The organism is Collinsella tanakaei (assembly GCF_016900375.1).
Taxonomy (GTDB): Bacteria; Actinomycetota; Coriobacteriia; order Coriobacteriales; family Coriobacteriaceae; genus Collinsella.
In genome coordinates, this window is sequence record NZ_JACJKB010000001.1 from 115,344 (window position 1) to 230,686 (window position 115,343).

Consider the following 115,343-nt stretch of genomic DNA (forward strand, 5'->3'; position numbering starts at 1 on the left):
AAGAAGGCCATGGGCGACGACAACCCCTCGATGGACTTCTCGAGCGGCTTCGGCGGCTTCGGTGCCGGCGGCGGTCTTGGCAAGTCCGGCGCGCGCATCGTTGCGTCCAAGGACGTCGGCGTTACGTTCAAGGATGTTGCCGGTCAGGAGGAGGCCAAGGAGTCGCTCAAGGAGGTCGTCGACTTCCTCGAGAAGCCCGAGCGCTATGAGGCCATCGGCGCCAAGCTGCCGCGCGGCGTCCTGCTCGTGGGCCCTCCGGGCACCGGTAAGACGCTGATTGCCAAGGCCGTTGCCGGCGAGGCGGGCGTGCCGTTCTTCTCGATTTCCGGTTCCGAGTTCGTCGAGATGTTCGTCGGCCGCGGCGCCGCCAAGGTGCGCGACCTGTTCAAGCAGGCCAAGGAGAAGGCCCCCTGCATCGTCTTCATCGACGAGATCGACACCATCGGCAAGAAGCGCGATGGCGGCGGTTTCTCCGGCAACGACGAGCGCGAGCAGACCCTGAACCAGCTGCTGACCGAGATGGACGGTTTCGACAACAAGAAGGGCATCGTCGTCGTCGCGGCGACAAACCGCCCCGACAGCCTCGATCCGGCGCTTCTGCGCCCCGGCCGCTTCGACCGTCGCGTCCCGATGGAGCTGCCCGACCTCACCGGCCGCAAGGCGATCCTCGAGATCCACGCCAAAGACGTCAAGACCGAGCCGCCGATCGACCTGACCGCCATCGCGCGCGCCACGCCCGGCGCCTCGGGTGCCGACCTCGCGAACATCATCAACGAGGGCGCCCTGCGCGCTGTCCGCCTGGGCCGCAACCGTGCACGTCAGGAGGACTTTGAGGAATCGGTCGAGGTCGTCATCGCCGGCCAGCAGCGCAAGTCCACCGTGCTGTCCGATCACGAGAAGCAGGTCGTGTCCTATCACGAGATCGGCCATGCCATCGTGGCGGCGAGCCAGAAGGAGGGCGCACCGGTCACCAAGATCACGATCGTGCCGCGCACGAGCGGTGCGCTCGGCTACACCATGCAGGTCGAGCAGGACGAGAAGTTCTTGACCACCAAGCAGGAGGTCCTCGACAAGCTCGCGGTCTACTGCGGCGGACGTGCCGCCGAGGAGCTCATCTTCGGCGAGATGACCACCGGCGCCGCCAATGACATCGAGCAGGCCACCAAGCTCGCACGCAACATGATCACGCGCTTCGGCATGTCCGAGGAGTTCGGCATGATGGCGCTCGGAACCGTGCAGAACGCCTATCTCAACCAGGACACCTCGCTCACCTGCGCCCCCGGTACGGCCGAGCGTGTCGACGCCGCGGTGCAGAAGGTCATCGCCGACGCGCACGCGCGCGCCCTGCAGATCCTGCGCGAGAACAAGTTCAAGCTGCACGAGCTCGCACGCTACCTGTACAAGAAGGAGACGATCACGGGCGAGGAGTTCATGACGCTCCTCAAACGCGAGAACCCCTTCATGCCCGGCGCGACCAAGCCGCAGCAGCAGTAAGCTTGCGCGCATGCGTATGCCTGAGCGGCCCTGCCATCGCGATGTGGCAGGGCCGCTCTCGCTTGTAAGATAGGGATGCCTGATAGCTACGTGAAAGGGGAGCCATGAGCGAACCCATCGATTCCGACCTTCGATTTGCGATTCTCATCGATGCCGATAACGTGTCCGATAAGTACATCAAGATCATTCTCGAGGAGGTGGCGAACTCTGGTATCGCCACGTACAAGCGCATCTATGGCGATTGGACGAGCCAGCGCTTGACTAGCTGGAAGAACGTGCTGCTCGAGAACTCGATCATCCCGATGCAGCAATATAGCTACACCTACGGCAAGAGCTCCACGGATTCGGCGATGATCATCGACGCGATGGACATACTGTATTCCGGCAACGTCGACGGGTTCGCCATCGTGAGCTCGGACTCCGATTTCACCCGGCTGGCTGCGCGCCTGCGCGAGAGCGGCATGCAGGTGATCGGCATGGGTGAGCAGAAGACCCCGCAGCCGTTCATCTCGGCCTGCAACTCGTTCAAGTACCTCGACTTGCTGTATGCCGCGCGCATGGCGGAAGAGGTCGATGACGACGACGATGCCGACGAGGGATTGTCGCGCGCCAAGTCGCGTAAGCGCACCCGTTCCCGCGGCGGAAAGCGCAAGGATACTGAGGTGGAGAAGCCTGAGGCCGAAACGGTTCCCGAGGATGCGAGTGCTGATGTCGACAGTACGGTTCCGCGCCGTCGTCCGGGCGACAACGGTGGCGTTTCCGTCGATCCCGACGTTATCGCCGATGACGATGACGATACCGAGGAGGTTCCCTTCGGCGAGATGAGCAAGGCCGATCGTCGCCGCCATCTCAGGAAGATCCGCGAGAGCATCAACGCCGTGTGCGACAAGTTCTCCGACGACGACGGCTGGGTGTCGCTGGGACAGCTGGGCGACCAGTTGGGAAAGCGAATGCCCGACTTCGACGTGCGCAACTACGGGTTCAAGAAGCTTCGTCCGTTCCTGAAATCGCTCGGTGCCTATGAGTTCGATGAGCCATCGGCGGATAACGGCCAGCGTCAGATCTATCTGCGCGTTCGCGAGTAAGGCGCTTTCGGCCGGACGGTAATACGAACAGCGGGCGGCTCTCCTGTGGAGGGCCGCCCGCTGTTTGGGGAGATGTGCTTGTGGCTACAGGCTGCGGCCGAAGGCGTCGGCAGTCGCGATGGCATCCATGTAGCGATCGATGTCGAACGGCGCTGGGCTCGGCTGCTTCCACTCTCTTGTGGTCTGCACGAGCTCGCGCAGGCGGGGAAGGTGCTCGTCGGAAAGATCCATGTCGGCGAGCGTGACCGGCAGGCCGATGCTCTTGTTGAAGCGGGCGTAGCGCTCCATCTCGTCGGTCTTGCCCTGATAGGCGAGCAGCACGAGCACGCCGAAGCTCACGACCTCGCCGTGCATGTGACGGCCTTCGCGCTCGATGCCCGTGCTGGCGTTGAAGAACGCATGGGCGAGCGAGGAGTTGAAGTAGAAGTCATGCTGGTTCATGAGGTTCGACACATAGCCCGTGTTGACGATGATGTCGAGCGCGATCTGCTGCACGGCCTTGGTGGCGCGACCCTCGCGGACGTCGGCCAGCGCCTGTGCACCATACTCGAACAGGGGCTCGGCGCAGGAGCGTGCGATGGCCAGGCCGAGCTTGGCGGTGTGCTTGGAGATAACTCCCGAGCTGGCGAACTCGATCTCAACCTGTTTGGAGAGCGCATCGCCGATGCCCGCCCAGAACAGATGCACCGGGGCCTTAGCGATGATGTGCTGGTTGATGAAGATATGCACGGGGCTGTCGGTGCGCAGATACTCCTTGATGGAGCCGTCATCGTGGTAGACCACGGAGAGGCCGGTTGCGGCCGAGCAGGTTGAGCAGGCGGTGGGCACCGAGAAGACCATCTTGCGGTCGTTGTGGAAGGCTGCGGCCTTCACGGTGTCGATGTCGGCGCCGCCGCCGATGGCGATGGCAACGTCCGCGTCCGTGAATGCGGGGTTTGCCAGTAGGGCGTCGATGGCCGACTGCGTGCAGTGCGTGCCGTAGTCGATGGTGGCAAGGCGCTCGATGCCAGCGCGGTCGAGCACATCCTCGATCTGGGGCGCAGCGACGGCAAGCGAGGGCGCGCTACCTACCAGCGCGACCTTGCGCGCGTTGTATCGCGCGAGCATCTCCGGGATCGTGCTGAAGCACTCGCCGCCAACGGTGTAATCGCTCATCTCTACCAGTCGCATCGAAACCTCGCTTTGCGTCGTTATGGATATCAATTTCGCAAGCATTGTACGAAAGGGTTTCGAGCGGCTCCACATCTCCGTTTGCACGAGAGCAGGGCAATCCCCGTGACAGCGGGGAAGCAATGAGATCGGCTGGAAGTAAAGCGGGTTCGACAGGTTATGAAGCCCGTTTTCAGCGAATCCAGTTGAGACCTTTGAGTAGAGGGCCGTTTTAGGAGGTCGTTGTGCGACGTTTTCCCAGTTGAAAGCTTCTCGACAACGGGCTGCACTCGGCCATGCCCGAAAGATTCGCTGAAAACGGGCTTCATACATCGCTCGACTTCAGCTTGTTTGCGTCAAGGTGGACAATCTGACCAGATATGTACTGCGTCACGTAGCGCTCGAGGGGCTCCCTGGCCAAAACGGCATGTGCAGCACTCGTTTGCCCGTCCGTTATGGCCGTAAAGGTCAATGTGCATGATCTAGCAATGCCTTCGATGGCGGCAAGCAGCTCTATCCGTGTGCTCGCCGCCATCTCAAAAGTACATAACTGGGTTCTTTGTCCACTTTGCTGGTTAGTTGGTCCATCGGGCCCCGTGCGGGTCCCGAAGCGTGCTGCATGAACGAGGACTCAACCCTATTCGCAGGGATAGACGATGCCAAACTGCCCGCGAATCGCATCCAGCTGGCGCATGATCTCAAGCGTCTCCTCATGCGGCATCTCGGGGCATTCGATGCGACCTTCCTCGATAGCTCGCTTGCAGGCGAGGACCTCGTACTCGTACCCGGTGATCTGCTCGGGAACCGCTATTTCCTCGCGCAGACTGCAGGTCAGACCGTCCGCGTCGTAGACGGAGATCTTCTCGGGGTTGTTGATGTTCTGAACGCAGATGAAGCCATTGGTTCCGCAGATGAGGCCGCGGCGGTCGGTCATGGTGTGCATCGTCGTGAACATCGTCGCCATGCGCCCATCGGAATAACGGAGCATGACGGAGTCCTGGCCGTCGACGCCGGTCTCGATCGGCACCATATGCGCCGCGATGCCCGCGATATCGTTGCCGAGGACCATGCTGGCAAAGTTGAGCGGGTACACCGTCAGGTCGAGCAGGGCGCCGCCTGCCAGCTCGGGCCGCACCATGCGCTCGTTCATGTCGACCTTGTAACCAAGGTTTGCATCAACGGTGAGCACCTGCCCGATGGCTCCGCTCGCAACGATATCGTCGATGATCTTGCGGGAGGGCATGTAGCGCGTCCAGATTGCCTCGGCGAGCAGCAGGCCGTGCTCGCGGGCGCAGGCGATCATCTCTTCGGCTTGCTTTGCGTTGACGGCGAACGCCTTCTCGCACAGCACGTGGTGGCCCGCCTCGAGGGCTGCGATGGTCCAGCGGTGGTGGTGCGAATGGGGGAGCGCCACGTACACGAGGTCGACGTCGGGGTCTGCCAGCAGCTCTTCGTACGAGCCGTACGCGTGATCGAATCCCCAGGTGCGTGCAAACTGCTCGGCACGAGCAAGGTCGCGCGCAGCGACGGCGTAGTTTTCCGCTTCGGTCATCTTCGCGATGGTTGCTGCCATCTGGCTCGAGATGTTGCCTGCACCAAGGTATCCGATGCGCATGTTCGCTCCTTTGTCGTAATGGATATCCGTTTGTATTTTCTCATGTTCCGCTCGCCGCGGCATGCGTTTCGGCATTTCATTCTGCGCTATGCTTCCAAACGCACGCATCGAGGGAAGGGACACTCGTGGACATCACGTTTCTGGGAACCGGCAACGCGCAGGTGACCGCCTGCTATAACACCTGCTTCGTCGTGAGCGACGGCAAGTGCCGTCTGCTCGTCGACGGTGGTGGTGGAAACCAGGTGCTCGTTCAGCTCGAGCGTGCCGGCATCGCCATGGAGGATATCCACGAGGTGTTCGTCACGCATAAGCATATCGATCACCTGCTCGGCATCATCTGGGTCTGCCGCATCATCTGCGAGCGCATGCTGAAGGGCACCTTCGAGGGCGATGCGTATGTCTATGGTCACGATGAGGTCATCTGCATCTTGGAGGATCTTGCCCGCACGCTGCTTGCTGCAAAGCACGTAAGGCTTCTTGGCGACCGTTTGCATTTCGTGGAGGTCTCTGACGGCGAGCGTCGGACCATTATCGGGCACGAGGTGACGTTTTTCGACATCGCATCTACCAAGGCGAAGCAGTTCGGCTTCCGCATGGAGCTGGGCGCGGGCAAGGCTCTTTGCTGCTGTGGTGACGAGCCGTATAACGAGCGCGAGGAGCCCTATGCCCGCGGTGCGACATGGCTGCTTCACGAGGCATTCTGTCTGCACGATCAAGCGGATATCTTTCATCCATACGAGAAACATCATTCGACGGCGCGCGATGCTGCGGAGCTCGCCGAGCGTCTGGGTGTCCAGAACCTCGTGCTCTATCACACCGAAGACAAAACCATCGCGCATCGTCGCGAGCTGTACACCGCTGAGGCTTCTCAGGTCTATTCCGGATGCATCTATGTGCCCGACGACCTTAATACCGTTGGGTTGGAATAACAGTCCATTCGGGCAGATAGACTCGGTTTCACCCTTTGCGTACCTCGTTTATGTGCACAATACAACCATCATGTCTCATCAGTCGCACGACCCGTCTCATAAGGAGGAGCCATGGCTGAGGACGTGAATAGGCACGAACTGACTGACCTCGAGCTGGGGGATGCCAGCGGCGGCAATAACTCAGAGACGATGGTCAAGATGGAATGTGTCTTCTGCGGCCACACGATGATCGTTGTCCGTGATGCGGTCTGGTTTATTCTTCACGATCCATGTGAGAAGTGCGGAACCACATGGGGTTGGCGCATCACCGAATGCGAAGGCTAAGGGCAGCTCGAAACCAGAATCCTTGCTCGCGGGCCGCATTGATAAGCCTATCGATTCGGTCCAAATTAAGGAAATGTCCACAAACATCTCCGTCCTCAAATGGGACATGGAGAGCGTGCTACAATACCGCCCAATGGCTGTGATGGGGATAAGTAGCCGGCCCCCGTGCAGATGAGAGAGCGAACGGCAGCTGAGAGGTTCGCCTGCACGACCGCGCGAATATCACCCCGGAGCTGCGGCCCGAACGGCATGTGAAAAAAACCTAGAGGTTATTTCACGCCCAGTAGACGTCGCCGGGACGACCGCCGTCATGTGGTCGGCCGAGTACGGGCACGAAAGGTGCCTAAGCTGGGTGGTATAGCGAGGAGCTTATCGCAGCGCATACGCCTGCATCACCGGAAGCGCTTCGTCCCAGCTTGCAGGGACGGGCGCTTTTTTCATGCGGGAAGCGCCCACGACGACAAGGGGGTATTCGTGGCAAACGAGTACAAGAGCAGCATGAACCTGCCCAAGACCAAGTTCCCGATGAGGGCGGCCTTGGCGCAGCGCGAGCCGGAGCGCCTGAAGCGCTGGCACACGAATCATGTCTACGAGCAGATGCTCAAGAAGAACGAGGGGCACGGCAAGTTCATCCTGCACGACGGCCCTCCGTACGCGAACGGTCCGATCCACATCGGCCACGCCATGAACAAGATTTCGAAGGACATCATCGAGCGCTACCAGGCCATGCAGGGCTACGAGACGCCCTACGTGCCCGGTTGGGACTGCCACGGCCAGCCTATCGAGCACAAGGTCGAGGAGATGCTCGGCACCGAGAAGTTCAACGCCACCCCGACCGACAAGATCCGCGAGCTCTGCCGCAAGTTCGCCGTCGAGAACATCGACCTGCAGCGCGAGGGTTTCAAGCGCCTGGGCGTGCTCGGCGACTGGGATAACCCCTATCTCACGCTGTACAACCAGCATGATGCCGCCGATATCGAGGTCTTCAAGGCCATGTTCGACAAGGGCATGATCTATCGCGGCCACAAGCCGGTCCACTGGTGCAAGCACTGCCACACCGCGCTCGCCGAGGCCGAGATCGAGTACGGCGACGAGACGAGCCCGTCCATCTACGTGCGCTTCGAGCTCACGAGCAAGCCCGCTGGCCTCGAGAGCTTCGACGGCCCGGTGGACTTCATCATCTGGACCACGACCCCTTGGACGATCCCGTCCGACCAGGCCGTGTCGCTCAAGCCCGGTGCCATCTACACCGCCATCGAGCACGAAGGCCGCGCCGAGATCATACTGAAGGATCTTGCCGAGAAGGTCTGCGGCATCGCCGGCTGGGATTGCACGCCGGTGCTCGTCGACGGCAAGCCCTATGAGGTTCCGGCCGAGACCTTAGACCACCTGCATTACCGTCAGCCGATCTTCGACGACGTCGAGGGCGTGGCGCTGCTTGCCGACTACGTTGGCACCGAGGACGGTACCGGCATCGTCCACAACTCGCCCGGCCACGGCGTGGACGATTACTACGTGTGCATGAAGGAGGGCATGGAGATCTGCATGCCCGTCGACGACGACGGCAAGTTCTACGTCGGTGACTCCTTCGGCACGGGCGGCCCGTTCTCCGGCATGGATACCGACGAGGCCAATCCGCACATCATCGAGTTTCTGCGCGAGCGCGGCACGCTCGTGGCGAGCGTGAAGATCACGCACAGCTACCCGCATTGCTGGCGCTGCAAGAACCCGGTGCTCTTCCGCGCCACCGACCAGTGGTTCGTCTCCATGGACAAGACCGGTCTGCGCGACGAGGCGCTCGACCAGGTTCGCAACCACGTCATTTGGTATCCGGCGCACGCCGCCAACCGCATCGGCGCCATGGTGGAGCAGCGTCCCGACTGGTGCATCTCGCGCCAGCGCAACTGGGGCGTGCCCATCCCGAGCTACACCTGCGCCGACTGCGGCGAGAAGGTCATGAACGACGACACGCTCGACGCCGTCATCAAGCTCTTCCACGAGAAGGGGTCCGACGCCTGGTTTACCGATGCTCCCGAGAGCTACCTCGGCGATGCCTGCGTCTGCCCCAAGTGCGGCGGCCATCACCTCAAGGCCGATCGCGACATCCTCGACGTGTGGTGGGACTCCGGTGTGTCCTGGCGTGCCGTCTGCGAGGGCCGCGAGGAGCTCGAGTACCCGGCCGACGTGTACCTCGAAGGCTCCGACCAGCACCGCGGTTGGTTCCAGAGCTCGCTGCTCACGAGCGTCGGCGCCAACGGCATCGCGCCCTACAAGGCGGTTGTCTCCCAGGGCTTCACGCTCGACGGTCAGGGCCGCAAGATGTCCAAGTCGCTCGGCAACGTCATCGATCCCAACAAGGTCTGCGACGAGATGGGCGCCGACATCGTCCGCCTGTGGGTCGCGAGCGTCGACACCTCGACTGACGTCGCGATCGATCATGAGATCCTTGCCCGCACCTCCGATGCGTACCGCCGCTTCCGCAACACCTTCCGCTTCCTGCTCTCCGAGCTCGAGGGACAGTTCGAGCCCGAAACCGACGGCGTCGCTTTCGAGGACCTGCTGCCGCTCGACAAGCTCATGCTTGCGCGCCTGACGCAGGTCCAGGCAGAGGTCGACGAGGCTTTCGCCGGCTACGAGTTCAACCGCGTCTACCGTACGCTCTACGACTTCGTGGTCACCGAGCTCTCCAACGTGTACCTCGATGCCCTGAAGGATCGCCTCTACTGCGAGAAGGTGGGCTCGCTCGCTCGTCGCAGCGCCCAGACCGTCACTGCTGAGTTGCTCTCCATGCTCCTGCGCGATCTGCAGCCGATCCTCGCCTTCACCTGCGACGAGGTCATGGAGTTCGCTCCCGCCGGCTGCCGCGACAACCAGGAGTACGCAGCTCTTCTGAGCTGGTACAAGAGCCCGATCTCGCTTGAGGTCGCCAACGAGTACCAGCCCGTGCTCGAGGCTGCGCTCGAGCTGCGCGGCGTCGTGACCAAGGCGCTCGAGGACGCTCGCGCCGCGGGCACCTTCACGAAGAGCCAGGCGACGCGCGTCATCGCGACCGCGCCTGCCGAGGCCTATGCGCTGCTCACGGGCGACAAGGCTTGCGACCTTGCGGAGTTCTTCATCGTCTCCGAGGTTGAGCTCTCGCAGGGCGAGGAGTTCACGGCGACCGTCGAGGCCGCTCACGGCGAGTGCTGCGACCGCTGCTGGAACTATCGTGAGTCCACCGGCGCACACGGCGAGCATGCGCACATCTGCGACCGCTGCGCCGAGGCGCTCGAGGCCTAAGACTTACACAATACGACCCGCAGGCGGGTGGGGCGCACGTCCCGCCCGCCTGTGGCGCGTTCCGGATGCTTTCCGGAACACCGCATGGATTCGATCAGGGAAAGGACGCTGCGTGACGACAGACGACCAGAAGGAATACCGTCCTCGCAGGCTGTGGCGTGCGGGCGTAGCGGCAGCGCTGTTCGTGCTGTTCCTCGTGCTCGACCAGGCCTCGAAGATCTTCGTGCGCAATCTGGTGCGCCACGGCTTTATCGCCGCGGAGTTCATTCCCGGTATCGTGGAGTTCCGCTTCGCCATGAACACCGGCGCCGCATTCAGCTTGGGTGAGGGCTTCGGCTTCATCTTCATCCTGCTTGCCATCGCGGTCGTCGTCTTCACGGTCGTCTATCTCTATCGCGCACCGCTCGTGTCGAAGCTCGAGGTCATTGGCCTCGGTATGGTCGCCGGCGGCGCGGTGGGCAACGCCATCGACCGCGCGCTGTTCGGCTTCGTGACCGATTTCATCTGCACGCAGTTCATCGACTTTCCGATCTTCAACATCGCCGATATCGGCATCACCTGCGGTGCCGTCATCGCCTTCATTGGCTTCATGATCTCGCCTGCCAACAAGGTTGACGCGACTGCGGAGCTCAACCGCCGCGATGCGGAGGCCAAGGCTCGCCGCGCTGCTAAGCGCGAGGGGAGGGATCGATGAGCGACGTTCGCTTCCTCGTCACCTCCGAGGGCGCGGGCCAGCGGCTCGATGCCTTCCTGGGTGCACAGGATGCCTGCCCTTCGCGTTCCGCCTGCGCTAAGCTCGTCGAGGCTGGGGAGGTCTGCGTGAACGGCGAGACCTGCCTGTCCAAAAAGCTCGTGCTCGCCGAGGGAGACCGCGTCGAGGTCGAGCTTCCCGAGCCAAGCGATGCTGGACCCGTCGTCGGCCAGGCCATCCCACTCGATATCCGCTACGAGGACGATTACCTGATCGTCCTTTCCAAGCAGCGTGGCCTTGTGTGCCACCCGGCACATGGCCACGACTCCGGTACGCTTGCGAACGCCCTCGTGTACCATTGCGGCCTGGATCACCTCGGCACGCTGCAGGGCGAGGACCGTCCCGGTATCGTGCACCGTCTCGACCGCGATACCTCGGGCCTCATGCTCGCCGCCAAGGATGACGACACCCAGCGCGCCCTGCAGGACCTCATCCGCCTGCGCACGCTCGATCGCCGCTACATCGCCCTTTGCCACGGCTATATCGCCATGGACTCGGGGACCATCAACACGGGAATCGCCCGATCGACGCGCGACCGCGTGAAGATGGCCGTATCCGACGATCCCTTTGCGCGCCAGGCCATCACCACCTTCAAGGTTCTCGAGCGGTTCGAGGCAAAGCGGGGCGACGACGGCTATACCCTGGTCGAATGCCATCTCTATACCGGCCGTACGCATCAGATTCGCGTCCACATGCGCCATATCAACCATGCGCTCGTGGGCGATCCGCTCTACGGCATCGGCAGCGAGCGGTCGAATCTTGGGCTGGACCGCCAGTTTTTGCACTCGTGGCGTGTGCGCTTCGATCATCCCGTGACAGGGGAGTCCATCGAGTGCCGCGATGAGTTGCCGTGGGACCTTGCCGCCGCATACGACGAGATTGCCGACAGGTCCATGGGACGCACCGCGGAGGGCGAGGACATCATTCCCCAGCTTCTTATGGAGTAGGCCTGCGTTTCGCATCGGGCACGTGCGTGCGGAAAATCTGCAGGTCGCGCCTGTGCAGCCCGCCTTCATCGCTGTGCGCTACACTGTCTCCCAATGTCTCGCTCCCTTGGGGGTTATCCGCATGCCGCTCGATCTTTCGCATCTCACGCCTATCGTTATCTTCAACTTTCTCGTGGGCGTCCTGTTCTCGCTATGCTTTCTGTACCAGGTGGTCTTCTTCCTCATCGGTATCTTTCGCGGTGAGGTGAAGATTCCTGCAGCTAAGCGCCAACATCGCTACGCCTTCTTCATCGCCGCCCACAACGAGGAGGCCGTTATCGCGAATCTCGTCCAGTCGATTCGCCAGCAGAACTATCCCAAAGAGCTCATCGATATCTTCGTGGTCGCCGACGCGTGCACGGACGACACGGCGCGCGTCGCCCGCGAGGCCGGCGCGATCGTCTACGAGCGCAATGACCTTGCGCGCAAGGGGAAAAGCTGGGTCATGGATTACGGCTTCGACCGCATCCTAAACGAGTATCCCGGTCGCTACGAGGCGTTTTTCATCTTCGATGCCGACAACCTGCTCTCGCCGGACTACGTTCGCATCATGAACGACGCCTTCGATCAGGGTTACCTCGCGCTGACGAGCTATCGCAACTCCAAGAACTTCGGCAGCTCTTGGATCTCGGCTGCCTATGCTACCTGGTTTTTGCGCGAGGCGCGCTTTCTCAACAACGCCCGCATGATCTGCGGCTCTTCGTGCGCGGTTTCCGGTTCGGGCTTCCTCGTGTCCGCCAAGATCATCGAAGGCATGCACGGCTGGGACTTTCATACGCTGACAGAGGACATCCAGTTCTCGACGTTCTGCGCCATCCATGGCGTGCAGATCGGATATGCGCCTGCGGTGTTTTACGACGAGCAGCCGGTAACCTTCGCCGCCTCGTGGAAGCAGCGTATGCGCTGGACGAAGGGATTCTACCAGGTGCTGTTCACCTACGGCTCCCACCTGGTCAAGGCGTTCACGCTGCTTCGGCGCTTTGCCGCCTACGACATGTTCATGACCATCGCCCCTGGCAACCTTCTGAGCCTCGTGGCCGTGCTCGTAAACGTGACCTTCATGATCGTCGGCTCGCTGTCCCACGGTTTTCTGGCAACGGACCGCGAGCTCAACATGTGCCTGGGCTCGATCGTCATGACGTTCGTGTCGATGTACGGCACTTTTTTTACGGCAGGCATCTTTACAACCGTACTCGAGCGCAAGCAGATTCACTGCAAGAGCAAGCTTCGGATCGTGACGAATCTCTTCACGTTCCCGCTGTTCATGTTCACCTATCTGCCCATCACGGTGGCGGCCCTCTTCCTCAAGGTCGACTGGGTACCCACGCAGCACGGCGTTGCGGTCACCCTCGACCAGGTTATGGATGGAGCTAAGTGACGTTTTAAAAATCTGCCCGGAATCGATTCTTCAAACGGTTCCGGGCGGATTCATGATTGCGGTGTCTGCTGTCTGCTAGATGTGGTTCCAGCCGCCGAGGTAGCCGTCGTAGTAGTCGCCGTCATACCCGTTGCCGTACCAGCCGCCGTCCGGCTCGATGATATAGGTGTCGGACGGTGCGTACTTCTGGGTGGTGCTGACTGAGAACACCGAGTACAGCAGCAGGGCGATGGCGATGAAGAAGAGGCAGCCGAGGCCAAGAAGGCCGGCTGTCAGAACGTAGGCGAATTTGGAGTCGTTCGTCTGGCAGGCGGTCGAGGCGCTCGCCGACTCGATAGGGCGCGGCTCGCCCGGCGCGACGCTTGCGGCTGCGGATTCGGTATCGTACATGATGTCCCCTCATGAGTGTTAGGCAATGTGCCCATTATAGCCACCTACGCCGATTTCAATCAGGTGCAGGCTTTTCGTTTCAGGTTTGTCCCATCCGCTTAGGCCATCAGCATGACAAGATAGACGGGAGCGATAAACGGGATGAGGGGGAGGGTTCGCTGTCGCGTAATCAGCGCGGCGATTGCCAGACAGATGAGGCCTGCGGTAAAGGATGCCGCTCCGAGAAGCGGGCTTCGCAGCATCAGGGCAAAGAGCAGCTTGATGTCGCCCATGCCGATTCCGATGGCGCGGCGATAGCGACGCCAGGCAAGCTCGGTGAGCAAGATTGCTGCGCTTGTGCCGGTGGCGCATGCGATGTTCACGACCAGCTGCCCCATACCCCGGGAGCTCAAGGCATGAAGGGCGCAAAGCAGGCAGATGCAGACGGCGAGCGCATTGGGGAGCCTACGGCTCCGCGCATCGATATACGCAGAGCCCACGAGCGCTCCCGCAATGCATGCATCTATGAACGTTGCTGCCATACGAACCCTTCGAGCTATGGTTTGCGTTCATGGTAGCTATGCGGCGACAATCGGATCGCGCCTTCGGCGAGAAAGGACCGCGCGCCCCGACCGTTCTCTATCGTTTCCCTTACCGGGTGGCGCGGTATGCGTGAGGACCGTATCATGATTCCATCGTGTGCTTTCTTGTCCGCACGGCATGAGACCATTGCATTCGAAGGATTCGCTTCTGAAGGAGGGCGGCCGCTATGGATAAGACGATGGGTCCGGTGAAGCGCGACGAAGAGGTCCGCCGCCACATAGACTCCATACCCGATCGCCTGTCGGACGACCTGATCGCCCGTATGGAACGCGACCGCGCTGCCGGTTGGGTCAATCCCTATCGCACCGACGACCGGCGTGTACTGCGGCGCGAGGATCGCCCGGGCGATACTGCGAGCATCTGGCGGCCCGCTTTCGTACGCGATGTCGAGAAGATCATGCACACGCCTGCGTACAACCGATACGCAGGTAAGACGCAGGTCTTCAGCTTCCGTAGCAACGATGACCTTTCGCGCCGCGGTCTTCACGTGCAGCTCGTGAGCCGCATCGCGCGTGATATCGGGTTTGCGCTCGGTTTGAACTGCGATCTCGTCGAGGCGATCGGCCTCGGGCACGATCTTGGCCACACGCCGTTCGGCCATGCGGGCGAGCGCGCGCTCAACGAGGTCTACCATCGTCGCACCGGGCGGTGGTTCTTCCATAACGTGCACTCGGTTCGCGTACTCGACGTCCTCTACGGGCGCAACCTGGCGCTTCAGACGCTCGATGGTGTGCTCTGCCACAATGGCGAGTACGAGCAGCAGGTCTTCGAGCTCTCCGACCTTTCGAGCTTCGATGAGTTCGACCGTACGGTCGAGGCCTGCGTGCAGGGAGGCGATCTGGCGATCGGACACTTGCGTCCCATGACGCTCGAGGGCTGCGTGGTGCGCATCTCGGATATCATCGCCTATGTCGGGCGCGACCGTCAGGATGCCATCGCTGCCGGTTTGCTATCGGGGGATGCCTTCGACGACGGCCTTGGCGGCGCGTACAACTCGTGGATCCTCTCACATGCGTCGGTCGACATCATCGAGCACAGCTACGGCAAGGACCGCATCGAGATGAGCCCCGAGCTGTTCGAGGAGATCCGGCGCGCCAAGGCGGAGAACTACGCCAAGATCTACCGTACGAGCGGAATCGAGGGAGAGTGCGCCGATGAGCTGCTGCGCGCCTTCGAGCTCGTGTACGAACGCTGCCTGAGCGACCTCAAGGCGGGAGACGAGTCGAGCTATATCTTCCGCCACCATATCGTGCGCATCGTCGATGCGCTTGCCCACTACGGCAAGCGCTACGATTGGGAGGACGATCTCGACCAGACGGTCGTGGACTACATCGCCAGCATGACTGACGGGTACTTCACGGAGCTTGCCTGCAAGCTCTTCCCGCAGATCAGCTTTCCCCAGCGCACGTATATCAACGAACGATAGGTTCCGGGCCGTGGCGTCCGGATGAATGGACGGAATCGTATGGAAGATCTGTTTTCCGCAAGCGAACGAGCTCAGCGTCTGAGTTACGCGCCGCTCGCGGTGAGGATGCGCCCGACGAATCTCGATGAGTATGTCGGCCAGCAGAAGGCTGTCGGGCCCGATTCGTGGCTCAGACGCGCCATCGAGCACGACGTGCTCTCGAGTGTCATCCTGTACGGGCCTGCGGGAACGGGCAAGACGACCCTCGCCCATATCATCGCCGCCCATACCCGCAGCGAGTTCGTCGAGGTATCTGCCGTCACCGGAACGGTTAAGGACCTGCGTCGCGAGATCGACGAGGCGCAGCGTCGCCTCATGGCCTTCGGAAGGCGCACGATCCTGTTCATCGACGAGATCCATCGGTTCTCGCGCTCGCAACAGGATGCGCTGCTGCATGCTGTGGAGAACCGTACGGTCGTGATGATCGGCGCCACGACGGAAAACCCGTATTTCGAGGTCAATACCGCCCTGCTTTCGCGCAGCCGCGTAGTTGAGCTCGAGGCGCTCGATGAGGCGGACGTGGTGGTGCTCGTCCGTCGCGCGCTCGATGACGAGCGCGGTCTGGCCGGGCGCTTCTCTGCGGACGAAGAGGTTGTCGAGGCGATCTGCCGCCTTGCTGCAGGCGATGCCCGAAGCGCCCTGACAACCCTGGAGCTTGCGAGCGAGGTCGCGTTGACCAGCCTGCGCGCCGATGATGTTCCGGAAGGGACCCCGATTCCCATCCTGCTCGAAGACGTGCAGATGGCCAATCCGCGCCGCGGTCTGCCGTACGACAAGAACGGAGACATGCACTACGACGTCATCTCGGCCTTCATCAAGTCCATGCGCGGCAGCGACCCCGATGCGACGGTCTATTGGCTTGCGCGGATGATCGACGCGGGGGAGGATCCGAAGTTTATCGCCCGCCGCATCATGATCCAGGCTTCGGAGGATGTCGGCAACGCCGACCCGCAAGCGTTTTTGATTGCCGAGGCCGCCTTTCGCTCTGCAGAGGTCATCGGCTATCCCGAGTGCCGCATCAATCTCGCGCAGGCGGCGCTGTATGTTGCGCTTGCACCGAAGAGCAACGCCTGCGAAGCTTCGATCGATGCCGCCTTGGCCGACGTGCGCTCGAGCGGGCGCCGCGAGGTGCCGAGCTACCTGCGCGATCGACATCGGCCCGGCTCTGATGACTACGGCGAGTACCGCTATCCCCACGATTTTCCAAGTGGGTGGGTCGACCAGCGCTATCTTCCGGATGGCCTCGAGCGCGGCGCCTTCTGGCAGCCGGCGGGGCGCGGCTGGGAGCAATGGCGTTTCGAGCAGGGAGCGCGCGACCGCAGCGGGAACCCGCCTTCTGCCGAGTAGGTCTGAAACTTACGCTGTCGCTGAGAGGTTTCTTTTAGCGCGCATGGAACGGCCCCGGTCGGGTAGTATCAAAGGATGGCTGGACATTCTTCGGCCGGGATTCTTATCCATCATTTCTAGGGAGGCATCATGGAACCCCTCCAGATCGTACTCATCATCCTTGTCGTCGCGGGTATCTGGGCGGCGGTTGAGCTTGCTCTCGTGCTGCGCCGTGCGCGCTCTACGGTCGATACGCTTGACACCACCCTCAACGGTATCAACGAGACGCTGGCCGAGACCAAGCCCGTAATCGAGAAGCTCGATGCGACTCTCGATGACATGCAGCCCGCGCTCGGTCAGGTCGAGCCGCTGCTCAAGCAGGGGAGCATCGCCATCGAGGCGCTCTCCGCCGATCTCATCGAGGTGAACGGCGTGCTGCGCGACGTCTCCACCGTCACGGGCAGCATGTCGACGGCGTCTGGTGCCGTGAGCGGTATCGCCTCTGCTGCCACCGAAAAGGTCCATAAGTTCCTGAACAAGCGCCAGGGTGAGCCCGCCGATCCCGAGCGCACGCTGACGGAGATGAGCGCCTCTGAAGCCTCGGCGACCGCCCAGACCGTTGAGGAGCCGCTTGAAGATGAGCTTCCGGTTGAGGAGCCCAAGGTTCAGGCAAAGCAGTACTACACCTACTCCGATGGTCCGGCTGCCGCCGCCTCGGATAATGCCCGGGAGGATCATCATGAGTAATGACGCCGCTCCGATTCTGCTGACCGTCACGGCTGATCCGCGCCTTGCGCGCCTCGTGCGCATGACGGCGGCGAACGTCGCGACCTTGAGTTCGATGTCTGTCGACCGCGTCGAAGACATCAGGATGGCCGCGGAGGAGGCGTTCATCTATGCGTGCGCCGTCCAGAACGGCAATGAGCTCTCCATCGCCTTCGATGTCGACGTCGAGCATGTGACCATGACCTTCTCGCTTGCATGCGACCCCGCGGGCGTGTGCCCTCCCGAGGGCGAGGCCGCCTATGCCGATCTCATCCTCGGCGCGGTATGTGATTCCTACGAGAAGCGGGCGGACCCGGCAGCGCTGGTCCTGACCCTGAAAGCAGATGTGTAATGGCAGAAAAGACCGCTTCGGGTAAGGCGGCATGGGATAAGGAGAAGACGCACGAGCTCTTTCGCCGATACAAGGAGAACGGCGATATGGATGCTCGCGAGAAGCTCGTGATGTCCCACCTCAACCTCGTCCGCTTCCTTGCCAACAAGTTCAAAAACCGCGGTGAGCCGCTCGACGACCTCATGCAGGTCGGTTACCTCGGCTTGCTGAAGGCCATCGACCGATTCGACCCCGATCGCGGGCTCGAGTTCACCACCTATGCCACGCCGACCATCCTCGGCGAGATCAAGCGTCATTTTCGCGATAAGGGCTGGAGCGTTCGCGTTCCCCGTCGTCTGCAGGAGCTTTCCGCGAAGATCAACCAGGCGACCGATACCCTGACCGCTCAGCTTCAACGTTCGCCGACCGTCGACGAAATTGCCGATTTCCTCGGTGCGTCGGTCGATGATGTACTCGAGGCCATGGAATCCTCTTCCGCCTACACCTCGGTTCCGCTCGAGGCCCCAAGCGGCTCGGACTCCGAGGATACGCCCTCGGTGCTCGATCGATATGCCTCCGAGGACAGCGCGCTGTCCTTCACCGATGACCGCCTTGTTATCGAGGAGGCGCTCAAGGGCTTTTCGCCGCGCGAGCGCGAGGTCATCGAGATGCGTTTCGTGAAGGGCATGACGCAAATCGAGATCGCCGAGCAGCTCGGGGTGTCCCAGGTCCAGGTGTCGCGTCTGCTGCGCCGTACGCTCAAGAAGATTCAGGACAAGATCGATCCCGAGGGGGTTATGTACAAGCGATGATGCCTGATACCAACTCCCACGGCGTCGATGGCGCTTCCGACAAGACGCTGCGCGATACCCGCATCCTCGCGTTTCGCATCTGGTCAATCGTGGGCCTGTTGATCATCGGCTCGATGCTCCTGAACGTGATGGGTGTGCTCGCGCCCGTCATCGAGTTTCTGGCCATCGGCTCGCTGATCGCGTTCGTCGAGGCTCCCATCGTGAATGCGCTCGAGCATCGCGGCGTCCCTCGTGCCGCGGGCGCGCTCGTCGGCCTCCTTGTCGTCGTGACGGTTGTCGTGCTCGTGTTCACCCTGCTGCTGCCGATGTTCTTCGATCAGATCCTCGACGTGCTCAACATGATGCCGCGCTATCTGGCGACGCTTCAGATCTGGGCCACGGACCTTCTCGATGACATGCGTTCCATGACGGCGAACGATACGTTGAGCAGCTTGAACGACCTTCTGGTCTCGCTGCAGCGCAACGCGACCGTGTTCGTGACCGACCTTGCGACCGACCTCGGCCGCGGCGTCATGCCGTTTATCGGCAGCTTCGCCAACACCATGTTCATCGGGTTCCTCGGCCTTGTGCTTGCATACTGGTTCGCCTGCGACTACCCGACGATTCACGGCGAGATCGGCCGAGCCCTCGGCGGTCGCAAGGAGGACGACTACCGTTTCCTCGTCGCTATCCTTTCGCGCTCCGTGGGCGGTTACATGCGCTCGACGATCATCACGTCCGTCATCAACGGCGTGCTCGTTTTCATCGCGCTGCTCGCCATCGGCCATCCCTATGCGGGTCTCATGGGCGTGATCACCGCGATCTTCCATCTCATCCCGGTTATCGGTCCGGTGTTCTCGGCTGCGATCGCCGTGATCATCGCCTTCTTCTACGGGCCTTCGACCGCCATCTGGACGCTCGTCCTGTGCGTCATCGCACAGAACATCACCGACAACGTCATCTCGCCGAAGGTGATGCAGTCCACCGTCCAGGTGCATCCCGCCATGAGCCTCGCCGCCATCGTGATCGGCTCGGCGCTCATGGGACCGCTCGGCATGGTTGTCGCCATTCCGCTTTGCGCCGCCCTGAAGGGTCTGTTCATCTTCTATTTCGAGCAGACGACCGAGCGCCAGCTCGTGAGCTATGACGGTGCCATCTTCAAGGGCACGCCGTTTTTGGACGACAAGGGCAATCCCGTACCGGCCTTCGATGCCCTGGGTGACGACCGCTTCGTGGCGCACTCTGAGATCCTCGACAGCGATGTCATGCCCGACGCCACCGTCGTTCCGAAGCCGAAAAGCGACCTCGAGATCCCCTGGCCCAAGCTCACCGGCCTGCAGTCGGGCGGCACCGGCGTCTTCAAGATGCCGTTCGGCACCACTGACACGGCGGGGGAGAAGAAGCCTGAAGAGGACGCCCCCGGTGAGGACGACGGTCGCTGATACAGCCGCACATCCATGAAGGGTGGGCGCGCTCCGGGTGGCATTCGCAACCGGAGCGCGCCCACCCTTCCTGTATCGACAAGATCTATGTGCGCAAACACATGCATATACCGTGCTGTCTGAAGGTTCAGCAGCTCGCAGCGGATACGGTCTGCTATCCTGTTTGCGTTTACGCCTACCTGACGCATCAACCTAGGAGTTCGTCACATGACTGTTGAAGTTCCGACCATGACCACGGCGGAGATCCGCTCCGCGTTCCTGAAGTTCTTCGAGGACCGCGGCTGCAAGCTGTTCCCCAGCTCCCCGCTGATCCCCGACGATCCGTCCCTGCTGCTCGCGAACGCCGGCATGAACCAGTTCAAGCAGTACTATCAGGGCAAGAAGACGATGCACGAGATCGGTGCCACGTCGTGCCAGAAGTGCGTACGCACGAACGACATCGATATCATCGGCTGCGACGGCCGTCATGCCTCGTTCTTCGAGATGCTCGGCAACTTCTCGTTCGGCGGCGTCTCCAAGCAGCAGGCCTGCGCTTGGGCGCTCGAGCTCTCCACCGAGGTCTTCAAGCTCCCGATCGACCGCCTGCACTTCACCGTCTTCACCGACGATGACGAGACCTTCGAGATCTGGCGCTCCCTCGGCATCGAGGAGAGCCACATCTCCCGCCTGGGCGAGGACGATAACTTCTGGGCTGCCGGCCCCACCGGTCCATGCGGCCCCTGCTCCGAGATCTACTACGACATGGGCGAGGACGTCGGCTGCGGTCGTCCGGACTGCGCTCCGGGCTGCGATTGCGACCGCTTCCTCGAGTACTGGAACCTCGTGTTCACGCAGTTCGACCGCCAGGAGGACGGCTCCATGCCCGAGCTTCCCCACCGCAACCTCGATACCGGCATGGGCCTTGAGCGCATGAGCGCCATCATGCAGGGCAAGACCTCCTTCTTCGATAGCGACATCATGCAGGGCCTCATCAAGCTCGGCGAGGAGATCTCGGGCGTTGACTACGTGAGCGACGACTACGAGGGCCCGAGCCGCAGTCTGCGCATCATTGCCGATCATGCGCGCTCCGTCGACTTCATGATTTCGGACGGCATCCTGCCGGGTAACGAGGGCCGTGGCTACGTGCTGCGCCGCCTGCTTCGCCGCGCGGTCTTCCACGGCCGCCTGCTGGGCGTCGACGGTCCGTTCCTCGGTCGCTTCATCGACCGCGTAAACGAGCTCATGGGCGATGCCTATCCGGAGCTCACCAAGAACGTCGCCCTCGTGAAGGGCATCGTGAACGCCGAGGAGGAGCGCTTTTCCACGACCCTCGATAACGGCCGCGTCTACCTCGATGAGGCTCTGGCCAAGCTCGGCGAGGGCGAGCAGCTCGACGGCGCCTCCGCCTTCATGCTGCACGACACCTTCGGTTTCCCGATCGATCTCACGGTCGAGATCGCCGAGGGCAACGGCCACACGGTCGATATCGACGGTTTCAATCGCGAGATGGAGGCCCAGCGCGAGCGCGCCCGCGCCAACGTGAAGGGCGACGCCTGGGGCACCTTCAGCGATGTGTGGGTCGAGCTGACCGATGAGATCCCTGCGACCGAGTTCGACGGGTACGACAACGACGTGATTGATGGCGCCAAGGTGCTCGCCATCGTTGCGAACGGCGAGGCCGTGGCTCGCGCCGATGCCGGCCAGGAGGTCGACATCGTGCTCGACCGCACGCCGTTCTACGCCGAGATGGGCGGCCAGGTCGGCGATACCGGCACCATGGCTACCGATACCGCTGCGCTGACCGTCAACGACACGCGCGTGCACCACGGCCTCTATGCGCACCATGCGATCGTTGCCGACGGTACCGTCTCGGTGGGCGATTCCGTGCTTGCCGCCATCGACGTGCGCCGCCGCGAGCTGATCCGCCGCAACCACACCGCGACCCACCTTCTCGACGCCGCGCTCAAGCAGGTGCTCGGCAGCCATGTGAACCAGGCAGGCTCCCAGCTCGACGAGCATCGCCTGCGCTTCGACTTCACCCACTTTGAGGCTGTGACGAGCGATGAACTCGCCCGCATCGAGCGCATCGTCAACGATCAGATCTTCGCTTCCAAGCCCATCGTCACCCGTGTCATGGGTATCGACGAGGCCCGCGCTTCCGGCGCCGTCGCCCTGTTCGGCGAGAAGTACGGCGATGTCGTGCGCGTCGTCTCCGTGGGCGAGGAGGAGCGTCCGTTCTCCCGCGAGCTCTGCGGCGGCACCCACGCTCGCAATACCGCCGAGATCGGCCTGTTCCGCATCGTCTCCGAGTCTTCGACCGGCAGCAACGTTCGCCGCATCGAGGCCGTCACGAGCATGGGAGCCATGGCTTACCTCGAGGAGAAGGAGCAGCTGCTGGCTCATGCTGCGCAGCAGCTCAAGTGCCGCGACGACGAGGTCTGCGACCGCATCTCCTCGCTGCAGCAGAACCTGCACGACGTCAACCAGAAGCTGAAGGCTGCCCTCACCGGCGGCTCCTCGGACGCTATCGGATCTGCCATCGCGAACGCCGCCGACGCCGGCGCCTATCGTGTCGTCATCGCTCAGCTTGCTGGCCTTGAGGGCTCTGAGCTGCGCAATGTTTGGGATACCATCCGCCAGAAGGTCGATAGCCCCGTCGCCTGCGTTCTCGCGACCGTGACCGAGAAGGGTTCGCCCGCGCTGCTCGCCGCGGCTACCGACGAGGCCGTGTCCGCTGGCTTCAAGGCGGGCGATATCATCAAGGCTATCGCCCCGTGCGTCGACGGTCGCGGTGGCGGCAAGCCGACCATGGCCCAGGCTGGTGGCAAGGACGCCTCCGGTGTCCAGGCTGCCCTGGATGCGGCCCGCGCCCAGCTCGGGCTCTAAGGGCTCCGCGTGATCGCGCTCGCGCTCGATATCGGCGATGCCCGTGTGGGCATCGCCGTCTCCGACCGCTCCGGACAGGTTGCCATGCCGGTGACCGTTCTGCCTGCTGCCGAGGTGATGCAGCTTGCGCGGAGTTTCCGCCAAGTTGTCGAGGACCATGAACCCGACGTTCTCGTCTGCGGCCGGCCGCAGACGATGGCGGGGGAGGACGGACCTCAGGCTGAGCGCGTCATGGAGCAGGCTCGTACGATCGCGAAGGCGCTTGACCTTCCGCTTGAGTTCACCGATGAGCGGCTATCCTCGCGCGAGGCGAAACGCATCCTTCGCGAGCGCGGCCTTTCTGAGCGCAAGATGCGTGGCAAGGTAGATATGGTTGCCGCGTCGCTGTTTTTGCAGACGTGGCTCGATGCCCAGAACCGAAAGGACGACCATGGCGTATAACGATGATCGCGGTACCCACCGTCGCCAGGCCCCGAATTCCTCGACCGGTTCCCGTCCTGCGGGTAAGCGCTTCAGGGACCCTTCCGCTCCGGCTCCCGCCCGTACGGCGAACTCCGCGGGGAGTCATCGGACTTCCGGCTCTGCCAATACCGGCGGCTCTGCATCTCGTCCCGTGGGTGCGCAGCCCGTCACGAGGCGCAGCGCACCCGCTCAGGTTAAGAAGACCTCTCCGGTTCCCGCCATCCTCATGGGTATTCTGGCCATTGCCGTCATCATCGCGATCGGCGTGTTCGCCGTGCCCGCGGTGAGCGGCCTTCTGTCCGGCGGGTCCTCGAGTGAGTCCGTCCAGCCCGGCATCGAGGTCCAGATCAACATCCCCGAAGGCTCCTCGGGCGACACCATCGCTCAGATCCTCTCCCAGAACCACGTGATCGACAATCCGAAGGCGTATTACGCAGCCGTGAAGAACCTGGACGCCGAGATGTCCATCAAGCCCGGCGACTACATCCTCTATACCGGACAGGATCCCGAGGAGGTCGTGCAGCAGCTTGTCGACGGTCCCAACGTCGAGGGCATCACGCTCACCATCCAGGAGGGCCTGACGGTTGCCCAGACCGCCGCGCGCGTCGAAGAGGTCTTCGGCATCTCCGCCGATGACTTCCTGGCTCAGGCGGTCGCCTCGAACTACGTCGCTGATTACCCCTTCCTCGAGGGTACTTACGACGATTCCCTCGAGGGCTACCTCTATCCCAAGACCTATTCGTTTACCGATACCCCGACGTCAGACGAGATCATCCGCACGCTGCTCGATCAGTTTGTGACCGAGACCTCTTCGCTTGACCTCGATGCCGGCCACGACGGCCTGAACGCGCAGGAGATCATCACCGTGGCTTCCCTCATCGAGCGCGAGACCGCTGTTGTCGATGAGCGCCCGCTGGTTGCAAGCGTCATCTACAACCGTCTTGACATCGACATGCCCCTGCAGATCGATGCGGCAATCGTATACGCCCGCGGCGGCGGCAGCGATCCGGTCACCTACGATGACCTCGAGATCGACTCCCCGTACAACATCTACCAGAACTACGGTCTCACCCCGGGGCCCATCTGCAGCCCGAGCATCACCTCGATCGAGGCGGCGCTTAACCCGGCTGACACCGATTACCTGTACTATGTTGCTTCTCCTGAAGGCGATGGCACACATCGGTTCAGCTCCGATTACGAGCAGTTCGAGCGCGACAGCCAGGAGTATTCGGAGTCGCATCAATGAGTCTTTTTGCACCGCATCGCTATGTCGCCTCGGTAGACCGCATCGATCTCGATGAGCTCTGGGCTCAGGGCAAGCGGGCGATCATGCTCGACCGCGATAACACGCTCGTGCCGCGTGATCGCAAGACCGCCCCGCAGGAGGTCTGCGATTGGCTCGACCGTGCACGGGAGCTTGGGTTCTCGCTCTACATGGTTTCCAACAACTGGCATCGTGACCAGGTGATGCGTTCCGCTGGCGAGCTGGGGCTCAACGCCATCAGCCACGCCATGAAGCCCGCGCCTTTTGCCATCAAGGCTGCGCTGCGCCGTATGGGCGTCGCGCCCCATGATGCCGTGCTTATCGGCGATCAGCTCTATACTGATGTGTGGGCAGGCAACCTTGCCGGTGTCGACACCATCCTCGTCAAACCGCAGACGACCGTCGATCTTTGGTACACGCAGATCTTCCGGATCTTCGAGCGCCGCGCGCTGCGTGATGTCCCCTGCGAGGAGTAGGAGACCATGTACGAGGCGGTCAAGCGCGGTTGCGATCATATCTTCTTCGTCGGGTTTCTCGGTGCGGGCAAGTCGACGCTCGCCAAGAATCTCGGCGTGATGTTCAATCGGCGCTATGTCGATACCGACCGCTTGGTCGAGCGGAAGCGCGGTCTGAGCGTCCGCAAGATCTTTGAGATCGATGGTGAGGATGCCTTCCGCGTGCTTGAGACCGAGGTGCTGGCCTCTCTTGCCTCTCAGCGCAGTCTGCTCGTGTCGTGCGGCGGCGGCATCGTCGAGACGCCGCGCAACCTCGATCTGATGCGCCAGATGGGCTTTTGCGTCTATCTCGATGGTGATATCGACGATTCGCTGAGGCAGATCAGGCGTCGCGACACCCGACCCGATTTCAGATCCGACGAGCACGCGGCGCACCTGCTCGAGCATCGCCGACCGCTGTATCGCCAGGCCGCCGACCTTACGGTCGATATTCGTGGTAAATCTTTCACAGAGGTTTCCTATCTCTGTGCCGAACTTCTTTTGGAGCGTGGACTGCTATGACCGTTCGCCGTCAACTTGTGAACTTCGGATCCAACTCGACGGACTTCCGCGTGGGCCCGGGCGCCCTTGAGGAGCTTCCGCGCCTGCTGAAGAACGTCGTCGGTGCTCCCAAGCGCGCTCTTGTCGTGTGCGACGCCCTGCCCGATGAGTCCATGCGGCGCACGGTGCGTCGCGCGCTGATCGACAGCGGATTTACCGTCGACGAGCTTTCGCTGGCGGATATGCATCCGCTGGTGACCCTCGCAGCTGCCGAACGCCTGTATGCCGAGTTCGCCTCTCTTGGTCTCACGTCAGACGACCTTGTCGTTGCCGTCGGTGCCGTCGAGGTCTGCTCCGTCGTCTCGTTCTGCTCGCGCACTTGGTGCTCCGGCATGTCGAGCGTCGCGATCGCCTGTACGCTCGATGCCATGTGCACCCTGGCGACTTCGATGAGGGCGCTCGATGCGGGCGGCGCCTCCGAGATGGTATCGACCCTTCCAGGATGGGATATGGTCGTTGCCGACATCGACCTTGTGCTCGGTCGCGATGTCGACGAGGTCGGGCTCGGCTACGTCGAGCTGCTCGCTTCCGCCCTTGCAGATAGCCGTCGCATCTGGGATCAGTTCCCCGAGAAGATCGAGGGCATGCTTAACGGCGACGCGGTTGAGTTCGCGAACGCGCTGTGCTCTGCGCAGACGGCTCGCTCCGGCGCCATCCGCTCGGCGAACCCTTCGTCGCGCAATGCGTTCCAATACGGTCAGACGACTGCGCGCGCCCTACGAAAACTGCTCGGCCCCGAAATTCCCTGGTACCAGCTTCGCGCAGAGGGTCTGCGTTTCGAAGCGCGCCTTGCCCACGACGTCTGCAAGTTCGAAGTCGACACCATCTTCGAGATTGACGATCGCCTTGAAGACCTCGGTGTCGAGGAGCTCATGTTTGATATCGACGCAGCTGCGTTCGTGGACGCACTGAAAGCCGAGCGTTACAGCCGTGCGAATCGACTCATGCTTGCTCTGCCTCGCTATCCAGGCGCCATCCGTCTGTGCGCTATCGAGGAGGATGTCCTCGAGCGCCACACCGCCGCCTACCTCGATTCCCGCCGCGAGGAGGAGTAGGGGGCAAGGGCGGCGCGTATCGACCAGTATTTCAAAGCCCTGTTCCTCACGCATGGCGAAACATGTAACTTAAGCATTAATACCGGTGCCTAAGTATCCTGTTGCGATTGCGGCTGCATATCGTCACGACAGATGGAATAACGAGAGGGCTCTCATTAAGACAAGATGTCCTTTTGTAATAACAGCTGTACTTCATTTCCGTTTGATAGCCTCCTGTCTAAAAATGCTTAACCTGCAATTTCTGCCAGGAGCCTCTCCTTCTCGGTTGCAGGTGTACTATATCGTGCGGTACTGACATCGAGAAAGGAGCGGGTCTATGTCTGTGACCCTTAACGGACCGGCCGGCCGCATCGCACGCGTGCGCGCCATGATGGATGAGCGCAGCTACGATGCCGTCGTCGTGCGTGACGAGGCGAATCTTCGCTGGCTCACTGGCGCGATGGGCGTGTTCGATTACACCTACGAGTTCCCTCACGCTGCGTTCATCACGGCGGACGCCTGCTATCTGCACACCGATTCGCGTTACTTCAACAGCTTCGAGGAGAACCTGCCCGAGGGAAGCCCGTGGCAGGTCGATATGGATGGTTTCGACATCCCTGGCTGGGTGGCCCAGCGAGCACTCGAGAACCGTTGCCATGTCGTCGCCATTGAGGACGATATGCAGCTCAGCTTCTACCAGGGAATCGTCCGCGGCCTCGAGGACCGTTCCATCTCCTGCATGCTGCCCCAGATGCATGGCGATATCCGTCGCATGCGCGCTATCAAGGATGCCGAGGAGATCGAGCTCATGCGCCATGCGCAGTCCATCACCGACGCCGCCTTCGCCCATATGCTCGAGTTCATCCGTCCCGGTTTGACCGAGAAGCAGATCCGCAGCGAGCTTGAGAACTTCATGCTCAACAACGGCGCCGATGGTCTCGCGTTCGATTCCATCGTGGCGTCTGGTCCGAACTCTGCGAATCCTCATGCCATCCCGAGCGATCGCGTCGTCGAGAAGGGCGACTTCGTTCTTATGGATTACGGCGCGCGCTACCGCGATTACGATTCCGACATGACTCGCACCGTCGTGCTCGGTGAACCGACCGAGGAGCAGCGCGCTCTGTACGATCTGGTCCAGCGCACCCATGAGGAGTGTGTCCGCGCCATTCACGCAGGCGTTGACGGCAGCGACATCCACAACCTGTCTGTGAAGATCATCTCCGAGGCCGGACATGGCGACCACTACGGTCACGGTCTTGGCCACGGCGTGGGTATCGACATCCATGAGCTGCCGAACTTCGGCCGCAAGAGCAATATCGTCGAGGCCGGCGCGGTCATCACGGTCGAGCCCGGCGTGTACCTGCCCGGTGTCGGCGGCGTGCGTCTTGAGGACTACGGTCTGGTCACCGAGGACGGCTTCGAGCCGTTCACGCACAGCCCGCACGAGCTGCAGATCATCGATTGCTAGTTGCTATTCGTGTAGATGCGTTTGGATTAAACGTGCTAAACTTGCGGTGCGAGGGTTATCCCGGTGGTGCGGGATCTAGCCGACTCTCGTTACCTTTTTGGGGTGGAAAGTGGCCGTCTCCGCTTAGGCGGGGGCGGCTATTTTCGTCGGCCCACTGTGTAGCCGATTTCAAAAGCCGCTAATACGATAGAAATCAGAAGCAAAGCGTCCTGTAGTTCCATAGCTTTCTCCGTTCAATAGGAGTCAGCTTATCGCCCCTCGCACCATAGCATAGCGTACCATATGAATCGAACAACACAGCACAGTCTTATTAACAAATGGAAGTTTTAGTCATTCACAAGATCCATAATCCGCCTCAAGGTATGGCTGTTCTGTTGTATGTTATGCGTGAGCTGCAAATTGCCGTATACTATTGTCGTTATGCATATTGAGTGAGAAAGGTCTTCCATGGCATCCATCACCACCGCTGATTTCAAGAACGGCCTCGGCCTCCGCATCAAGGACAAGGTCTGCACCATCGTCGAGTTCCAGCACGTCAAGCCTGGTAAGGGTGGCGCCTTCGTCCGCTACAAGACCAAGGACATCAAGACCGGCCGTGTCGTCGAGAACACCTGCAACGCCGGCTCGAAGTTCGAGAGCGTGACGCTCACCACCACCGAGATGCAGTACCTCTACAACGATGGCGATCACTACTACTTCATGAACATGGAGACCTACGATCAGGTGCCCGTTCCCACCGACTTCATCGGCGATAACGCCAAGTGGCTCAAGGAGAACGACGTCTGCCAGCTTCTGTACGCTGACGACGAGCTCATGGGCGTGAACCCGCCGATGTTCATCGAGGTCGAGGTCACCGAGACCGACCCGGGCTTCAAGGGCGATACCGTCCAGGGCGGCACCAAGCCCGCCGTCATCGAGACCGGCGCCACCGTCCAGGTTCCCATGTACCTGAACGTCGGCGAGAAGATCAAGGTCGACACCCGCGACGGCAAGTTCGTCTCCCGCGTCTAGTCGCTGCCGAACCGCTGGTTTTCAGGGCGGGGTCTCGTACCCCGCCCTTTTTTCGTCGCGTACGGATGTCGTGTCGCACATCTCCGGCATATGGGGTATCGTGTACACTGGTTCTGTATGGAACCGCTTTGCAACCTTTCCCAAGAAATGGGTGAGAACATGTCTTCTGAGATCAAGATCGACGGTATCGCCATCGCTCCCGAGGTCCTTTCCACCATCGTCTCCCGCGCGGTTGAGGAGGTCGAGGGTGTCGCCTCCGTTGGCGTGAACGACTTTGCCACGAGCCTCGTCTCCATGTTCTCGGCGCGCAGTGCCGCCCCGGCGCTTCCGCCGATCGAGGCTGTGGTCGAGGACGAGAAGCTTCACCTCACCGTGCGCGTCACCGTGTTCTTCGGCTATCCGTTCAAGAAGCTTGCCGAGGCCGTGCGCGCCGCCTGCGTCAAGGCGATTGACGGTCAGGTCGGTGTCGGCGTCTGCGCGGTCGATGTGTGCATCGACGGTCTTGTCTTCCCCAAGGAGTAATCTTGAGTCTAAAAGTTGAGCGCGGGCGCACCCTTGCCCGAAGCCAGGCGCTTCAGATCCTTTTCCAGGCAGAGGCGCTCGATAAACCTGTCGATGAGGTGCTTGCGGGCGATTTCCTGCTTTCGTCCGATAAGCCGCTTCAGCCCTATGCCGAGCAGCTCGCTCGCGGCTGCTATGCGCATCTCGACGAGATCGATGACGCCCTGCATGAGGTTTCCGACAACTGGAGCCTCTACCGCATGCCGAGTGCCGACCGCAACCTCCTGCGCATCGCCGTCTACGAGATGCGCCTTGCGGGCGAGGACGCGCCTGCCGAAGATGCCATCGTGATCAACGAGGCGGTCGAGATCGCCAAGGCGTACGGCACGGATGAGTCGTCGCGCTTTGTGAACGGCGTGCTCGGCCGTATCGCGCGCGACCCGCATATCTTTGCTGATGACGACGCTTCGGCGAGCGAGGCCGATCCCGACCTTTCTGACGAGGCTGTCGATGAGTGATTCCGCGGCGGGCAATTTCGACGATCTGACCGAGCGCCTGGACGAGATTATCGCCACGGTTCGCTCGAAGGATACCTCGCTTGAGCGTTGCCTCGACCTGTTCGACGAGGCGATCGAGATCGGTTCTCGTGCCGTCGATATGGTCGACACCTTTGACCTCACGCCGCGCGAGGAGGATGCTCTCGCTGAGGTTCAGGAAGCCGATGCTGCGCGCGAAGCGGGTGCACCGGCGGAACCGGCGAGCGATGAGGCGGGGGAGTAGCGCCCATCATGAAGCGGGTTCGACTCGATGATGAAATGATTGCACAGGGTCTTGTCGCCGATCGCGACGAGGCCCTGCGGCTTTGCATGGCAGGATCGGTTTCAAGCGGAGGCGAGCGTCTCACCTCGCCTGCCGTGCGCATTCCTGCCGGCAGCGACATACACGTGAAGGGCAGCATACCCTATGTCGGGCGCGGAGGGTTCAAGCTCGCGGGAGCACTCGATGCGTTCGGTATCGACCCGACTGGCTGCTCGTGCATCGATATCGGATGCTCCACGGGCGGGTTTACCGACTGCCTGCTGCAGCGGGGGGCCTCGAGCGTCGTTTCAGTCGATGTCGGGCGCGCTCAGTTCGCTTGGTCGCTTCGAAACGACGAGCGTGTCACCCTGCTCGAGCGAACGAATATCGTCGATGTGCCGGCTATGGGATATGGCGCATCGTTCGACCTCGCGGTCTGCGATGTCTCGTTTACGAGCATCTCCCATATCATCGATGCCGTCGTGGAGCTCCTTGCTCCCCAGGGGGTCTTTTGCACCCTCGTCAAGCCACAGTTCGAGGCGGCACCTGAAGAGGTCGGCGAGGGTGGCGTGGTGCGCGATCCAGCCGTGCGCGTCCGCGTTCTGCGCTCCGTGATCGATCTGTTCTGCGAGCGCGGGCTTCTGCCGATCGACGTCTGCGCATCGCCGATCACCGGGGCGAAGGGAAACCGCGAGTTCTTCCTCTACGGGCGCAAAATCGATGGTCAGAACCTCGACGATGCCTCTTTGGCAACGCATGTCACCCACCTTCACGAAAAGGCAGGGACCCTATGAAGATTTTTCTCGTACCGAACTACCGAAGCGACGAGGCCGTCCAGAGCGGGCTCACCCTTGAGCTGTGGTTGTCTCGTCAGGGCTATGAGGTTGCCTGGGCGAAGGATGCCACGTCCAAAATTGCCGGCGAGGCAGATGTCGACGGCAGCGACCTGGTGATCTCGCTTGGCGGAGACGGCACGCTGTTGCGCGCCGCCCGTCTCGTTTCGAAGCGCGAGATCCCCATTCTGGGTCTCTCGTACGGCCATGTGGGCTTCCTTACGGCCGCGAGCCCTCAAGAGCGCGATATCCTGTCTGTTGTTTCCGATGCCCTTGCCGGGGAGATGCATGTGAGCCGTCGTGCGACCATCGCCTGCACCATCACGGCGATCGCCGACGATGGGACCGAATCCGTTATTGAAGCAGAGGGCCTGAACGACATGGCCCTCACGCGCGGGCCGCTCTCCGATATGGTCGAGTTCGATATCAACGTTTCCGGCCATCATATCGACCGCCTTCGCGGCGATGGCGTCGTCGTTTCCACCGCGACGGGCTCTACCGGATACGCGCTGTCTGCCGGCGGCCCCATCGTGAGCCCCGATTTCACCGGCATGGTCTGCGTGCCGATCGCGCCCCATACCATCCAGGCGCGTGCCTTCATGACGTCGCCCTCCGATGTCGTCGAGGTCGCGATGTCCCACGACAGGCCCTCCATCCCAGCCGTCGCTGTAGACGGCCAGTTCGTCAGCCGCGAGGGCGTTATCGACCACGTGGCGGTCCGGCGCGGAGACGCCGACGTCCTGCTGCTCGATTACGGCCCGGAGAGCTTCTACAATTCCGTATCGCGCGTCTTCTACGGGGTGCGTCGCGATGATCGATGAGATTCGCGTCGAGAACCTCGCTCTCATCCGCGAGGCGACCCTCGAACCCTGCCCTGGCCTGACGGTTCTGACCGGCGAGACAGGCGCCGGCAAGACGGCGCTGCTATCCGCCTGCAAGCTCCTGATGGGGGAGCGTGCCGATTCCGCCATGGTTCGCGAGGGTGAGGCCGCGGCCGTCGTGACGGGCCGCCTCTTCACTGACGCCCATGATACCGACGGTATCGTCGTTCAGCGCCGCGTGAGCGCCGACGGGCGCAGCCGCGTGCGCATCGACGGCTCCATCGCGAGCGTCCGCGAGCTTGCCGATCAGGTTGGCTCCCATATCGACCTGTGCGGTCAGCACGAGCACCAGCGGTTGCTCGACCCTGCGACCCATGTTGGTATGGTCGATGCATGGTCTGACGCCACCATCGCGCCCCTGCTCTGCGCCTATCGCGAGGCTCTCCATGCCGCTCGTGCTGCCCAGAAGGAGCTTGAGCGCATCGAGGAGGCCTCGCGCACCCAAGGAGAGCGCCTTGAGGACGCCCGGTTTGCTGTCGATGCGATTTCCGAGGTCGATCCCCAGCCCGGCGAGCTTGAGGAGCTTGAGGAGACCCTTCCTCGTGCCGAGCATGCCGAGTCGCTGATCTCCGCGGCACTTGACGCCGATGCCTCGCTATCCGACGAGGGCGGATGTCTCGATGCTCTGAATGCCGCCATCGCCGAGCTTGCTCGTATGGGGCGCGTCGATTCGGAGCTCGCTACGTTTGCCGACGAGCTTTCTTCCGTCGCCATCTCGATCGAGGATGTCGCCTCCGGCCTTCGCCGCTACCGCCAGTCCATCGATTTCGATGAGCGCGAGCTTGCTCGGGCCCAGGAGCGCTATGCATCCCTGAAAGGGCTTATGCGACAGTTCGGTCCTCGCATGGAGGACGTGTTCGCTCGGCTCGACGAGGCCCGCGAGCTGCTCTCGCTCGTCGACGATGCCGAGGCCCGCGTCCGCGCTGCCGCGCGCGAGCGCGATGAGCGGGAAGCCGAGCTCTCCCGCGCCGCCAAGGCGCTGACCCGTGCGCGCGATGCCGCCGCTCCCCGGTTCTGCCGCGAGGTCGGCCGACAGATGGCCCGCCTCGAGATGGGTCGCGCCGAGCTTGTCTGGGAGAGCCGCGAGCTTCCCCGTGCTTCCTGGACCGATCAGGGTCCCTGTGCCTGCGAGCTGCTCTATCGCAGCGGTGCCGGCATGACGCCCCGGCCGCTTCGGCGCATCGCGTCGGGCGGCGAGCTGTCCCGCGTCATGCTTGCGAGCAAGGTGGTGCTCGGCGAATCGGACGGCGTCGACACCCTGGTGTTCGACGAGGTCGATGCCGGCGTCGGCGGATCGACGGCCCGCGCTCTCGGCATGGTCCTCGGCGACCTTGCACGCACCCATCAGGTCATCGTGGTCACCCACCTCGCCCAGGTCGCGGTCATGGGCGAGCGCCATTACGTGGTGCGCAAAAGCGACGATGACATGCCGGTGACGATGCTCGACCCGGTCGTCGGCGATGATCGCGTGCGCGAGATCGCCCGTATGCTCTCGGGAGACACGACCGAGGCTTCGCTTGCCCATGCGCGCGAGATGCTCCAGGAGGCGGGTACGCTCTAGACGCTTCCCTGTGCGAGGCTTCGCAGGGTAAAGCTGTTCTCGATGTAGTGCTCGAGGGCGTAGCGCAGGTCTTCGGATTCGATGTCGTCCGTGAGGTCGACGGCGAGGCATCCGACGGGCTGCGGTACGACCTTCTCGTGCAGCCGCTCGGCGATGCGCCGCAGGATGTTCAGGTCGGACTCGCTCAGCTCGCCCGCTTGCACGAGGTACTCCACTTGCTCCACCTCGGAGAACATATGCCAGTAGGTCACCAGGCGCGTGCATTCGCGGTGCCGTCCGGTATCGTCCTCAAGCTCCTGCGCATACCCGTAGGCCTCCTCGTAGACCAGGTGGAAATCGGAGAGCATATCCGCGGAGCGCCTGATCTCCACATGGTGGTCGATGCTCATGAGCACAAAATCCCAATACGAACGGTTGATCTCGAAGAGCTGCCGGCGGTTCGCTTCGTAGATGCGCTCCCGTGTCGAGGGAAGCACCAGGCGGTTGACGGCGAGCACGATGATCGCGGCGAGGCATACGAAGAGGAGGCGCAAAGCCATCGCCGTCGTCTCGGGCATCGTGAGCGAGCACATGGTCAGGGCGAACGAGGTCGACCAGATGGCCTGGATCCAGCTGCCTGGCGAGCAGGCGTACACGAAGGTGATCATGACCATGCAGAACACGTAGATCTCGATCGGTTCGGGCAGACCCTGCACCACGAGGAACGAGACGATGCAACCGATCGCCGTGCCCAGCGGCCGCGTCTTCATGCGGTGCGAGCTTTCCTCGTAGCTCGGCATAAGGAGCAAAAACGCGTTCAAAGGCAGCCAGTACACGTGGTTGAAACCCCACAGCAGGCTGATCGAGCAGGTGAGTGCCATCACGATGGAAAGGCGGACGGCGAAGCGGAACTCGTAGGTGTCGGTGTTCAGGCCGGCGGCAAAACGGCGCGCGACCCTGCCGAGCGGCTCGACCGGCGGAATAAGTCCTCGGTGCCTCGTGGGCCTGTCAGACACGATGATCATCAGGATATGCAGAAGACTTCGGAAGAAGATGCGGATGCGCCCCTCGGGAAGCTCAACCATATCGAGCAGCATCTGAAGGCAACGGCGGAGCGCCGCGCGCTCCTGGGGCGTATGGGCAACCTTGACCTGACGGATCATGGCGGCGACATCATGGAGGCAGGTTCTGTCCGTATCGCCCTGCGCGGACCTCTGCCACGAGGAATCGTCGACGAGGTAGATGGCGCGCTGGAAGAGGGTCGCATAGAGGTAGTAGCGAAGCGCCATGCGGTCTGGCTTTCGCAGAAGGTTGCGACTGCCGAAGCAGAGTCGATCGAAGGCGCGCTCAAGGTCGGTGAGCTCCTGCTCGACCTCTTGTGCGTTCGCGCCCTCAGCGAGTCGATCGAGAAGCCCCGCGAGGGTCTCCAAGCTGCTTGCAAGATCGCCTTCGGGGTCGTTTGTGCGTCCAGCTCGCCAGCGCATGACGAGAAGGATGGCGGCGAGCACCACCGCCGAGTAGGCCGTAACGGTCAGCTGCACCAGGAACTGCTCGAACGGCAGCGGCCTCAGCTCCAAAAAGACAAAGGCCATAACGTAGGCGAAGTACGCTTTGGGGTTGAACTGGCTCGCCTGAACCATGATGAGCAGGAACGGAACGACGATATTGAGTGCAAGGCAGAAAGCGAGATTGAGCGTCGCCACGTAGGCGAGCACGTTGAGCACGAGCAGGGTGGCGACCATGCGCGGAATGACCGAAGTCTCGAACATCTTGCCGCGTTTGCCTCGAAAGATGATCACAAGGGGAGAGATGATCATCGTGTGCTGGGTTCCGAACAGCAGGATGATCGTTGCGAACAGCAGGGTGTACAGCAGGCCCGAGCTGAGTGCATCGGGCAAGCGGCGAAGACCTTTGGAGACGGCCGAAGCGGCCGAGCGGCAGATGCGCTCGAGTACCGGTGTCTCCTCTGCCATGCGCACCCCCCCCTTGCCGATTGCTCAACGTCTCTAGCATACACCGATTGCCAAGATTATTGATTAAGTGCGTGATATGTCATGGAGTCAGAAAAGATGGATTGTTTGAGAGCGTGCGATCGCCCCTGCGCAAGCAACAAGCCGCCGGATATACGGTTTCCGGCGGCTATAGGCTGCATGAATTTCTCGATGTTGCGCGTTGGATCAGGCCAGATGGTCCTTCAGCAGGCGCAGGGCATGGGCATAGCCTTCGAGGCCCTCGCCGGTGATCGTGGCGAAGCACGCCGCTCGTGCGTAGGATACCTGACGGAAGTCCTCGCGCTCTTCGACGGCCGAGATGTGCACCTCGACGGCGGGCAGGGCAACGGCCTTCAGGGCATCGAGGATGCCCACGCTCGTATGCGTGTAGGCGGCCGGGTTGATCACGATGCCGTCAAAGGTGCCGAGGGCCTCCTGGATCTTGTCGATGATCGCGCCCTCGTGGTTTGACTGGAATACCTCGACCTCGTCGTATCCAAGCTCCGTTGCGGCCTTCTTGCAGATGGCGACCAGATCGTCATAGGTCTGACGCCCGTAGATGTCGGGTTCGCGAACGCCCAGCATGTTGAGGTTGGGCCCGTTGATGACCAATGACTTCATGAGTGAACCTCCTCAGGATCAAATCGGCGGCCGAGCTATTTCCCGATCATGCGCGGGAGGCGCTCGGACACGGCTCGCGCGGTGTTTGCAGCGCAGTCGAGCGAATCGACGATGATATCTGCCCAGCTGCGATACAGGTCCATGCGCTGCTCGGCAAGCTTCTGCACACCGTCGCGCGCTGTGATGGGACGCCCCTTGGTCGAGAGCTCGTCGATGGGACGGTTGAGCATGACGATGATGCTGTTCTGGTGCAGCAAGGGATAGTTCTCGGGACGCGTCACCACGCCGCCTCCGCATGAGATGACGAGCCCCGACGTGGCGGCAAGCTCGGCCAGACAGGCGGTCTCCTCACGGCGAAACGCCTCTTCGCCATGGTTCGCGATGTAGTCGGCCGCCGACATGCCGCAGCGCTCGGCGAAGGCGTCGTCGGCGTCGATGTGCTCGCGGCCGTAGATGGCGGCAAGCTGCTGGCCGACGCGGGTCTTGCCGCTGCCGGGCATGCCGATGAGGGCAATGTTCTGCTCGGTGGCCGAAAGGGATTTCGTCAGGTCGTAGACAGCCTCGGTATCCACGGGCGCACCGGTATAGCGCTCGACGGCTTGAGCCGCCTGAGCGACGAGCATGAGCAGGCCGCCGACACAGGGGATCCCCCTGCGCTCGGCATCCATCATGACCTGCGTACGGGCAGGGTTGTAGACGATGTCGACTACGGCCGAGAGGGAGTCGAACAGGCTCAGGTCGACCGGGGACTCCGGACAGTGGGGAAACATGCCGACCGGCGTGCAGTTGACGATGAGGTCGGCGGACCGATACGCGTCGAGGTTGTCGTAGGTGACCTCACCCGTGCGACCGACAGAAACCGGATTCGCGCCAAGGTCGGTCAGCACCGTGCGAGCCGTCGTGCCCGCGCCGCCGCTGCCGCCCAGCACGAGGGCCGTCATACCCGAGAGGTCGATGCCCAGGGATTCCACGAGCATCTTGAATCCGAAGTAATCGGTGTTGTCGCCGCGAAGGCGGCCATCGGGCAGGCGCGTGATGGTGTTTACGTTGCCGAGACGCTGCGCTATGTCCGACAGCTCGTCGAGATAGGGAATGACCGCGCGCTTATAGGGGATGGTGACGTTCACGCCCGCCCATTCGTCGCCACGAAGAAAGTCCTCGAGCTGCTCGGACTCTCGCTCGAACCTAACGTAGTCCATACCGGCAAGCTCGCGATAGATCGTCGGCGTGTAACTGTGCCCAAGTACGCGGCCGAGCACGCCATAGGGCGCCTTCGCCATCTAGACCACCTCCGTGTACGAGCCGATGTAGGTGAAGCGCTCGCAAACGTCGTCGAGCGCATCGAGCAGGGTGTCAAGAGCCGGGCTGCCCACCGGGCAATCGAGGTCGAAATAGAACATGAACTCGAAGTCACGGTTTCCGATGGGTCGGCTCTCGAGCTTCACGAGGTTGATATCGAGAGCGTAAAGGCGCTCGAGCACACGGTAGAGCGCGCCGGGTGCATGGGGGAGCGTGAGCATGAGCGAGGTGCGCGTGGCACCTGGATAGACCTCGGGCGTGGCCGAGATAACCACGAAACGCGTGTAGTTGTTGCCCTCGTCCTGCACGTCGTCGGCAAGGATATCAAGGCCATAGAGCTCAGCGCAGCTGCGGGAGGAGAGCGCGGCGATATCGGTGCGGTCCGATTTCGCGACGAACTCGGCGGCGCGGGCGGTATTCTCGCACACGTTGACGCGCACGCCGAGGCGGTCGAGAAGCTCCGAGCACTGGGCGATAGCCTGCTCGTGCGAGTAGACCTCGCGGACGTCCTCGAGTTTCACGCCGGGGCGCGCGAGGAGCTGATGGTCGATCTTGAGCCTGAGCGAACGGACGATGGAGAAACGATACTCGGCGAGGAGATCGTAGACCGCGTTCACCGAGCCGGCGGTCGAGTTCTCGATGGGGACGACGCCGTAGCGGCACAGGCCGTCGCGCACGGCGCGGAACACGCCCTCGAAGGTGGAGAGGAAGGTGATGCGCGGCACCGAGAACAGGCGGCATGCGGCGATCTGGCTGTAGGCGCCCTCGACGCCCTGGCAGGCGATCGTGGCGGTCGGCGGGAAGGGCTCGTCCACGGGCATGAGCGCCGCGCGGGCACGAGCGGATACGCTATCGGGGTCGCCCTCGTGCAGGATCTTCAGCTGAGCCGCCTTGTTCATGCTCATGAGCAGCGAGAACAGGCTTGCGACATCGGGCTTGAGCGCCTCAGGGCTCGCTTCGACTAGGCGGAACAGCTTGTCGCGCTCGCGGGCGGGGTCAAAGACGGCCTTGCCCGTCGCCCGCTTCGACGCCGCCACGTCGGCGGCGAGGTCCATCCGCTCGCAGAACAGCTGGAGGATGCCGTCATCGATCTCGTCGATGCGCTTCCTGATATCGGTGAGGTCCATACTTCTCCTTACCCATGTTGTCCACCTTCAGGACTGAGATGCTTCCGGGCACCCGGCGGCGCGGGGCGGCTGGCCTCTCTGGGGACGTAGCCGGGAGGCGCCACGCCGATCGCCGCGGTAAAGCCGTCATCCGGGGTCTTTGGCGTGGCGCCTCCCGGCTACGTCCCCAGAGAGGCCAGCCGCCCCGCGCCGCCGGGTGCCCGGAAGCATCTCAGTCCTGAAGGTGGACAACGGACGATTAGATGCGCGGGAGGCCGTCTTCGAGGACGGCGTCGTAGAGCGCGAGAGCACAGACGGCTTCCGCTACGGGAACGGCGCGCGGCACGATGCAGGGGTCGTGGCGGCCGTGGATGGAAAGGTCGGCATCGGCGCCTGCGTCCATGTCGACACTCAGCTGCGGCTGCGCGATAGAGGGCGTCGGCTTCACGGCCATCTGCCAGACGATCGGCATGCCGTTCGTGATGCCGCCGAGGATGCCGCCCGCATGGTTGGTCTGGGGTGCAACATGGCCGTCGAACATGCGATAGGCATCGTTGTTTTCGCTGCCCTTGAGATAGGCGGCGGCAAAGCCTGCGCCAAATTCGACCCCCTTGACTGCAGGAATGGCGAACGCCGCTTGCGCGATACGGTTCTCGATGCCGTCGAACATCGGGTCGCCCACGCCGACGGGCATGCCGTAGGCGACGCACTCGATGATGCCGCCAATGCTGTCGAGCCCGTCACGGGCGCGCAGGATTGCCTTGCGCATCGCGTGCGCGGCATCCGCCGAGATGCAGGGGAGCTGCCCTGCAAGGATCGCCTGCTGCTGCTCGGCGCGATATACCATGGGATCGAGCGCCTCATCGGCGATACCGTCGGGGCCGAGCGTCGCGATATGCGCGACGATATGCACGCCCATGTGCTCGAGGGCCTGCTTGCAGATGCCGCCTGCGATGCAGATCGGGGCGGTCAGGCGTCCCGAGAAATGTCCGCCGCCGGCGACATCATGGGCGTTGCCGTACTTCACGCGCGCGGGATAGTCCGCATGGCCCGGACGCGGGATGCGCCGAAGCTCATCGTAATCGCGCGAGCGCGTGTTGGTGTTGCGGATGATCGCGGCGATGGGGGCTCCGTTCGTGTGGCCGTCGGTGATGCCGGCGATGAACTCCGGGACATCACCCTCTTTGCGCGTCGTCGCCGTGTCGGAGCGTCCGGGCGCGCGTCGGGCCATGAAGGCGTTGAGTTCCTCAACGTTTACGGGGATGCCGGCGGGAATGCCGTCGAGCGAGCATCCGATGGCAGGGGAGTGCGACTGCCCGAAGACCGAGAGGTGCAGCACGTTTCCGAATACCGATGGCATGGCGGCTACTCCTCGCTCAGCTCGACCTTGCCGCCGAGCATCCGGTAGTGATCGAAGAAATCGGGGTACGACTTGTTAACGGCTTCGGCGCCGCGGATCACGACGTCTCCCGTGCAGCGGATGGCGGCGATGGCCGCCATCATCGCGATGCGATGGTCGTTATGCGAATCGACGGTTCCGCCGGCGAGGCTCGGCTGTCCATGGATGACAAGGCTGTCATGGTCGATAGCCACGCGCGCGCCGAGGGCGTTCAGCTCCGAGGCGGTCGTGGCGAGGCGGTCGGACTCTTTGATGCGCAAGCGGGCGCAGTCGCGGATAATCGATGTGCCCTCGGAGACCGCCGCCACAGCCGAGATGACCGGAACGAGGTCGGGGATGTCCTGTGCGCTCATAGAAAAGGCGTGCAGGCTGTCGGGCTGGACCGTGGCCGCCTGAGGAGCGCGTTTCGTGCGCGCACCGAAGCGCGAGAGCGCGGCGAGCACGTTGCGGTCACCCTGGGCGGAGGTGAGCGAGATACCCGTCACCTCGACGGGGCCGCTCGAAAGGGCGCCGGCGCACAGCCAGAAGGCCGCGTTCGACCAGTCGCCCTCGACGTGCACCTGGCCCGGGGTGCGGTAGGGCGTGCCTCCGTAACGGAAGGTGGTCATCTCGTCGATGCCGTTCGGCGCCATGGAGCGCTCGACGGCGATGTCGACACCGAAGAGCTTGAGCGCCTGTACGGTAAGGTTGATGTAGGGGCGGCTTTCGATACGGCCGCGGACCTCGATCTCGCTCGCGCCGGGAAGCAACGGAAACGCCAGCAGCAGGCCGGAGATGAACTGCGAGCTGACCGTGCCGGGGAGCACGAACCTGCCGGGGCGCAGGCGGCCCTTGGTGGCAAGCGGGAAGCCCCCGTCGCTGACGAGATCGGAACCGGCGGCCATGAGCTCATCCGACAGCGGGGCCAACGGGCGCTCGCCGAGCCTGCCCGCGCCCGTGAAGACGGCGTCCGCACCGAGGGCGCAGGCTACCGGCAGCAGGAAGCGCAGCGTGCTTCCCGATTCGCCGCAGTCGAGGGCCGCCCCCTGGAAGGCCTTGAGGATGCCGAGCTCGATGCTCTTGGGCACAGGATGGACCTCGTAGCCGTCCTCGACGCGCTCGATGCGCGAGCCGAGAGCGGCCATGCAGCGCACGGTTGCGTCGATATCGGCGCAGGTGGTGTTGCAGACGACATGGGTCGTTCCGCTCGACAGGGCCGCCGCGATGATCAGGCGGTGTGCCATCGACTTCGAGGCGATGGCGGGAACGCTGCCGGTAAGCGGTGCCGGGTGGATCCTGGCTAGCATGTGTGCATCACTGACCTTTCACGCCGAGGCCATCGGCGATGATGGATTTGAACAGGTCGAGCCCGACGGTATCGATCGAGCAGGCGCCGATTCGGCGCGGGATCACAAGGTCGATGGTATCACCATGCCGCTTCTTGTCGTGCAGGGCGGCGGCGTAGACCTCCTCTACGCTGCGATCGGTCGTGGTGGCAAGGCCGTGCTCGCGGCAGAGCAGCTCGATACGCTCGACTATCTCGGCTTCGCAGGCGCCACGCGCCGCTGCCGCGCGGGTGATGGCGGTCATGCCGATGGCGACGCAGGTCCCGTGGCCCAGGCGGTAGTTCTCGCTCGCCTCGACGGCGTGCCCGATGCTGTGCCCGAAATTGAGGAGCTTGCGCGCCTGCGCCTCGCGCTCATCGGACACCACGACCGCACGCTTGATGTCGACGTTGCGCGTGACGATGAGCTCGACGAGCGGTACGTTGGCGCGCAGGAGGTCGAGGGTGAGAGGGTTCGCCTCTAGGAGCTCGAACAGCTCGGGATCGGCGATGACGGCGTGCTTGATGACCTCACCGCAGCCGTCGGCAAACTGCTCGTCGGAAAGGGTGGCCAAGCAGCCGATGTCAGCAATGACTGCCTTGGGCTGCCAGAATGCTCCAGCGAGGTTCTTGCCCGCCTCGAGGTCGATGGCGCACTTGCCGCCCACGGAGGAGTCCACCATGGCAAGCAGGCTCGTGGGAACCTGGACGTAGGCACAGCCGCGCATATAGGTGGCGGCTGCGAAACCGGCCATATCCCCCGTCACGCCGCCGCCCAGTGCGACGACGACGTCGGAGCGGGTGTATTCGCGCTCGGCCATGAACTCGAGGATACCGAGATAGGTGGCTGCGCGCTTGTGCTCCTCACCGGCCTCGAAGGTAAAGATGTCAACCGTATAGCCAGCAGCCTCAAGACCCTCACGGACCGGTGCCGCGTACAGCGGCCCGACGTTCGAGTCGGTCACGATGAGGGCACGCTCGCCTCCGCAGGTCTCTCGGCAGATGTCGCCGACGCGTTCGAGCAGAAACGTGCCGATATGCACCTGGTAGGGACGGGAGGTGTCAACGTCGATGATCTGCATGGGCGATCAACCCCTGCCTTTCGAATCGTGTGCGTCGCGGTCGTCGTCGAGCGCGCGCTTGATGCGGTCGCCCTCTGCGAGCAGCATGCGCAGCCGCTCGCGGTCGCGCACGTCAAGTGCATCGCGGTAGGCTGCAAGGGCATCGATAAGCCCCGAGATCTCGCGGCTCAGGTTGTCCGCGTCGTCGATCATGAGCTCGGCCCACATCGGCGCGTTCAGATGGGCAACGCGCGTGAGGTCCTTGTAGCTCCCCGCGGAAAAGCCGTGGTGCTCCTGGGCCGTGGGGCTTTTCACATAGGCATTCGAAACGACATGGGCTAGCTGGCTCGTGAACGCAATGAGTTCATCGTGCTCCTCGGGGGTCGTAACGCTGAAGGTGCCGAAGCCGACGGGAGAAAGCAGCGTGTGGACGCGGTCGAGGGTCGTGAGACGCGCGATATCGTCGAGCGGCGGCGGGGTGAGCACCATGGGTGCGCCGCGGAAGAGGTCGGCGCGCGCATGGGCGAAGCCGGAGTTCTCGGTACCCGCCATGGGGTGCGCCCCCACGAAGCAGAAGCCGTGGCGCTCCGCCAAATCGAACGCCTCTCGGCACACGGCGGTCTTCACGCCCGCGGTGTCGATGACCACAGGTCCCGTGCCGGCGGTGAGGTCAGAGCAGGAGCCCAGAAGCTCGGCATGCTCTTCAAGCCAGGCAAGGCAGGCTCCGGGGTAGGCGGCCAGCACGATGAGGTCGCAGCTGGGGATGGTCGTCTCGTCGAGTGTGCCCGTAACCGTCTCGATAGCGGCGGCGCCCATGGTGTCCTCGTTCGTGTCGAACGCATAGACGGTCGCGCCCGCAGCACGGTAGGCGCGCGCGAAGCTGCCGCCGATAAGTCCCAGTCCGACGACGCCGACCGTCATGCCGGAAACGGTCGCTTGGCTACTCATGATCGGCTGCGATGACGGACCGGATGGCGCGAATGCGCTCCATCGTGCGGTCGAACTGATCGGGCGTGAGCGCCTGGGCGCCGTCGGACCAGGCCTTCTCGGGGCAGTCGTGGACCTCGATCTCGAGGCCGTCGGCACCGGCGGCGCAGGCGGCGAGCGCCATCGGCTCGACGTAGCGCGTGTATCCCGTAGCGTGGCTCGGGTCGGCCACAACAGGCAGGTGGGACAGGTAGTGCAGGACGGGCACGGCATTCAGGTCGAAGGTGTTGCGCGTACGCGTCTCAAAGGTGCGGATGCCGCGCTCGCAGAGGATCACGTTGCCGTTGCCCTCGCTCATGATGTACTCGGCCGCCATGAGAAGCTCGTCGATGGTGCCGGACATACCGCGCTTCAGCAACACGGGCACGTTCGTCTTGCCGACCTCTTTGAGCAGAGGAAAGTTCTGAGCGTTGCGGGCGCCGATCTGCATGACGTCGATGCCCTTGTCGACGAACAGCTGGACATCGCGCGGGTCCATGACCTCGGTGACCACGGGCATATCGAGCTCGGCCGAGGCCTCAAGAAGTAGGTCGAGGCCATCGGCGCCCATGCCCTGGTAGGCATAAGGGGAGGTGCGGGGCTTGAAGGCGCCGCCGCGCAGCATCGTGGCGCCCGCAGCATGCACGCGACGCGCAATGCGGATGAGGTTCTCGCCCTCGACGGAGCAAGGACCGGCAATGACCTGGAAATGCCCCGCGCCGATCTTGACGCCGTGACCGCAGTCGACCGCCGTGTCCTCGGGGTGGAACTTGCGGTTCGCCTTCTTGAACGGCTCGGATACGCGCTGCACGCGCTCGACGATATCCATCGACTCGAGCAGGAAGGGGTCGATCTTGGTGGTATCGCCCACCAGGCCGATCACGATTTCGTTCTCGCCGCGGGAAACATGGGTGATGAGGCCCTTGCCCTCGATCCACGAGATGAGATGGCCTACGGCCTCGTCAGATGCGCTTTTGCGCAGGATGGCGATCATGCGGCTCCTATCTTTCCAGACGGTGCGGGATGCTGCCGTCGATTAGTGCGTAGCAGAGCAGTGTATACCAACGGCCCTCATGAGCCATATATACGCACCTAAGTTTTACGCCCCGGATACAGTGTCCACTTTCGGGACGGGCCCGCGCCACCGGATGCCCCGAGGGGTACCGGCGCGGTCCCGTCCCGAAAGTGGACACTGGCGCCAGAGAACTCAGGACGCTATAATCATCTCTCGTGCGCCCCATTAGCTCAGGGGATCAGAGCGTCTGCCTCCGGAGCAGAAGGCCGTTGGTTCGAATCCGACATGGGGCACCATTGATGCTAGGGGAGAACCGCACGGATTGCCGTCGGTTCTCTTTTCGTATACATGCATCGAATTCGGGTCCGTTTTCGCATGAGGGGAATCCATGGCAGAAGAACCCAACGACCAGGCAGGGGACGCCCCGCACGACACCCAGGTGCTCGTAGGCCTCACGCTCGATGAGGTGCAGCAGCGCATCGATGCGGGCAAGGTCAACGTCAACACCGACCTTAAGACCAAGTCGGTCCGCGAGCTCGTCATCGAGAACGTCTGCACCCTGTTCAACCTCATCAACATTGTGCTCGCCGCGCTGGTTATCGCGACGGGGTCCTATAAGAACCTCACCTTCCTGTTGATAGTCATCCTCAACACCGGCATCGGCATCTTCCAGGCGCTGCGCTCGAAGCGGATGGTCGACAAGCTCACCCTGCTCGTGAGCAAGCGCGCAACCGTCATCCGCGGCGGCGCCGAATGCGAGGTCGACCTCGACCAGATCGTCCAGGACGACCTCGTGCGTCTTGGTCGCGGCGACCAGATTCCCGCTGACGCTGTCGTCGTCCAGGGCGAGGCCTATGTCAACGAGAGCCTGCTCACCGGCGAGAGCGACCTCATCCGCAAGACGCCGGGAAGCCACCTCATGAGCGGCAGCTTCGTTGACTCCGGTATCGTGTGCGCCCAGGTCGAGCATGTCGGTGCCGAGAACTACGTCGCCCGTATCAACAACGAGGCGAAGTACGTCAAGAAGGTCAACTCCGAGATCATGAACGCGCTGAACGCCATCGTGCGCTTCGCGAGCGTCATCATGCTGCCGCTCGGCATCGCGCTGTTCTACTCGAGCGCCCACGAGAGCTATGAGGCCTGGGCGCAGGCGTCGCCCGACTCCATGACGACCATGATCGATTGGCTCATGTCGGACACCGCCGCCTGGGGCGATATCTCGGCGGCGATTCTTTCGACCGTCGGCGCCCTGCTCGGCATGATTCCCCAGGGCCTCGTGCTGCTCACCTCGTCGGTGCTCGCTATCGCAACGTTTCGCCTGGCCCGCCGCAAGGTGCTGGCGCAGCAGCTCTACTGCATCGAGACGCTTGCACGCGTCGACGTGCTGTGCCTCGACAAGACGGGCACGATCACATCCGGTCGCATGGAGGTCGAGGGCGTCTACGTGCTCGGAGACGACGGCGAGGCGATGCTGGCCGAAGAAGCTGACGCCGCGCGCGCAGCTGCCGTCGACGCTGCGCTTTCCGGTATCGCCCGCGCCACGGAGGCGGATGCCAACGAGACCTGCCGCGCCGTGCTTGCATATTACGCGCGCCGCGATGCGGCGGGGGAGCGCGCCGTGACCGTCGTGCCGTTCTCTTCCACCAAGAAGTGGAGCGGCGCCACCTTCCCGAACGGCTCCTACATCATGGGCGCGGCTCAGTTCTGCCTCGATGCCGCCACCTTCGCGCGTGTCGAGGACATCGTCAACGGCTTTGCTGAGACCTGCCGCGTGCTCGTCATCGCGCGTGTCGACGGCTTCACCGATACGGGCGATATGTTGGGCGTTGCCACGCCCATCGGCTTCGTGACCATCCGCGATGAGATCCGTGCTTCCGCCGCGGAGACCATCAAGTACTTCAAGCAGCAGGGCGTCACCCTGAATGTCATCTCCGGTGACGACCCGAGGACCGTCTCCTCCATCGCCAAGCATGTCGGCATCCCCGGTGCCGAGGCCTATGTCGACGCGACGACGCTCGACACGCCCGCCCGCATCGATGCGGCCGTCGACCGCTATCACGTGTTCGGCCGTGTGACCCCGCAGCAGAAGCGCGAGCTCGTTGTTGCCCTGAAGCAACGCGGGCACACGGTCGCCATGACCGGCGACGGCGTGAACGACGTCCTTGCCCTCAAGGAGGCCGACTGCTCCGTGGCCATGGCGGCTGGTTCCGACGCCGCCCGCAACGTCGCGGAGATCGTGCTCGTCGACAACGACTTCGCCTCGATGCCCGAGGTCGTGGCCGAGGGCAGGCGCTCCATCAACAACCTGCAGCGCTCGGCGTCGCTCTTCCTGACGAAGACCCTTTTCTCGATGGGCCTTGCTGCCATCTGCATCTTCGCGCCGCCGTATCCCTTCCAGCCGATCACGATGACGCTCATCAACTTTTTCTGCATCGGTTTCCCGAGCTTCGTGCTCGCCCTTGAGCCCAACCGCTCGCGCGTGCGCGGCAAGTTCCTCACGAACGTGCTCAAGCGGGCGCTCCCCGCATCCGTGGCGGTGCTTGCCGCTTGCGGGCTCTGCATGTTCACCGGCTATGTGGGCTCCCTCGATATCCAGACGCTTTCGACCATGTGCCTCATCGCCACTGCGTCGGTCGGCTGCAGCCTTATCTGGAGGATCTCCTGGCCGTTCACACGTTTGCGCGCCGCGGTCTTTGTGTTCGTAACCGTCGGCCTCTGCTTGGGAATCGCGCTGTTCCCGGAATTCTTCTCCATTGCTCCGCTGTCGATCGGGATGCTCATCGTCACCGTGATCATCGCGCTCATCGGCGTCGGCATCTTCTTTGCCCTGGCGGTCCTTATCGATCGGGCGCCCGAGCGCCAAAGCCGCTCCGCCACGGGATTCGGCCGCGGCATCAAGATGTCGCTCGGACGCAGCGGCAGGAAGGTGACCTCGACGGGATCCTCGGTCAGGCGCGTGGCTAACCGCATCAAGGGTGCCGTATCCCGCACGCATGAGAAGCGCGACCTTGCGCGCGCCCAGGCCTCTGCGAGCGAGGAGACCGCGCGCGAGCGCAGCGATGAGCGGACCCGCCGCCGTCAGCGCGTCGTCAAGGCCAGCGGCGGCATCAAGGTGAAGATGGGGAAGAGCAAGAAGCGCTCGTAGGCGAGTGCCCGATGCTTGACTCCGTTCATGTCGCGCTTGCACTAAACGAACACCTCGTATACACGCCATCGGTGCGATGCGACGCGAGGTGGTATGCTTTTCGCGTGTGAGTCTATCTGTGAAATGAGGGAAGCCTTGATCTGCCCGCACTGTCTTAAGAAGATCGACGACGGCGAGAGCTTCTGCCCGTACTGCCATGGCTATGTCGGCAAGGCGTCGAACGATGAGTTCGTGTTCTGCGAGGGCTGTGGAGCCCGCCTGTCGATCCACGACCGCACCTGCCCCAAATGCGGCCGGCCGGCTCCGGGCATCCTTTCGACCGATTCCGCGGCCTCCGACCTTGCTGCAGGTAAAACGGCCAGCTTTCCGCGGCTGACGAAGAGCCTCATCGAGTCCGACGCGCCCCGTGTCGAGCCCGCATCCGCGGCTCGCACCATCGATGATTCCGTCGATCCCTCGTCGACGAACGTCCTTTCCCGCGAGGAGCTCGACGACCCGCGCGCAAAGAAGTGCAAGCGCCGCCAGCCGGTCGACGAGGATCCCTATCATCCTCACCGCCGCTCCTACGGCAAGCTCATCGCTGTGCTCGTGACGCTCGCCATCATCGGCGGGGGAGCGGCCTTCGTCGTGTACGACCCCCTCGGTGTCATGCCCGGGTTCTACGAATCGTTTAGGGCCGCCGCCCGTGAGGCCTTCCCGAGCCGTCAGCTCGGCGAGACCCCGACGGGTAGCGCGACCGTCCAGGACCCCGCAACGGCCGAAGGCGAGGCTGCCGAAGAAGAGGAGCCGCAGCCGATGACCGACGCCCAGGTCTTCGACGCGATCACGATCGCGTATCGTCAGCTCGATTCCTATAACGGCGAGGAGGCCATCGGCGAGGTCATCGATACCTTCAACAGCTATTATCTCGAGCCCGACCTGTCGGTGCGCCAGCAGCGCTCGCAGAGCGCCTACTCCCTGCGCGATTCCATCCAGCAGACCATCGACGACCTCGAGGCTATCCAGGCTCCCGCAGATACCGTCTACGCCGAGGACATCGAGCACGTCCACCAGCTTGCCGAGTGGATGTACGGCCGTGTCGACCAGATCTGCGCGTCCTGGGACGTCTCGCTTGCTATCCCCGAGGGCGAATCGACCCTTGCGCACGAGGACGAGATCCTGCAGCCCATGCGCGATGCCGGCAGCGATGACCTCTACAACTACGACGCCTATTACTACCAGTGGGAGCCGGTCCGAAAGGACTCTGCCGAGTAGCACCTGCAACCAAATGCGATCTGCGGCCGCCTCCGGGCGGCCGCTTTCGTATGCCAAACATGTGAACCCCTCCTGATTTGGTAAGATTATCGGGATATGTACAGCGTGATCGCCGAAGGGATCCTTGATGTTCGGAAGAAAGCTATATGAGCCCGCTTACACCGTGACCGGTGATGAGGTCGCCGTGATCGAGACGTCGCGCGGAACCATCCGCGTGGAGCTCGACGGCGAGGGCGCACCCATCCACGTCGCCAACTTCTGTGAGCTCGCTACCTCGGGCTTCTATGACGGCATCAAGTTCCACCGCTATGTTCCCGGCTTCGTCATCCAGGGCGGGGATCCCAATACGCGCAACATGACGCCTGAGGATGTGGCGGCGGGACGTCCAGGCCCCGATGGACGCCCCGGCACGGGCGGTCCCGGCTACTGCATCAAGGCCGAGTTCGCCACCAACCCCCGCAACAGCCATGTCGACGGCGCGCTTGCCATGGCGCGCTCCCAGCATCCCGATTCCGCGGGTTCGCAGTTCTATTTCTGCCTCGGGCCGCAGCACGGCCTCGATTCCGGATACACTGTGTTCGGAACCACCGTCGAGGGCCTCGATGTCATCTCGAGCCTTCGCGCCGGCGATGAAATCGTCCATGTAGAGATCGTCCATAAGGAGCACTAGTGAACGAACAGTATTTCGAGCGCGCCAAGGCTGCTTATCGCGCCGGCGACTTCTCCGCCGCTGCCAGCATGTTTCTCGCTGCCAAGGAGCCCAATGAGCTCGCCGGCGAGGCCGATCACCTGCGTGGTAACTCCCTGATGAAGCTCGGCCTGTACCCGGATGCCGCCCAGGCCTATACCGATGCCCTCGAGGACAACCGCTACGGCAAGGCGGGCGCCCTGCTCACCAACCGCGGCAAGGCCCTCGCAGCGGCCGGCGATCTCGAGGGGGCTGTCGACTCCTTCAGCGCCGCCACGAAGGACTCCCTGTATGCCACCCCCTACAAGGCCTACCTCGGCCTTGCAGGCGCGCTGCTCAAGCTCGACCGCGTGGCCGAGGCCGGCGTGGCCTTCCGCTCCGCTGCCATCGACGGGGCCAACCCGGCGCCCTCCTCGGCGCTGGCGAGCCTCGGCGACTGCTTCATCCGCCTCGGTCGTCCCGACGATGCCGTCGAGTCCTATCTGACGGCCCTCGAGTACATCAGCGCGCACGACGACTCCCGCGCCATCCAGGCCGGTCTCGGCAGCGCCTATATGGCCGCCGGCCGCGCTGCCGACGCCGTCGATGCCTTCGGCCGCGCCACCTCCGATGGCATCTACCAGCTTACCGAGGACCAGCAGCAGGCCTACGCCTCCGCACGCGACGCCCTTTCCGCACAGGGCTCGATGGCTCCTACGGCCCCGCAGGCGCAGGCTCCCGCGGCGGCTGTCGCCCAGGCGCCCGTCCAGCACGTCGATCCGCTCGACCCCATGGGCACCACCGGCAACTTCATGCCCGATCCCTCCGACACGGGCTTCTTCACCATCACCGAGTCCGAGATGATCCAGCAGGACCGTCGCGCCGCCAAGGTGCGCCGCAAGCATCGCCATACGGGCCTCAAGGTCTTCATCGTCATCCTCGTGCTGCTGGTCATCGCCGCTGCGGGCGCTGCATTCGCCTATACGCGCGGCATTGGCTTCCCCTCGCAGCAGGATGCCATCACGAAGCTCTTCAGCTCCGTCTCCCAGGGCGCCGACGCCTCTGAGTACGACCAGTACCTGTCGCCCAACCTCTCTGAGGACGCCAAGGCCATGATCGTGAGCAACATCTCCGGTCTCGGCGAGGCGACCCCTTCGGTCGTCGGTCTCGACGCCGGCATGACCGAGAGCGACGCCACGGTGGACGTCACCTTCGCCGCGGGCGGCACCGTCACCTACGATGTGCACTTCGTGCGCTCGAGCAACCACATCGGCTGGGCCGTCGAGTCCATGACCATGGACTTCGGCACCGCCGATACGCCCGAGAACACCGGCGATAACGCTGCCGCCGAGGACGATGCCTCCGCGACGGACGAGGGCTCCGAGGCCACCGAGACCGAGGTTGCCCCCGCCGAGGACGGCGAGGACGCCGCCGCCTAGCCCTCATGGATTCTTTACAAGCCGTGCCGCGCACCGCAAAGCGCGGCATGGCTTGCTCTACACTGCACAGGTAGGGCGTCTTTTGCCCAACCCGATCGACCACAAGGCCCAAGGAGCGGTTTTGTTTTCTTTGATGGACATGTTTTTCGGCCAGTACGGGGGAGACCTCGCCATCGACCTCGGCACGGCCAACACGCTCGTCTCCGTGCGCGGCAAGGGCATCGTCATCCGCGAGCCCTCCGTCGTCGCCATCGACAAGAACGATGAGCGAATCCTCGCCGTCGGCATCGACGCTAAGCGCATGCTCGGCCGTACGCCCGGAAACATCGTGGCCGTCCGCCCGCTGAAGGACGGCGTCATCGCCGACTTCGACGTGACCGAGGCCATGCTGCGCTACTTCATCGACAAGGCGAGCGAGAAGCGCTATCCGTGGACCCCGCGTCCGCGCGTCGTCGTGTGCGTTCCCTCCGGCGTGACGAGCGTCGAGAAGCGCGCCGTCTTCGAGGCCACGATCTCCGCCGGCGCCCGTCAGGCGTATTTGATCGAGGAGCCGATGGCCGCCGCGATCGGCGCCGACCTTCCTGTCGAGGAGCCCACGGGCTCCATGGTCGTGGACATCGGCGGCGGCACCACCGAGGTCGCCGTGATCGCCATGGGCGGCATCGTCGTGTCGCAGTCCATCCGCATCGCGGGCGATGAGTTCGACCAGGCGATCCTGTCCCATGTCCGCGACGCCTACAACCTCGCTATCGGCGAGCGTACCGCCGAGGACATCAAGATCAAGGTCGGCTCCGCCGTGCCGCTCAAGGACGAGCTCGACGTCGAGGTCAACGGCCGCGACGTCATCTCCGGCCTGCCCAAGACCGTTCGCATCGAGAGCGAGGAGATCCGCCGGGCCCTCAACAAGCCGCTCGACGAGATGACCAAGGCCGTCAAGGAAGCCCTCGACGCCACGCCGCCCGATCTGGCGAGCGACCTTATGTACTACGGAATCCTGCTCACCGGCGGCGGTGCGCTGCTGCGCGGTCTCGATGTTCGCCTGCGCGACGAAACGGGCGTTGCGGTCAACGTGAGTCCGACGGCTCTCGACAACGTCGTGAACGGCTGCGCCCGCGTGCTCGAGGCCAACGCGTTCGACGGCGGTTTCGTCCAGAGCAACGCTTAACGGAAGGTTTTATCGGTTGCCTCGTACTCAGAAGTATCCTTCCTCACATCTGAATACCAAGCGTCAATCAACGGGGATTCGCCCGTTGATTGTTTTATGCGTCGTCTCGATCCTCCTGCTCACGTTCTACATCCGTGAGGGGGATCGCGGGCCCATCCACTCCATCCGTTCGGGCGTTGTGACGGTGACGAGTCCCCTTCGGTTCGTCGGCTCGGCGGTTGCGACCCCCTTCAACGCCGTTGGGAACATCTTCTCGAACCTTACGGCCTCTCAGGAGACCCTAAGCGACCTTCAGGCCAAAAACGCCGAGCTCACCGCCCAGGTGGCCGAGCTCTCCGAGGCCCAGGAGACCGCGACGCGCCTCGAGGCGCTCGTGGGCCTTCAGTCCACCTATAACCTGCAGTCCACCGCCGCGCGCATCATCGGCGCCTCCGGTGACGCATGGTCCCAGACCGTGACGATCGACAAGGGTTCTGCCGACGGGTTCACCGTGGGCATGCCCGTCTGCAACGCCTACGGCGTGATCGGCCAGATCACCGAATGCGCGCTCAACGTGTCTACCGTTCTGCTCATCAACGATGAGTCCTCGGGCGTCTCCGCCATGGTCCAGAGCTCGCGCGCCCAGGGCATGCTGCGCGGCCAGGCCGACGGCAGCTTGCGGCTCGAATACGTTCCCGCTGACGCCGAGGTCAAGGTCGGTGACATCGTGATCACCTCCGGTATCGGCGGCGTCTTCCCCAAGGGCCTGCCGCTTGGCACCGTCACCTCCGTCGAGAAGAGCGATAACGACGTTTACTACACCATCAACGTGCGCATGCAGGCGTCGGCCGAGAACAACGAGGAGGTCCTCGTCATCACATCGCTCAATCCCGACCAGGTGGCCACCGACGAGGAGATCGTCGCCGCGAACGATGCCGAAGCCGCCCCTGCGCAGGATACGACCCAAGATGACGATTCGGCGGATTCTGCCGACGACGGGTCGGGCGACAGCGAGAGCGGGCAGGATGATACGTCGGAAGACGAGTATTCCGAGTCCGACGACTACGAGGAATAGGAGGGAGGACCATGCCGCTTCGCGAGACCACGCGTTCACTGCAGGGTGTTTGGATAATCGCCATCGTCGCAGCCGTGCTGCAGGTGGCCCTCTCGCCCCAGATTTCCATCCTGAACGGGACCGTCAACTTCATGATGGTCCTCTCCATCACCCTCGCGCTGACCGCAGAGCCGGGAACCGCCGTGATCATCGGCTTCGCTTCGGGCCTTTTCTTCGATCTCACCTCGTCTGCACCCGTGGGGCTCATGTCTCTCATCCTGTCGGTCGCGTCGTTCCTCGTGGCAAGCTCCGCTCACGGCGCGATGGGCGGCATCACGCGCGAGTCGATACGTCTCGTTGGCATCGCCCTGCTTGTCGCCAATCTGCTGTACGGCCTCTGCCTGTTTTTCATGGGCGTGCAGGGCGACCTCCTCTGGGCGCTTTTGGGTCACGGGCTCTCGTCGACCGTGCTCGACTTCCTGGTCGCGCTCATCTTCATGGCCATCGGCGGCGGATCGTCCTCGCAGCGCAGCTTCAGCACGCGCGGTGGCGCCTCCCGCTACAAGATGCCGCGATAGGAGGGCGTGCGCGCAGTGAATGCACAGGTCATCGTCATCATTGCCGGCGTCATCCTTGTCATCGCGATTATCGGGTCGCTGCTGTTCCTAAGGAGCGCTGGAGGTAGGTTCACCTACGATACGCAGCACGGAACGCGTCCGCGTGCCACCGAGGGCGAAGGCAACACGCCGGGTGTGGCCTTCAAGGGCCGCTTCACGATGCTCACTGCTGGCGCCGGGGCCATCTTCGCCGCCATCGTCGCCAAGCTCTGGAGCATGCAGATGGTCTCCTCCGACTACTACGAGGAGCTTTCCGTCCAGAACCAAACCCGCACCGTCACGACGCCCGCGCCGCGAGGCCGCATTCTCGACCGCAACGGCGAACCGCTCGTTATGAACCGTGCGAGCCTGACCGTCGCGGGCTATCGCGACCTCGCCGACAACACCGTGCTCGTGCGCCATCTGGCAAACGTCCTCGGCATGCCCTATATCGCCGTGCGCCGCAACATCCAGGACTACAACCAGGGCGCGCAGAGCCTCCATACCATCGCGAGCGACGTGCGTCGATCGACTGTGGCCTATATCCAGGAGCATGTGGCGGAGTTCGCCGGCGTCGAGGTTGTGGAGCGCACCGAGCGCGTCTATCCTCACGGCGAGCTCGCGGCCCATGTCCTGGGCTATACCGGCACCGTCACCCAGGAGCAGCTCGAGGCGCAGGAGGAGCGCCAGGCCTCCGGCGAGAGCACCGCGGGGTCCATCGAGTACCAGTCCGGCGACATCGTCGGTCAGGCCGGCGTCGAGATCCAATACGAGAACCTGCTGCAGGGCATCCGCGGCGAGCAGACCGTCCAGGTTGATGCTTCCGGCAACGTCACCGGCGCCACGGGCGCGGTGCCCCCAGAGCCGGGCAGCGACATCAAGCTGACCATCGACGTCACCATCCAGCAGGCCTGTGAGGACGGCCTCCAGCGCGCGATGCAGATCGCCCAGCAGCTCGGTAACGAGAACGCCACGCGCGGCGCCTGCGTGTGCCTCGACCCTTCGAACGGCGAGATCCTCGGTATGGCGAGCGCTCCGAAGTTCGACCCCTCCGTCTTCATCGGCGGCGTTTCCACCGATGTCTGGAACGTGCTGAACAGCGATGACGGCGGCCATCCCATGGTCAACCGCGCCATCGCGGGCGAATACATGTCGGCTTCGACCATCAAGCCGCTCTCGGCGCTCGCCGCGCTCGAGTACGGCATCATGGATGAGAAGCAGACGGTCAACTGCACCGGCTGGTGGACGGGCATGGGCGAGGCCAACGGACGCTATTGCTGGGACCACTCCGGTCACGGCCCCATGAACCTGCGCAACGGCATCGTGATGTCCTGCGACCCCGTGTTCTACGAGATCGGCAAGGGCTTCTACTACGACGAGCAGAATCCCGAGGGCCTGCAGGAGGTCTTCCGCCGCTGGGGCCTGGGCGACACCACCGGTGTCGACCTGCCCGCCGAAAGCGCCGGCCGCGTGCCCGATGCCCAGTGGAAGTACGATTACTTCTCCAACTGGGAGGCAGCTGACCGCGAGTGGAACGCCGGCGACATGTGCAACATCGTCATCGGCCAGGGCGACATCCTCGTCACGCCGCTCCAGATGGCCTGCGTCTACGCCGGTATCGCCAACGGCGGGCGCGAGCCGGTGCCGCACGTGTTCCTCTCGGCGCTCAGCCGTGACGGCGAGGGCGACGCGGTGACCTATGAGGCGCGCGACCGCCTGATCGGTGAATACCGCCAGGAATCCGATATGGAGCTCGTCCAGGACGCCTTGCAGGGCGTCATCTACGAGGAGTCCGCATCCCAGGCGTCCCACTTCACGAACCTCGATATCACGGTTGCCGGCAAGTCCGGCACCGGCCAGAAGACCGGCGAGGACGACTACTCGTGGTTTGCCGTCTACGGTCCGGTCGACGACCCGAAGTACGTCGTCGTGGCCCTTGTCGAGCAGGGCGGCTTCGGCTCCACCTCGGCCATCCACGCCGTGCGCCACGTGCTCGGCGTCATCTATAACCAACCCGATACCGCAGCGATCGACGCGGGCGACGGCTCGCGGTAGGGAGGCGATATGGCAACATCCGCACAACAGCGCCCGGCGGCACCATCGGCCGACGCGCTCAAGCGCGTCAACCGGAAGCTCGGTCAGACCCGCGGCTCGCTTGCTCGCTCCATCAACATCCCGGTGCTCCTTGCCGCGACCGCGCTCATCGCATACGGCGCGCTCGTCATCTGGACGGCCTCGCTCACCATCGCCGACGCCTCGTTTTCGCGCCATCTGCTCGGCATCGGCCTCGGTGCGGTGCTGGCAGTCTTCTGCTGGAACTTCGATTTCCGCGGGTTCGCGAACCTTTCGACACCGCTGCTCGTCATCGACCTCATCGTGATCTTCTCGCCCTACATTCCCGGCCTTTCGTACAACGCGATGGGCATGACCGGTTGGATCCAGATTCCGTTTATCGGCCTCACGTTCCAGCCTGTCGAGCTCGCGAAGATCATCACCGTGTTCATCGTCGCGGCGCTCGGCGCGCAGTACAACGGCAAGATCGATTCGGTGCGCGAGTACGTCAAGCTCTGCGGCATGCTCGCGGTGCCCTTCATGGCGATCATCCTCGCCGGCGACCTCGGCAGTGGACTCGTCGTGTTCTTCTCCGGCGCCATCGTCATCATGATGAGCGGACCCAAGAAGGAATGGGTGCTCTCGACCATCGCCATCATCATCGGTCTCGTGGCGCTGCTGCTTGCCCTCGACTCGGTGGTCGACAGCCTGCTCGGCCGCGACGTGCTGCTCAAGCAGTACCAGATGAACCGCCTGCTGGTGTTCATCGATCCGACTGCTGATACGTCTGATGCCGGCTACAACCTCATGCAGTCGCTCATTGCCGTCGGCTCCGGTGGCTTTTTCGGCAAGGGCATCGGCGCCGCATCGCAGGCGGGGGAGGGCTTTCTGCCCGAGGCCCACACCGACTTCGTCTTCGCCCTGCTGTCGGAGGAATTCGGCTTCGTGGGCGCCCTGCTGCTGCTCGCCCTGTTCGCCGTGCTGATCTTCGGCACGATCCGCGTCGCCTTCCGCAACGATTCCCTGTTCTTGAAGCTCGTCGCCGTTGGCATCGTGGGAATCTGGCTCTTCCAGATCCTCGAGAACATCGGCATGTGCATCGGCCTCATGCCCATCACGGGCATTCCGTTGCCGTTCATCAGCTTCGGCTCGAGTTCCATGATCATGCAGATGGCCAACGTCGGTATCGTCCAGTCCATCTGGCGGTCGCGTGCCAAGCCGGCATAGTCGCCGAGCCGCCCCGTATCTACCGTACCTAGGAGGAAAAGGTGCATCTTCCCGTCAACAGATTCGCCGAGGCCCTGAAGATGGGCGTGACGTCGCTGCGCGATTCCGATGAACCGGTGCGCATCGCCGTCTTCGTGGATTCCAGCGCGACGCCGTTTCTGATCAACACGATTCGCGAGGCGCTCGTCCCCCAAACCACCTCTGCGCTCGTCCGCGTCCAGATGCTGAGCGAGCAGCCCTCCGTCAAGGCCGACACGGATATCTCCATCGTCATTTCCTGCGGCTCCGAGGGCCTTCAGCAGGCGGTCCAACAGATCGTCGTCGCCGGCGCGCCCACCGTCGTGGTGAGCGAGTCGAGCGTCGAGGTGCCGTTCGTCGAGCAGGATACCCGCATGCTCGGATCCATCGCATCGACGAACAAGACCTATCTGCTCGAGGCGCTTGCGCGCTGGATCCTCGATCGCACCGAGAAGGACATCGCCTTCGCGTCGAACTTCCCCTTCATGCGTATCGCCGCCGCGAACCGCATCATCACCTCCTGCGCGCTTACGAACATGGCAACCGGCGCTTTGGCCTTTATTCCCGGCTCTGACTTCCCGGTCATGACGGTGGCGCAGCTCGGTATGATGCTCGACCTCTCCGCTGCCTTCGGCAAGCCGCTCGTGTTCGAGCGCGGCTACGAGGCCGCCGGTGTGGTCGCGGGCGCCTTCGTGTCCCGCGCCCTCGCTCGTGCGATCAGCGAGCAGGTGCCGCGCATGGGCTTCATCGTCAAGGCGCTTGTCGGCGCCGCGGGAACCGTCGCCATCGGCCGTACGCTCATGGCCGTCTATGAGCGCGATGTCGATTACAGCCGCGTCAACGAGGTTCTCGGCGGCGCGCTGTCCCGTGCTCGTGGCGCCCTTTCGAGCGTTATCCCCGCCGTCCGCACCGCCGCCGAGACGGGGAGGGCCTAAGTGAGGATCGCCTACGAGAACCGGTTCGCCGATATCGAGCCCCTGCTTCCGCGCGTCGAGAAGCCGAGCCGCTATATCGACCACGAGTGGGGCACGCTGTCTTGCCCCGACGCCGATTACCGCATCTGCATGATCTACCCGGACGTGTACGAGGTCGGCCTGCCCAACCAGGGCATCGCCATCCTGTACTCCGTCCTGAACGCCCAGGAGGGCATCTCCTGCGAGCGCGGTTACGTACCCTGGGTCGATATGGCAGACCTCATGCGCGAGGCGGGCGTGCCGCTGCTATCGCTTGAGGGAGCCGCCCCTGTCGCGTCCTTCGATGCCGTCGGCCTGCACATTCCCCACGAGATGGCCGTGACGAACCTGCTGGAGACACTCGACCTGGCCGGCATACCGCTGCGTGCGGCCGATCGCGGCGAGGATGATCCGCTCGTTTTCGCGGGCGGCCCGTCTGTATACAATCCCGAACCCTATGCCCCCTTCATCGACGCCATCCTGATCGGCGAGGGCGAGGAGCATCTTCCCCAGGTCTGCCGCGAGCACCGCGAGCTGCGCGATGCCGGTGCGAGCCGCGCCGAGATCCTCCGTGCGCTCGCGGACATCCCTGGCACCTATGTGCCGAGCCTCTACGAGGTAAAGACGGGGGAGGGCTGCGGACCCCACGGTCACGCCGTGCCGCTCGATGGCGCCCCTGAGATCGTCCATAAGCGCGTGGTCGCCGACTTCGGCGTCACCGACCCGGTACCCCAGTCGGTCGTCCCCTTCGCCCAGCTCGTGCACGACCGCCTTTCCATCGAGGTGCTGCGCGGCTGCGCTCGCGGCTGCCGCTTCTGCCAGGCGGGCATGACCTATCGTCCGGTGCGTGAGCGCACGCCCGACCAGATCGTATCGGCCGTGGTCTCGGGCCTGAAGAGGACCGGGTACGATGAGGTGTCGCTCACCTCGCTTTCTACCACGGACCACTCCTGCTGCGCCAGCGTGCTCGAGCGTCTGAACCGTCGCCTTGAGGATACGGGCATCCGCGTGTCCATTCCCTCGCAGCGCCTCGATTCGTTCGGCATCGACATGGCTGCGCGCGTGGCGGGCGAGAAGAAGGGCGGCCTCACGTTCGCTCCGGAGGCGGGCAGCCAGCGCCTGCGCGACATCATCAACAAGAACGTCACCGAGGATGACCTCGAGCGCGCCACCCGCGCGGCCTTCGAGGCCGGTTGGCGCCGCTGCAAGCTCTACTTCATGATGGGGCTTCCCGGCGAGACGGATGAGGACATCGTCGCCATTGCCGAGCTTGCCGACCGCACCTACGAGCTTGCCCGCGAGGTCGTTCCGCCCGCCCAGCGCGGCGGCATCTCAGTGTCGGTATCCTGCTCGGTCTTCATCCCCAAGGCGTCTACGCCCTTCCAGTGGTGCGCCCAGACGCCCGATGACGAGGTCAAGCGCCGCCAGCAGCTGCTTATCCACAGCGTGCGCAACCGCGCCGTGCGCGTTCACTACCATGACGCCGACACCTCGCTGCTCGAGGCGGTCCTTTCGCGCGGCGGCCGCGATATCGCGCCGCTGATCGAGGCCGCTTGGCGCCGCGGTGCGCGCTTCGACGCCTGGACCGAGCAGTTCGACCTCTCTCGCTGGGAGGAGGCCGCAACGGAATGCGGTATCGACCTGCGCGCCGTTGCCCAGACGCCCTGCGACCTCGATGACCCGCTGCCGTGGGACCATATCAGCTCCGGCGTCTCCAAGGGCTACCTGCTGCGCGAGTATCGCCGCGCCCTTGCCGGCGAGACCACGCCCGACTGCACGCGCACCAGCTGCACCGGCTGCGGCGTCTGCCCAACACTGAACGTTTCGAATGTCTTGGTAGGTGAGCGCAAATGAGCGAACAGGATTCCGCTGCCCGCTTCAGGTTCCGCGCACGCTACGTCAAGCATGGGCGCCTTGCCTATCTCGGCCATCTTGAGCTCGCGCATACCATCGAGCGCGTCGTGAGGCGCGCGGCATTGCCCTATGCAGTGACGCAGGGGTTCTCGCCCCATATGCGCGTAGGCTTCACCTCGGCGCTTCCCGTGGGTACGGCGTCGGATGCCGAGTACTTCGATGTGTGGCTCACCGACTACGTGCCGGCAGACGTGGCCTTAAGGCGTCTTTCCGCCGCGGCTCCCGCCGATATGGCACCCGTGGAGCTCAGCTACCTCGACCTGCGCGCGCCGGCCCTTACGGCCGAGATCACGCGCGCCCTCTACCGTGTGGAGCTCACGCCCGCACGAGGCGATGTCGATGCTGCTTCTGTTTCCGCAGCCCTTGAGCAGGTGATCGGGCAGGGGAGCATCCCATACGTGCGCGGGCGCAAGCAGAAGGAGCTCGACCTTGAGACCACGCTCGTCTCAGCCGATTGCAGCCCTTCCGACGAGGGCCGCATCGCGCTCGATCTGGACACGCGCGTGAGCAACGAGGGTTCGCTTCGCCCTGAGATCCTCATCGCGGCGCTCGACCGGGCGCTGTGTCCTGCCCATGAATTTGAAGGTCCTATTGTTTCGTCGGGAATCCAAGACCTTTACGCGTTTAGGCGCTATTCTGTTTGCAGGACTGCTCAGTACGTAGAGGACGCTGACGGATCCCTCTTGAGTCCTTTGCGCGCTGGCGAGACAACCTCTGCTCCCATCTCGGTCTCGTCTGTGCCGTCCTTGTGAATTAGCAGGGAGAATCCCATTTCCCCTTGTTGACGCACATATAACCTCCTGTTAGGATATTCGGCTGTTGCACTAACTGATGCATGAAGGGCAAAACAATGTACGCAATCGTTTCTACCGGCGGCAAGCAGTATAAGGTCGCCACCGATGATGTCCTGAACGTCGAGAAGATCGAGGGCGAGATCGGCGATAAGGTCGAGCTCCCCGTCATCTTCCTCAACGACGGCAAGAAGATCATCACGGATCCTGCCAAGCTTGCGAAGGCTAAGGTCACTGCTGAGATCGTCGAGCAGTTCAAGGGTGAGAAGCAGCTTGTCTTCAAGTTCCACAAGCGCAAGCGCTATCGTCGCCTCAAGGGTCATCGTCAGCAGCTGACTCGTCTGAAGATCACAAAGGTCCAGGCCACCTCGCGCGCCAAGAAGGCTGCCGAGGCCGAGGCTCCCGCGGCTGAGTAACCGCTTGAACTGAAGAAAGAAGGTAACCAGACATGGCACACAAAAAAGGTCTTGGTTCGTCCCGTAACGGCCGCGATTCCCACGCTCAGCGACTCGGTTGCAAGCGTTTCGGTGGCCAGACCGTGAAGTGCGGCACCATCCTCGTTCGCCAGCGCGGCACCCACATCCACCCGGGCGATAACGTCGGCCGCGGCAAGGATGACACCCTGTTTGCGCTCTGCGACGGTACGGTCGAGTACACGCGTGGCGTTAAGCATCGCGTGAATGTCCGTCCGGCCGTTGAAGCGTAGTCGACGCCCTTCGCAACATTCGCATCTACGGGAGACCCTTGGACGAACATCCAGGGGTCTCCTTTTTTGAAAGGGAGCCCGATGTCACAATTCACCGATATCTGCCGCATCAACGTTAAGGGCGGCGACGGCGGCGCCGGCTGCATGTCCTTCCGACGCGAGGCCTACGTGCCCAAGGGGGGACCCGACGGCGGCGACGGCGGTCGCGGCGGCAACGTGATCATCCAGGCGTCCGCTCAGCTCTCCTCGCTGATCGATTACCGTTTCAAGCACCATTTCCGCGCTGAGCGCGGCACCCACGGTCAAGGCTCGCGCCGCGATGGCAAAAACGGCGAGGACCTCATCCTGAAGGTGCCGATGGGCACAGTCGTGCGCGAGCTCGACCCCGATACACAGGAGCCGATGTACGAGATCGCCGACCTCACCCACGATGGCGAGCGCGTGATCGTCGCCCCGGGCGGCAACGGCGGGCGCGGCAACACGCATTTCGTGACCTCGACCCGTCGCGCCCCGACCTTCGCCGAGAAGGGCGAGCCCGCCGAGGAGCACTGGATCGAGCTCGAGATGAAGCTCATGGCCGATGCTGCCCTCGTGGGCATGCCGAGCGTCGGCAAGTCGTCGCTCATCGCGCGTATGAGCGCTGCTCGTCCCAAGATCGCCGATTACCCGTTCACCACGCTCGTGCCCAACCTCGGCGTCGTCCGCGCGGGTGACTACTCGTATGTCGTGGCCGATGTTCCGGGCCTGATCGAGGGTGCCAGCGAGGGTCGCGGCCTTGGCCATCAGTTCCTGCGCCACATCGAGCGCACGGCCCTCATCATGCACGTCGTCGATATGACCGGCGGCTTCGAGGGGCGCGATCCCGTTGAGGACTACCGCATCATCAATGACGAGCTTGCCGCCTACGCCTCCGAGCTTGCCGAGCGACCCCAGATCGTCGTCGCCAACAAGTGCGATGCGAGCGGCGTCACCGACAAGATCGAGGAGCTCAAGCGCGCCGCGATCGAGGACGGCCATGCCTTCTTCGCCGTATCCGCGCTGACCGGCGCCGGCCTGCAGACCCTCATGCTCGCCTGTGGTGAGCGCGTGAGCGAGCTTCGCCGTGAGCTCGCTGAGAACACTGACGGCGAGCCGATCGAGCTGCTCGATGAGCAGTGGGAGCGCCGTCGCCGCGAGCGCGACCGCGCCTTCAGCGTTGTTCGCGAGGCTGCAGACGTCTGGCGTGTCGTCGGCCGCGGTGTCGAGCGCCTGTGCGTGCAGACGGACTGGGAGAACGAGGACGCCGTCATCTACTTGCAGCACCGCTTGCAGCGTATCGGCGTCGACGATGCGCTCGAGGCCGCCGGCTGCAAGAGGGGAGACGAGGTCCGCATCACCGGATACGCCTTCGCCTACGAGGGCGCCGACGAGAACCCGTTTGAGGACTTTGAAGAACTCGATGGGCTCGAGGGCGAAGGGGAATGATGGCGCGATGAAGCCCGAGATCCCCCGCCTGCCCGAGCTCGGTGCCGACTGGTCGCATGAGTACCGGCTCGGCATCATGGGCGGCACGTTCGACCCCATCCACTACGGCCACCTCGTGACCGCAGAGCAGGCCCGCGAGGCGCTCGCACTCGACCTCGTGCTGTTCATGCCCGCGGGCAGGCCCGCCTTCAAGCTTGACAGCGATGTGACCGATGCCGAGGACCGCTATGCCATGACGGTCCTCGCCACGGCTGCGAACCCGGCCTTCGATGCAAGCCGCTTCGAGATCGATCGCGAGGGTGTTACCTACACGATCGACACCCTGCGTGCGCTGCGCGAGCACTATCCGGAGAACGTGAAGCTGTTCTTCATCACCGGCGCAGACGCAGTTCTCGACCTTGCCACCTGGCATGATGCCGAGGCGATGGCGAAGCTCGCGACCTTCATCGCCGCGACACGCCCCGGCTACGACATCGAGCAGGCACGCAAGCGGCTCGATGAATCCGGCGTGCCCTTCGACGTGCGCTACATCGAGATTCCCGCGCTCGCCATCAGCTCGACGAATATCCGCCAGCGCGTCCAGGCCGGGAAAAGCGTGAGGTACCTTACCTCCGAGTCGGTTATCGGCTACATTCGCAAGAACGGCCTGTACAATGTCCATAGGGTCGAGCGCGTCGAGGGGACGCATATCCGCTAGCAAGGGAGGTTCGAGTCATTGGCAGACTCGTATTCGATCGACGATAAGAAGGCGTATCTCGCTCGCATGCGCGAGATGCTCGACGTCCGCATGGGCGACCACCGCAAGCGTCGCAACCATTCGCTGGGCGTCGCGCGCACGGCCAGGAAGCTCGCGAAAACCTACGGCGTCGACCCGTTCCTCGCCGAGGCGGCCGGCCTGGTCCACGACTGGGATAAGGTGCTTGATAAGTCCGAGCTGCTTGCCCGCGCCGCGCAGTACGGTATCGCCATCGCCGGTTCGCCGACGAATGCCGTCGCGCTTCTGCACGGACCGGTCGCTGCCGTCGAGCTGCCGGAGCTCTTCGGCGAGCTGCCTGCCGAGGTCTTCCAGGCCGTGGCGCGGCATACGTCTGCCGCCGAGGACATGACCGATCTCGACATGGTCGTCTTCGTGGCTGATGCCATCGAGCCCATGCGCAAGGGCGATTACGCCGATGAGCTCCGCTCGCAGGTGGGCAAGGTCGACCTCACGCGGCTGTTCTTCAACTGCTTTAGCCAGGGCCTGATTTACGTCATGCAGACGCAGCGCTATATGTATCCGACCGCCATTTCCATCTACAATCGCTACGCGCTCGAGCTTGGGCGCTAGAAAGGCAATCATGACTGAGGAGAACCTGAACAATACCGAGAACGTCGACGAGATCGTCGAGGAAGCCTCCGAGCTGAACGAGGCAGATGCCACCCTCGAGGGCTTCGGCATCTCCGCCGACCGCACCGCCGCGAGCGCTTCGAGCCATGGCATCGAGGCCATCGAGGTCGCCCGCGTGGCCGCCTACGCCGCTTCCGAGAAGAAGGCCGACGACATCGTCGTGCTCGATCTGACCGAGCTTTCCGACATCTGCGACTACTTTGTGATCGCCACCGGCTCGAACCGCCGCCTGGCCGACGCCGTCATCGACGAGGTGGAGGAGCGCGTCGCCAAGTCCTGCAACGAGCACCCCTTCTCCATCGAGGGGCGCGATGAGGGTTCCTGGATCCTCATGGACTACGGCTCGGTCCTGGTCCACGTCTTCACCCCCGAGGCCCGCGACTACTACCGCCTCGAGAAGCTCTGGGGCGACGCCCCCACCCTCTCTCTCGACCTCTCCTAACCCCTTTGGCCTCTTTGGGGACGTAGCCAATAGAGGCCAACTGGAGATTTCGTATATATGCATGGCCCATCGGGCTCCCATGGAAGAACTTCTCCATGGGAGCCCGATATCATTTGCGCCTCTATCTGGCGGTTTGTCCGGCTGTTAGAACTCGTTGAACGATCGTTATATCGGTGTCGGAGCCCGGTAATGTTCGAACGCTTTCCTGTTTGATTCCCCGGATAGCCTACGCGTTGATAGCAATCTGGATGAAGCTTTCATCCAAGAAAGGGGAGACCATGCCGCGAGACCCTCGAACCTATTCGGAAACCGGGTTCTACCACGTGATCGTTAAAGGCGACGGGGGAATGACCCTATTCGACAGCGACGCAGACAGACTTACGTTCCTATCGATACTCGATTTCGCCCTGGGAACGTTCAATGTCTCCTTAATCGCGTGGTGTCTGATGAGCAACCACGTTCATATCCTGATTGAAGACCCCGAGCGACAGATGAGCGCCTTTATGCAGCAGGTTGAAACGTCCTATGCACGCTATTTCAACATCTCAAAGGGACGAAAGGGATCCGTGTTCCAAGGACGCTTTCTGAGTATCCCAATCATGAGCGAGGGGCAATTGCTTTCCTGCGTGTTCTACATTCACGACAATCCACTCAAGGGTATGGGTATAGACCCGGCAACGTACTATTGGAGCAGCCGCAGGGAGTATGTCGGTGTTGCCGAGAGAACGTCAACCGCGTTGATTCTCGAAATGCTCGGCGGCGTAAAAGGGTTTCTCGAAGCGAGCGAACACCGCCGCTTCAACACCTACTTCGTCAAAAATGGGAGTCGCATTCCGGACGACGACGTTGCGAACGCGATTCGTTCGGCGATCGGAGGTATCGAGCCGTCGACCATTCGTGGCCTGTCGAAACAAGACCGCGCGGACGCGATCAAGAAGATGCGGGGCATAGGGCTATCCGTCAAGCAGATCAGCCGAGCAACAGGTCTTGGCATCCGGACGATTGTCAGAGATGCCCGCTCCTAGCTGGCCTCATTGGGGACGTAGCCCCCGCGCGCCAAAAATGGCGCGCGGGGGCTACGTCCCCAATGAGGCCAGCTAGGATTTGTCGCGGCGGACGATGTCGGAGTCGAAGCGGGCGGCTCTTCCGAAGCCGACGGCGTCGCGGCCGAACTTCTCGCGGACCTTCTCCATGGTGACTGATAGCTCGCGACGGTCGCTCGTCTGCACGCCGCGCTCGTCGACCTCGCAGAACAGATCGGTCTGCACGCCGCCGCTCATATCGAAATCGCTCATGCCGAGGCCGGCAAGACGGATGTGCATGCCCTCGAACCAGATGGAATCCAAGAGCTCGAGCGCCACCGGCACGAATACGTTCTCGTCATCGGTCGGATGCGCGAGCTTCCGTTGAATCGTTCTGCCCTTACCGTAGCTGAACTTGAGCTTGAGCGTCACGGTTCGACCGGCAAGCCCGTGGCGGCGCAGCCGCCTGCCCACCGATTCGCCGAGCAGCGCGATGGCGGCATCCACATCGTCGCGATCGGTAAGATCGGTCCCGAACGTGCGCTCGTTGCTCACCGACTTCACCTCGTCGGGAGCATCGATCGGCGTCACCATGCTCACCTCGCGGCCGGCAGCTCGCAGCTTCATAAGCCCTGCATTGACCCCGAAGATAGGGGAGAGCACCTGTTCGTCCGCAGCTGCGAGCTGGCCTAAGGTATGGATGCCCGCCTGATGGAGCGCCGCCTCTCCCGACCTGCCGATTCCGCTCATGGCGCGCACGGGGAGCGGTGCCAAAAAACCCGCTTCGGTGCCCGGGACGATTACGGTCAAGCCCCGGGGCTTGTCGCGTTCGCTCGCGATCTTAGCCACGGTCTTGTTGCACCCAAGACCGATGGAGCAGGTCACGCCGAGTTCGCTTACGCGCCGAGAAATCCGCTGGCAGATCACGACGGGGCTTTCGGAGGAGTACCTGCCGGGCGACACGTCGAAGAACGCCTCGTCGATCGACACCTGATCGACATAGGGCGTCTCGTCGGCGAGAACCGCCATGACATTCGCGCTCATCTCGCGATAACGGTCGAAATGTCCATGGGTCCAGATAGCATGGGGGCACAGACGTTTAGCCTGCGCCGATGGCATGGCAGAATGCACGCCGAACGTGCGCGCCTCGTAAGAAGCGGTCGAAACGACGCCGCGCGATTCCGGGTCTCCGCCGACGATTACCGGCTTGCCGCGCCATTCGGGATGGTCGAGCTGCTCCACACTCGCAAAGAAGGCATCGAGATCGAGCAACCCGATCGCCGGTCCGCTCCACGCGCCGAACAGCGCGGATGCGAAGGCATCGGAATCGTATGTATGTTCGCCCTTCATGCCTCCAGTATACCCAATGTGGCCTCTCTGGGGACGTAGCCTGAAGGTGCCATTTTTGGCGCCTTCAGGCTACGTCCCCAGAGAGGCCATTTGACGAGCGCTTCATGCGCGGTTTGTGAAGGGCTTGCAAAATGGCCGTTAGTGGTCAAAATATGGTTTTGCCTGCGACCATTCCGAAGAAGTCACTCTCACGGACTTCACCTGCTCGGGTCGTTGGCGTATGATAACAACTTGTTTGTCTGTAGTTGCAGCAGCATGCTGCGTAGTTGGAGGAGTTATAAGTGGCAGTTAAGATCCGCCTCGCTCGTCATGGTTCCCACAAGCGTCCGTATTACCGCGTTGTCGTCGCCGATGCGCGTTCGCCCCGCGATGGTCGTTTCATCGAGGAGGTCGGCCGCTACAACCCGCTGACCAACCCCAAGACGATCAACCTCGACATCGAGAAGATCAACGACTGGAAGACCAAGGGTGCTCAGCTCACCGACGCCGTCGCCGCTCTCGTGCGCGCCGTCGAGGAGGGTCCGAAGACCGACACCACCGTCAAGAAGTCCAAGAAGCAGCTCGCCCGCGAGGCCGAGGAGGCCAAGAAGGCCGCCGAGGCTGCCGCCGCTGAGGCCGAGGGCGCTGAGGAGTAACTTTGTCCGAAGAGCTCAACGAGCGCGTCGATACTCCCGAGGAACTCGAGAACGAGGAGGAGATGCTCTCCGATCGCATCGCCGACCTCGTTGAGTACCTCGTCGTCAATATCGTCGACGACGCCGATGCGGTGAGCCTTGAGGTCATCGATAGCGAGTCTTCCTCGACTATCGAGGTCACGGTCGCTCCTGACGACGTGGCCAAGGTAATCGGCCGTCATGGTCGCACCATCAAGGCGATTCGCACGCTGTCTCGGGCGCTTGCCGCCCGTCTCGGCACTTCGGTTGAGGTGGAGGTCTTGGGGTAGCCTTGACGATCGCTTACCGAAACATAGCCCGTGTGGTCGCACCCCACGGGATCAAGGGGGAGGTCTCCGCACAACCGCTGCGGGGGCTTCCCTTCCTTTTGCATGAGGGCATGACCGTGGCGCTCACGCCGCCCGCGCTCGACCGCGACCGATTCTGCCGCATCGTGTCGGCCGACGCCATGAGCGGGCTCGTCCGCTTCAGCGGTGTCGATACCCTGGATGATGCGGAGAAGGTCGCCGGCTGCCTCGTCCTCGCACGCGAGGACGAGCTCGATCTCGGACCCCTCGACGCCGCCGCGGAAGATCTGATCGGCCGCCGCGTCGTCGATGAGCGCTATGGCGATCTCGGCACCATCACCGAGATCATGGAAACGCCTGCCAACGACGTGTGGGTCTGCGAGGGCTCCGCCTACGGCGAGGTGCTCATCCCCGTCATCGAGCCCGTGCTTGACAGCATCCCCGATGCCGGCGACATCTTCGTTCACATCATGGACGGCCTGATCGACCTTGATACCCCGGACTCGAAGGAGCGGCCATGATCGTCGAGACCCTCTCGGTCTTTCCCGAGATGTTCGAGCCCTACATGAGCTCCTCGATTCTCGGACGCGCCCGCCGAGCGGGTCTGTTCGACTTTGCCGCCTACGACCTGCGCGACTGGACGCACGACCGCCATCGCACCGTAGACGATGAGCCCTACGGCGGCGGTCAGGGCATGCTCATGAAGGTCGAGCCGCTTGCGGAAGCCATCGAGGACATCGCCTCGAAGGGGCCCAAGCCGCATGTGGTGTTCTTCACGCCCTGCGGAGAGCGCTTCGACCAGCGCATCGCCGAGCGTCTAGCCACCTGCGAGCGCCTGCTGCTCGTTTGCGGGCGCTACGAGGGGATGGACGAGCGCGCCTATTCCTTTGCGGACGAGCGCCTCTCCATCGGCGACTATGTGCTCACGGGCGGCGAGCTGCCCGCCATGGTCGTCGCCGACGCGGTGATTCGCCTGCTTCCGGGCGCACTCGGCGACGATATGTCCAATGTCGACGAGAGCTTCTCCGGCGGTCAGACGGGCGGCCTGCTTGAATACGAGCAGTACACGCGCCCGTCGACCTTCCGCGGTGCCGGCGTGCCCGAGGTGCTGCTTTCCGGCGATCACGCCAAGGTGGATGCCTGGCGCCGTAGAAACGCCATCGAGCGCACCTGCCGCTGGCGGCCCGATCTGCTGGAGGCTGCCGCGCTCTCCGATGCCGAGCGCGCCTATGCCGAGGAGCTGCTCGCGCGCTATCATGATGCAGATGGCCAAGCCGAAGCGCAGCGCTCCGACACCGAGGAAGAGGTGCAAGCATGACATCACATGGCAACTCATTCGTACGAGGTGTACTCGAGTGGGTGGTGGTTTTTGCCGTCGCCATCTGCGCGATGCTTCTGCTGCGCACCTTCGTCATCGAACCCTATATCGTGCCCACCGGCTCGATGGAGACGACCATCGAGATCGGCGACCAGGTCTTTGCCCAGAAGGTCACGGTGAACATGGGCATGATGCCCGAGCAGGGCGACATCGTCGTCTTCCAGAACCCCGACGAGTCGAACGACCATGAGGTGCTCGTGAAGCGCGTCATCGCCACCGCCGGCCAGACCGTCGACCTGCAGAACGGTCAGGTCCTCGTCGACGGCACGCCCCTCGACGAGTCCTATACCCAAGGGCAGAGTTATCCGCTTGCAAGCCAGGCGCCCGGGGTGCAAATCAGCTACCCCTACACGGTACCCGAGGGCTGCGTGTGGATGATGGGCGACAACCGCGAGCACTCGGCCGATTCGCGCTACTTCGGCCCCGTGACGCAAGACGAGCTCATCGGCGTCGTCGTGCTCAGGTACTGGCCGCTCACGCGCATCGGCACGCTTTAGCAAACACCGACAGAGCCCGCTCGGCCCGCATATCACCTTCGATATGCGGGCCGGTTCATATCGCGTCGAGCCCTTGCAGGACTTTCCTGTAAAAATCTGAGCTCACGTTCTCAGCTCGTCCGCAACACAAGCGGATGGGCTATCATGTTGGCTTGTATGAACATAACCGTCGAGGGGACCACAAGGATGGAAAACTCCGCCCTCTCCTTCCAGGAGATCATCTTGCGCCTCCAGCAGTACTGGGGCAGCCATGGTTGCGTCATCATGCAACCCTATGATTCCGAGGTCGGCGCCGGCACGTTCCACACGGCCACGACCCTGCGCAGCCTCGGTCCCAAGCCCTGGCGCACCTGCTACGCGCAGCCCTGCCGCCGTCCCGCTGACGGCCGCTACGGCGAGAACCCCAACCGCATGCAGCACTACTACCAGTTCCAGGTGCTCATCAAGCCGAGCCCGGAGAACTCCCAGGAGCTCTACCTCGATTCGCTGAAGGCCATCGGCCTCGACCCCGCCGACCACGACGTGCGCTTCGTCGAGGACGACTGGGAGAGCCCGACGCTGGGCGCCTGGGGCCTCGGCTGGGAGGTGTGGCTGAACGGCATGGAGGTCACGCAGTTCACGTACTTCCAGCAGGTGGGCGGCATCGAGGTCGATCCCGTTCCCGTCGAGATCACCTACGGCCTCGAGCGTCTCGCCATGTACGTTCAGAACGTGACGTCCGTCTACGACCTTGTGTGGAGCTACCTGCCCGACGGCACGCCCATGACCTACGGCGACGTGTTCCTCGAGAACGAGCGCGAGTTCTCGGCCTACAACTTCGAGGTCGCCGACGTCGAGATGATGCGCCAGAAGTTCGACGACTACGAGCGCGAGTGCCATTCCTGCCTCGATGCAAAGCTGCCGCTTCCCGCGTACGACTGCGTCATGAAGTGCAGCCACGCCTTCAACATCCTCGATGCCCGCGGAGCCCTGTCCGCCGTCGAGCGCGCCAACTACATCCTGCGCGTCCGCACCGTCGCCAAGGCCTGCTGCGAGGCCTATATGGCCGAGGTCGTCGGCGCTGACGATTCGGAAGGGGAGGTCGCCTAACATGGCCGAGACCCGAGACTTTCTGTTCGAGATCGGCACCGAGGAGATGCCCTCCGCGCCGCTTATGAACGCCGTGAAGCAGCTGCCCCGCCTGGTGTCCGACGGCCTCGATGCCGCCGGCCTGGCTCATGGCAACATCCGCATCGTCTCGACCCCGCGCCGCCTGGCCGTGCTCTCGAGCGTTGCCACCGAAACCGATGCCATCCACGACATCAAGCGCGGTCCCGCTGCCAACATCGCCTTCGATGCCGACGGCAATCCCACGAAGGCCGCCGAGGGCTTCGCGCGCAAGTGCGGCATCGCCGCCTCCGAGCTCATCCGCCGCGAGGACACCGACGGGCGCGAGTACATCTTCGCCGAGAAGGATATCCCCGCAGCGCCGGCCATGCCGCTGCTCTCCAAGCTCTTCCACGACGTGATCGCCAACCTCGAGTGGCCCAACTACCGCAGCCAGCGCTGGGGCACCACGCACGAGACCTTCGTGCGCCCGATCCGCTGGATCTGCGCCCTGCTGGGCAGCGAGGTCATCCCCGTGAGCTACGCCGACGTGACGAGCGGCAACACCACGCGCGGCCACCGCGTGCTCGGCCCCGGTGAGCATGTCGTTTCCGAGCCCGCCGTCTACGAGCAGGTACTCGAGGAGGCCGGCGTCCTTTCCGAGGAGCGCCGCCGCCAGGTGATCGCCGACGGCATCGCGAAGATCGAGGCCGAGCGCTCCGGCGCGCATGTCGACACGCCCAAGAAGGTCCTCGACGAGGTCGTGAACCTCTGCGAGTGGCCGACTGTGCTCGTCGGCACGTTCGACGAGGAGTTCCTCCACGTCCCGCACGAGATCATCTGCGAGTCGATGCTCTCCAACCAGCGCTATTTCCCGATCTACGACGCCTCCGGCGCCCTTACCCGTGAGTTCGTCGTGGTCGGTAACGGCAAGCCCGAGAACGCCGCCGCTATCATCGACGGCAACGAGCGCGTCGTGCGCGCCCGCCTCTACGACGCCAAGTTCTTCTACGACGAGGACCTCAAGATCCCGCTCGAGGACTTCCGCGAGCGCCTCGCCAAGGTCGGCTTCCAGGAGAAGCTCGGCACCGTGCTGCAGAAGTCCGAGCGCATGGAGGACCTGGCGCTCGCCATCGCCTCCGCTGCCCGCATCGGGGCCCATGCCGCCTCCGACGCGCAGCGCGCTGCCCATCTTGCCAAGGCCGACCTCGTGAGCTCTGCGGTCGTCGAGTTCACGAGCCAGCAGGGCGTCATGGGCGGCTACTATGCGAAGGCGGCAGGGGAGAGCGACGAGGTCGCTGCCGCCATCCGCGATCATTACCGCCCGCGCTTCGCCGGCGACGAGCTGCCCTCCGGCATCGCCGGCTGCATCGTGGCCGTTGCCGACAAGCTCGATACCATCGCCGGCATGTTCGCCATCGATGAGCCGCCCACCGGCTCGAAGGATCCCTTCGCCCTGCGCCGCAGCGCCATCGGAATCCTGAACATCCTGCGCGAGCGTCTGCACTGCGGCTACGAGGAGCTTGTCGGACCTGCGCTCGACGCGTACGCCGACCAGGGTCTCTCCTTCGATAAGGACGCTGTCGCCCAGGCCGTGTGCGCCTTCATCAAGGGCCGTATGGAGCAGATGGCGCGCGACGAGAAGATCGCGCCCGATACGGTCGCTGCCGTTTCTGCCGGCGCCGTGTCCGCGCCGGTCGATTACTTCGCGCTCGCTCACGCCCTCGAGGACGCCCGTGAGAGCGATCCCGAGACCTTCGAGAACCTCGCGACCGCCTATGCGCGCGCGAGCCATCTGGCCGACGCCTCGCTCGGCAGCGAGGTCGATGAGAGCCTTATGGGCGACGCCGAGCGCGCGCTCATGCACGCGACCGACGCCGCGGGCGAGTTTGTCCAGATCGCGCTCGAGAAGAAGGATTTCCAGCAGCTGATCTCCGGTCTTGCCGCCCTGCGCGAGCCGATCGACCGCTTCTTCGACGACGTCATGGTTATGGACGAGGATGTCGCGCTTCGCGAGAACCGCCTGCGCCTCCTCAATCGCTTCGAGGCGGTCTTTGCCGGCATCGCCGACATGGGTGCGCTCGCCAAGAAGAAGTAGCGCGCTTCCACGATCCGCACATGAGGCGCGGCCGACGGCAGTATCGCCGTCGGCCGCGCTTTTCATTACCGTTCGTATACCGCCGGGCTTATCAGCCGATCGCTCGCAGCGCCGCCTGCTGAGCCTCGTCCAGTGCGGGCATGAGCGAACGGGCGCCATCGAGGTCGCCTGCCCGAGTATCTGCAAGGATCTTCATAGCGAGGTCGCGCACCGGCACGAGCGACAGGTTGGCGCTCACGCCCTTGAGCGCATGCGCGGAGGCTTCCGCCGCCTCAAGGTCACCGCGCTCAAGGGCGTCTTTCAAGCCGGCATACGAGCCATCGGCAGCATACAGGCCGAGCAGGCGGTCAAACAGCATCTCGTTGCCGAGCACGCGGGAGAGCGCGTCGTCGACGTCCATACCGGCTGCAATCAAAGCATCGCGATTCATCTCAAGCTCCTTATCTCGAGACGGGCAGAAAAAGTAACGGCTGGCCTCTCTGGGGACGTAGCCGGGAGGCGCCATGCCGGACACTGCGACGAAGTCGACATCCGAGACTCCCGGCATGGCGCCTCCCGGCTACGTCCCCAGAGAGGCCAGCCAGAGAGGCCAGCAGGCACGCGGCGAATGTCCGAAAACATCTCCGTCCTGAAAGTGGACATCAGGCGTAGAGGCGGTGGAGTTCGGGTTCGACGTGGTCGAAGGCGGCGAGGAGGGCGGGATTGAAGGTGCCGCAGGCGCCTTCGTGAATCATGGCGAGGGCACGCTCGCGGCTGAAGGACTCCTTGTAGCAGCGCGGGCTCAACAGCGCGTCGTACACGTCGGCGAGCGATACCACCTGGGCCCAGATGCTGATCTCGTCTCCGGCAAGGCCGTCGGGGTAGCCTCGGCCATCCCAGCGCTCGTGGTGGTGCCGGGCGATATCACGGGCATACGTGAAGGCTGGGATGTCCGCCACGGCGGGAATCATACCGAGCAGGCGCTCCCCCTGGAGCGTATGCGTCTTCATGATCCCATATTCCTCGTCGGTAAGCTTGCCCGGCTTGCTCAGAATCGCATCGGGGATGGCGATCTTGCCGACGTCGTGCATGATAGCCGCCAGTGAGATATCGTCGATCTCGTCGGACGTCAGATCGCGGCCGAGCTCAGTGCGGGTCAACATGGTATGCGTGATGTCGTGGATGCGACGCACGTGCTCGCCCGACTCGCCGTCGCGAAATTCGATGGCCGCGGCGAGCGCCTCGATCATCGACCGGTTGAGCTCGATGATCTTCGCCGCACGGCGCAGGAGTTCCTCCTGCTGGTCGCGCACGACGCCCGAGAGCCTGCGGCGGGCGGCGTAAAGCTCGACGACGCTCAGCACGCGTCGGCGGACGACGAAGGGCACGACGGGCTTCTCGATGACATCCATCACCCCGAGCTCATAGGCGCGGCGCATGACCTCGCCATCGGCCTCGGCGCTGATCAAAAACACCGGCACCTGTGCGAGAAGCCCCGCTGCAGCAACCTGTTCGAGCAGGCCCAGGCCGTCCACATGGGGCATACGATAATCGAGCAGGATCGCGCTGATGCTGCCAGGGGAGGCGAAGATGCTCTTCAGGCCCTCACGGCCGTCCTCGGCCTCCTCGATACGGTAGACATCGGAGAAGATATTGCCCAGAACCAGCCGGTTCACCGGGTCGTCGTCGACGATGAGCATCGTATCGGGCTCTGCAAGCGCGAAGTCCGCAAGCGCAGAAGCAACCATATCGCCGGCAGTCCGTCTGTCTTCCATACCACTCCTCGCTCCCGCAGGCCCATACCTCCGTCTTAGCATATCAATGCGGGCGGGGTACCTAACCGAGATGCTCTCCGTGCTCGACCTTTAGCGACGGGTCGAATGTCTTGATGCAGATAGAGTTCTTCCCGTTGCGCTTCGACGTATACAGGGCGTTGTCCGCCTGCATCATAAGGCCCTCGAGCGACACGTCCTGGCTGCGTGCGCAGACGACGCCTACGCTGCAGGTCAGGCGCTCTCCGATCGCCGCCTTAGACCTGCGGGCGAATTCCTCCCGAATACGGGTGAAGCGCTTCTGGAGCACGGCGTCGTCCACCAGGCTGTCCAGCAGCACGAGGAACTCGTCGCCGCCGTAGCGGGCGATGATATCGGAAGGGCGGAACTGCACCGACAGCAGACGGCCGAGCTCGGCGAGCGCACGATCGCCGGCCTGATGCCCGCGGGAATCGTTGACGTCCTTGAAGTCGTCGAGGTCGATGAAGGCGAGCGAGCACGAGACCTCGGGGTTCATGGAGCCGATGTAGGAGCGCGCACGCTCCATGAAGGCACGGCGGTTATAGAGGTTCGACAGCGTATCGCGCGTGCTCAGGCGCTCGTAGCGCGCCTTCACGTCGTAGGAGCGCAGACGAAAGCTCATGACCATGCGCGACAGGCAAAGCGAGAACAGGATGCCCGCCACCATGCCGAAGAGATCGAACTGCGCGATCTCGGGATCCTTGACCGTCACCACGAGCACGCAGTAGACGGCCTCGGCGAGCGCGAACAGCCCAAGCCCATAGCGGTCGGGAAGGATGAACAGACCGGTCAGGGCGACGCACACGAGCTGCACGAAGATGCTTGGGTTCGAGGGCCCGCCGACCGTATCGAGCAGGATCGCGAAGGTGTACAGGAAAACCTCGAACAGGATGCACAGGGCGGTGACGCCCCAGGGAGCCGCATGGCGCAGCCCGAGCCAGCAGATGGCGCACACGCTGATGCTCGCAAGCAAAAACGCAATATGATAGGGGGACGGCTGCCAGTCCGAGATGAGAAGCGTAGCGGATACCATCAGGACCGCCAGAAGCACGATGACCATGATGGTGACCAACCTGAGGAACCGCGCGTTGTCGGCAGCGATCTCGCGCCGGCCTTCGACAAAATACCGCCGCTTGCTTGCCATATAGCCTTTCAGAGCGCTCAGCACCCACATCAAGGGACATCCCTCCACAACGGCCGCGCAGGCCGCGATGTGAACCCGACCAGGGGATCTACGTTGATAATGAGATAGTAGTCTACCCATACGGAGGATGCGCCTGCAGGGCGTTTAACGAAGCAACAAACAGGCTAAACGGTTTGTTGAAGCTCGGAATCAAAGTGGTTCAGCCGCTAAGACGCACGCGTTGTAAAACTATAGTGAGGTGCGAGATGCCCTGATATAGTGGGGTGTCATTTACGCATGGTAACGCTTGCGGTCGGAGGTGGATGCCCATGCACAACGCAGGTACGGGCCGCCACATGGCCGAAGGCGGTCGACTATGCAGCAGGTAGCACGGCAGGAGAAGAAATACCTGACCGACGTCGCATCCGCGACGCGTCTTCGCGGGCGTCTCCGTCATGTGCTCCATGAGGACGAGCACGGCGGGGCAGACGGCTATCGCGTGCGCTCCCTCTACTTCGACACGGTTAACGACCGCGATTACGAGGAGAAGTTCGCGGGAACCGACCCTCGCCGCAAGGTCCGGTTGCGCATCTACGACCCGCACGCCGAAAAGGCTCTGCTGGAGATGAAGCAGACATCAGGGGAGCATCAGCTCAAGCGCTCGCTTGAGCTCAGCCGCAACGAGGCGAAGCGTCTGATTACGGGCGACCTGTCGTGGATGCCCAGGCGTCCCGAACCCTTCGCCGCCGAGATGTACGGCGTCATCCAGATGCACGGCTACCGGCCGAAGGCCATCGTCGAGTACCGCAGGCGCGCGTTCGTGGCGCGAGAGCTCAAGACGCGCATCACCTTTGATAGCGACATCCGAGCCACCTAGGCGAACATCGACATCTTCGATGAGAACCTCTGCCTCTATCCCGTGCTCGACCCGTTCAACGAAGTGCTTGAGGTCAAGTACAACGGGTTTCTGCTCGGCTACATTCGCCAGGAGCTCAACGCCATCGAGAAGCGCCCCATTTCGGTCAGCAAGTACGCCCTCGCCCGTGAGCTCTCGCACACCTCCGCGGGAAGATAGCGCAGCTGCGCTGCAAGGAAGGATAGTCATGAGAGAAGAGCTGTATCAGCTGCTGCAGGGATCGTCTTCGGTCATCGGCTTCGAGGACGCGCTCATCAGGATCTGCTTCGCGATCGTGCTCGGTCTCGCGATCTTCGTCTCGTACTGGATCTCGCACGCCGGAACGATCTATTCGCAGAAGTTCAACGTCAACCTCGTCACGCTCACCGTCCTCACCACGACGGTGATGATGGTCATCGGCTCCTCGATCGCACTGTCACTCGGTATGGTGGGCGCCCTGTCTATCGTCCGCTTCCGTACGGCCATCAAGGATCCTCGCGATACGACCTATATCTTCTGAGCGATCATCTGCGGCATCTGCTGCGGCGTCTCGCAGTTCATCGCCGCCGCCCTCGGCACCGCCGCCGTGTTCGTGGCCATGCTCATCCTCGGCCGCATCCGCAACGACGAGCGCACCCTGGTGATCGTCCGTGCCGCCCGCGCGCACGAGCTCGCCATCGAGGGCAAGATCTACACCTATCTCAACGGCAAGGCTGTCCTGCGCGTCAAGAACACGACTGACAGTTCCGTCGAGTTCATCTACGAGGTGACCCGTCGCATGCTCGCCGACGCCCAGAAGGGCAAGACCGAGCTGCTCACCGACGCCATCTACGAGATCGGCGACGTCGATTATGTCAACATCGTCACGCAAAGCGACGAGATCGGAAGCTGACGGTGAGTGCTCATGCGTAAACGCCTCATAGCGCTTGCCATACCGGTGCTGCTGATCGGCGCCGCACTTGCCGCTACCTTGCTGCAGCAGCAGGCGACGGCACCCGACGCTGCCACGGAGCAGCGAAGCGCCCAGCATGAATACGCCGCGCATGTCGAGGACCTCCCGGAGCGCGAGCGCTCCGCCGCCCAATCCGTCTCCATCGCGGCCGATACCTTCGCCACGCATCTGCCGCTCGTCTCCATCGAGACCGGTGGCCAGTAGATTCCCGGCGATGTGGCGGTCGACGATGACGGTCACGCCGTCATGCGTGCGGATGGTAACCATGAGCTCACCACGACTCCGGAAGGGAAGGAGGATGCGACTGTCACGATCTCCATCTACGACAACGACGGCCATGCGAACCGCCTTTCCGATGAGCCCGCGGTGCAGACCCAGACCCTCATCCACTACCGCGGCAACAGCTCGCGCCGGTTCCCCAAGCGCAACTATTCCCTGCATTTCGTTGATGAGAACGGTGAGAACGCCTCGTATGAGGCCATGGGCATGCCGGCCGACAACGGCTGGATCCTGAAAGGCCCGTATCTCGACAAGTCGCTTCTACGCAACTACCTGTCCTACACCGTGTTCAGCAGCTTCACCAACTACGCACCGCGCGTGCGCTTCTGCGAGCTGTTCGTCGACGGAACGTATCGCGGCGTGTTCCTGTTTATGGAGGCCGTCGATGTCGGCGAGAACCGCATCCCGCTGACCGAGGGCCAGACGAGCGTGAACGCCGTGCAGGATGGCGGCGTGGAGACGAGCTACCTGCTGCGCCTCGACCGCTACGACATGGATGCCCAGACGATCGATTCGCTCGGGTCGCAGGTGGGCCTCATCGAGTCGTCCATGGCCATCGAGTACCCGAACCAGCTCGACCTCACCGAGGCGCAGAAGACTTGGATCACCAGGGATTTCAGCGCCTTCGAGAAGGCTCTTTACTCGTATGACTACGACACCGCCGAATACGGCTACGCGAACTACATCGATGTGGACAGCTTCATCGGCTACTTCATCGCCAACGAGTTCTCGCTGAACAGCGATGCCGGCTTGTACTCGACCTACCTCTACCGCGATGTCCGCGGCAAGATCTGCATCGGGCCCATCTGGGACTTCAACAACGCCTACGACAACTACGTCGAGTACGACTACAGCGATGCCTCGGGCTTCACGATGGTCGACCGCCCCTGGTACACGATGCTCTTTCGCGACGAGGACTTCTGCAAGCGGGTCATCAAGCGCTACCGCCAGCTTCGCCGCGGCGTCCTTTCCGACGAATACCTGCAAGCCTTCATCGACGATGCCCTCGACTACCTCGGCCCGGCCATCGAGCGGAAGTGGCGCGTCTGGGGGTCGAGCTTCGACATCACCATCGTCGACGAGGGCCATCGCCTGGAGCCGCTCGACCGCAACCCGAAGACCTTCGAGGAGGCCGTCGCCGACCTCAAGGACTTCATCGGGAGACGCGGGTCGTGGCTCGATCGCAATATCGAGAACCTGAGGCAATAATCCCATGAGTCCGCCGTCAAGATGGACAACCACTGATGGCGTGCGAGCCGTTCGATAAGGAGGTGAACACATGAAGCGTTTTATCATCGTGACGGTCATCATGGTCGCCTGCGCCCTCGGCGTCACCTATCTGGTCCTCTACAAGGGCCTCGACCTCTGGCTGCTCCCGCATTCGTCGAACATCGACGTCCCGTTTCGCGTCGACGGAGCCGATATCGTCGCGCTCGACGAAGACGGAGAGGAGCATGTGTTCACCATGCGCGGCGTCGATATCGGGGGCGCCGAGCCCGGTCACTTCGCCACCGAGCAATCCACCGACTGTGAGACCTACGAGCGGTGGTCGACCTCATAGCCTCGATGGGCGGCAACACGGTGCGCGTCTACATGCTCATGGCGCCCTCGTTCTATGAGGCGCTCGCCGCCCATAACGAGGACGCCGCCGAACCGCTCTACCTGCTTCAGGGCATCTACCTCGACGATTACGCGGCCTACTCGCATATGGACGGCTTCGACGACGGCTATATGGGCACGCTGCGCGGCCTCATCGGCCAGCGGCGACGCTGGCACACCGGCCTCTACGAGAGCATGCGCAAGCACGAGCACATCTTCGCGAACCACCGGTACAGCCTCGTCGGATCGATCTCCTACGGCTATTTCCTCATCTACGAGTTGTGGTCGCCGGTCATCGAGCTCGCCGGCATCTTGACGGTGCTTATAGCCTGCGCCTTCAACTTCATCAACGTGCCGCTCACGATCTTGTTCCATCTCATCTACGCGATCTTCGGCGCGGTCATGTCGCTTACCGCCTTCTTCTCACGCGTGCAGACGCGCGACCTCAAGCTCACCGCCTCCGATATCGTCCGCGCGATCATGCTCTCGCTGATCGAGGTGACGGTGCTCAGATTCATCCTCGCCGTGACGCGCATGCTGGCGCTCGTCGGCTACCGCAAGAGCGGGCGCAGGTGGGAGCGGGTCGAGCGCACGCATCTCGATGCGTCGTGACGCCTCCTGCCCGTTACACACTGCCCGTTTTGGACATCTCCGGCCGAAATTGCCACCGCGACAGGTATAGTTAGCAAGAGGGGAAGCCGTAACGAGGCGATTCCCCACACATGAGAAAGGTCGGGCTCATGGTACATGACACCCATGGAATCACCGAGCACGCTCCCGCGTCGTTCGTCGTCGGCGTGGGCGCCTCCGCCGGCGGCGTCGAGGCGCTTCAGGAGCTGTTCCAGGCGCTTCCCGCGAACAGCGGCCTCGGCTTCGTCGTGATCCAGCACCTCTCGCCGGATCACCGCAGCCTCATGGCCGACATCCTCGGCAAGCAGACCGACATGCCGGTCCTGCAGGTCGAGCAGGACACCGAGATCGAGGCCGACACGGTCTACCTCATCCCGCCCAAGAAGAACCTCACCGTCGCCGGCGGAAGGCTTCGCCTCTCCGATTACGACCACGCGGTGCTGAACCACCCCATCGACATCTTCTTCTCGTCGCTGGCTGAGGAATACCGCGAGCGCTCCGTGGCGGTCGTGCTCTCGGGTACGGGCACCGACGGCACGAGCGGCATCCGTGCCGTCAAGGAGAGCGGCGGCCTCACCATCGTCCAGAAGCCGGAGAGCGCCAAGTTCGACGGCATGCCCAAAAGCGCCATCAGCACCGGTCTGGTCGACTGGGTACTCACGCCCCGTAACATCGCCGAGGAGATCGTCAACTTCGCGCGCTACCACATCGACCTCATGCCCGAGGGCGCAAACGGGGCGCTGAGCGACGAGGAGAGCCTGTCGCGCATCTACCTCGTGCTCAAGCAGCAGATGGGTATCGACTTCACCTACTACAAGCGCTCCACCATCCTGCGCCGCATCGAGCGCCGCCTCATGGTGACCCACACCTCCTCGCTCGCCGAGTACGCCGACGTGCTCGAGAACGATTCCGACGAGGTCTCGACGCTCGCCAAGGAAATCCTCATCGGGGTCACGAGCTTCTTCCGCGATCCCGCCTACTTCGAGGTGCTCAAGTCCAAGGTCATCACGAGCATCGTGCGCAACGCCGGCGAGAACGAGCCCATCCGCGTCTGGAGCGCCGGCTGTTCCACGGGTGAGGAAGCGTATTCCGTGGCCATCCTCTTCCGCGAGGTCATGGAAGAGCTCCAGATGAAGCGCGACGTCAAGATCTTCGCCACCGATATCGACGTCAAGGCGATCGAGAAGGCCGGCAAGGGCACCTTCGGCGAAAGCATCATCGAGGACGTGACGACCGATCGCCTGGCGCGCTACTTCGTCAAACGCGAGGGCACCTACCACATCATCAAGGACATCCGTCAGATGGTGATCTTCGCGCCCCACAACATGCTGTCCGACCCGCCGTTCGGGAAGCTCGACCTCATCTGCTGCCGCAACGTCATGATCTACTTCCAGCCCGTGCTGCAGCGTAGCCTGTTTGCCATCTTCCACACCGCCCTGAAGAACGGCGGCTACCTCTTCCTCGGCAAGAGCGAGACGGCCAACGAGTACCCCAACGTGTTCCAGCCCGCCTGCTCTACCGAGAAGATCTACATCCACAACGGCGCGGGCAAGATCGACAGCCCTGCGCCGACGGCCTTCAACATCCCCACGGTGCAAAACGTCCCGGCGCGCCAGAGCTCGACAGAGGACGTGCGCCGCGTCGACTACGGTCTGGAGACCATCTACACGACCTATCTCGAGCGGTTCCTGCCGGCCTCCGTCATCATCAACGAGAGCAACGACGTCATCCACTTCTTCGGAAACTACCTCGACTTCGTGAGTATCGCGCCGGGCAAGGCGTCGTTCAACCTGTTCACCATCATCAACAGCGACCTCAGCCTGGCCGCGTCGACGGCGCTCTCCCGCGCCCGCACCGAGCACATCTCGGTAACCTACGAGGGCATCCACGTGGACTGCCCCTCTGGCCACAAGGTGATCGACCTCATCGCGCAGCCCATCCCGATGCCCGGCAACCTCGATGCCGATCTCGTCGCCATGCTGTTCAAGGACCACCACGCCGATGACGATGAGCCCGACGGCGTCGTGGAGAAGTACGACATCGAGGCCACGGCGGCACGCCGCATCGCCGACCTCGAAAGCGAGCTGCGCGATTCGCAAAGCGACCTGCAGTCGACCATCGGTGAGCTCGAGACCGTCAACGAGGAGCTTCAGGCCGCAAACGAAGAGCTGCTCACGGCAAATGAGGAGCTCCAGAGCTCCAACGAGGAGCTGCAGTCGGTCAACGAGGAGCTCTACACCGTGAACTCCGAGTACCAGCAGAAGGTCGACGAGCTCACCATGACGACCAACGACCTCTCGAACTTCCTGTCGTCGACGATGATCGGCATCCTGTTCATCGACGAGAACTTCAACATCCGCAAGTTCACCGAGTACGTGGGCCGCGAGTCTAGCTCATGGACCACGACGTCGGCCGTCCGATCCAGATCTTCGCGCATAGCTTCCCCGATGAGGACATCGTCGGCGATGCCGAGAGCGTGCTCAGGAACCTGACGCCCATCGACCGCGAGATCACCGCGGGCAACGGCCGCCACTACACCCTGCGCATCGCCCCGTACCGCACGACGGACAACACGATCAAGGGACTTGTCATCACCATCATCGACAGCCTGGGAACCGGTGCACGCGGATAGGGGATAGACAACCGCATGCGAAAGCGCCCGCGGCCCAAAGCTTTGGGCGGCGGGCGCTCATTGTTCAGCTCCGTCAAGTGGATGCTTGTCAGTCTCCGAAGTACTTGCGCTCGAAGAGGTCCACCGGCATCGGGCGATCGTAGTAGAAGCCCTGGCAGAAATTGCAGCCCTCCTTCACAAGGGCGCGCGCCTGGTCGATGGTCTCGATGCCCTCGGCGATGCAGTTCATGCCGCTGCGCTCGCAGATATCGGCGATATTGCGCACGAGCAGACGGCTGACCTCGTTGTCCGACATATGCCCGGTAAGCGAGCGGTCGAGCTTGATCGTGTCGAAGGGCACGTTGGCGAGCACCGACACGTTGGAGTAATGCGATCCGAAGTCGTCGAGCGCCACACGAAGTCCGAGCGAGCGATACCGCTCGACGAGGTCCTTGAGCGTCGAGTTGCCGAGGTCAATCGCGGACTCGGTGATCTCCATCTCCACGCTGCTCGCGGGAACATCGGGATACCGGCTCATGATTGCCAGGATAGATGCGAGAGCGGTCGATTCGAGCAGCGTGCTGCGCGAGAAGTTGCTCGATATCGGAACGACGCGACGCCCCCGTTGGGACCAGGAGCTCATCACCGAAAGCATGGCGTCGAACACGTAATAGTCGAGCTCGCTGATACCGCCGTCCTGCTCGAGCTTCTGGATGGCGTTGGCCGGCGAGGTGATCGTGCCATCCGGGCTCACGCAGCGCGCCAACGCCTCGGCACCGACAAGGTCGCCGGTGCGCATGTCGAGCTTCGGCTGCAGGTAAATCGTAAAACGATCGGCGATCGCCTGACGCATGCTGGTCGGCTCGATGTCGTCATCACTCAATGTACGGTCGCGGCGCCTCGGCTCCATAACATGACGCCGACGCTCGCGAGAGGCCCCATCGCGCTCGGCAATCGCTCGCGCCTCGCTAAGCGTGCCGAGCACACTGGAAACGCTATCCGTCCACGAGCTTCCGAGCTGCAATTCAGAAGGATACGCGGAAAGCAGTGCCGTACGCGCCCGTGCGCAGTCTTTGATGAAGGCCTGGTAAGGCTGATTAGGTGAGATGACGACGAACTCCTCATCGCTCACATGGAATATATACCGAGCCTCAAACGACTGGCCCAGAACCTCGCGGACGCTCATGAACATCTCGTACGCGCCCCGAAGGCCTTCACGCTCCACAAGGTCGAAGACGCTCGTCGCCTCGACGACAAGGATGCCAAGCGAACTCCAGAAGCCCCGGTTGGACCGCGCGAGCAGATAGTCAAGATCGCGCTCATCGTTGTAGAAGGGGCTGATCTTGTCTTTGCCAGCACGATAGCATTCCGAACGGTTGAGACGTGCCCACTCGTGGAGAATACGATCGCCGAGAATCGATGCCAGGTTGAGGGAATCAAGGTGCTCACGTGGTCCGTCGACGCACAGCATCATCGTGCATGCCTTGCTATGCGAGATCGGAATGAGCGCGAAACGCCAAGGGCGCCCCTGCTCCCCGTCGGGGATAAAGGTCGCCGTGCGGTCCCTCGACACGAACACGGGCCGATCGGATTGAGCGTTCACCGTGATGAAGGGGAACCGCGATGCAGGCGTGTTGGCAAACAGGCCCTGGATGCTCGTCACATCGGGTTCCATCCACTCGAAGAGCACCGAGATAATGTCCTCATCGCTGGGCACCATCAAGATGTAATCGCGGCGAGCACGGTAGTACCGGCCTATCGCACGCAATGCCACATCGATCGCCTGAGCAGGTTCGGCCGCGTTCATCATGGCCCTGAGCGTCTCGCTGAGTGCGATGAGCTCTTCTTTGCTGAGGCCATCGATTTCGGGCACGTCGGCCACCTGCGCTCGCAAGGCCTGTCGTACCTCGGTGACGTCACGCAGCGCCACGGGATCTTCCACCATATCGACGGATGTGTCCGCAGTCTCCGATTCCGAGCGCGCCGTAACATGGGAGAGTACGCCCTGCTCAGCGTTGTTCAGGTCGAAGACACGGTTGTACCCATAGACGGTCGACGCAACGGCATGGACCGAGCCGAGCAGCGCCGCATGCTGCACATCGGCGTCAAGCAGGCTCGCGCGCGCAGCGGAAAACACATGGGCCATGCGGCTCTTGATCGAGATGGGCGAGGGAACGCTCGGCATGAAGGCCGCCACGGTCGTCTCGTCGACGTCGTAAACCACGCAATCGGTGTTCATGAACACGCCGATCGCCGTCTTGAGATCATGCCGCATCGAGACGGGCAGGCGCTCGATTCCGACGAACTTGACGGCCACGAGCGCGCAAATGTCATCGGAAGGATGGGTTTCGAGCATAGACCTGATGAGCAGGTGCGCGTAATCGAGCGTGTAGATCTGCGTCTGGCCATCGCGCGCCGGGGACATCTCGGCATCGGCCTCCCACGAGACTCGCTCGTCACAGACGTTCACGAACACCTGGGCGGTCAGGTCGCCGGTATCGGTAATCCCACGGACGTTCACCGCGATGCGCGCGGGACGCACCGTCGTCTTCGAGTCGACGATCCTGAAGCGCGCGACCGTCCAGCGACGCCCGATGCGGTAGCGCTTCGTAAGGCGATCGATGGAAAACAGCTCACGGAAGAGCGTGTCCTCATTTGGCGAGAAAAGCGTCTGCGCGCCCATCTCCAATGCCTCTTGGTAGGGGATCTCGTGAATGAGCCTGACCGTGCGCTCGTCATGGCGCAGATACAGCTGCATCATGCCCTCGGTGATGTTCGCGTGGCCGTAGCGCATCAGGTGAGGGTAGAGGACAAAGGGGAATTCAGGGGTAAAGGTGCCCGAATCGCCTGATGAGGAGCGCGGAGAGGTTCGCATGCCGACGGCGTACAGGGCGTTTCCCGAACCGTCGTTGACGATGCGATACACCAAGGTGCACCAGGCGAAGTCACCGTGCGTGCGACGCCTCAGGCGCACCGAGACGCGGTCGCTTTCACGCCCATCGCCCATTGTCGCGAAAAACCCTGCAAAGGTGCGAATTGAATCGGGATGGACGTGCCCGCTCTCGATCAGAGAGGCGGGAGCGTCCTCATAGGTCTGCTCGTACGGGATCCCGTCGAGACCCACACCGCGCACATCGAGGGCGTTGTCGAGCAGACGATAGACCCAGAATTCGCAATCGTTGCGCTGCAACGACATATCGAGCCAGATGTCGAGCAGCTCATTGTCCTGCATGGAAATTCGGACACCCCCCTGATTTGAAGAGGTGTCATGGGCAGAGCAGCCGATAGCGCCCTGGAGACGCGATGCGACGGCTTCAGGATATGAAGTTTCCTGCGACCCGTTCGGATGACGCCCTGAAGAAACCACGTTAAAAACTCCCGACCACGTGGAAAACGGACAAGCAGATAGGCGAGCACCCGGTAGGGAAAATGTTCACATATCAGTATCAATATATCCGTAATCGGTAAAACTATTCCAAGGTGCAAGTAAACGGGGTATTTTGAAACATAGACGGTAGGGGGTTAGGTTGTATCAGCCGTTCCACGCCGTTTCAAGAGCTGCCGCAAGCGCCCCGATATCGATGGGCTTCGTCACGTACCCCGTCATACCAGCGCTGCGCGCAGCCGCGGCGTCCTCGGCGAAGGCGTTGGCGGTCACCGCGATGATGGGAATCGAATCGGTATCTTCTCGGCCCACCGCGCGGATCGCCCGGGCCGCAGCGCAACCGTCCATGACGGGCATCTGCATGTCCATGAGCACGGCGTCGAAGGCACCGGGGTCGCCGTACTCGACAGCTTCGACCGCCTGCGCGCCATCGGCCACGCTCACAACCTCGACCTCGAGCGCGCCGAGCAGGGTCTCGACGATCAGCAGGTTCGTCGGGTTGTCCTCCGCGACGAGCACGCGCTTGCCCTTGAAGGAGGGGAGGGCGCCGTCATCGCGCGATGCGGGGGCGCTCAACGGTTCGGCCGCGTCCCCGGCTGCATGCGGGGCCTCGACGACCTCGAAGGGGATGGTCAGCGTGAACGTGCTACCCACCCCGAGCTCGCTTTGGACCGTGATCTCGCCGCCCATCTGCTGGACCAGGCTCTTCACGATGGGCATGCCGAGGCCCGTACCCACCACGCCGCTCGGCGCGAACATCGTCTCGCGGGCAAAGGGGTCGAAGATCCTCTCCAGGAACTCCCGCGTCATTCCGATACCCGTGTCGGCGACCTCGATTCGGAACAGGCGCGTCTTTCTGCCTTCGTCCTGCAGCTGGTCGGCATAGCCCACGCGCACATCGACGCGCGCACCCTCGAGGCTGTACTTGAGCGCGTTCGACACGAGGTTGTTCAGAATTTGCCCCAGGCGACGTTCATCGCCCTTCACCCAAAGCGACCCGTCGCACGCCGTGAGCTCGATATGCTTGCCCTCCCGCTCAGCCTGAGCGCGCACCAGGTCGACCGCCGTCGCGGCACAGACCGTGAGGTCCATGGGTTCGAGGTCGAGCACCGTCTGCTCGGCGTATTCGATCTGACTCATGTCGAGCACGTCGTTCACGAGCGTCTCGAGCTGCACGCCCGCCTCCTCGAGCAAGCCGAGATAGCGATCGGTCTTCTGGGTATCGCCCTCGCTCTCGCGAGCCATCTTCGTGAGGTTGATGATGGCGTTCAGGGGCGTGCGCATATCGTGGGAGATATTGCTGAAGAAGATATGCTGGCGCCGCGTCGCCTGATGGGCGGTCTCGAGCGCGCTTTCGAGCAGCTCCTGACGCTGCATCTCCTCGCGCATGGCGCCGTCGACATGCCTAAAGCAGATGATGGCCTCGCCGTTGCCGATCTCGTCGTTCGTGATGCTCGACACGCTCACCCAACGGTACTCGTCGCCAAAGCGGCGCAGGTACCTGCCGCCGTACTCGATGACGCCCTCCGCCTCGCGTTTGCGGATGCTCTCGCTCGAGAAATTCTCGGCAAACTGATCGAAGGTCGATTGCTCCACCACGGTGCGCAGCACATCCATGAAGTGGTCGTAGGTTCCCGAGGAGCCCATGACCTGCGCGGTGTCGGAGGAGGACTTGATGGTCGTATAGGTATCGGTCAGGTAGTTGATGCGGTAGATGGCAAAGTAGGTGTTGCCGAGTATGCGCACGGTGTCGGACGCCTCCTGAATCGCGCGCGCAGAGCGGCGCTCGCGCACGAGCATGATGATGGCGATTCCCACGAGCACGAGGCAGAAGGCCGCCAAGGCGACGAACCCCGGTGTCACGCCGCCACTGATGAGCAGCGTTGAGGTGGGGATGGTCACCACCGATAGCCAGCCTGAGTCGAGGTGCGAGTAGAAGACGCTCAGGTTATTGCCGTCCGGTCCGGTGATGACGGCATCGCTCGCCTCGAGCGTGCCCTCATCCACCCCGATGAGGAGCGTCTCCAGGAACTCATCGAACCTCGGGTCATCCGTGTCGGCGGTTCCGCTGCAGGCGAGCAGGTTGTCGGAGCTGTCGAACAGGACGTAGCCGACGCCGTCCTCCTTCGCGTCGGAGCCAGAGCTGAGGTCCTCCACGGGGATGTCGAAAGCGAGCACGTTTCCCTCGCCATGCAGGGCGATCGATACCGTAACGATGCGCTCGCCGGTGATCGCATCCGTGTAGGCGTCGGTCACAGCGAGTTTTCCCTCATTCTCGATGGCCCCACGGTACCAACCCGTAGTCCGATAGTCATATGATTCATCGCCCACCCAAGGATTAGCCGCCACGATGCGGCCGCCTATGACCACATAGGGGTCGGCAGTCGCATTGCCGAGCGCGGTGTTGATGCCGCTCGCGAACCGAGCAAGAAAGCGCTGCGTGGTCTGCTCGTCAGCTCCGTTGTCTATCTGATCATTGAGACCGGATGCGCCGTATCCCAAAAACATCTCGTAGATGCCCAGTCGCGCCTGCTCGCGGTCGGCGTAGCTCCGGGCGAGCTTGGTACCAAGCGCCTGGGCGTTCTCGAGCATCTGGGTGCGCACGAGCTGCGTGCCCCAGCCGATCAGGCCGAGAAACGCGACCGTGGCAAGGGCAAGGGCTATCAGGCGCACGCGGCGCGCATGTGCATCGTATGTTTGCATGGTGCCTCCGACCAAAGACGACTTATCAGGAGTATCCCACAGGTGAAAATGGGGCGAGCGGTCTTTCGGAAACGTAGGGCCGAATTTGCACGATGCCGCTGTTGGCGCAGAGTGTGAAGATAGCTCGGCCGTCCTCCACATCTCTTGCGCGCCCGAATCGCTTGCGTATAATAATCACGTTTGTTCAACCCATGTGTCGTCACGCGCGTGCGGCACCTCTGGTAAGAGTAAGGAATCAACCATGGATTACATCCGCGCAATCGAGCGCCAGGACATCCGCGAGGACATCCCGCAGGTCCGCGTTGGCGACAACGTCAAGGTCCACTATCGCATCAAGGAAGGCGACCGCGAGCGCATCCAGGTCTTCCAGGGCGACGTCATCCGCATGAGCGGTGGCTCCTCCCGCGAGACCTTCACCGTCCGCAAGCTTTCCTTCGGCATCGGCGTTGAGCGTACCTTCCCGCTGCACAGCCCGAAGATCGCCAAGCTCGAGGTCGTGCGTCACGGCCGCGTGCGTCGCGCCAAGCTCTACTACCTGCGCGACAAGGTGGGCAAGGCTGCTCGCATTCCCGAGAAGCGCTAAAGATTCTTTGCTTCGAAAAAGCCGTCCTCCGGGGCGGCTTTTTTCTTGGCCTCTCTGGGGACGTAGCCGGGAGATGCCATATGTGCGCTTTCGGAACATGTGCGCAAGGGCGTCTGTGCGGTATCGGAACATTCCAGGATTTCGTGCGTTCCCATACTGCACAGCCAAATCGACTGCGACGTTCCCTAAGCGCACAACGCCGGCCCCTGGCCCCAGAGAGGCCAGGGGCCGGTACAATGGGGGTCGTGGCGGAAAGGGGATACCGATGGCCAATATGACAAGCTCGTATTCGGCGGCACAGATTGCAGCCGAGCTGACGAGCGCGCCGATCGACGAGATCGAAAACCTTGCCGAACGCTATGCGGACGACCCGCGCGTCCAGGTGCAGAAGGCGCGCGAGCGCGCGCTGCGTCGCCTCCAGAAGGAGCTTGCGGAGCGCGGCCGCATCGCGGAGATGTACCGCACCATGCGCGAACTCGGTGGCGCCGGGACCATCGTGGGCGTCGACGAGGTCGGTCGCGGATCGGTCGCGGGCCCCCTTACCGTCTGTGCCGTCTGTCTGCCAGACGAGCCCATCATCCCAGGCCTCAACGACTCAAAGCAGCTCGCGCCGGCCAAGCGCGAGGCCATCGCCGCGCAGATCGCCGAGGTCGCCCTTGCCATTGGCATCTGCCACATTCCGCCGGAGGATATCGACCGCGACGGCATGGCGCGCAGCCTCAGACGGGCAGTTGCCGGAGCCGTTGCCGATACCGGCCTTGCACCCGATTGCGTTCTCATGGACGGCAACCCGCTCGGGGCGGTCGACCACGAGGTCGATGTCGTTCACGGCGATGCGCGGGTCGCTTGCATCGCCGCTGCCTCGATCGTCGCCAAGGTCACCCGTGATGAGATGATGGTGGAGCTCGACAGCGAATATCCCGAATACCATCTCGCGCAATCCAAGGGATACGCATCGCCCGAGCATATCGCCGCCATCCGCAAGCACGGCCTCACGCCGCTTCATCGCGTGAGCTTCTGCGGTAATTTCCTGGAAACCGCCCGGCTCTTCTAGCTTTGCAGCAGCCTCGAACAACCTGACGCTCTTCCGACCGCCCTGCTCAGCCGCGGGGCGGTCGGTTTTCTGAACGATGGAGCACCGTCTGCCGCAAGACACACGCAAGCTCCTGCATGCATGCTGTCGGATGGCGCTCCCATACTGGCCCGACCCAACAGAAGGGAGGCCAGCTATGGCAAGAGACGAACAGGCAAGGCGCAATCGCGATCGAGAGCTTCTGCGCCAATGCCTGGAGGAGCCCGGAACGCTCGAAACGTGCACGGCGCATGAGGTGGGGCGTCTCGGAGAGGAGCTCGCCCTCGTGTACCTCGAGGAGCGCGGATACACCCTCATGGAGCAGAACTATCACTGCCAGGAAGGGGAGGCGGACCTCATCGTCTACGACACGGAGGGCGAAGAGGTCGTCCTCGTGGAGGTCAAGACGAGGCGCGGCCGTGCGGGCACGCATGATTTGTTCCCCGAGCTCGCTATCGACGAGCGCAAGCGGCAGCGTTACGCGCGTATCGCCGCACGCTACGTGCTCGACAACTTCCCCGTCTACGCGATCCGGTTCGACGTGGTGGCCATCACCCTTCGGCCCGGACCCTACGCCGAGATCGAGCATCTGTGCGGCGCCTACGAATGGGATAGCGAGCAATGAGCGGCGCACAGGTCTTCGCGGTGCACGCCGCCTGCATCCGCGGAGTGGAAGCTCACCCCGTGACGGTCGAGGTCTCCATGACAGACGGCCTGCCGGGAATCTCGATCGTCGGCATGGCCGACTCGAGCGTGCTCGAGGCGCGCGGCCGCATACGGTGCGCACTCAGGACGGCGGGCTACTCGGTACCGCGCAAATCCATCACCGTCAACCTCGCGCCCGGCGATATGCGGAAAACCGGGTCCGGGCTCGATCTGCCCATCGCCATCGCGATACTCGCCTCGTCGGGCCAGATTCCCACAAGGGGCCTCGATAGCTGTCTGGTCGTCGGCGAGCTCGCCCTCGACGGGTCGGTCTGCCCGGTCCGGGGAGAGGTCGCCTACCAGATGCTTGCGAGGGACGCTGGTCTCGTCCTCGTCACTGCACCGGCCGCAGCCCACGTGTCCATCGACGGCGTCTCGCACGGATGCCTGCCGCACATCGGGCCCCTTCGCGCAGGCATCGACGAGGCCGTGCACGCCGCACCGGTAGATAGGCAAATCGCAACCTCCGAAGAGCCCGAGCTCGACTTCGCAGACGTTGTCGGGCAGGAAGTCGGCAAGCGCGGGCTCGTCGTGGCCGCGGCGGGGGAGCTCGGCATGCTCATGGTCGGAAGCCCGGGCTCGGGAAAGACCATGCTGGCGCAGCGCATGACCTCCATCCTTCCACCGCTCAGCGACCGCGAACGGCAGGAGGCGCTCTGCATCCATTCCGTATGCTCGGAGCCACTCGACGCGCTGCTCGCCGGCAGGCGGCCCTTCCGCAGCCCGCACCACAGCATATCCGCCGCCGGGCTCGTCGGCGGCGGCAGGCCTGTTCGCCCGGGGGAGATCAGCCTTGCGCACGGCGGCGTCCTGTTCCTCGATGAGCTCTCGGAGTTCCCCTCGAACGTCCTGCAGACGCTTCGCCAACCGCTTGAATCGGGGACCGTGCGCATCGTTCGCGTCGAGGGGGCCTATACGTTTCCCGCACGCTTCCAGCTGCTCGCAGCGTCCAACCCCTGTCCTTGCGGCTACCTAGGCGACCGCGAGGTCACCTGCTCCTGCTCCCCGGGCGCCATCGAGCGTTATCGGGCGAAGCTCTCCGGACCGCTCGCCGACCGCATCGACATGTCGATCGATGTCGCGCGCCCCGACCCCGAGCAGATCGTCCGCGGCGCGGAGGGCATGGATTCGGCAACCATGCGCACCCTCGTCGAGCGTGGCCGCGCGTATCGGGCATGGCGTGAATCCCAACCGAACGATGAGATAAGCGCGGCCATGGAAGGTGCCATCGCGCGATTCTCGCTGGACGAGGCAGGAGAGGAGACCATCGTCGCACTCGCCCGGGCGAAGAACCTGACCGGCAGGGGCCTTGTACGTTTGGGACGCATAGCGCGGACCATCGCCGATATCGCAGAGGAACCTCATGTCGGCCGCAACCACGTACTCGAGGCCTCGATGTTCAGGAGGGTGACCGAAGATGACTGTCTGTAACGAACGGACGGAGATCCGGAAAGGTGATCCCCGCTATCCGGAAAGCCTGCTCGATCTGCCCGATGCCCCTAATATCCTCTATGTTCGAGGCGATCCCACAGCCTTGCAGGCTCCCGCCATCGCGATTATCGGCGCTCGGGATGCCACTCCCTACGGCCTCGCCATAGCCGAGACCATGGCAACCGTCGCCGCGCAGGCGGGCATCGCCGTCGTGTCGGGAGGGGCACGCGGCGTCGATTGCGCCGCAGGGTGTGCATGCTTGAAGGCTGGAGGCACACATATCGCCGTGCTCGGGGGAGGAGCCGACGTCATCTATCCGAGGTCGTCCGAACCCATGCTCGAAAGGACGCTCGAGACGGGCGGCGCCGTCATCTCCATCCAGCCCTGGGGCGCACAGCCCCGCCCGTACACCTTCCCGCGCCGCAACCGCGTCATCGCCGCGCTCTCGCGTGCCGTCTGCGTCACGGAGGCAGGGCTTCCCTCAGGTACGTTCTCCACGGCAGACGCAGCATTCGAGATAGGTCGCGAGGTCCTCGCCGTACCGGGCTCAATCCTGTCGCCCAACTCGCGGGGATCGAACCACCTCATCGCGAACGGCGCTTGCTGCATCGCCGACGAGGAATCGCTCGAGGTCGCCATCTCGCGCATCTTCGGCGTCCTGCGCTATGTGCGCCAAGACCCCGCGGCGAGGCGATCCGCAGACCCTCAGGAGCAAACGCTCATGGCAGCGCTGACCGCAAGCCCCCTGAGGTCCGACGACATCGCGTCCCTGCTGGAGCTCGACCCGATCTCATGCCTCGCGTACCTCAGCAGCCTTGAGGTCGACGGCAAGATCGAGAGGCTCGTAGATGGAAGGTTTTCGCCAACGGTCCATGCGCTTCACGAGCCTTCGTCGATAATGCACAATGTACGGAATGGATAAGTTGACCGAAGGGGGAGCGATATGGACGAGATGTTCGTAACGGTTGTGGGCGGAGGCCTGGCGGGCAGCGAATGCGCATGCCAGCTTGCCGACCGCGGTGTGCGCGTCCGTCTGATCGAGATGCGCCCTGACACCATGTCGCCCGCACACCACACCGGACATCTCGCCGAACTCGTCTGCTCGAACTCGTTCAAGGCGACCCGCATCGATTCCGCTGCCGGCCTTCTCAAAGACGAGCTTGAACGCATGGGTTCGATCCTCCTCAGCTGCGCCCGCCAGGCATCCGTTCCCGCAGGCGGCGCGCTCGCTGTCGATCGCGAGCGCTTCAGCGAGCTTGTCGAGCAGGAGGTTGCCTCCCGTCCGAACATCGAGGTGGTCCACGAGGAGGCTACCTCGATTCCGGACGGACAGGTGGTCATCGCCGCAGGGCCGCTTTGCTCCGCGGCGCTTTCCGCCGCCGTCCACGAGCTCGTCGGGGGAGAGGCGCTCTCGTTCTTCGACGCAGCAGCCCCCATCGTCGATGCCTCGACCCTCGATATGGATGTCCTCTTCCGCCAGTCGCGCTACGACGAGGCGGGACAGGGCGACTACCTGAACGCCCCCATGAACAAAGAGGAGTACGAGGCCTTCATCGATGCCCTCGTGACAGCCGAGCGCGTCGTACTCAAGGATTTCGAGACGACCGACCTCTTCCAGGCGTGCCAGCCCGCCGAGGAGGTCGCCCGGAAGGGGCGTGACGCCATCCGCTTCGGCGCCATGAAGCCCGTCGGGCTCGTCGATCCGCGCACCGGGCGTCGCCCCTGGGCAGCCGTGCAGCTGCGCGCCGAGAACGCCGATTGCACCGCCTACAACCTCGTCGGGTTCCAAACGAACCTCACCTTCCCCGAGCAGCGCCGCGTGTTCCGCATGATTCCCGGCCTTGAGCAGGCCGAGTTCTTCCGCTACGGCGTCATGCACCGCAACACCTTCGTGGATGCGCCGCACGTGCTCGACCGCACCTTCAAGGTGCCCGGCACCACTGTGCGCCTGGCGGGGCAGATCACCGGAACGGAAGGCTATACCGAGGCCATCGCCTCCGGTCTGCTCGCGGCACTCAACACCTATGCCGACCTCGCCGGCCTCGAGCCCGTCTACCTTCCCGCAACGGGCGCCCTCGGATCGCTTGTCGCCTACGCGACGGACCCCGCCACGCAGGACTATCAGCCCATGCACGTCAACTTCGGCATCGTGCCGCCGCTCGAGGACGGGCGTCGCCGCTCGAAGCGCGATCGCTACGCCGCCTACGCCGAGCGCGCGCAGGCAGACCTCGCCGCCTATCTCGCGAGTCGCGCCGATCTGGGCATCAAAGCTGGTCTCGCGTGAGCGATAAGGCCCCCGAAGGGTTCCCCGGTCTTGTAGAGGCGTTTTTGGCCCATTGCGAGCGCGTGCTGGGGGAGTCGCCCCGAACCGTCAGCTCGTATCGGTCGCACCTCGATGCCTATCTGCGCTGGCTCGAGCGCTGTGGCCTCGATGGGATGCGCGTATCCGTCCGCGACCTCAGGCGCTATCTAGCTGAGCTGCGGGCGGCCCGCTATGCCCCGCGGACGGTGGCCGCGCACTTCTCGGCCATACGGTCGCTGTACGGCTGGCTTTCGGAGACGGACCGGCTGACCAGCGACCCCGCAGCGGCTCTCTCCGCACCAAAGCTTCCCCGGTCGCTGCCGCGCGCGCTCGCACGCGAGCAGCTCGACGCCCTGCTGGGAGCGCCTGACCTCGGCACGCCGGGCGGCATCCGCGATGCCGCCATGCTCGAGCTCTTCTACGCATCGGGCGCGCGCATCTCCGAGCTTGCCGGCCTCGTCTGCACCGACATCGACTTCTCGCAGGGTGCCGTCACGCTCTTCGGCAAGGGGTCGAAGGAGCGCATCGTGCCCGTCCATCGACGTGCCCTCGCGTCTGCCAAGCGCTACCTCGAAGAGGCTCGACCGGAGCTTCTCGCCCATAACCGCGACGGAGCCGCCACCGACCGTCTCTTTATATCTGGACGCGGACGTCCCATGGATGCATCGTCCCTTCGATACCGGTTCAAGGTGCTCTCGCGCACAGCGGGACTTCCCGCCGATGTGAGCCCCCACGCCCTGCGCCATACGTTCGCGACCGACCTGCTCGAAGGTGGAGCCGACCTCCGCAGCGTCCAGGAGATGCTCGGGCACGCCAGCCTTCAGACGACGCAGGTCTACACCCACGTGACGCCCGAGCGCCTAAAGACCGCCGTGCGCCTCTCGCATCCCCGCGCCTGACCATCCCCGCATCCCCCGGTTGGCGCCTTTGGGGACGTAGCCGGAAGGTGCCATCGCCATCGAGGGCGCGAATGGCACCTTCCGGCTACGTCCCCAAAGGCGCCAACCGGGGGCACCGGGCCGAGAGCTGCGCCACAAGCTGCACACATACGCAGGTGTGCAGTTGGAATCGTCTGCGTTAGCTGCTATCATGCATCAGGTTGCGTATGGCGCAACCGTTTCCATCACACACGTGCGGCTACTCGCGAGCCGTGGTGCCCGGAGCATAGGTAGCTCAGATCCGGGTGGCCTGCGAGGTCAGATGCCTGCACGGAGGCGAACCACAGGAGGTAAACATGGCTACCAAGATCAATATCCGCACCCTTCTCGAGGCAGGCTGCCACTTCGGTCACCAGACCCGTCGCTGGAACCCCAAGATGCGCCCCTACATCTTCGGTGAGCGCAACGGCATCTACATCCTCGACCTCAAGCAGACCATCGTCGAGGCCGACGCTGCTTACACCTTCCTGAAGAACACCTGCGCCCACGGCGGCAAGGTCCTCTTCGTCGGCACCAAGAAGCAGGCTCAGGAGGCCGTGAAGTCCGCTGCCGAGCGCGCCAACATGCCCTACATCAATCAGCGCTGGCTCGGCGGTATGCTCACCAACTTCGTGACCATCCGCTCCCGCATCAACCGCATGGAGGAGCTTGAGGGCATGGTCGCCGACGGTTCCATGGCCCTTCGCGGCAAGAAGGAGCAGGCCGTCCTCGGCAAGGAGCTCGCTAAGCTCCAGACCAACCTCGGTGGCGCCCGCGACATGAAGTCCCTGCCCGCGGCCCTCTTCGTCATCGACACCAAGCGCGAGGAGAACGCCATCAAGGAGGCCCGTCGCCTGCACATCCCCGTCGTCGCCCTCATCGACACCAACTCCGATCCGGACGAGGTCGACTACGGCATCCCCTGCAACGACGACGCCATCTCCGCTGTCTCCCTTATGTGCGAGCTGTTCGCCGACGCCTGCCTGGCCGGTTCCGGCAAGGAGCAGATCTCCGAGGCCGAGATGGCCGGCACCGAGGCTGCCGCCGAGGCTCCCGCTGCCGAGGCCGAGGCCACCGAGGCTGCTGCCGAGTAGCATCGCGCTCAAGTTCTCTTTAGTTTCGTACCTTTGATTCGAAAGGAACAACCAATGGCTCAGATCACCGCCGCTATGGTCAAGCAGCTCCGCGAGATGACCGACTCCCCGATGATGGAGTGCAAGAAGGCTCTCGTCGAGGCCGAGGGCGATATGGACGCCGCCGTCGACATCCTTCGCAAGAACGGCCTCGCCGCTGCCGCCAAGAAGGCTGGCCGCGACACCAACGAGGGGGCTGTTGCCGCCTACGTCTCCGCCGACGGCACCCAGGGCGCGCTCGCCGAGGTCGCCTGCGAGACCGACTTCGTGGGCTCCAACCCCAAGTTCACCGGCTTTGCCGCCAAGGTCGCCGAGGTCGCCTGCAACGTTGAGCCGGCTGACGTCGATGCCCTGCTCGCTGCCGACATGGACGGCGAGACGGTCCAGGAGGCCCTCACCGAGATGATCCACATCATCGGCGAGAACATGAAGATCTCCCGCTTCACCGTGCGCAAGCCCGCCGCTGGCGCTGTGTCCAGCTACATCCACATGGGCGGCAAGATCGGCGTTATGGTCGAGTTCAAGTTCAACAACGCTGAGACCGCTTCCAACGAGGCCTTCAAGACCTTCGCCCACGACGTTGCCATGCAGGTCGCCGCGACCGCCCCGATCAGCGCCGTTCGCGAGGACGTCCCGCAGGCCACCATCGATCACGAGATCGAGATCTACAAGGCTCAGGCTGCCGAGTCCGGCAAGCCCGAGGCCATCCAGGAGAAGATGGCTCACGGCCGTCTCGAGAAGTTCTTCAAGGGCTTCGTCCTGAACGAGCAGGAGTTCATCAAGGACTCCAACATGACCATCAAGCAGTACGCTGAGAAGGTCTCCAAGGAGGTCGGCGACGAGATCACCATCGTCGCGTTCGACCGTCTGGTGTGCGGCGAGTCCGACAACTAAGCTTTCGCATCATGTGAACCGAGCAGGCTGTGGGTTGCTACCTATGGCCTGCTTTTTCATGGGTCGGCACCCAATCGCTGCTAGAATGAAGTGCAGCTGATCCAACGAAGGAGGACATCTTGTCTGATTACCAGTACAAACGCGTGCTGCTCAAGCTCTCTGGCGAGGCCCTGATGGGGGAGGGCCGCTACGGCATCGATCCCGAGGTCACCGAGCGGCTTGCGCATCAGATCAAGCAGCTGCACGAGGACGGCGTCGAGGTCGGCATCGTGGTCGGCGGTGGCAACATCTTCCGCGGCCTCGCCGGCTCCGCTAAAGGCATGGACCGCGCCCAGGCCGACTACATGGGCATGCTTGCCACGGTCATGAACGCCCTTGCCCTCCAGGACGCCTTCGAGCGCGTCGACGCGCCCTGCCGCGTCATGAGCGCCATCCAGATGAACGAGGTCTGCGAGCCCTACATCCGCCGCCGCGCCATCAACCATCTGGAGAAGGGCGATATCGTCATCTTCGCCGCCGGCTCTGGCAATCCGTACTTCACGACCGATACCGCCGCAGCCCTGCGCGCCTGCGAGATCGGCGCCGAGTGCCTCCTCAAGGCCACCAAGGTCGACGGCATCTACGACAAGGATCCCGTGACGCACGACGATGCCGTCCGCTTCGATCGCATTACCCATCACGAGGTGCTCGTCCGCGGCCTGCAAGTCATGGACACCACCGCGGCCGCTCTGTGCCAGGACAACCATATGCCCATCATCGTCCTCAACATCGAGGGCGAGGACAATATCAAGCGCGCTCTTAAGGGCGAGCCTGTCGGAACCGTCGTCGTTCAGGAGGATTAACCATGGCTGATATCACCACCCAGATGGACAAGACCATCGAGTCGCTGAAGCACAACTTCGGCAAGGTCCGCACAGGCCGCGCCAACGCCAACATCCTCTCCGACATCACCGTCGACTACTACGGCGTCGCGACCCCCATCACGCAGGTCGCCGCCGTCAAGACCCCCGAGGCCCACATGCTGGTCGTCGAGCCTTGGGACAAGGCGCTCGTCAACGGCATCGTCAAGGCGATCTCCGCCTCCGACCTGGGCATCACGCCCTCGTCCGACGGCTCCATCATCCGCCTGCCGTTCCCCGCGCCCACCGAGGAGCGCCGTCGCGAGCTCGTGAAGGAATGCCGCGAGCTTGCCGAGCATGCCAAGGTCGCCATCCGCAACATCCGTCGCGACGCCAACAACAAGCTCGACCGCGATGAGGAGCTCACCGAGGACGACGTCCGCCGCGAGCAGGCGAAGGTCCAGAAGCACACCGACGAGTACGTCGCGAAGATCGACGAGCTGCTGAAGGTAAAAGAAGCCGAGGTCATGGAGATCTAGGTGCACTACGACGAGGAAAAGCTCATCGCGTACTTCAGCGATGCGCCCGACGACATCGATATGAGCCAGCTGGATATGGCGCGCATCCCGCGTCATATCTCGTGCATCATGGACGGCAACGGCCGCTGGGCAACCGCCCGCGGCCTTGCCCGCACCGAGGGGCACAAGGCCGGAATCGTCTCGCTGCGCGAGGTGATCACCGCTGCGGTGCGCCTTGGCGTCGATGTGCTTTCGGCCTATGCGTTCTCCACGGAGAACTGGAATCGCCCCAAGCACGAGGTGAACGTGCTCATGCACCTGTTCGCCAAGACGTTCATCGATGAGCTGCCTCTGCTCAAGCGCGAAAACGTCCGCGTCGTGTTCCTCGGGGATATCTCCGCTCTTCCCGCGCGCACGCGCGAGGTCTTCGAGTACGGCCTTGCCGAGTGCCGCGATCACACGGGCATGGTCTTGGCCCTTGCGGTCAACTACGGCGGTCGTGCCGAGATCGTCCGCGCAGCACGGCAGCTTGCGATGCTCGTCAAGGACGGTTCGCTTGCACCCGAGGACATTGACGAGGCAACCGTTGCGAACCACCTCTTCACCGCCGGCCTGCCTGATCCCGAGCTTGTCATCAGGACCTCGGGTGAGCTGCGCGTCTCCAACTACCTGCTCTGGCAGATAGCCTATGCGGAGTTCTACATCACCGATACCTACTGGCCGGATTTTTCTCGCTGGGACTTGGTCCGCGCGATTCTGGCCTTCCAAGGGCGCGATCGGCGCTTCGGCGGCTTGAGTACGCCCGCGCGCTAACCCCGCCCTGCACAAGGAGTTCGAGTTGGATTCACCACGAGATACCAAGGCGCCGCGCCGCAAGACCGCGGAGCCTGATAAGCAGCAAGGTTCAAAGGGCGCTTTGAGCGGCCTGGTCGTACGCACGGGCTTCGGCCTGCTGTACGCCGCCGTCTTTATCGCCTGCCTGCTGCTCGGCACCCTGCCCACCGCGCTGTTCATCGCCGCGATGAGCTGGCTGTGCTGTTTCGAGTTCTACCGGATGATGCGGCTTGACGGCAAGGTGCCCAACGAGCTGCTTGGCCTTGCCGCCGCGATCCTGTTTCCGCTATCCGCCCTCGTTCATCCTCTTTGGCTCACGGCGCTCATCTTCCTCTTCGTGCTTTCGCTCGGCCTGTGGTACGTCTACTCGCCGCGCACGCGTATCGCCGATGTCGCCGTAACCGCCTTCGGCCCTCTGTATACCGGATTCATGCTTTCTGCCATCGTGCTGCTGCGCGAGGCGATTCCCGGGTTCCCGGGCGCGCTGCTTTCCATAGGCGTCTGCGCATCGCTTTGGGTGAGCGATTCGTTTGCCTATCTGGTGGGCAGCCGATTCGGTCGCCATAAGATGGCCCCGAAGATCTCGCCCAATAAGAGCTGGGAGGGCTTTGCGGGCGGCCTGCTCGGATCGGTGATCATCTGGCTCATCCTGTGGCTGACCGGCTTCTACGACCTCAACATCTGGCTCGCCATCGGCATCGGCCTCGCCGTCGCCATCCTCGGCGTCTTCGGCGACCTCATCGAGAGCCGCATCAAGCGCGGTGTCGGCGTCAAGGATTCGGGCAACTTCATCCCCGGGCATGGCGGCATGCTCGATCGCTCCGACTCGCTCATCTTCGGCTGCATCACCGCGTATTTCCTGCTTTTCATCGGAGGCGTGCTATGACGGGATCTCTTGACACCGCTTGCGGTGCAAAGCTTCGCATCGCCATTCTGGGCTGCACCGGATCCATCGGGGTCCAGGCGCTCGACGTTTGCCGACAACATGCCGATCGCCTCGAGGTTGTTGCCCTGTCGGCCCATTCACGCGTCCGCGAGCTTGTCGATGCCGCGCGCGAGTTCGGCGTCGACCGCATAGCCGTCACCGACCCTGCACACGCGCACGATCCGGCTCTTGCCGATCTCGCCGATGGCACGCAGGTGCTTGTGGGGGAGCATGCCGCGGTCGAGCTCTGCCAGGCCGATGACGTCGACTGCGTTCTCGTGGCCATCGTGGGTGCTGCGGGCCTTGCTGCCAGCGCGGCGGTGCTCGAGACGGACAAGCGGCTCGCCCTGGCGAACAAGGAGTCGCTCGTTGTCGGCGGCGATCTTCTCATGCCGCGCGTGAGACCCGGCCAGCTCATTCCCGTCGATTCCGAGCATTCGGCCATCTTCCAGTGCTACAGGGGAGAGAAAGCCGATCAGGCTCACGCCATCTGGCTCACCTGCTCGGGCGGTCCGTTCTACGGATGGACCCGCGACCAGCTCAGCCGCGTGACACCTTCCGACGCCCTGGCGCATCCCACATGGAACATGGGCGCCAAGATCACCATCGACTCCGCAACCCTCATGAACAAGGGCCTCGAGCGCATCGAGGCCATGCATCTGTTCGGCGTCGATATGGAGTTTATCCGTGTCGTGATCCAGCGCCAGTCTAAGATCCACTCCATGGTGGAATACGAGGACGGATCGGTGATCGCGCATCTGGGAGCGTCCGACATGCGGATTCCCATCCAGTATGCGTTCTCCTATCCCGATCGCTGGTCGACGCCGGCGCCGCGCGTCGACTTCCGCACGCTCGGCTCGCTCGATTTCGGCGAACCCGATGCCGACACTTTTCGCTGCCTTGCGCTCGCCGAGGATGCGGGACGTGTTCGCGGAACGCTGCCCTGCGTGCTCAACGCCGCCAACGAGGTCGCGGTCGCGGCTTTCCTTGCCGGTACGTGCTCGTTCACGGATATCGACGCCGTCGTCGAGACCTGCATGGACGACCACGACGTCCAGCCCGTGCAGTCACTCGAGCAGCTTGCCGACATCGATGCTTGGGCGAGGCGCCGCGCAGCGGAAGCTATCGCCGCGCGATCATAGGGAAACCTCCTTACCGTCTGGTGGTCTATGGAACAGCTTGCCGGCTTCATCTCGTCGCTCTTCTGGGGCGTCGTCACCTTTTCCGTTCTCGTTTTCATCCACGAGGGCGGGCATTTTCTTGCCGCCCGCGCCTGCGGCGTGCGCGTGACCGAGTTCTTCCTCGGTCTTCCGTGCCGCTTCAACATCCACCGCGTATCGCGCAAGAACGGCACGAAATTCGGCGTGACGCCGATCCTCCTCGGAGGCTACGCCGCCATCTGCGGCATGGAGAACGCCAACGTGCCCTCGGCCCCGCGTGTGCTCGCCGCGGTACACCGCCGCGGAACCGCCACGACCGCTGAGCTCGCCGGCGATCTCGACCTCGATGAGACCGAGATCCAAGATGCCTGCGCTCAGCTGCTGAGCTGGGGTTCGCTCGCACCGCGCTACCTTGATGATGACGGCCCGCGCGACCGCTACTACCCGAGCGCCTACGCCTCCATGCCTCGCGATGCCGCGGGAAACACCGTCTACGAAGGGCGCGCCTTCGACCGCGCGCATGCAACCTCCGAGGGTGATCCCTGGGAGCCGACGATGGGGGAGCAGGCCTTCTTCGAGAAGGAGCGCTCTCGCACCTATATGGGCCTCGGCTTCTTCCGACGCTCAGCCATCCTGCTTGCCGGTATCGCCGTCAACGTGCTCTGCGGCATCCTGCTGCTCATGAGCGTGTTCTCCATCATCGGGTTCGACGTCCCCGTCGACAAAAATGTCATCGGGGCGGTGGAGCAGGACTCTCCCGCCATGGAGGCGGGCCTGCAGGCTGGCGACACGATCCTTTCCGTCGACGGCGTCTCCGTCGACTCCTGGATCTCCCTGACCGAGGCCATCGGCGCGCATGAGGGAGACGGCGCCATCGCGATGGAGGTCGAGCGCGACGGATCCACGACCTCCGTGAGCATCGTGCCGAACGATGAGGGACTCGTTGGCATTTCCGTACCCTACGAGCGCTATCGACTCTCGCCGATCGATTCGTTCCAGGTCTCTATCGACTACGTCTATCAGACCGTCGCGGGCATAGCTCAGCTGTTCACGCCGACGAAGACGATGGAGGTGCTCGACAACTCGAGCTCCATCGTCGGCATCTCCGTCATGTCCGCCCAGGCGGCGTCCCTCGGCGCAAGCACCTATCTCGCCTTCGCCGCGCTCATCTCGCTTTCTCTCGGCTTCATGAACCTGCTGCCCATCCCACCGCTGGACGGCGGCAAGTTCATCATCGAGATCATCCAGGGAATCACGCGCCGTGAGGTGCCCATGCGCGTGCAGACCGCCCTGTCGCTTGCCGGCATCATCCTGTTCGGCTTCATCTTCGTCTACGTCCTGCGCGGGGACATCCTGCGCCTGCTTTAGAAGGAGGACACGATGGCCCACCAGCTTCCGAGAGACCTCACGCGTCCCGTACACATCGGTTCTGTCCAGATCGGCGGGGGAGCGCCGGTTGTCGTGCAGTCCATGACCTGCACCGACACGCACGATGCGGACGCGACGCTCGCGCAGGTCCGGGCACTCGCCGACGCCGGTTGCGACATCGTGCGCGTGACGGTTCCCGACGAGGCGGCTCTCAAGAGTTTCGGGCGCGTCTGCGCGGAAAGCCCGGTGCCCATCGTGGCTGACATCCACTTCGATTACCGCTTGGCCATCGGCGCCGTGCGCGCCGGGGCGTCCAAGCTTCGCATCAACCCCGGCAACATCGGATCTTGGGACAAGGTCGACGCCGTGATCGATGCGGCTGGCGAGGCGGGCGCCGCCATTCGCATCGGCGTGAACGCCGGCTCTCTCGAGCGCGACATCGCCGAGCGCGAGGACTTGAGCCAGCCCGAGAAGCTCGTCGCCTCGAGCCTGCGGTTCGTCGAGCACTTCGAGGGCCGCGGCTTTACGAATATCGTCCTTTCCGCCAAGGCCCACAGCGTGCTGACGACTATCGACACCTACCGAGCGCTCTCCCGCGAGCTGCCGCAGGTGCCGCTCCACCTCGGCGTCACCGAGGCCGGCACGGTGCGCCAGGGCACCATCAAGAGCTCGGTGGGTCTCGGAATCCTGCTTGCCGAGGGCATCGGCGACACGCTGCGCGTCTCGCTTACCGCCGATCCGGTCGAGGAACCGCCCGTCGCTTGGGGCATCCTCGAGTGCCTGGGCATCCGCCGTCGCGGCCCCGAACTCGTGAGTTGCCCGACCTGCGGCCGCACCCAGGTCGACCTCATTCCCATCGCGCAGGAGGTCGAGCGGAGGCTCCAGACCGTGACGAAGCCGATATCCGTCGCCGTCATGGGCTGCGTGGTCAACGGTCCGGGCGAGGCGTCCGACGCCGACGTGGGCGTCGCCTGCGGTCGCGGCACGGCGCTGCTGTTCCGCCACGGCGAGGTCATTCGCAAGATCGCCGAGGAAGACATCGTCGATGCCCTCATGGAAGAAATCGAGCAGCTCTAACAACCATCGGCCACATCTGGCCTCTCCCGGCTACGTCCCCAACGAGGCCAGGCCTCGTTGGGGACGTAGCCGGGAGAGGCCAGCAATAAAGAAAAGGTGTAAGGGTTAGCCGATTCGAAATGGCGTCCCTTTGACCGACCAGTTTGCAACATCCCCTATGTTGCGCTTGTTGCCTGATAGCGCATAGGTTAGAACTTGAAATAGACGTGTCGGCAACGAGGCATAAGGTGGGTTCGTTATGTTGAGAATGCTGCGGGCGGTCGGAATCACGATCGCGCTTCTGTTCGCCGCGAGTATCACGGGGATTCCGGGGTCCCCCATATTGGAGGCTCAAGCTGCCGAAATCGTAGCAGAGGGCGATTCGAACCTTCGTGGCGAATTCCACTGGGAGCTTGATTCCAAGGGGACCTTCACGATGAGCGGAGAGGGGAGTCCGCCCAGCGTATCGCTCGTTACGGGAGCTCCCAAGTGGGAAGATTATAAAGATCAGATCAGACGCGTTGTCATTGAAGACGGCATCTGGTCGACCGGCGATCTAAGCTTTGAAGGCTGCACGAATCTCACTGAGGTGACATTCGCCTCGAGCGTCACCACCATAGGCTCAGGAGCATTTAAGGGCTGTACCAAGCTGAAGACGATACAGTTTCCCCGCGCGCTTGAAACGATTGATTATGACGCCTTTCTGGGCTGTACGGGCCTAACCGAACTCACCTTTCCCGACTCGATCGCCTCGATCAACAGCTCAGCATTTTCCGGCTGCACAGGGTTGAAGGAGCTGACGTTTCCCACTGACACCGACATCGGATACAAAGCGTTCTTCGGATGCGCTGCCCTGCAGAGCGTTGTGCTCCCGAACGGCGAAAACGGCAGTGTCGGCCTGAATGCATTTGCCGAATGTCCCAACTTGAAGACGGTGTACTGGCCGCTGGAGCTGACGTTTGCCAATTCCGCCTTTATAGATTCGCTCAACCTGACCGTCTACTACGAGGGCACGTTCGAACAATGGGAATCCATTGCCACACATTTATTCGGCGAGAAGGTTCCAGATGGAACGATAGTCAAATACAACAGCGGCATGCCTGGGGAGGAAACCGATCCCGATCCAGAGGAGCCTGACCACGAGCTCACCACGCCCAAGCTTCAAAGCGTGGAGAACCGTTCCGGCGGCATCCTCATTAAGTGGTTCGGAGAAGCTTCTTATCCCGATGCCACATGGTGGCTTGATAGCGGGTTCTACGTTCTGAGAAAGAGCGGCAGCGGCGATTACGAGCGTATCGCGACGGTAGATGACGCCGACGCTACATCCTACCTTGACACCGATGTCATGCTTGGCACCACGTACACCTATACCATTCAGCGCTTTTCGAGCGGCGAGGTCAGTGAATACGATATAACGGGCCTTACAATCACACGCAAGGAGGCCATCGATAACGTAGCGAGCTATCCGAACGACAACCTCGGATGGAGCGTAGCTAACAATCTTGCCAATTTCGGCAGGAGCGTCGACAACCCCATCGACGATGAGCGGTACGAGGAAGTGCTCGGAACGAAATTCATCGATAACGCTTCTGGAAAGCTCAACCAATTCGTCAATCGACACAAGCAGAACGGCGGATACTGCTTCGGCCTGTCCCTCCTCGCCGCAGCGCAATACAATGGTCAGATCGACCTGGCCATATTGTTTGACGACCAAGATTTCTCCGGACAATCGAAGGACAGCAAGCTTGCTAACGGTGCGATTACCACCATTGTGAAATCTGACTCAACAGGCAGATACTACGCGAAGATGGAGAACGACCGGCTCGTCAATATCATCGAGCGCGCACATATATCGCAGTACACCAAGGAAGTCAAAGCCTCCCAGATCTATACGAAAGCCCCCAACTATGAAGGATTGCTTCATTATCTCCGTGAGGACAACATCAAGCCGCTCCTAGTTGGGCTCAGCGGAAGCGCCGACCACGCCGTACTGACCTATCCGCAGATAGAGCCGGAGCGCATCTCCGACAACCAATACAAGATCTACCTATACGATCCGAACGTTCCACAGATCGGCAGCGAGAGCACGCTCGTACCGTATGCGCTGGAGGGCAAACTGTCGGATTACTACACGAGCGGCATGTCATACCTCATCCTGAACACCGACACGGGAGACTGGTCGTACTACAACCCCAGCAAGGGCACCTCGCCGCAGATTAGCAACGGCTACTACGATGTGGGCATGTCTTTTGATCTCGACGATAAGGGCAACCATCTGTTGCGCCACGAGACCATCCGCTTCTACGACGTCTCGAAGATCTCCAATACGATGATCAACATCATCATGGGCTCTATCACCGGAACGCCCTCGAACTTCATCATCGTCGACGACATCCCGCAAGAAGGTTCCGGGGTGCTTGCGATCACCGATATCGATAGTGGGGATACGATCATGACCGCTTCGGGCGCTCAGTCCGGGGGTGCACCCAAGCTCACGCTTTCCAGCGAATACGTTGAAGACTACCAGGTCGGAGGAGACGACGGCAACATGCTGTTCCTCTGGCTATCGGACAGCTGCGGTGCGATCAAGACCCAAGGTGGCAGCGTCAATGCAACGTACTATTCCGATGGAACCATGTTCAACGTAGTCTGCAAACGAGCGGGCAGCGCTTCCTTCGATCCCGCAGCCGCAACACTATCAATCCAAGTTGACGAGGCAGCGGACATCGAGATGGACGTACAGCGCAACTCGCAGATGGATGATACCCGGGATGCAAAGCGCGTGACCATATCTACCTACCTCAATGCAGGAGATAAGACCACGATGACCGTCCCCAAATACGGCTTGCTTCAGCTCTCGGGACCCGAAGGCCAGCGATATGACGCCTCCTATAGCAAGGAAACCGAAAGCGGGAGCATGGGCGGAGCCATGCCCAATGTCACCGCCCAGGAAATCCTTGCGCACTGGGGTGAACCCGTCGAGAACATCTTCAGTGACGTCTCGTCTGACGCCTACTACGCCGATGCGGTGATCTGGGCTGTCGATAACGAGGTGACGACGGGTACGTCTTCCACCACGTTCTCGCCAGAAGACCCCTGCACGCGTGCGCAAGCGGTCACCTTCCTATGGAGAGCCGCCGGCTGCCCTGAACCGGAGGGCACGCGCAACCCCTTCACCGACGTTGGAAGTGGCGATTATTACCACGACGCGGTTCTTTGGGCGGTCGAGCAGGGGATAACCACCGGCACCTCCGACACAACGTTCAGCCCGAACGACACCTGCACGAGGGCGCAGATCGTGACGTTCCTCCACCGCAGCGAGGGATGTCCCGACATCGGCGCATACATCACCTTCATCGATGTTCCGCTGAATGAGTACTATGCGGATGCCGTCAGCTGGGCTGCCACGCTCGGGATCACCACAGGCACCTCGCGAACGCATTTCAGCCCGAACATCCCATGCACCCGCGGACAGATCGTGACGTTCCTGCATCGTACCTACCGGTAATCCCTCTCATCTCAAAACAGAGGCAAAACAGTAAACCTTTTGGCCTCTCCCGGCTACGTCCCCAATGAGGCCTGGCCTCATTGATGACGTAGCCGGGAGAGGCCAGCACCCAATCACCACATATGGCCAGATGGCAGCAAGCCTGTTGAGACCAGTTGCGCGCTATGCGCTATCATGCAGAATCGTATGTCGTTTCGAACACAGGGAGTAAGACGTGTCCACCAACACCCGTGTCATGAAGATGTCCTCGCTGTATGCGCCCACGCTGAAGGAGGACCCCGCCGAGGCTGAGCTCGCCAGCCATCGCCTGCTGCTGCGCGCCGGCATGATCCGCAAGCAGGCCGCCGGCCTCTATTCCTATCTGCCGCTCGCATGGCGCTCGCTCAAGAAGATCGAGGCCATCGTGCGCGACGAGATGGACGCCGCCGGCGCCCAGGAACTCCTCATGCCCATCCTGACCGATGCCGAGCTCTGGCGCGAGAGCGGCCGTTGGAACGCCTACGGCCCTGAGCTCATGCGCGTGACCGACCGCCACGACCGCGAGTTCGCCCTCGGCCCCACGCACGAGGAGACCGTCACCGACCTCATCACCAACGAGCTGCGCAGCTACAAGCAGCTTCCTGTGAACCTCTATCAGATCCAGGACAAGTTCCGCGACGAGATGCGCCCCCGCTTCGGCCTCATGCGCGGTCGTGAGTTCATCATGAAGGACGGCTACTCCTTCTCCGCCACGCAGGAGTCGCTGCAGGAGATCTATGATGACATGAAGCAGGCCTACGCCAACATCTGCGAGCGCTGCGGCCTGCACGCCCTGCCCGTCGTTGCCGACTCCGGCCAGATCGGCGGCGACACCTCCGTCGAGTTCATGGCGCTCGCCGACGCGGGCGAGGCCGCGCTCGTCTACTGCGACGAGTGCGGGTTCGCTGCCGACGAGGAGGCAGCCGCGACCACGATCCCCGTCACCGAGGGCCCGGGCGACGGCACGCTCACGAAGGTCCACACACCCGGTCTCGGCACGATCGAGGCCGTCGCCGCGTTCTTCGGCTTCCCGGAGAACGGCACCCGCAAGTCGCTCGCGCTGATCGCCGAGGACGGCACGCCCGTCGTCGCCATCGTCCCGGGCGATCACGAGCTCAACGATGTCAAGGCTGAGCACCTCTTCGGTGCCTACCACCTCATGACCGATGAGGAGCTTGAGGCCAACGGCCTGCACAAGGGCTTCATCGGGCCGGTCAACCTTCCCGAGGGCATTCGCCTCGTGGTCGATGAGAGCCTACGCGAATCCAAGAAGTGGGCCTGCGGTGCCAACGAGGTCGACTACCACTACACCGGCGCCTGCCCGGACCGCGACTTCACCGTCGACGAGTGGGCAGACCTCGTGACCGTTAAGGCCGGCGACCCCTGCCCGCACTGCGGGCGTCCCCTCGAGGGCGCACGCGGCATCGAGGTCAGCCAGGTGTTCCAGCTCGGCACGAAGTACTCCGAGGCCATGGGCGCCACCTTCGCCGACGAGAACGGCGAGGAGAAGCCCTTCATCATGGGTTGCTACGGCGTGGGCATCTCCCGCACGCTCGCGGCTGTGGTCGAGCAGCATAACGACGAGCACGGCATCGTATGGCCTGTCTCCATCGCCCCGTACGAGGTCGCGGTCATCGCGCTCGACAAGAAGGGCGAGGCCTTTGACGAAGCAGCCAAGCTCGCAGACGAGCTCGCGGCGGCTGGCATCGAGGTCGTCTTCGACGACCGTGCCGAGCGCCCGGGCGTCAAGTTTGCCGATAACGACCTCATGGGCTTCCCGTTCCAGGTCATCGTGGGCAAGCGCGGCCTCAAGAACGGCACGGTTGAGCTCAAGGTGCGCGCTACCGACGAGCGCTCCGACGTCGCGCGCGACGAGGCTGTCGCCCACATCGCCGACATGGTGAAGAGCGCACGCGCGTAAAGGCGTCAGACACGCTCTCTATCTGAACAACCGTCAACCTCCTGTGGATGAAGCGCTGTCCACAGGAGGTTTTTGTTTGGCTGTGGGCGTATGGGGTATAGGGACTCCGATGTAGTGAGATACTTTACCTATGTAAAGAGGATGTCAGGACGCCTGCCCGTGGGCGCAGGGGCGCAAAGGCTGCCGTATGATGTCCTGAGCGGGGGACATGCACCCAACCTGAAAGGATTCAGCCTGTCGATGCGCGTATTGGATTTCGACAACACCATCTATGATGGCGAGAGCCCGCTTGACTTCTATTTCTTCTCGCTGCGCTATCGGCCCGGCAACATCCGATTCATCGTGCCCGTCATCATCAACCTCATTCGGTACCAGCGCTCAAAGAGCTCTCGTCCTCAGCTCGAGCGCACGATCCGCCGCTACGTCCACGCATACCTCTCGTCGTTCGACGACATCCACGGCATGGTGCGCGATTTCTGGGACACGCACATGCACAAGATCAAGTCATGGTATGTGCCGCAGCCCGATGACGTCATCCTCACCGCATCGTTCAACTACACCATGGACGAGATCGTAAAGCGCCTGGGGATTTCCACCTGCATCTGCTCAACGATCGACTACGACACGCTCGATCTGATCCATCTGAACTTCGGCGACAACAAGGTCGCATCGTTCAAGCAGGCGTTCGGCGACGATGCCGTGCCCGACGAGTTCTATACCGACAACCTTGTCGATAAGCCGATGCTCGAGTACGCCCGATCCTCCTTCATCGTTAAGGGCAACAAGGTCGTCCCGTACCGGAAATAGCGCGTGGAGCGCACGGAAACGGTCCATTGTCGATTCTGGCCGTTCCCCGAAGCCGCGCTGACAGCGATGGGTCAATCTGATACTGTTACCGCAGTGGTCGGATTTTAAGGGGCATATGCGCCCTGGGGGAGCATAACCATGGCTGACTCCACATCGCATAGGGTCGAGTGGGCCAAAGCAGAGGTCGCTCGACTCACCAGCTATATCATCCATAAGCATTACTGCGAAAACGATATCGAGGCGATTACGCGATATCTTGCTGAGCCGTTCAGCTGGTTTGGCGCGGCCGAAGACGAATACGCGACGGGTTGCGACACCGTCACCGCGATCTTTCGAAAGTTCGCCGGCAAGGTGCCGAAATGCAACGTATACGACGAGCACTACGACGTCATCGAGCTTGCAGAAAACACGTATCTGAGCACGGGGCGCGCCTGGGTCGCAACGGACCCCTCGACAGGCATCTTCATCCGCGTTCACCAACGCATCGCCATGGCATTCAAACAGGTCGGCGATGAGTTCACCTGCCACCACATCCATCTTTCGAACCCGTATGCAGAAATGGTGTCGGGCGATGTCGGGTTTCCCACGACCCTCGCGCAGCAGTCCTACGAGTACATGAAGGAGACGCTCGAGGAGCAGAGGCGCCACCTGAACGACCAGACGGCCGTGCTGAACAGCATCTACGAGACGGCTCCCTGTGCGATCATGCGCCTTGCACGGGATGGGGAAGGGTTCTACCGCCTGCTCTTCTACAACGGCGCCACCGCCGACCTCATGGGCGTGGAGGACGGCCAGATCGGACAGATGGACTGGTCGCGCGGCATCTGCCCCCTCATGACCTCCGGGGATGCCACGCGCCTTGCCGTGCGCATCGATGAGCTCGTAAAGCCCGGGGACCAGGCATCCTCCATCTGCCTGATCAAACGGGTCGCCGGCGAGCCGATCTATGTGAACTCCATCAACACGTTCATAGGCACAACCGAGGAGGGCGACATCATCCAGAAGATCGTGTTCGACGTGACCGAACACGTTCAAACAGAGCAAGCGCTCGTACGCATGAGCTTCGAGGACGGTCTCACAAGGCTCTACAACCGCACGAAATTCCGCCAAGCTTTTGAGGATGACGTTTATAGCGCGGCGGAGCACCTGGGCATCGCGTACTTCGATATCAACGGCTTGAAGGCGATGAACGACCGCTGCGGACACGCCACCGGCGACGACCTCATCTGCCGCACGGCGAGCCATATCCGGCATGCGTTCTCCGGTGACACATACCGTATCGGAGGCGACGAGTTCGTCGTCATCGACGATCTGTCTTCGGAGGGGGAGTTCGATAGACAGATCGAGCGCGCCCTGGGAGCCATGGCAGATGACGGCATCAGCATCGCTGTCGGTGTGAGCTGGCGGGAAGCTCCCTGCGACATCAGGGCGCAGTTCAATGAGGCCGATCGCCTCATGTACGAGCACAAGGCCAACTACTATCGCTCAAAGGCCAACGACCGTCGCCGCCGCTGAAAGTTTGGGGACAGGTCCCAAACTTTCACGCGTCGATATACAAAAAGAGACCTTCAACTGAGTTGAAGGTCTCGAAAATTCTTGGGTGGAGACGAGGGGGATCGAACCCCTGACCTCTTGACTGCCAGTCAAGCGCTCTCCCAGCTGAGCTACGCCCCCAAGCGGTGCGGGAAATAATATACGGGAACCGCACCCCGATTGCAAGAACTTTTTTCTGCAAGTTTGGGGACAGGTCCCAAACTTTCATCCTGTTTGCAAGACATTATAGTTTTATACTGTGTGCCACGTCTTAGCTATTAAGAGGGTGATATGAATGCCGAGAAGCGCTCGTACGATATCTGTCATGGGAATCTATCACGTTGTTGCTCAAGGTAATAACAAGCAGATCATCTTTGAAGACGAAGCCGACTATAGACGGTTTCTCGGGTTGCTGCGCGAATGCAAGCACCTGTACGGAATCAAGATCTTGGCATGGTCCCTCATGGAGAACCATGTGCACCTGTGCGTTGAGGATCTCGAAAATAACCTCGCCGATTTCATGCACCGACTGCTCGGTTGCTACGCGATGTACCTGAACGCCCGCCATGGTCGTGGTGGCCATCTGTTTCAGGATCGGTGCTTCAGCGACTCCATAATTGATGAGTCGCAGCTCCTGGAGTGCGTTCGTTACATTACGAACAATTGCCTGTACGCAGGTATATGCTCACTGGAGGAGTATCCGTGGAACAGCGACCACGAATATACCGATGTGCCCGATATCGTTTCCCCTGAGATCGTGTTGGGGCTACTCGGAGGCGCTCAGCAATACCGTGAGTTCATATCCTCTCATACGCACTGCGTGTATTCGTTTGAAGGGCCGGGGCCGCTGTCAAGCGAAGAGGCGTTGCGCATTGCGAGAGCCGTTGCAGCGAGCCTAGGAGTTCATCTCAGCGAGATCAAGGCGCTGCCTGTTCGCAAGCGCAATGAGGCGGTGAGGCAACTGCGTCGACATGGCCTCAGCAATCGGCACATCGGTCGACTCTGCGCGATCAGTGAGTCCACCATCAGCCGCATCGTCCGAGGGTAGCGTGAAAGTTTGGGACCTGTCCCCAAACTTGCAGAAAAAAGTTCTTGCAATCGGGGTGCGGTTCCCGTATATTATTTTCCGCACCGCTTGGGGGCGTAGCTCAGCTGGGAGAGCGCTTGACTGGCAGTCAAGAGGTCAGGGGTTCGATCCCCCTCGTCTCCACCCAAGTAAGCTTACAGCCTTCGGATTTCCGAAGGCTGTTTTCATATTCATCGGGCTCATGGCGCAACGGTTAGCGCAGGGGACTCATAATCCCTGGGTTGCAGGTTCGAATCCTGCTGGGCCCACCTTCGATCGATCAGCCCCGTTACGGCGGGGCTTTGTCATGACGATGAAAGTTTGGGACCTGTCCCCAAACTTTCAGGCAAGGAGCGGTATGTCTCGGTTCGATATCATCGCGTTCGATCTTGATGGAACGATCTTTCCCGAACCCCACAAGGAGGAGATGGCGCCTCGCGTCGAGCGTGCGCTTCAGGCCGCCCACGATGCTGGCGTGCTCACGGCGGTCGCCAGCGGACGGCCCACCGGCATGCTCGGCCCGCATATCTCGAACCTCCCGTTCGTAGACTGGCACATCACGGTCAACGGCGCTTGCGTGAGCAACGCGAAAACCGGCACCATCATCTCGCAGCGCACCCTGCCTCAGGTCGATGCTCTCGCGACCATCGACTTCATCAACCGTGCCGCCAACGGCGCGCACGTCGGTTGGAGCCTGTTCTCCGCCGGTACCTCGTTTTTCGATCGCAACCTGCTCACGCTGTTCGACCGCCACGAGCAGGCGGGGGAGAGCTTCAGCTTCGTCGAAAGCGCCCTTGCCGCCGGCAACGACATCCAGGAGATGTCCTCTGCTCGCGACCTCACCGCACGGCTCGCCGCCGGCCCCGACAAGCTCGGCGCGCGCTTCGAGGATCCTGCCGATACCGCCCGCGTTCTCGCCGAGCTCAAGAACAGCGGCCACGACACGTTGGAAATCGCCCAGGTCGGCCCCGATGAGATCGAGATCACCCGCACCGGGGTGGGGAAGGGCTCTGCGCTCTCCATCCTTTGCAACGAGCTCGGTATCGATGAGCGACGGGCGGTTGCCTTCGGCGATTCCGGCAACGACGCCTCGTTTGCCGACACGCCCTGCACCTTCGTCGCCATGGGCAACGCCGACGAGCACATCAAGGCCATCGCCGATGACATCGCACCGAGCGTTCGCGAGGACGGCGTGGCCGTCTGGCTCGAGCAGCACCTCGGTCTGTAGCTGACTTTGCTGCGGTTTTCCTGTGCTCGTTTGGTTCGATTCGCCGTCCCCACACATTACGGGCAAAAAGCAAAATTCTTCTTTGCGACGCTCGAGATTGTGTGTTAGTATCTTCTTCGCCGAAAGGCACACGGGCGTTTGGCTCAGGGGTAGAGCACATCCTTCACACGGATGGGGTCACAAGTTCAAATCTTGTAACGCCCACCATCGAAACTCAAGGGCTGCAGGCAACTGCAGCCCTTTTGCTATGTAGAGACATTTCGACGAAAGACGCTGCCATGATCCTTTTGGTCGACAAGATCGAGAAGAGCTTCGGCGCGCGCACGCTCTTCAGCGGCGCGTCGTTCCAGATCAACGCCCACGAGCGCTATGCACT

At 62.9% G+C, this 115,343-nt stretch carries 106 protein-coding genes and 5 tRNA genes (2 of these 111 cut by a window edge); 91 read left to right on the forward strand and 20 right to left on the reverse strand.

Going from position 1 to position 115,343, the window contains the following annotated elements; translation table 11 throughout:
• Window positions 1-1,494, forward strand: the 3' portion of a protein-coding gene (ftsH, locus tag H6A16_RS00475; protein WP_204615201.1) for an ATP-dependent zinc metalloprotease FtsH. The gene continues 429 nt to the left of window position 1, outside the view; 1,494 of the gene's 1,923 nt are visible here — the last part of the coding sequence; its start codon lies beyond the left edge, outside the window; it ends in the stop codon at window positions 1,492-1,494.
• 104 nt (window positions 1,495-1,598) lie between these two features.
• Window positions 1,599-2,579: an NYN domain-containing protein gene (locus H6A16_RS00480; protein WP_204615203.1), complete on the forward strand. Its 981-nt coding sequence runs from the start codon at window positions 1,599-1,601 to the stop codon at window positions 2,577-2,579.
• An 84-nt stretch (window positions 2,580-2,663) separates the two neighbouring features.
• Here H6A16_RS00480 and H6A16_RS00485 read toward each other — a convergent pair whose 3' ends face one another.
• Both H6A16_RS00485 and H6A16_RS00490 read right to left on the reverse strand, forming a co-directional pair.
• Window positions 2,664-3,749 (reverse strand): iron-containing alcohol dehydrogenase family protein, encoded by a 1,086-nt coding sequence (locus H6A16_RS00485; RefSeq protein WP_204615205.1) that lies wholly within the window; start codon window positions 3,747-3,749, stop codon window positions 2,664-2,666.
• 616 nt (window positions 3,750-4,365) lie between these two features.
• Entirely contained in the window at window positions 4,366-5,343 is a 978-nt protein-coding gene (locus H6A16_RS00490) for a Gfo/Idh/MocA family protein (protein WP_204615207.1), read from the reverse strand.
• Window positions 5,344-5,468: 125 nt separating this feature from the next.
• On the opposite strand from H6A16_RS00490, the gene H6A16_RS00495 reads away from it, so the two are divergent.
• From H6A16_RS00495 to H6A16_RS00520, 6 genes are all read left to right on the forward strand, one after another.
• Window positions 5,469-6,272, forward strand: a complete 804-nt coding sequence (locus H6A16_RS00495) for an MBL fold metallo-hydrolase (RefSeq protein WP_204615209.1) — start codon at window positions 5,469-5,471, stop codon at window positions 6,270-6,272.
• Window positions 6,273-6,383: 111 nt separating this feature from the next.
• Window positions 6,384-6,596 (forward strand): hypothetical protein, encoded by a 213-nt coding sequence (locus H6A16_RS00500; RefSeq protein WP_204615211.1) that lies wholly within the window; start codon window positions 6,384-6,386, stop codon window positions 6,594-6,596.
• Window positions 6,597-7,070: 474 nt separating this feature from the next.
• Entirely contained in the window at window positions 7,071-9,875 is a 2,805-nt protein-coding gene (ileS, locus tag H6A16_RS00505; protein WP_204615213.1) for an isoleucine--tRNA ligase, read from the forward strand.
• Window positions 9,876-9,987: 112 nt separating this feature from the next.
• Window positions 9,988-10,569, forward strand: a complete 582-nt coding sequence (gene lspA, locus H6A16_RS00510) for a signal peptidase II (RefSeq protein WP_342589694.1) — start codon at window positions 9,988-9,990, stop codon at window positions 10,567-10,569.
• Window positions 10,566-11,573, forward strand: a complete 1,008-nt coding sequence (locus tag H6A16_RS00515; RefSeq protein ID WP_204615217.1) for an RluA family pseudouridine synthase — start codon at window positions 10,566-10,568, stop codon at window positions 11,571-11,573. The genes lspA and H6A16_RS00515 overlap by 4 nt, the downstream gene beginning before the upstream one ends.
• A gap of 121 nt (window positions 11,574-11,694) precedes the next feature.
• Complete coding sequence (locus H6A16_RS00520) at window positions 11,695-12,990, forward strand: glycosyltransferase family 2 protein (RefSeq protein WP_204615220.1); 1,296 nt, start codon at window positions 11,695-11,697, stop codon at window positions 12,988-12,990.
• A 75-nt stretch (window positions 12,991-13,065) separates the two neighbouring features.
• Here H6A16_RS00520 and H6A16_RS00525 read toward each other — a convergent pair whose 3' ends face one another.
• Together H6A16_RS00525 and H6A16_RS00530 are read right to left on the reverse strand one after the other, a co-directional pair.
• Window positions 13,066-13,380 carry a hypothetical protein gene (locus H6A16_RS00525; protein ID WP_204615222.1) on the reverse strand — a complete coding sequence of 105 codons (315 nt, stop codon included), beginning with the start codon at window positions 13,378-13,380 and terminating at the stop codon, window positions 13,066-13,068.
• Between the two features lie 98 nt (window positions 13,381-13,478).
• On the reverse strand, window positions 13,479-13,901 hold the full coding sequence (locus H6A16_RS00530) for a prepilin peptidase (protein ID WP_204615224.1): 423 nt from the start codon (window positions 13,899-13,901) through the stop codon (window positions 13,479-13,481).
• Between the two features lie 239 nt (window positions 13,902-14,140).
• On the opposite strand from H6A16_RS00530, the gene H6A16_RS00535 reads away from it, so the two are divergent.
• From H6A16_RS00535 to recN, 20 genes are all read left to right on the forward strand, one after another.
• Window positions 14,141-15,388: an HD domain-containing protein gene (locus tag H6A16_RS00535; RefSeq protein ID WP_204615468.1), complete on the forward strand. Its 1,248-nt coding sequence runs from the start codon at window positions 14,141-14,143 to the stop codon at window positions 15,386-15,388.
• Window positions 15,389-15,427: 39 nt separating this feature from the next.
• Window positions 15,428-16,774 (forward strand): replication-associated recombination protein A, encoded by a 1,347-nt coding sequence (locus tag H6A16_RS00540; RefSeq protein ID WP_204615226.1) that lies wholly within the window; start codon window positions 15,428-15,430, stop codon window positions 16,772-16,774.
• Window positions 16,775-16,903: 129 nt separating this feature from the next.
• Entirely contained in the window at window positions 16,904-17,500 is a 597-nt protein-coding gene (locus tag H6A16_RS00545; protein ID WP_204615227.1) for a DUF948 domain-containing protein, read from the forward strand.
• Window positions 17,493-17,870 carry an ATP-binding protein gene (locus H6A16_RS00550; RefSeq protein WP_204615228.1) on the forward strand — a complete coding sequence of 126 codons (378 nt, stop codon included), beginning with the start codon at window positions 17,493-17,495 and terminating at the stop codon, window positions 17,868-17,870. The genes H6A16_RS00545 and H6A16_RS00550 overlap by 8 nt, the downstream gene beginning before the upstream one ends.
• A complete protein-coding gene (locus H6A16_RS00555) occupies window positions 17,870-18,661 on the forward strand; it encodes an RNA polymerase sigma factor SigF (RefSeq protein WP_204615229.1) in 792 nt (263 codons plus the stop codon). Before H6A16_RS00550 ends, H6A16_RS00555 begins: the two co-directional genes overlap by 1 nt.
• The gene (locus H6A16_RS00560) at window positions 18,658-20,082 is read left to right on the forward strand and encodes an AI-2E family transporter (RefSeq protein ID WP_204615230.1); all 1,425 of its coding nucleotides are present in this window, start codon (window positions 18,658-18,660) and stop codon (window positions 20,080-20,082) included. Before H6A16_RS00555 ends, H6A16_RS00560 begins: the two co-directional genes overlap by 4 nt.
• A 207-nt stretch (window positions 20,083-20,289) precedes the next feature.
• A complete protein-coding gene (gene alaS / locus H6A16_RS00565) occupies window positions 20,290-22,947 on the forward strand; it encodes an alanine--tRNA ligase (protein WP_204615231.1) in 2,658 nt (885 codons plus the stop codon).
• Window positions 22,948-22,956: 9 nt separating this feature from the next.
• Window positions 22,957-23,388 carry a Holliday junction resolvase RuvX gene (gene ruvX, locus H6A16_RS00570; RefSeq protein ID WP_204615233.1) on the forward strand — a complete coding sequence of 144 codons (432 nt, stop codon included), beginning with the start codon at window positions 22,957-22,959 and terminating at the stop codon, window positions 23,386-23,388.
• The gene (mltG, locus tag H6A16_RS00575; protein ID WP_239458092.1) at window positions 23,378-24,655 is read left to right on the forward strand and encodes an endolytic transglycosylase MltG; all 1,278 of its coding nucleotides are present in this window, start codon (window positions 23,378-23,380) and stop codon (window positions 24,653-24,655) included. The genes ruvX and mltG overlap by 11 nt, the downstream gene beginning before the upstream one ends.
• Window positions 24,652-25,149 (forward strand): YqeG family HAD IIIA-type phosphatase, encoded by a 498-nt coding sequence (locus tag H6A16_RS00580; RefSeq protein WP_204615235.1) that lies wholly within the window; start codon window positions 24,652-24,654, stop codon window positions 25,147-25,149. Before mltG ends, H6A16_RS00580 begins: the two co-directional genes overlap by 4 nt.
• Before the next feature lie 6 nt (window positions 25,150-25,155).
• A complete protein-coding gene (locus H6A16_RS00585; RefSeq protein ID WP_204615236.1) occupies window positions 25,156-25,689 on the forward strand; it encodes a shikimate kinase in 534 nt (177 codons plus the stop codon).
• On the forward strand, window positions 25,686-26,783 hold the full coding sequence (locus H6A16_RS00590) for an iron-containing alcohol dehydrogenase (RefSeq protein WP_204615237.1): 1,098 nt from the start codon (window positions 25,686-25,688) through the stop codon (window positions 26,781-26,783). The genes H6A16_RS00585 and H6A16_RS00590 overlap by 4 nt, the downstream gene beginning before the upstream one ends.
• A gap of 316 nt (window positions 26,784-27,099) precedes the next feature.
• Window positions 27,100-28,230, forward strand: a complete 1,131-nt coding sequence (locus H6A16_RS00595) for a M24 family metallopeptidase (RefSeq protein WP_204615238.1) — start codon at window positions 27,100-27,102, stop codon at window positions 28,228-28,230.
• A 447-nt stretch (window positions 28,231-28,677) separates the two neighbouring features.
• Window positions 28,678-29,241, forward strand: coding sequence for an elongation factor P (efp, locus tag H6A16_RS00600; protein WP_204615239.1), 564 nt, complete (start codon window positions 28,678-28,680; stop codon window positions 29,239-29,241).
• A gap of 159 nt (window positions 29,242-29,400) precedes the next feature.
• A complete protein-coding gene (locus tag H6A16_RS00605) occupies window positions 29,401-29,763 on the forward strand; it encodes an Asp23/Gls24 family envelope stress response protein (RefSeq protein WP_204615240.1) in 363 nt (120 codons plus the stop codon).
• A 2-nt stretch (window positions 29,764-29,765) separates the two neighbouring features.
• Window positions 29,766-30,260 (forward strand): transcription antitermination factor NusB, encoded by a 495-nt coding sequence (nusB, locus tag H6A16_RS00610; RefSeq protein ID WP_204615241.1) that lies wholly within the window; start codon window positions 29,766-29,768, stop codon window positions 30,258-30,260.
• Window positions 30,253-30,522, forward strand: coding sequence for an exodeoxyribonuclease VII small subunit (locus H6A16_RS00615; protein ID WP_204615242.1), 270 nt, complete (start codon window positions 30,253-30,255; stop codon window positions 30,520-30,522). Before nusB ends, H6A16_RS00615 begins: the two co-directional genes overlap by 8 nt.
• Window positions 30,523-30,530: 8 nt before the next feature.
• Entirely contained in the window at window positions 30,531-31,334 is an 804-nt protein-coding gene (locus H6A16_RS00620; RefSeq protein WP_204615243.1) for a TlyA family RNA methyltransferase, read from the forward strand.
• Window positions 31,331-32,194, forward strand: coding sequence for an NAD(+)/NADH kinase (locus H6A16_RS00625; RefSeq protein WP_204615244.1), 864 nt, complete (start codon window positions 31,331-31,333; stop codon window positions 32,192-32,194). The genes H6A16_RS00620 and H6A16_RS00625 overlap by 4 nt, the downstream gene beginning before the upstream one ends.
• Window positions 32,184-33,815: a DNA repair protein RecN gene (recN, locus tag H6A16_RS00630; RefSeq protein WP_204615245.1), complete on the forward strand. Its 1,632-nt coding sequence runs from the start codon at window positions 32,184-32,186 to the stop codon at window positions 33,813-33,815. Before H6A16_RS00625 ends, recN begins: the two co-directional genes overlap by 11 nt.
• On the opposite strand, the gene H6A16_RS00635 is transcribed toward recN, so the two are convergent.
• The 9 genes from H6A16_RS00635 to aroF all read right to left on the reverse strand — a co-directional run bounded on the left by H6A16_RS00635 (window position 33,812) and on the right by aroF (window position 44,534).
• Entirely contained in the window at window positions 33,812-35,767 is a 1,956-nt protein-coding gene (locus H6A16_RS00635; protein WP_204615246.1) for an FUSC family protein, read from the reverse strand. The two genes, recN and H6A16_RS00635, sit on opposite strands and share 4 nt — an antisense overlap.
• Window positions 35,768-35,971: 204 nt before the next feature.
• On the reverse strand, window positions 35,972-36,406 hold the full coding sequence (gene aroQ, locus H6A16_RS00640; RefSeq protein ID WP_204615247.1) for a type II 3-dehydroquinate dehydratase: 435 nt from the start codon (window positions 36,404-36,406) through the stop codon (window positions 35,972-35,974).
• 35 nt (window positions 36,407-36,441) lie between these two features.
• The gene (locus H6A16_RS00645) at window positions 36,442-37,686 is read right to left on the reverse strand and encodes a shikimate kinase (RefSeq protein WP_204615248.1); all 1,245 of its coding nucleotides are present in this window, start codon (window positions 37,684-37,686) and stop codon (window positions 36,442-36,444) included.
• Window positions 37,687-38,832, reverse strand: a complete 1,146-nt coding sequence (gene pheA / locus H6A16_RS00650; RefSeq protein ID WP_204615250.1) for a prephenate dehydratase — start codon at window positions 38,830-38,832, stop codon at window positions 37,687-37,689.
• 238 nt (window positions 38,833-39,070) lie between these two features.
• Window positions 39,071-40,171, reverse strand: coding sequence for a chorismate synthase (aroC, locus tag H6A16_RS00655; RefSeq protein WP_204615252.1), 1,101 nt, complete (start codon window positions 40,169-40,171; stop codon window positions 39,071-39,073).
• A gap of 5 nt (window positions 40,172-40,176) precedes the next feature.
• Window positions 40,177-41,496, reverse strand: a complete 1,320-nt coding sequence (gene aroA / locus H6A16_RS00660; protein ID WP_204615254.1) for a 3-phosphoshikimate 1-carboxyvinyltransferase — start codon at window positions 41,494-41,496, stop codon at window positions 40,177-40,179.
• A gap of 7 nt (window positions 41,497-41,503) precedes the next feature.
• The gene (gene aroB, locus H6A16_RS00665) at window positions 41,504-42,595 is read right to left on the reverse strand and encodes a 3-dehydroquinate synthase (RefSeq protein ID WP_204615256.1); all 1,092 of its coding nucleotides are present in this window, start codon (window positions 42,593-42,595) and stop codon (window positions 41,504-41,506) included.
• Window positions 42,596-42,601: 6 nt separating this feature from the next.
• On the reverse strand, window positions 42,602-43,522 hold the full coding sequence (locus H6A16_RS00670; protein WP_204615258.1) for a prephenate dehydrogenase: 921 nt from the start codon (window positions 43,520-43,522) through the stop codon (window positions 42,602-42,604).
• Window positions 43,515-44,534 carry a 3-deoxy-7-phosphoheptulonate synthase gene (aroF, locus tag H6A16_RS00675; protein WP_204615260.1) on the reverse strand — a complete coding sequence of 340 codons (1,020 nt, stop codon included), beginning with the start codon at window positions 44,532-44,534 and terminating at the stop codon, window positions 43,515-43,517. Before aroF ends, H6A16_RS00670 begins: the two co-directional genes overlap by 8 nt.
• A 240-nt stretch (window positions 44,535-44,774) precedes the next feature.
• Here aroF and H6A16_RS00680 point away from each other — a divergent pair.
• From H6A16_RS00680 to H6A16_RS00775, 20 genes are all read left to right on the forward strand, one after another.
• Window positions 44,775-44,851 (forward strand) — tRNA-Arg (locus tag H6A16_RS00680).
• 92 nt (window positions 44,852-44,943) lie between these two features.
• Complete coding sequence (locus H6A16_RS00685) at window positions 44,944-47,700, forward strand: HAD-IC family P-type ATPase (RefSeq protein WP_204615262.1); 2,757 nt, start codon at window positions 44,944-44,946, stop codon at window positions 47,698-47,700.
• A gap of 135 nt (window positions 47,701-47,835) precedes the next feature.
• Window positions 47,836-48,954 carry a zinc ribbon domain-containing protein gene (locus tag H6A16_RS00690; protein ID WP_204615265.1) on the forward strand — a complete coding sequence of 373 codons (1,119 nt, stop codon included), beginning with the start codon at window positions 47,836-47,838 and terminating at the stop codon, window positions 48,952-48,954.
• Window positions 48,955-49,081: 127 nt separating this feature from the next.
• A complete protein-coding gene (locus tag H6A16_RS00695; RefSeq protein ID WP_204615267.1) occupies window positions 49,082-49,624 on the forward strand; it encodes a peptidylprolyl isomerase in 543 nt (180 codons plus the stop codon).
• Window positions 49,624-51,060 (forward strand): tetratricopeptide repeat protein, encoded by a 1,437-nt coding sequence (locus H6A16_RS00700; protein WP_204615269.1) that lies wholly within the window; start codon window positions 49,624-49,626, stop codon window positions 51,058-51,060. The genes H6A16_RS00695 and H6A16_RS00700 overlap by 1 nt, the downstream gene beginning before the upstream one ends.
• A gap of 133 nt (window positions 51,061-51,193) precedes the next feature.
• The gene (locus H6A16_RS00705; RefSeq protein WP_204615271.1) at window positions 51,194-52,225 is read left to right on the forward strand and encodes a rod shape-determining protein; all 1,032 of its coding nucleotides are present in this window, start codon (window positions 51,194-51,196) and stop codon (window positions 52,223-52,225) included.
• 85 nt (window positions 52,226-52,310) lie between these two features.
• Window positions 52,311-53,279 (forward strand): rod shape-determining protein MreC, encoded by a 969-nt coding sequence (mreC, locus tag H6A16_RS00710; protein WP_239458093.1) that lies wholly within the window; start codon window positions 52,311-52,313, stop codon window positions 53,277-53,279.
• A gap of 11 nt (window positions 53,280-53,290) precedes the next feature.
• On the forward strand, window positions 53,291-53,836 hold the full coding sequence (locus tag H6A16_RS00715) for a rod shape-determining protein MreD (RefSeq protein WP_204615275.1): 546 nt from the start codon (window positions 53,291-53,293) through the stop codon (window positions 53,834-53,836).
• 15 nt (window positions 53,837-53,851) lie between these two features.
• On the forward strand, window positions 53,852-55,909 hold the full coding sequence (gene mrdA, locus H6A16_RS00720) for a penicillin-binding protein 2 (protein ID WP_204615277.1): 2,058 nt from the start codon (window positions 53,852-53,854) through the stop codon (window positions 55,907-55,909).
• A gap of 9 nt (window positions 55,910-55,918) precedes the next feature.
• Window positions 55,919-57,133, forward strand: a complete 1,215-nt coding sequence (locus tag H6A16_RS00725) for an FtsW/RodA/SpoVE family cell cycle protein (protein ID WP_204615279.1) — start codon at window positions 55,919-55,921, stop codon at window positions 57,131-57,133.
• A 41-nt stretch (window positions 57,134-57,174) separates the two neighbouring features.
• On the forward strand, window positions 57,175-58,086 hold the full coding sequence (locus H6A16_RS00730) for a hypothetical protein (RefSeq protein ID WP_204615280.1): 912 nt from the start codon (window positions 57,175-57,177) through the stop codon (window positions 58,084-58,086).
• A complete protein-coding gene (locus H6A16_RS00735; protein ID WP_204615281.1) occupies window positions 58,087-59,958 on the forward strand; it encodes a TIGR03960 family B12-binding radical SAM protein in 1,872 nt (623 codons plus the stop codon).
• Window positions 59,955-60,770 carry a TIGR03936 family radical SAM-associated protein gene (locus H6A16_RS00740; RefSeq protein ID WP_204615282.1) on the forward strand — a complete coding sequence of 272 codons (816 nt, stop codon included), beginning with the start codon at window positions 59,955-59,957 and terminating at the stop codon, window positions 60,768-60,770. Before H6A16_RS00735 ends, H6A16_RS00740 begins: the two co-directional genes overlap by 4 nt.
• A 98-nt stretch (window positions 60,771-60,868) precedes the next feature.
• Window positions 60,869-61,225: a 50S ribosomal protein L21 gene (gene rplU / locus H6A16_RS00745; protein WP_204615283.1), complete on the forward strand. Its 357-nt coding sequence runs from the start codon at window positions 60,869-60,871 to the stop codon at window positions 61,223-61,225.
• A 32-nt stretch (window positions 61,226-61,257) separates the two neighbouring features.
• Window positions 61,258-61,515 (forward strand): 50S ribosomal protein L27, encoded by a 258-nt coding sequence (rpmA, locus tag H6A16_RS00750; RefSeq protein WP_204615284.1) that lies wholly within the window; start codon window positions 61,258-61,260, stop codon window positions 61,513-61,515.
• Window positions 61,516-61,596: 81 nt separating this feature from the next.
• On the forward strand, window positions 61,597-62,979 hold the full coding sequence (gene obgE / locus H6A16_RS00755; protein WP_204615285.1) for a GTPase ObgE: 1,383 nt from the start codon (window positions 61,597-61,599) through the stop codon (window positions 62,977-62,979).
• Between the two features lie 7 nt (window positions 62,980-62,986).
• A complete protein-coding gene (gene nadD, locus H6A16_RS00760; protein WP_204615287.1) occupies window positions 62,987-63,676 on the forward strand; it encodes a nicotinate-nucleotide adenylyltransferase in 690 nt (229 codons plus the stop codon).
• Window positions 63,677-63,694: 18 nt separating this feature from the next.
• A complete protein-coding gene (gene yqeK, locus H6A16_RS00765; protein ID WP_239458094.1) occupies window positions 63,695-64,306 on the forward strand; it encodes a bis(5'-nucleosyl)-tetraphosphatase (symmetrical) YqeK in 612 nt (203 codons plus the stop codon).
• 10 nt (window positions 64,307-64,316) lie between these two features.
• Window positions 64,317-64,808 carry a ribosome silencing factor gene (gene rsfS / locus H6A16_RS00770; protein ID WP_204615290.1) on the forward strand — a complete coding sequence of 164 codons (492 nt, stop codon included), beginning with the start codon at window positions 64,317-64,319 and terminating at the stop codon, window positions 64,806-64,808.
• A 278-nt stretch (window positions 64,809-65,086) separates the two neighbouring features.
• On the forward strand, window positions 65,087-65,833 hold the full coding sequence (locus H6A16_RS00775; RefSeq protein WP_204615292.1) for a transposase: 747 nt from the start codon (window positions 65,087-65,089) through the stop codon (window positions 65,831-65,833).
• 72 nt (window positions 65,834-65,905) lie between these two features.
• Here the strand turns inward: H6A16_RS00775 and dinB are convergent, their stop codons facing one another.
• Window positions 65,906-67,180, reverse strand: a complete 1,275-nt coding sequence (gene dinB, locus H6A16_RS00780) for a DNA polymerase IV (RefSeq protein WP_204615294.1) — start codon at window positions 67,178-67,180, stop codon at window positions 65,906-65,908.
• Window positions 67,181-67,461: 281 nt separating this feature from the next.
• On the opposite strand from dinB, the gene rpsP reads away from it, so the two are divergent.
• The 7 genes from rpsP (at window position 67,462) to glyS (ending at window position 73,200) form a co-directional block, all read left to right on the forward strand.
• Window positions 67,462-67,815, forward strand: coding sequence for a 30S ribosomal protein S16 (gene rpsP, locus H6A16_RS00785; protein WP_204615296.1), 354 nt, complete (start codon window positions 67,462-67,464; stop codon window positions 67,813-67,815).
• Window positions 67,816-67,877: 62 nt separating this feature from the next.
• A complete protein-coding gene (locus H6A16_RS00790; RefSeq protein WP_204615472.1) occupies window positions 67,878-68,123 on the forward strand; it encodes a KH domain-containing protein in 246 nt (81 codons plus the stop codon).
• 32 nt (window positions 68,124-68,155) lie between these two features.
• Window positions 68,156-68,662, forward strand: a complete 507-nt coding sequence (locus tag H6A16_RS00795; RefSeq protein WP_342589695.1) for a ribosome maturation factor RimM — start codon at window positions 68,156-68,158, stop codon at window positions 68,660-68,662.
• Entirely contained in the window at window positions 68,659-69,459 is an 801-nt protein-coding gene (gene trmD, locus H6A16_RS00800; RefSeq protein ID WP_204615300.1) for a tRNA (guanosine(37)-N1)-methyltransferase TrmD, read from the forward strand. The genes H6A16_RS00795 and trmD overlap by 4 nt, the downstream gene beginning before the upstream one ends.
• Entirely contained in the window at window positions 69,456-70,016 is a 561-nt protein-coding gene (gene lepB / locus H6A16_RS00805; RefSeq protein ID WP_204615301.1) for a signal peptidase I, read from the forward strand. Before trmD ends, lepB begins: the two co-directional genes overlap by 4 nt.
• Window positions 70,017-70,202: 186 nt before the next feature.
• A complete protein-coding gene (locus tag H6A16_RS00810; RefSeq protein ID WP_204615302.1) occupies window positions 70,203-71,105 on the forward strand; it encodes a glycine--tRNA ligase subunit alpha in 903 nt (300 codons plus the stop codon).
• A gap of 1 nt (window position 71,106) precedes the next feature.
• Entirely contained in the window at window positions 71,107-73,200 is a 2,094-nt protein-coding gene (gene glyS, locus H6A16_RS00815; protein WP_204615303.1) for a glycine--tRNA ligase subunit beta, read from the forward strand.
• 91 nt (window positions 73,201-73,291) lie between these two features.
• On the opposite strand, the gene H6A16_RS00820 is transcribed toward glyS, so the two are convergent.
• The 3 genes from H6A16_RS00820 to H6A16_RS00830 form a co-directional block, all read right to left on the reverse strand.
• Entirely contained in the window at window positions 73,292-73,747 is a 456-nt protein-coding gene (locus H6A16_RS00820; RefSeq protein ID WP_204615304.1) for an Hpt domain-containing protein, read from the reverse strand.
• A gap of 94 nt (window positions 73,748-73,841) precedes the next feature.
• Complete coding sequence (locus H6A16_RS00825; protein WP_204615305.1) at window positions 73,842-74,954, reverse strand: HD domain-containing phosphohydrolase; 1,113 nt, start codon at window positions 74,952-74,954, stop codon at window positions 73,842-73,844.
• 61 nt (window positions 74,955-75,015) lie between these two features.
• Window positions 75,016-76,116 (reverse strand): GGDEF domain-containing protein, encoded by a 1,101-nt coding sequence (locus H6A16_RS00830; protein WP_204615307.1) that lies wholly within the window; start codon window positions 76,114-76,116, stop codon window positions 75,016-75,018.
• Between the two features lie 355 nt (window positions 76,117-76,471).
• Between H6A16_RS00830 and H6A16_RS00835 the strand changes: the two genes are divergently transcribed.
• The 10 genes from H6A16_RS00835 to H6A16_RS00880 all read left to right on the forward strand — a co-directional run bounded on the left by H6A16_RS00835 (window position 76,472) and on the right by H6A16_RS00880 (window position 83,082).
• Entirely contained in the window at window positions 76,472-76,972 is a 501-nt protein-coding gene (locus tag H6A16_RS00835; RefSeq protein WP_204615309.1) for a polyphosphate polymerase domain-containing protein, read from the forward strand.
• Window positions 76,973-77,014: 42 nt separating this feature from the next.
• Entirely contained in the window at window positions 77,015-77,170 is a 156-nt protein-coding gene (locus H6A16_RS00840; protein WP_204615311.1) for a hypothetical protein, read from the forward strand.
• Between the two features lie 28 nt (window positions 77,171-77,198).
• A complete protein-coding gene (locus H6A16_RS00845) occupies window positions 77,199-77,510 on the forward strand; it encodes a DUF4956 domain-containing protein (RefSeq protein WP_204615312.1) in 312 nt (103 codons plus the stop codon).
• Between the two features lie 72 nt (window positions 77,511-77,582).
• A complete protein-coding gene (locus H6A16_RS00850; RefSeq protein ID WP_204615313.1) occupies window positions 77,583-77,882 on the forward strand; it encodes a hypothetical protein in 300 nt (99 codons plus the stop codon).
• A 6-nt stretch (window positions 77,883-77,888) separates the two neighbouring features.
• Window positions 77,889-78,146, forward strand: a complete 258-nt coding sequence (locus H6A16_RS00855; RefSeq protein ID WP_204615314.1) for a hypothetical protein — start codon at window positions 77,889-77,891, stop codon at window positions 78,144-78,146.
• A 12-nt stretch (window positions 78,147-78,158) separates the two neighbouring features.
• On the forward strand, window positions 78,159-79,430 hold the full coding sequence (locus H6A16_RS00860) for a CotH kinase family protein (RefSeq protein WP_204615315.1): 1,272 nt from the start codon (window positions 78,159-78,161) through the stop codon (window positions 79,428-79,430).
• A 70-nt stretch (window positions 79,431-79,500) separates the two neighbouring features.
• On the forward strand, window positions 79,501-79,782 hold the full coding sequence (locus tag H6A16_RS00865) for a hypothetical protein (protein WP_204615316.1): 282 nt from the start codon (window positions 79,501-79,503) through the stop codon (window positions 79,780-79,782).
• Window positions 79,767-80,432 carry a hypothetical protein gene (locus H6A16_RS00870; RefSeq protein WP_204615317.1) on the forward strand — a complete coding sequence of 222 codons (666 nt, stop codon included), beginning with the start codon at window positions 79,767-79,769 and terminating at the stop codon, window positions 80,430-80,432. Before H6A16_RS00865 ends, H6A16_RS00870 begins: the two co-directional genes overlap by 16 nt.
• Before the next feature lie 128 nt (window positions 80,433-80,560).
• Entirely contained in the window at window positions 80,561-82,942 is a 2,382-nt protein-coding gene (locus tag H6A16_RS00875; RefSeq protein WP_204615319.1) for a CheR family methyltransferase, read from the forward strand.
• Window positions 82,846-83,082 (forward strand): PAS domain-containing protein, encoded by a 237-nt coding sequence (locus H6A16_RS00880; protein WP_204615321.1) that lies wholly within the window; start codon window positions 82,846-82,848, stop codon window positions 83,080-83,082. Before H6A16_RS00875 ends, H6A16_RS00880 begins: the two co-directional genes overlap by 97 nt.
• Window positions 83,083-83,170: 88 nt before the next feature.
• On the opposite strand, the gene H6A16_RS00885 is transcribed toward H6A16_RS00880, so the two are convergent.
• A complete protein-coding gene (locus H6A16_RS00885; RefSeq protein ID WP_204615323.1) occupies window positions 83,171-86,293 on the reverse strand; it encodes an EAL domain-containing protein in 3,123 nt (1,040 codons plus the stop codon).
• 300 nt (window positions 86,294-86,593) lie between these two features.
• The gene (locus H6A16_RS00890; protein WP_204615325.1) at window positions 86,594-89,149 is read right to left on the reverse strand and encodes a hybrid sensor histidine kinase/response regulator; all 2,556 of its coding nucleotides are present in this window, start codon (window positions 89,147-89,149) and stop codon (window positions 86,594-86,596) included.
• Window positions 89,150-89,390: 241 nt separating this feature from the next.
• Between H6A16_RS00890 and rplS the strand changes: the two genes are divergently transcribed.
• The 20 genes from rplS (at window position 89,391) to H6A16_RS00990 (ending at window position 112,655) form a co-directional block, all read left to right on the forward strand.
• Window positions 89,391-89,732 carry a 50S ribosomal protein L19 gene (gene rplS / locus H6A16_RS00895; RefSeq protein WP_204615327.1) on the forward strand — a complete coding sequence of 114 codons (342 nt, stop codon included), beginning with the start codon at window positions 89,391-89,393 and terminating at the stop codon, window positions 89,730-89,732.
• 265 nt (window positions 89,733-89,997) lie between these two features.
• Window positions 89,998-90,786 (forward strand): ribonuclease HII, encoded by a 789-nt coding sequence (locus H6A16_RS00900; RefSeq protein ID WP_204615329.1) that lies wholly within the window; start codon window positions 89,998-90,000, stop codon window positions 90,784-90,786.
• A gap of 175 nt (window positions 90,787-90,961) precedes the next feature.
• Window positions 90,962-91,429, forward strand: coding sequence for a YraN family protein (locus tag H6A16_RS00905; protein WP_204615331.1), 468 nt, complete (start codon window positions 90,962-90,964; stop codon window positions 91,427-91,429).
• Window positions 91,426-92,940, forward strand: a complete 1,515-nt coding sequence (locus H6A16_RS00910) for a YifB family Mg chelatase-like AAA ATPase (RefSeq protein ID WP_204615334.1) — start codon at window positions 91,426-91,428, stop codon at window positions 92,938-92,940. The genes H6A16_RS00905 and H6A16_RS00910 overlap by 4 nt, the downstream gene beginning before the upstream one ends.
• Window positions 92,927-93,862 carry a DNA-processing protein DprA gene (gene dprA, locus H6A16_RS00915; RefSeq protein ID WP_204615336.1) on the forward strand — a complete coding sequence of 312 codons (936 nt, stop codon included), beginning with the start codon at window positions 92,927-92,929 and terminating at the stop codon, window positions 93,860-93,862. Before H6A16_RS00910 ends, dprA begins: the two co-directional genes overlap by 14 nt.
• Before the next feature lie 21 nt (window positions 93,863-93,883).
• On the forward strand, window positions 93,884-95,224 hold the full coding sequence (trmFO, locus tag H6A16_RS00920; RefSeq protein WP_204615338.1) for a methylenetetrahydrofolate--tRNA-(uracil(54)-C(5))-methyltransferase (FADH(2)-oxidizing) TrmFO: 1,341 nt from the start codon (window positions 93,884-93,886) through the stop codon (window positions 95,222-95,224).
• Window positions 95,221-96,141, forward strand: a complete 921-nt coding sequence (locus tag H6A16_RS00925) for a tyrosine recombinase (protein WP_204615340.1) — start codon at window positions 95,221-95,223, stop codon at window positions 96,139-96,141. The genes trmFO and H6A16_RS00925 overlap by 4 nt, the downstream gene beginning before the upstream one ends.
• Before the next feature lie 335 nt (window positions 96,142-96,476).
• The gene (rpsB, locus tag H6A16_RS00930) at window positions 96,477-97,253 is read left to right on the forward strand and encodes a 30S ribosomal protein S2 (RefSeq protein WP_204615342.1); all 777 of its coding nucleotides are present in this window, start codon (window positions 96,477-96,479) and stop codon (window positions 97,251-97,253) included.
• Window positions 97,254-97,307: 54 nt separating this feature from the next.
• Window positions 97,308-98,186, forward strand: a complete 879-nt coding sequence (gene tsf / locus H6A16_RS00935; RefSeq protein ID WP_204615344.1) for a translation elongation factor Ts — start codon at window positions 97,308-97,310, stop codon at window positions 98,184-98,186.
• Window positions 98,187-98,305: 119 nt separating this feature from the next.
• Entirely contained in the window at window positions 98,306-99,028 is a 723-nt protein-coding gene (gene pyrH / locus H6A16_RS00940) for a UMP kinase (RefSeq protein WP_204615346.1), read from the forward strand.
• A gap of 2 nt (window positions 99,029-99,030) precedes the next feature.
• The gene (gene frr / locus H6A16_RS00945) at window positions 99,031-99,564 is read left to right on the forward strand and encodes a ribosome recycling factor (protein WP_204615348.1); all 534 of its coding nucleotides are present in this window, start codon (window positions 99,031-99,033) and stop codon (window positions 99,562-99,564) included.
• Complete coding sequence (locus H6A16_RS00950; RefSeq protein ID WP_204615350.1) at window positions 99,565-100,356, forward strand: isoprenyl transferase; 792 nt, start codon at window positions 99,565-99,567, stop codon at window positions 100,354-100,356. It begins immediately after the preceding gene.
• A gap of 103 nt (window positions 100,357-100,459) precedes the next feature.
• A complete protein-coding gene (locus H6A16_RS00955) occupies window positions 100,460-101,263 on the forward strand; it encodes a phosphatidate cytidylyltransferase (protein ID WP_204615352.1) in 804 nt (267 codons plus the stop codon).
• Complete coding sequence (dxr, locus tag H6A16_RS00960; RefSeq protein WP_204615354.1) at window positions 101,260-102,444, forward strand: 1-deoxy-D-xylulose-5-phosphate reductoisomerase; 1,185 nt, start codon at window positions 101,260-101,262, stop codon at window positions 102,442-102,444. The genes H6A16_RS00955 and dxr overlap by 4 nt, the downstream gene beginning before the upstream one ends.
• 27 nt (window positions 102,445-102,471) lie before the next feature.
• Window positions 102,472-103,830, forward strand: coding sequence for an RIP metalloprotease RseP (gene rseP / locus H6A16_RS00965; RefSeq protein WP_204615355.1), 1,359 nt, complete (start codon window positions 102,472-102,474; stop codon window positions 103,828-103,830).
• Window positions 103,831-103,842: 12 nt separating this feature from the next.
• The gene (gene ispG / locus H6A16_RS00970) at window positions 103,843-104,907 is read left to right on the forward strand and encodes a flavodoxin-dependent (E)-4-hydroxy-3-methylbut-2-enyl-diphosphate synthase (protein ID WP_204615356.1); all 1,065 of its coding nucleotides are present in this window, start codon (window positions 103,843-103,845) and stop codon (window positions 104,905-104,907) included.
• Between the two features lie 238 nt (window positions 104,908-105,145).
• On the forward strand, window positions 105,146-108,394 hold the full coding sequence (locus H6A16_RS00975; RefSeq protein WP_204615357.1) for a leucine-rich repeat protein: 3,249 nt from the start codon (window positions 105,146-105,148) through the stop codon (window positions 108,392-108,394).
• 235 nt (window positions 108,395-108,629) lie between these two features.
• Window positions 108,630-110,333, forward strand: a complete 1,704-nt coding sequence (locus H6A16_RS00980; RefSeq protein ID WP_204615474.1) for a proline--tRNA ligase — start codon at window positions 108,630-108,632, stop codon at window positions 110,331-110,333.
• A 240-nt stretch (window positions 110,334-110,573) separates the two neighbouring features.
• Window positions 110,574-111,140: a haloacid dehalogenase-like hydrolase gene (locus H6A16_RS00985; RefSeq protein ID WP_204615358.1), complete on the forward strand. Its 567-nt coding sequence runs from the start codon at window positions 110,574-110,576 to the stop codon at window positions 111,138-111,140.
• 138 nt (window positions 111,141-111,278) lie between these two features.
• Complete coding sequence (locus tag H6A16_RS00990) at window positions 111,279-112,655, forward strand: GGDEF domain-containing protein (protein WP_204615359.1); 1,377 nt, start codon at window positions 111,279-111,281, stop codon at window positions 112,653-112,655.
• An 86-nt stretch (window positions 112,656-112,741) separates the two neighbouring features.
• Here H6A16_RS00990 and H6A16_RS00995 read toward each other — a convergent pair.
• Window positions 112,742-112,814: transfer RNA gene (locus tag H6A16_RS00995), tRNA-Ala, on the reverse strand.
• Between the two features lie 184 nt (window positions 112,815-112,998).
• Between H6A16_RS00995 and H6A16_RS01000 the strand changes: the two genes are divergently transcribed.
• The 6 genes from H6A16_RS01000 to H6A16_RS01025 form a co-directional block, all read left to right on the forward strand.
• Window positions 112,999-113,721 carry a transposase gene (locus H6A16_RS01000; protein WP_204615361.1) on the forward strand — a complete coding sequence of 241 codons (723 nt, stop codon included), beginning with the start codon at window positions 112,999-113,001 and terminating at the stop codon, window positions 113,719-113,721.
• Window positions 113,722-113,810: 89 nt separating this feature from the next.
• Window positions 113,811-113,883 (forward strand) — tRNA-Ala (locus H6A16_RS01005).
• A gap of 52 nt (window positions 113,884-113,935) precedes the next feature.
• Window positions 113,936-114,008: transfer RNA gene (locus tag H6A16_RS01010), tRNA-Ile, on the forward strand.
• Window positions 114,009-114,097: 89 nt separating this feature from the next.
• Window positions 114,098-114,967 carry an HAD-IIB family hydrolase gene (locus tag H6A16_RS01015; RefSeq protein ID WP_204615363.1) on the forward strand — a complete coding sequence of 290 codons (870 nt, stop codon included), beginning with the start codon at window positions 114,098-114,100 and terminating at the stop codon, window positions 114,965-114,967.
• Window positions 114,968-115,099: 132 nt separating this feature from the next.
• Window positions 115,100-115,174, forward strand: a tRNA-Val gene (locus H6A16_RS01020).
• A 71-nt stretch (window positions 115,175-115,245) separates the two neighbouring features.
• Window positions 115,246-115,343: the beginning of an ABC-F family ATP-binding cassette domain-containing protein gene (locus H6A16_RS01025; RefSeq protein ID WP_204615365.1), read on the forward strand. The gene runs 1,939 nt beyond the window's last position; only the first 98 of its 2,037 coding nucleotides appear in the window; it begins with the start codon at window positions 115,246-115,248; its stop codon lies beyond the right edge, outside the window.

What these genes read in the sequence shown, in the direction of transcription:
- H6A16_RS00480 (WP_204615203.1), top strand. Translation starts at nt 1,599, where the DNA reads ATGAGCGAACCCATCGATTCCGACCTTCGATTTGCGATTCTCATCGAT.
- H6A16_RS00485 (WP_204615205.1), bottom strand. Translation starts at nt 3,749, where the DNA reads ATGCGACTGGTAGAGATGAGCGATTACACCGTTGGCGGCGAGTGCTTC.
- H6A16_RS00490 (WP_204615207.1), bottom strand. Translation starts at nt 5,343, where the DNA reads ATGCGCATCGGATACCTTGGTGCAGGCAACATCTCGAGCCAGATGGCA.
- H6A16_RS00500 (WP_204615211.1), top strand. Translation starts at nt 6,384, where the DNA reads ATGGCTGAGGACGTGAATAGGCACGAACTGACTGACCTCGAGCTGGGG.
- H6A16_RS00515 (WP_204615217.1), top strand. Translation starts at nt 10,566, where the DNA reads ATGAGCGACGTTCGCTTCCTCGTCACCTCCGAGGGCGCGGGCCAGCGG.
- H6A16_RS00520 (WP_204615220.1), top strand. Translation starts at nt 11,695, where the DNA reads ATGCCGCTCGATCTTTCGCATCTCACGCCTATCGTTATCTTCAACTTT.
- H6A16_RS00525 (WP_204615222.1), bottom strand. Translation starts at nt 13,380, where the DNA reads ATGTACGATACCGAATCCGCAGCCGCAAGCGTCGCGCCGGGCGAGCCG.
- H6A16_RS00530 (WP_204615224.1), bottom strand. Translation starts at nt 13,901, where the DNA reads ATGGCAGCAACGTTCATAGATGCATGCATTGCGGGAGCGCTCGTGGGC.
- H6A16_RS00535 (WP_204615468.1), top strand. Translation starts at nt 14,141, where the DNA reads ATGGGTCCGGTGAAGCGCGACGAAGAGGTCCGCCGCCACATAGACTCC.
- H6A16_RS00540 (WP_204615226.1), top strand. Translation starts at nt 15,428, where the DNA reads ATGGAAGATCTGTTTTCCGCAAGCGAACGAGCTCAGCGTCTGAGTTAC.
- H6A16_RS00545 (WP_204615227.1), top strand. Translation starts at nt 16,904, where the DNA reads ATGGAACCCCTCCAGATCGTACTCATCATCCTTGTCGTCGCGGGTATC.
- H6A16_RS00550 (WP_204615228.1), top strand. Translation starts at nt 17,493, where the DNA reads ATGAGTAATGACGCCGCTCCGATTCTGCTGACCGTCACGGCTGATCCG.
- H6A16_RS00555 (WP_204615229.1), top strand. Translation starts at nt 17,870, where the DNA reads ATGGCAGAAAAGACCGCTTCGGGTAAGGCGGCATGGGATAAGGAGAAG.
- H6A16_RS00560 (WP_204615230.1), top strand. Translation starts at nt 18,658, where the DNA reads ATGATGCCTGATACCAACTCCCACGGCGTCGATGGCGCTTCCGACAAG.
- alaS (WP_204615231.1), top strand. Translation starts at nt 20,290, where the DNA reads ATGACTGTTGAAGTTCCGACCATGACCACGGCGGAGATCCGCTCCGCG.
- mltG (WP_239458092.1), top strand. Translation starts at nt 23,378, where the DNA reads ATGGCGTATAACGATGATCGCGGTACCCACCGTCGCCAGGCCCCGAAT.
- H6A16_RS00580 (WP_204615235.1), top strand. Translation starts at nt 24,652, where the DNA reads ATGAGTCTTTTTGCACCGCATCGCTATGTCGCCTCGGTAGACCGCATC.
- H6A16_RS00585 (WP_204615236.1), top strand. Translation starts at nt 25,156, where the DNA reads ATGTACGAGGCGGTCAAGCGCGGTTGCGATCATATCTTCTTCGTCGGG.
- H6A16_RS00590 (WP_204615237.1), top strand. Translation starts at nt 25,686, where the DNA reads ATGACCGTTCGCCGTCAACTTGTGAACTTCGGATCCAACTCGACGGAC.
- H6A16_RS00595 (WP_204615238.1), top strand. Translation starts at nt 27,100, where the DNA reads ATGTCTGTGACCCTTAACGGACCGGCCGGCCGCATCGCACGCGTGCGC.
- efp (WP_204615239.1), top strand. Translation starts at nt 28,678, where the DNA reads ATGGCATCCATCACCACCGCTGATTTCAAGAACGGCCTCGGCCTCCGC.
- H6A16_RS00605 (WP_204615240.1), top strand. Translation starts at nt 29,401, where the DNA reads ATGTCTTCTGAGATCAAGATCGACGGTATCGCCATCGCTCCCGAGGTC.
- H6A16_RS00615 (WP_204615242.1), top strand. Translation starts at nt 30,253, where the DNA reads ATGAGTGATTCCGCGGCGGGCAATTTCGACGATCTGACCGAGCGCCTG.
- H6A16_RS00620 (WP_204615243.1), top strand. Translation starts at nt 30,531, where the DNA reads ATGAAGCGGGTTCGACTCGATGATGAAATGATTGCACAGGGTCTTGTC.
- H6A16_RS00625 (WP_204615244.1), top strand. Translation starts at nt 31,331, where the DNA reads ATGAAGATTTTTCTCGTACCGAACTACCGAAGCGACGAGGCCGTCCAG.
- recN (WP_204615245.1), top strand. Translation starts at nt 32,184, where the DNA reads ATGATCGATGAGATTCGCGTCGAGAACCTCGCTCTCATCCGCGAGGCG.
- H6A16_RS00635 (WP_204615246.1), bottom strand. Translation starts at nt 35,767, where the DNA reads ATGGCAGAGGAGACACCGGTACTCGAGCGCATCTGCCGCTCGGCCGCT.
- aroQ (WP_204615247.1), bottom strand. Translation starts at nt 36,406, where the DNA reads ATGAAGTCATTGGTCATCAACGGGCCCAACCTCAACATGCTGGGCGTT.
- H6A16_RS00645 (WP_204615248.1), bottom strand. Translation starts at nt 37,686, where the DNA reads ATGGCGAAGGCGCCCTATGGCGTGCTCGGCCGCGTACTTGGGCACAGT.
- pheA (WP_204615250.1), bottom strand. Translation starts at nt 38,832, where the DNA reads ATGGACCTCACCGATATCAGGAAGCGCATCGACGAGATCGATGACGGC.
- aroC (WP_204615252.1), bottom strand. Translation starts at nt 40,171, where the DNA reads ATGCCATCGGTATTCGGAAACGTGCTGCACCTCTCGGTCTTCGGGCAG.
- aroA (WP_204615254.1), bottom strand. Translation starts at nt 41,496, where the DNA reads ATGCTAGCCAGGATCCACCCGGCACCGCTTACCGGCAGCGTTCCCGCC.
- aroB (WP_204615256.1), bottom strand. Translation starts at nt 42,595, where the DNA reads ATGCAGATCATCGACGTTGACACCTCCCGTCCCTACCAGGTGCATATC.
- H6A16_RS00670 (WP_204615258.1), bottom strand. Translation starts at nt 43,522, where the DNA reads ATGAGTAGCCAAGCGACCGTTTCCGGCATGACGGTCGGCGTCGTCGGA.
- aroF (WP_204615260.1), bottom strand. Translation starts at nt 44,534, where the DNA reads ATGATCGCCATCCTGCGCAAAAGCGCATCTGACGAGGCCGTAGGCCAT.
- H6A16_RS00685 (WP_204615262.1), top strand. Translation starts at nt 44,944, where the DNA reads ATGGCAGAAGAACCCAACGACCAGGCAGGGGACGCCCCGCACGACACC.
- H6A16_RS00695 (WP_204615267.1), top strand. Translation starts at nt 49,082, where the DNA reads ATGTTCGGAAGAAAGCTATATGAGCCCGCTTACACCGTGACCGGTGAT.
- H6A16_RS00705 (WP_204615271.1), top strand. Translation starts at nt 51,194, where the DNA reads ATGGACATGTTTTTCGGCCAGTACGGGGGAGACCTCGCCATCGACCTC.
- H6A16_RS00715 (WP_204615275.1), top strand. Translation starts at nt 53,291, where the DNA reads ATGCCGCTTCGCGAGACCACGCGTTCACTGCAGGGTGTTTGGATAATC.
- H6A16_RS00725 (WP_204615279.1), top strand. Translation starts at nt 55,919, where the DNA reads ATGGCAACATCCGCACAACAGCGCCCGGCGGCACCATCGGCCGACGCG.
- H6A16_RS00740 (WP_204615282.1), top strand. Translation starts at nt 59,955, where the DNA reads ATGAGCGAACAGGATTCCGCTGCCCGCTTCAGGTTCCGCGCACGCTAC.
- rplU (WP_204615283.1), top strand. Translation starts at nt 60,869, where the DNA reads ATGTACGCAATCGTTTCTACCGGCGGCAAGCAGTATAAGGTCGCCACC.
- rpmA (WP_204615284.1), top strand. Translation starts at nt 61,258, where the DNA reads ATGGCACACAAAAAAGGTCTTGGTTCGTCCCGTAACGGCCGCGATTCC.
- obgE (WP_204615285.1), top strand. Translation starts at nt 61,597, where the DNA reads ATGTCACAATTCACCGATATCTGCCGCATCAACGTTAAGGGCGGCGAC.
- nadD (WP_204615287.1), top strand. Translation starts at nt 62,987, where the DNA reads ATGAAGCCCGAGATCCCCCGCCTGCCCGAGCTCGGTGCCGACTGGTCG.
- rsfS (WP_204615290.1), top strand. Translation starts at nt 64,317, where the DNA reads ATGACTGAGGAGAACCTGAACAATACCGAGAACGTCGACGAGATCGTC.
- H6A16_RS00775 (WP_204615292.1), top strand. Translation starts at nt 65,087, where the DNA reads ATGCCGCGAGACCCTCGAACCTATTCGGAAACCGGGTTCTACCACGTG.
- dinB (WP_204615294.1), bottom strand. Translation starts at nt 67,180, where the DNA reads ATGAAGGGCGAACATACATACGATTCCGATGCCTTCGCATCCGCGCTG.
- H6A16_RS00790 (WP_204615472.1), top strand. Translation starts at nt 67,878, where the DNA reads ATGCTCTCCGATCGCATCGCCGACCTCGTTGAGTACCTCGTCGTCAAT.
- trmD (WP_204615300.1), top strand. Translation starts at nt 68,659, where the DNA reads ATGATCGTCGAGACCCTCTCGGTCTTTCCCGAGATGTTCGAGCCCTAC.
- lepB (WP_204615301.1), top strand. Translation starts at nt 69,456, where the DNA reads ATGACATCACATGGCAACTCATTCGTACGAGGTGTACTCGAGTGGGTG.
- H6A16_RS00810 (WP_204615302.1), top strand. Translation starts at nt 70,203, where the DNA reads ATGGAAAACTCCGCCCTCTCCTTCCAGGAGATCATCTTGCGCCTCCAG.
- glyS (WP_204615303.1), top strand. Translation starts at nt 71,107, where the DNA reads ATGGCCGAGACCCGAGACTTTCTGTTCGAGATCGGCACCGAGGAGATG.
- H6A16_RS00820 (WP_204615304.1), bottom strand. Translation starts at nt 73,747, where the DNA reads ATGCCGGGAGTCTCGGATGTCGACTTCGTCGCAGTGTCCGGCATGGCG.
- H6A16_RS00825 (WP_204615305.1), bottom strand. Translation starts at nt 74,954, where the DNA reads ATGGAAGACAGACGGACTGCCGGCGATATGGTTGCTTCTGCGCTTGCG.
- H6A16_RS00830 (WP_204615307.1), bottom strand. Translation starts at nt 76,116, where the DNA reads ATGGCAAGCAAGCGGCGGTATTTTGTCGAAGGCCGGCGCGAGATCGCT.
- H6A16_RS00835 (WP_204615309.1), top strand. Translation starts at nt 76,472, where the DNA reads ATGCAGCAGGTAGCACGGCAGGAGAAGAAATACCTGACCGACGTCGCA.
- H6A16_RS00845 (WP_204615312.1), top strand. Translation starts at nt 77,199, where the DNA reads ATGAGAGAAGAGCTGTATCAGCTGCTGCAGGGATCGTCTTCGGTCATC.
- H6A16_RS00865 (WP_204615316.1), top strand. Translation starts at nt 79,501, where the DNA reads ATGAAGCGTTTTATCATCGTGACGGTCATCATGGTCGCCTGCGCCCTC.
- H6A16_RS00875 (WP_204615319.1), top strand. Translation starts at nt 80,561, where the DNA reads ATGGTACATGACACCCATGGAATCACCGAGCACGCTCCCGCGTCGTTC.
- H6A16_RS00880 (WP_204615321.1), top strand. Translation starts at nt 82,846, where the DNA reads ATGGACCACGACGTCGGCCGTCCGATCCAGATCTTCGCGCATAGCTTC.
- H6A16_RS00885 (WP_204615323.1), bottom strand. Translation starts at nt 86,293, where the DNA reads ATGCAGGACAATGAGCTGCTCGACATCTGGCTCGATATGTCGTTGCAG.
- H6A16_RS00890 (WP_204615325.1), bottom strand. Translation starts at nt 89,149, where the DNA reads ATGCAAACATACGATGCACATGCGCGCCGCGTGCGCCTGATAGCCCTT.
- rplS (WP_204615327.1), top strand. Translation starts at nt 89,391, where the DNA reads ATGGATTACATCCGCGCAATCGAGCGCCAGGACATCCGCGAGGACATC.
- H6A16_RS00900 (WP_204615329.1), top strand. Translation starts at nt 89,998, where the DNA reads ATGGCCAATATGACAAGCTCGTATTCGGCGGCACAGATTGCAGCCGAG.
- H6A16_RS00905 (WP_204615331.1), top strand. Translation starts at nt 90,962, where the DNA reads ATGGCAAGAGACGAACAGGCAAGGCGCAATCGCGATCGAGAGCTTCTG.
- H6A16_RS00910 (WP_204615334.1), top strand. Translation starts at nt 91,426, where the DNA reads ATGAGCGGCGCACAGGTCTTCGCGGTGCACGCCGCCTGCATCCGCGGA.
- dprA (WP_204615336.1), top strand. Translation starts at nt 92,927, where the DNA reads ATGACTGTCTGTAACGAACGGACGGAGATCCGGAAAGGTGATCCCCGC.
- trmFO (WP_204615338.1), top strand. Translation starts at nt 93,884, where the DNA reads ATGGACGAGATGTTCGTAACGGTTGTGGGCGGAGGCCTGGCGGGCAGC.
- rpsB (WP_204615342.1), top strand. Translation starts at nt 96,477, where the DNA reads ATGGCTACCAAGATCAATATCCGCACCCTTCTCGAGGCAGGCTGCCAC.
- tsf (WP_204615344.1), top strand. Translation starts at nt 97,308, where the DNA reads ATGGCTCAGATCACCGCCGCTATGGTCAAGCAGCTCCGCGAGATGACC.
- frr (WP_204615348.1), top strand. Translation starts at nt 99,031, where the DNA reads ATGGCTGATATCACCACCCAGATGGACAAGACCATCGAGTCGCTGAAG.
- dxr (WP_204615354.1), top strand. Translation starts at nt 101,260, where the DNA reads ATGACGGGATCTCTTGACACCGCTTGCGGTGCAAAGCTTCGCATCGCC.
- rseP (WP_204615355.1), top strand. Translation starts at nt 102,472, where the DNA reads ATGGAACAGCTTGCCGGCTTCATCTCGTCGCTCTTCTGGGGCGTCGTC.
- ispG (WP_204615356.1), top strand. Translation starts at nt 103,843, where the DNA reads ATGGCCCACCAGCTTCCGAGAGACCTCACGCGTCCCGTACACATCGGT.
- H6A16_RS00975 (WP_204615357.1), top strand. Translation starts at nt 105,146, where the DNA reads ATGTTGAGAATGCTGCGGGCGGTCGGAATCACGATCGCGCTTCTGTTC.
- H6A16_RS00980 (WP_204615474.1), top strand. Translation starts at nt 108,630, where the DNA reads ATGAAGATGTCCTCGCTGTATGCGCCCACGCTGAAGGAGGACCCCGCC.
- H6A16_RS00985 (WP_204615358.1), top strand. Translation starts at nt 110,574, where the DNA reads ATGCGCGTATTGGATTTCGACAACACCATCTATGATGGCGAGAGCCCG.
- H6A16_RS00990 (WP_204615359.1), top strand. Translation starts at nt 111,279, where the DNA reads ATGGCTGACTCCACATCGCATAGGGTCGAGTGGGCCAAAGCAGAGGTC.
- H6A16_RS01000 (WP_204615361.1), top strand. Translation starts at nt 112,999, where the DNA reads ATGGGAATCTATCACGTTGTTGCTCAAGGTAATAACAAGCAGATCATC.
- H6A16_RS01015 (WP_204615363.1), top strand. Translation starts at nt 114,098, where the DNA reads ATGTCTCGGTTCGATATCATCGCGTTCGATCTTGATGGAACGATCTTT.